The 113,010-nt window shown below is 59.3% G+C and carries 111 protein-coding genes, 1 tRNA gene and 3 pseudogenes (1 of these 115 running past the window's edge); 41 read left to right on the top strand and 74 right to left on the bottom strand.

Translation table 11 applies throughout. From position 1 onward, the window contains the following. Window positions 1-63 precede the first annotated feature (63 nt). Entirely contained in the window at window positions 64-1,743 is a 1,680-nt protein-coding gene (leuA, locus tag GQ39_RS30280) for a 2-isopropylmalate synthase (RefSeq protein ID WP_047538113.1), read from the top strand. A 202-nt stretch (window positions 1,744-1,945) separates the two neighbouring features. Here the strand turns inward: leuA and GQ39_RS30275 are convergent, their stop codons facing one another. The 21 genes from GQ39_RS30275 to trmJ all read right to left on the bottom strand — a co-directional run bounded on the left by GQ39_RS30275 (window position 1,946) and on the right by trmJ (window position 20,795). Further along, window positions 1,946-2,737 carry an amidohydrolase gene (locus GQ39_RS30275; RefSeq protein WP_047538111.1) on the bottom strand — a complete coding sequence of 264 codons (792 nt, stop codon included), beginning with the start codon at window positions 2,735-2,737 and terminating at the stop codon, window positions 1,946-1,948. Then, entirely contained in the window at window positions 2,725-3,873 is a 1,149-nt protein-coding gene (locus tag GQ39_RS30270; protein ID WP_047539334.1) for a pyridoxal phosphate-dependent aminotransferase, read from the bottom strand. Before GQ39_RS30270 ends, GQ39_RS30275 begins: the two co-directional genes overlap by 13 nt. A 145-nt stretch (window positions 3,874-4,018) precedes the next feature. After that, a complete protein-coding gene (gene der, locus GQ39_RS30265; protein ID WP_047538108.1) occupies window positions 4,019-5,488 on the bottom strand; it encodes a ribosome biogenesis GTPase Der in 1,470 nt (489 codons plus the stop codon). Window positions 5,489-5,703: 215 nt separating this feature from the next. Then, a complete protein-coding gene (bamB, locus tag GQ39_RS30260) occupies window positions 5,704-6,855 on the bottom strand; it encodes an outer membrane protein assembly factor BamB (protein WP_047538105.1) in 1,152 nt (383 codons plus the stop codon). Beyond that, on the bottom strand, window positions 6,848-7,489 hold the full coding sequence (locus GQ39_RS30255; RefSeq protein WP_047538102.1) for a tetratricopeptide repeat protein: 642 nt from the start codon (window positions 7,487-7,489) through the stop codon (window positions 6,848-6,850). The genes bamB and GQ39_RS30255 overlap by 8 nt, the downstream gene beginning before the upstream one ends. Before the next feature lie 41 nt (window positions 7,490-7,530). After that, window positions 7,531-8,820 carry a histidine--tRNA ligase gene (gene hisS, locus GQ39_RS30250; RefSeq protein WP_047538101.1) on the bottom strand — a complete coding sequence of 430 codons (1,290 nt, stop codon included), beginning with the start codon at window positions 8,818-8,820 and terminating at the stop codon, window positions 7,531-7,533. Between the two features lie 38 nt (window positions 8,821-8,858). Continuing rightward, window positions 8,859-9,968, bottom strand: coding sequence for a flavodoxin-dependent (E)-4-hydroxy-3-methylbut-2-enyl-diphosphate synthase (ispG, locus tag GQ39_RS30245; RefSeq protein WP_020795607.1), 1,110 nt, complete (start codon window positions 9,966-9,968; stop codon window positions 8,859-8,861). A 3-nt stretch (window positions 9,969-9,971) separates the two neighbouring features. Next, window positions 9,972-11,006, bottom strand: coding sequence for a RodZ domain-containing protein (locus tag GQ39_RS30240; protein ID WP_047538097.1), 1,035 nt, complete (start codon window positions 11,004-11,006; stop codon window positions 9,972-9,974). Further along, the gene (gene pilW / locus GQ39_RS30235) at window positions 11,006-11,764 is read right to left on the bottom strand and encodes a type IV pilus biogenesis/stability protein PilW (protein WP_047538095.1); all 759 of its coding nucleotides are present in this window, start codon (window positions 11,762-11,764) and stop codon (window positions 11,006-11,008) included. The genes GQ39_RS30240 and pilW overlap by 1 nt, the downstream gene beginning before the upstream one ends. A 12-nt stretch (window positions 11,765-11,776) precedes the next feature. Then, window positions 11,777-12,925, bottom strand: coding sequence for a 23S rRNA (adenine(2503)-C(2))-methyltransferase RlmN (rlmN, locus tag GQ39_RS30230; RefSeq protein WP_047538092.1), 1,149 nt, complete (start codon window positions 12,923-12,925; stop codon window positions 11,777-11,779). Window positions 12,926-12,953: 28 nt separating this feature from the next. Beyond that, window positions 12,954-13,379, bottom strand: a complete 426-nt coding sequence (gene ndk / locus GQ39_RS30225; RefSeq protein WP_047538089.1) for a nucleoside-diphosphate kinase — start codon at window positions 13,377-13,379, stop codon at window positions 12,954-12,956. 92 nt (window positions 13,380-13,471) lie between these two features. Next, window positions 13,472-13,672 (bottom strand): Fe-S cluster assembly protein IscX, encoded by a 201-nt coding sequence (gene iscX, locus GQ39_RS30220; RefSeq protein ID WP_047538086.1) that lies wholly within the window; start codon window positions 13,670-13,672, stop codon window positions 13,472-13,474. Window positions 13,673-13,686: 14 nt separating this feature from the next. After that, window positions 13,687-14,028, bottom strand: a complete 342-nt coding sequence (gene fdx / locus GQ39_RS30215; RefSeq protein ID WP_047538082.1) for an ISC system 2Fe-2S type ferredoxin — start codon at window positions 14,026-14,028, stop codon at window positions 13,687-13,689. 2 nt (window positions 14,029-14,030) lie between these two features. Continuing rightward, a complete protein-coding gene (gene hscA, locus GQ39_RS30210) occupies window positions 14,031-15,893 on the bottom strand; it encodes a Fe-S protein assembly chaperone HscA (RefSeq protein WP_047538080.1) in 1,863 nt (620 codons plus the stop codon). Between the two features lie 51 nt (window positions 15,894-15,944). Further along, window positions 15,945-16,466: a co-chaperone HscB gene (gene hscB / locus GQ39_RS30205; RefSeq protein WP_047538077.1), complete on the bottom strand. Its 522-nt coding sequence runs from the start codon at window positions 16,464-16,466 to the stop codon at window positions 15,945-15,947. An 8-nt stretch (window positions 16,467-16,474) separates the two neighbouring features. Then, on the bottom strand, window positions 16,475-16,798 hold the full coding sequence (gene iscA, locus GQ39_RS30200; RefSeq protein ID WP_003227904.1) for an iron-sulfur cluster assembly protein IscA: 324 nt from the start codon (window positions 16,796-16,798) through the stop codon (window positions 16,475-16,477). A gap of 34 nt (window positions 16,799-16,832) precedes the next feature. After that, on the bottom strand, window positions 16,833-17,219 hold the full coding sequence (iscU, locus tag GQ39_RS30195) for a Fe-S cluster assembly scaffold IscU (RefSeq protein WP_028620148.1): 387 nt from the start codon (window positions 17,217-17,219) through the stop codon (window positions 16,833-16,835). 85 nt (window positions 17,220-17,304) lie between these two features. Next, a complete protein-coding gene (locus GQ39_RS30190) occupies window positions 17,305-18,519 on the bottom strand; it encodes an IscS subfamily cysteine desulfurase (protein WP_047538066.1) in 1,215 nt (404 codons plus the stop codon). Between the two features lie 50 nt (window positions 18,520-18,569). Next, the gene (gene iscR / locus GQ39_RS30185) at window positions 18,570-19,061 is read right to left on the bottom strand and encodes a Fe-S cluster assembly transcriptional regulator IscR (protein WP_003227911.1); all 492 of its coding nucleotides are present in this window, start codon (window positions 19,059-19,061) and stop codon (window positions 18,570-18,572) included. A gap of 184 nt (window positions 19,062-19,245) precedes the next feature. After that, a complete protein-coding gene (gene cysE, locus GQ39_RS30180) occupies window positions 19,246-20,022 on the bottom strand; it encodes a serine O-acetyltransferase (protein ID WP_047539332.1) in 777 nt (258 codons plus the stop codon). A 2-nt stretch (window positions 20,023-20,024) separates the two neighbouring features. Beyond that, window positions 20,025-20,795: a tRNA (cytosine(32)/uridine(32)-2'-O)-methyltransferase TrmJ gene (gene trmJ / locus GQ39_RS30175; protein WP_047538063.1), complete on the bottom strand. Its 771-nt coding sequence runs from the start codon at window positions 20,793-20,795 to the stop codon at window positions 20,025-20,027. A 146-nt stretch (window positions 20,796-20,941) separates the two neighbouring features. Here trmJ and suhB point away from each other — a divergent pair, with 146 nt between their 5' ends. Beyond that, complete coding sequence (gene suhB / locus GQ39_RS30170) at window positions 20,942-21,760, top strand: type III secretion system regulator SuhB (RefSeq protein ID WP_047538060.1); 819 nt, start codon at window positions 20,942-20,944, stop codon at window positions 21,758-21,760. Between the two features lie 264 nt (window positions 21,761-22,024). Here the strand turns inward: suhB and GQ39_RS30165 are convergent, their stop codons facing one another. From GQ39_RS30165 to queA, 6 genes are all read right to left on the bottom strand, one after another. Continuing rightward, a complete protein-coding gene (locus GQ39_RS30165) occupies window positions 22,025-22,576 on the bottom strand; it encodes a glycine zipper 2TM domain-containing protein (protein ID WP_047538056.1) in 552 nt (183 codons plus the stop codon). 120 nt (window positions 22,577-22,696) lie between these two features. Further along, complete coding sequence (secF, locus tag GQ39_RS30160; RefSeq protein ID WP_047538052.1) at window positions 22,697-23,611, bottom strand: protein translocase subunit SecF; 915 nt, start codon at window positions 23,609-23,611, stop codon at window positions 22,697-22,699. Window positions 23,612-23,620: 9 nt separating this feature from the next. Continuing rightward, on the bottom strand, window positions 23,621-25,489 hold the full coding sequence (gene secD, locus GQ39_RS30155; protein ID WP_047538049.1) for a protein translocase subunit SecD: 1,869 nt from the start codon (window positions 25,487-25,489) through the stop codon (window positions 23,621-23,623). A gap of 63 nt (window positions 25,490-25,552) precedes the next feature. After that, window positions 25,553-25,891: a preprotein translocase subunit YajC gene (yajC, locus tag GQ39_RS30150; protein WP_007916913.1), complete on the bottom strand. Its 339-nt coding sequence runs from the start codon at window positions 25,889-25,891 to the stop codon at window positions 25,553-25,555. Between the two features lie 43 nt (window positions 25,892-25,934). Continuing rightward, entirely contained in the window at window positions 25,935-27,050 is a 1,116-nt protein-coding gene (gene tgt / locus GQ39_RS30145; RefSeq protein ID WP_161793961.1) for a tRNA guanosine(34) transglycosylase Tgt, read from the bottom strand. Between the two features lie 14 nt (window positions 27,051-27,064). Then, window positions 27,065-28,129, bottom strand: a complete 1,065-nt coding sequence (queA, locus tag GQ39_RS30140) for a tRNA preQ1(34) S-adenosylmethionine ribosyltransferase-isomerase QueA (protein WP_047538040.1) — start codon at window positions 28,127-28,129, stop codon at window positions 27,065-27,067. Window positions 28,130-28,237: 108 nt separating this feature from the next. On the opposite strand from queA, the gene GQ39_RS30135 reads away from it, so the two are divergent. The 3 genes and pseudogenes from GQ39_RS30135 to GQ39_RS33460 form a co-directional block, all read left to right on the top strand. Beyond that, window positions 28,238-28,322 (top strand) — tRNA-Leu (locus GQ39_RS30135). A 159-nt stretch (window positions 28,323-28,481) separates the two neighbouring features. Continuing rightward, a complete protein-coding gene (locus GQ39_RS30130) occupies window positions 28,482-28,823 on the top strand; it encodes a hypothetical protein (RefSeq protein WP_047538037.1) in 342 nt (113 codons plus the stop codon). Between the two features lie 184 nt (window positions 28,824-29,007). Next, window positions 29,008-29,106 (top strand): annotated as a pseudogene (locus GQ39_RS33460) (LysE family translocator); the annotation flags it as partial. Between the two features lie 166 nt (window positions 29,107-29,272). On the opposite strand, the gene GQ39_RS30125 reads toward GQ39_RS33460, so the two are convergent. Next, window positions 29,273-29,737, bottom strand: coding sequence for a hypothetical protein (locus GQ39_RS30125; protein WP_047538035.1), 465 nt, complete (start codon window positions 29,735-29,737; stop codon window positions 29,273-29,275). Between the two features lie 559 nt (window positions 29,738-30,296). Here GQ39_RS30125 and GQ39_RS30120 point away from each other — a divergent pair. From GQ39_RS30120 to GQ39_RS30100, 5 genes are all read left to right on the top strand, one after another. After that, complete coding sequence (locus GQ39_RS30120) at window positions 30,297-30,608, top strand: DUF3077 domain-containing protein (protein ID WP_047538032.1); 312 nt, start codon at window positions 30,297-30,299, stop codon at window positions 30,606-30,608. Window positions 30,609-30,953: 345 nt separating this feature from the next. After that, the gene (locus tag GQ39_RS31070) at window positions 30,954-32,216 is read left to right on the top strand and encodes an S-type pyocin domain-containing protein (RefSeq protein WP_081997999.1); all 1,263 of its coding nucleotides are present in this window, start codon (window positions 30,954-30,956) and stop codon (window positions 32,214-32,216) included. Next, a complete protein-coding gene (locus GQ39_RS30110) occupies window positions 32,213-32,467 on the top strand; it encodes a bacteriocin immunity protein (protein ID WP_047538029.1) in 255 nt (84 codons plus the stop codon). The genes GQ39_RS31070 and GQ39_RS30110 overlap by 4 nt, the downstream gene beginning before the upstream one ends. Window positions 32,468-32,690: 223 nt before the next feature. Beyond that, window positions 32,691-33,191, top strand: coding sequence for a DUF3916 domain-containing protein (locus GQ39_RS30105; RefSeq protein ID WP_047538026.1), 501 nt, complete (start codon window positions 32,691-32,693; stop codon window positions 33,189-33,191). A 156-nt stretch (window positions 33,192-33,347) separates the two neighbouring features. Further along, the gene (locus GQ39_RS30100) at window positions 33,348-33,956 is read left to right on the top strand and encodes a LysE family translocator (RefSeq protein WP_047538023.1); all 609 of its coding nucleotides are present in this window, start codon (window positions 33,348-33,350) and stop codon (window positions 33,954-33,956) included. A 142-nt stretch (window positions 33,957-34,098) separates the two neighbouring features. Here GQ39_RS30100 and GQ39_RS30095 read toward each other — a convergent pair whose 3' ends face one another. Beyond that, complete coding sequence (locus GQ39_RS30095; RefSeq protein WP_047538021.1) at window positions 34,099-34,467, bottom strand: PH domain-containing protein; 369 nt, start codon at window positions 34,465-34,467, stop codon at window positions 34,099-34,101. A gap of 497 nt (window positions 34,468-34,964) precedes the next feature. On the opposite strand from GQ39_RS30095, the gene GQ39_RS30090 reads away from it, so the two are divergent. From GQ39_RS30090 to GQ39_RS30075, 4 genes are read left to right on the top strand one after another with little or no spacing between them, the layout of a single operon-like run. Continuing rightward, window positions 34,965-35,441, top strand: coding sequence for a formate dehydrogenase subunit gamma (locus tag GQ39_RS30090; RefSeq protein WP_047538018.1), 477 nt, complete (start codon window positions 34,965-34,967; stop codon window positions 35,439-35,441). Next, window positions 35,441-36,997: a formate dehydrogenase beta subunit gene (locus GQ39_RS30085; protein ID WP_047538016.1), complete on the top strand. Its 1,557-nt coding sequence runs from the start codon at window positions 35,441-35,443 to the stop codon at window positions 36,995-36,997. Before GQ39_RS30090 ends, GQ39_RS30085 begins: the two co-directional genes overlap by 1 nt. Further along, entirely contained in the window at window positions 36,994-39,876 is a 2,883-nt protein-coding gene (fdhF, locus tag GQ39_RS30080; RefSeq protein WP_047538013.1) for a formate dehydrogenase subunit alpha, read from the top strand. The genes GQ39_RS30085 and fdhF overlap by 4 nt, the downstream gene beginning before the upstream one ends. Next, a complete protein-coding gene (locus GQ39_RS30075; RefSeq protein ID WP_047538010.1) occupies window positions 39,873-40,094 on the top strand; it encodes a formate dehydrogenase subunit delta in 222 nt (73 codons plus the stop codon). The genes fdhF and GQ39_RS30075 overlap by 4 nt, the downstream gene beginning before the upstream one ends. Window positions 40,095-40,427: 333 nt before the next feature. Here the strand turns inward: GQ39_RS30075 and GQ39_RS30070 are convergent, their stop codons facing one another. Further along, window positions 40,428-40,892, bottom strand: a complete 465-nt coding sequence (locus tag GQ39_RS30070; protein WP_047538007.1) for a hypothetical protein — start codon at window positions 40,890-40,892, stop codon at window positions 40,428-40,430. A 163-nt stretch (window positions 40,893-41,055) separates the two neighbouring features. Here GQ39_RS30070 and GQ39_RS30065 point away from each other — a divergent pair, with 163 nt between their 5' ends. Beyond that, the gene (locus tag GQ39_RS30065) at window positions 41,056-42,978 is read left to right on the top strand and encodes an alkaline phosphatase D family protein (protein WP_047538004.1); all 1,923 of its coding nucleotides are present in this window, start codon (window positions 41,056-41,058) and stop codon (window positions 42,976-42,978) included. A gap of 310 nt (window positions 42,979-43,288) precedes the next feature. Next, entirely contained in the window at window positions 43,289-43,789 is a 501-nt protein-coding gene (locus GQ39_RS30060) for an adenylate kinase (RefSeq protein ID WP_047538000.1), read from the top strand. 36 nt (window positions 43,790-43,825) lie between these two features. Here GQ39_RS30060 and GQ39_RS30055 read toward each other — a convergent pair whose 3' ends face one another. Continuing rightward, entirely contained in the window at window positions 43,826-45,001 is a 1,176-nt protein-coding gene (locus GQ39_RS30055; protein WP_047537997.1) for an aspartate aminotransferase family protein, read from the bottom strand. Between the two features lie 101 nt (window positions 45,002-45,102). Here GQ39_RS30055 and GQ39_RS30050 point away from each other — a divergent pair. After that, window positions 45,103-46,005, top strand: a pseudogene (locus tag GQ39_RS30050) (LysR family transcriptional regulator); the annotation flags it as partial. A 10-nt stretch (window positions 46,006-46,015) separates the two neighbouring features. On the opposite strand, the gene msrA reads toward GQ39_RS30050, so the two are convergent. Together msrA and msrB are read right to left on the bottom strand one after the other, a co-directional pair. After that, window positions 46,016-46,723, bottom strand: a complete 708-nt coding sequence (msrA, locus tag GQ39_RS30045; RefSeq protein ID WP_047537993.1) for a peptide-methionine (S)-S-oxide reductase MsrA — start codon at window positions 46,721-46,723, stop codon at window positions 46,016-46,018. A 104-nt stretch (window positions 46,724-46,827) separates the two neighbouring features. Then, window positions 46,828-47,358 (bottom strand): peptide-methionine (R)-S-oxide reductase MsrB, encoded by a 531-nt coding sequence (gene msrB, locus GQ39_RS30040; RefSeq protein ID WP_047537989.1) that lies wholly within the window; start codon window positions 47,356-47,358, stop codon window positions 46,828-46,830. Between the two features lie 270 nt (window positions 47,359-47,628). Here msrB and GQ39_RS30035 point away from each other — a divergent pair, with 270 nt between their 5' ends. From GQ39_RS30035 to GQ39_RS30020, 4 genes are all read left to right on the top strand, one after another. Then, entirely contained in the window at window positions 47,629-48,345 is a 717-nt protein-coding gene (locus GQ39_RS30035; RefSeq protein ID WP_047537987.1) for a response regulator transcription factor, read from the top strand. Continuing rightward, the gene (locus tag GQ39_RS30030) at window positions 48,342-49,862 is read left to right on the top strand and encodes a sensor histidine kinase (protein WP_047537984.1); all 1,521 of its coding nucleotides are present in this window, start codon (window positions 48,342-48,344) and stop codon (window positions 49,860-49,862) included. Before GQ39_RS30035 ends, GQ39_RS30030 begins: the two co-directional genes overlap by 4 nt. Before the next feature lie 178 nt (window positions 49,863-50,040). Next, window positions 50,041-50,745, top strand: a complete 705-nt coding sequence (locus GQ39_RS30025) for a hypothetical protein (protein ID WP_047537981.1) — start codon at window positions 50,041-50,043, stop codon at window positions 50,743-50,745. 271 nt (window positions 50,746-51,016) lie between these two features. Continuing rightward, the gene (locus GQ39_RS30020; RefSeq protein WP_047537978.1) at window positions 51,017-52,447 is read left to right on the top strand and encodes an aminotransferase-like domain-containing protein; all 1,431 of its coding nucleotides are present in this window, start codon (window positions 51,017-51,019) and stop codon (window positions 52,445-52,447) included. Window positions 52,448-53,267: 820 nt separating this feature from the next. Here GQ39_RS30020 and GQ39_RS30015 read toward each other — a convergent pair. The 10 genes from GQ39_RS30015 to GQ39_RS29970 form a co-directional block, all read right to left on the bottom strand. Then, complete coding sequence (locus GQ39_RS30015; RefSeq protein WP_047537976.1) at window positions 53,268-54,068, bottom strand: N-acyl homoserine lactonase family protein; 801 nt, start codon at window positions 54,066-54,068, stop codon at window positions 53,268-53,270. A gap of 13 nt (window positions 54,069-54,081) precedes the next feature. Next, window positions 54,082-55,041 carry a diiron oxygenase gene (locus GQ39_RS30010; protein WP_047537973.1) on the bottom strand — a complete coding sequence of 320 codons (960 nt, stop codon included), beginning with the start codon at window positions 55,039-55,041 and terminating at the stop codon, window positions 54,082-54,084. 66 nt (window positions 55,042-55,107) lie between these two features. Continuing rightward, window positions 55,108-55,866 carry a TauD/TfdA family dioxygenase gene (locus tag GQ39_RS30005; RefSeq protein ID WP_047537970.1) on the bottom strand — a complete coding sequence of 253 codons (759 nt, stop codon included), beginning with the start codon at window positions 55,864-55,866 and terminating at the stop codon, window positions 55,108-55,110. A gap of 21 nt (window positions 55,867-55,887) precedes the next feature. Then, entirely contained in the window at window positions 55,888-56,760 is an 873-nt protein-coding gene (locus tag GQ39_RS30000) for a branched-chain amino acid aminotransferase (RefSeq protein WP_047537967.1), read from the bottom strand. A 31-nt stretch (window positions 56,761-56,791) separates the two neighbouring features. Beyond that, the gene (locus tag GQ39_RS29995) at window positions 56,792-58,144 is read right to left on the bottom strand and encodes a KamA family radical SAM protein (RefSeq protein ID WP_047537965.1); all 1,353 of its coding nucleotides are present in this window, start codon (window positions 58,142-58,144) and stop codon (window positions 56,792-56,794) included. A gap of 25 nt (window positions 58,145-58,169) precedes the next feature. After that, a complete protein-coding gene (yfcF, locus tag GQ39_RS29990) occupies window positions 58,170-58,814 on the bottom strand; it encodes a glutathione transferase (protein ID WP_047537962.1) in 645 nt (214 codons plus the stop codon). A gap of 210 nt (window positions 58,815-59,024) precedes the next feature. Then, on the bottom strand, window positions 59,025-59,510 hold the full coding sequence (locus GQ39_RS29985) for a cupin domain-containing protein (RefSeq protein WP_047537959.1): 486 nt from the start codon (window positions 59,508-59,510) through the stop codon (window positions 59,025-59,027). An 83-nt stretch (window positions 59,511-59,593) separates the two neighbouring features. Next, a complete protein-coding gene (locus tag GQ39_RS29980) occupies window positions 59,594-60,088 on the bottom strand; it encodes a RidA family protein (protein ID WP_047537957.1) in 495 nt (164 codons plus the stop codon). Between the two features lie 61 nt (window positions 60,089-60,149). After that, window positions 60,150-61,430, bottom strand: a complete 1,281-nt coding sequence (locus tag GQ39_RS29975; RefSeq protein WP_047537954.1) for an ATP-grasp domain-containing protein — start codon at window positions 61,428-61,430, stop codon at window positions 60,150-60,152. A gap of 42 nt (window positions 61,431-61,472) precedes the next feature. Continuing rightward, window positions 61,473-62,573 (bottom strand): hypothetical protein, encoded by a 1,101-nt coding sequence (locus tag GQ39_RS29970; protein ID WP_047537951.1) that lies wholly within the window; start codon window positions 62,571-62,573, stop codon window positions 61,473-61,475. Window positions 62,574-62,723: 150 nt separating this feature from the next. Between GQ39_RS29970 and GQ39_RS29965 the strand changes: the two genes are divergently transcribed. Together GQ39_RS29965 and GQ39_RS29960 are read left to right on the top strand one after the other, a co-directional pair. Further along, on the top strand, window positions 62,724-64,142 hold the full coding sequence (locus GQ39_RS29965) for an aminotransferase-like domain-containing protein (protein WP_047537948.1): 1,419 nt from the start codon (window positions 62,724-62,726) through the stop codon (window positions 64,140-64,142). A 329-nt stretch (window positions 64,143-64,471) separates the two neighbouring features. Next, window positions 64,472-64,750 carry a DUF3077 domain-containing protein gene (locus tag GQ39_RS29960; RefSeq protein ID WP_047537945.1) on the top strand — a complete coding sequence of 93 codons (279 nt, stop codon included), beginning with the start codon at window positions 64,472-64,474 and terminating at the stop codon, window positions 64,748-64,750. An 80-nt stretch (window positions 64,751-64,830) separates the two neighbouring features. Here GQ39_RS29960 and GQ39_RS29955 read toward each other — a convergent pair whose 3' ends face one another. Then, window positions 64,831-66,306, bottom strand: coding sequence for a Fic family protein (locus GQ39_RS29955; protein ID WP_052193693.1), 1,476 nt, complete (start codon window positions 66,304-66,306; stop codon window positions 64,831-64,833). Between the two features lie 115 nt (window positions 66,307-66,421). Continuing rightward, complete coding sequence (locus GQ39_RS29950; RefSeq protein ID WP_047537942.1) at window positions 66,422-66,613, bottom strand: hypothetical protein; 192 nt, start codon at window positions 66,611-66,613, stop codon at window positions 66,422-66,424. A 194-nt stretch (window positions 66,614-66,807) separates the two neighbouring features. Between GQ39_RS29950 and GQ39_RS29945 the strand changes: the two genes are divergently transcribed. Next, window positions 66,808-67,491, top strand: coding sequence for a hypothetical protein (locus tag GQ39_RS29945; protein WP_052193691.1), 684 nt, complete (start codon window positions 66,808-66,810; stop codon window positions 67,489-67,491). Between the two features lie 85 nt (window positions 67,492-67,576). On the opposite strand, the gene cyoE is transcribed toward GQ39_RS29945, so the two are convergent. The 7 genes from cyoE to hmpA all read right to left on the bottom strand — a co-directional run bounded on the left by cyoE (window position 67,577) and on the right by hmpA (window position 75,195). Further along, window positions 67,577-68,464 (bottom strand): heme o synthase, encoded by an 888-nt coding sequence (gene cyoE, locus GQ39_RS29940; protein ID WP_047537940.1) that lies wholly within the window; start codon window positions 68,462-68,464, stop codon window positions 67,577-67,579. A gap of 11 nt (window positions 68,465-68,475) precedes the next feature. Beyond that, window positions 68,476-68,817 carry a cytochrome o ubiquinol oxidase subunit IV gene (cyoD, locus tag GQ39_RS29935; RefSeq protein WP_047537937.1) on the bottom strand — a complete coding sequence of 114 codons (342 nt, stop codon included), beginning with the start codon at window positions 68,815-68,817 and terminating at the stop codon, window positions 68,476-68,478. Next, on the bottom strand, window positions 68,818-69,441 hold the full coding sequence (locus tag GQ39_RS29930; protein WP_047537935.1) for a cytochrome o ubiquinol oxidase subunit III: 624 nt from the start codon (window positions 69,439-69,441) through the stop codon (window positions 68,818-68,820). A gap of 3 nt (window positions 69,442-69,444) precedes the next feature. After that, the gene (gene cyoB / locus GQ39_RS29925; RefSeq protein ID WP_047537932.1) at window positions 69,445-71,475 is read right to left on the bottom strand and encodes a cytochrome o ubiquinol oxidase subunit I; all 2,031 of its coding nucleotides are present in this window, start codon (window positions 71,473-71,475) and stop codon (window positions 69,445-69,447) included. A 3-nt stretch (window positions 71,476-71,478) separates the two neighbouring features. Continuing rightward, window positions 71,479-72,414, bottom strand: coding sequence for a ubiquinol oxidase subunit II (gene cyoA / locus GQ39_RS29920; protein WP_047537929.1), 936 nt, complete (start codon window positions 72,412-72,414; stop codon window positions 71,479-71,481). A gap of 819 nt (window positions 72,415-73,233) precedes the next feature. After that, entirely contained in the window at window positions 73,234-73,743 is a 510-nt protein-coding gene (locus tag GQ39_RS29910) for a disulfide bond formation protein B (protein WP_047537924.1), read from the bottom strand. 270 nt (window positions 73,744-74,013) lie between these two features. After that, on the bottom strand, window positions 74,014-75,195 hold the full coding sequence (gene hmpA, locus GQ39_RS29905; RefSeq protein ID WP_047537922.1) for an NO-inducible flavohemoprotein: 1,182 nt from the start codon (window positions 75,193-75,195) through the stop codon (window positions 74,014-74,016). Window positions 75,196-75,351: 156 nt separating this feature from the next. Here hmpA and norR point away from each other — a divergent pair, with 156 nt between their 5' ends. The 5 genes from norR to GQ39_RS29880 all read left to right on the top strand — a co-directional run bounded on the left by norR (window position 75,352) and on the right by GQ39_RS29880 (window position 79,778). After that, window positions 75,352-76,902 (top strand): nitric oxide reductase transcriptional regulator NorR, encoded by a 1,551-nt coding sequence (gene norR / locus GQ39_RS29900; protein WP_047537919.1) that lies wholly within the window; start codon window positions 75,352-75,354, stop codon window positions 76,900-76,902. A 274-nt stretch (window positions 76,903-77,176) separates the two neighbouring features. Beyond that, window positions 77,177-78,079, top strand: coding sequence for a chemotaxis protein CheV (locus GQ39_RS29895; RefSeq protein WP_047537916.1), 903 nt, complete (start codon window positions 77,177-77,179; stop codon window positions 78,077-78,079). A gap of 27 nt (window positions 78,080-78,106) precedes the next feature. Next, window positions 78,107-78,565: a GNAT family N-acetyltransferase gene (locus GQ39_RS29890; RefSeq protein ID WP_047537913.1), complete on the top strand. Its 459-nt coding sequence runs from the start codon at window positions 78,107-78,109 to the stop codon at window positions 78,563-78,565. Between the two features lie 58 nt (window positions 78,566-78,623). After that, window positions 78,624-78,950: a hypothetical protein gene (locus GQ39_RS29885; protein WP_047537910.1), complete on the top strand. Its 327-nt coding sequence runs from the start codon at window positions 78,624-78,626 to the stop codon at window positions 78,948-78,950. 78 nt (window positions 78,951-79,028) lie between these two features. Further along, window positions 79,029-79,778 carry a YkgJ family cysteine cluster protein gene (locus GQ39_RS29880; RefSeq protein ID WP_047537906.1) on the top strand — a complete coding sequence of 250 codons (750 nt, stop codon included), beginning with the start codon at window positions 79,029-79,031 and terminating at the stop codon, window positions 79,776-79,778. 113 nt (window positions 79,779-79,891) lie between these two features. Here the strand turns inward: GQ39_RS29880 and GQ39_RS29875 are convergent, their stop codons facing one another. Continuing rightward, a complete protein-coding gene (locus GQ39_RS29875; RefSeq protein ID WP_047537903.1) occupies window positions 79,892-80,149 on the bottom strand; it encodes a hypothetical protein in 258 nt (85 codons plus the stop codon). Between the two features lie 200 nt (window positions 80,150-80,349). Here GQ39_RS29875 and GQ39_RS29870 point away from each other — a divergent pair, with 200 nt between their 5' ends. Together GQ39_RS29870 and GQ39_RS29865 are read left to right on the top strand one after the other, a co-directional pair. Continuing rightward, window positions 80,350-81,324 carry a 2-hydroxyacid dehydrogenase gene (locus GQ39_RS29870; protein ID WP_047537900.1) on the top strand — a complete coding sequence of 325 codons (975 nt, stop codon included), beginning with the start codon at window positions 80,350-80,352 and terminating at the stop codon, window positions 81,322-81,324. 167 nt (window positions 81,325-81,491) lie between these two features. Then, entirely contained in the window at window positions 81,492-82,001 is a 510-nt protein-coding gene (locus GQ39_RS29865) for a DUF2165 domain-containing protein (protein ID WP_047537897.1), read from the top strand. 25 nt (window positions 82,002-82,026) lie between these two features. On the opposite strand, the gene GQ39_RS29860 is transcribed toward GQ39_RS29865, so the two are convergent. Next, on the bottom strand, window positions 82,027-82,929 hold the full coding sequence (locus GQ39_RS29860; protein WP_047537894.1) for a DMT family transporter: 903 nt from the start codon (window positions 82,927-82,929) through the stop codon (window positions 82,027-82,029). Between the two features lie 138 nt (window positions 82,930-83,067). Between GQ39_RS29860 and GQ39_RS29855 the strand changes: the two genes are divergently transcribed. Next, complete coding sequence (locus GQ39_RS29855) at window positions 83,068-83,943, top strand: AraC family transcriptional regulator (RefSeq protein WP_047537891.1); 876 nt, start codon at window positions 83,068-83,070, stop codon at window positions 83,941-83,943. A 117-nt stretch (window positions 83,944-84,060) separates the two neighbouring features. Here the strand turns inward: GQ39_RS29855 and GQ39_RS29850 are convergent, their stop codons facing one another. The 4 genes from GQ39_RS29850 to GQ39_RS29835 form a co-directional block, all read right to left on the bottom strand. Then, the gene (locus GQ39_RS29850) at window positions 84,061-86,487 is read right to left on the bottom strand and encodes a TonB-dependent siderophore receptor (RefSeq protein WP_047537888.1); all 2,427 of its coding nucleotides are present in this window, start codon (window positions 86,485-86,487) and stop codon (window positions 84,061-84,063) included. 146 nt (window positions 86,488-86,633) lie between these two features. Further along, a complete protein-coding gene (locus GQ39_RS29845; protein ID WP_047537885.1) occupies window positions 86,634-87,623 on the bottom strand; it encodes a FecR family protein in 990 nt (329 codons plus the stop codon). Further along, window positions 87,620-88,192: an RNA polymerase sigma factor gene (locus tag GQ39_RS29840; protein WP_047537882.1), complete on the bottom strand. Its 573-nt coding sequence runs from the start codon at window positions 88,190-88,192 to the stop codon at window positions 87,620-87,622. Before GQ39_RS29840 ends, GQ39_RS29845 begins: the two co-directional genes overlap by 4 nt. A 289-nt stretch (window positions 88,193-88,481) precedes the next feature. After that, the gene (locus tag GQ39_RS29835) at window positions 88,482-88,892 is read right to left on the bottom strand and encodes an HPF/RaiA family ribosome-associated protein (protein WP_047537880.1); all 411 of its coding nucleotides are present in this window, start codon (window positions 88,890-88,892) and stop codon (window positions 88,482-88,484) included. A 769-nt stretch (window positions 88,893-89,661) separates the two neighbouring features. Here GQ39_RS29835 and GQ39_RS29830 point away from each other — a divergent pair. Beyond that, on the top strand, window positions 89,662-89,979 hold the full coding sequence (locus tag GQ39_RS29830; RefSeq protein ID WP_047537876.1) for a DUF3509 domain-containing protein: 318 nt from the start codon (window positions 89,662-89,664) through the stop codon (window positions 89,977-89,979). Here GQ39_RS29830 and GQ39_RS29825 read toward each other — a convergent pair. Beyond that, window positions 89,976-90,476, bottom strand: coding sequence for a phosphate-starvation-inducible protein PsiE (locus tag GQ39_RS29825; protein WP_047537873.1), 501 nt, complete (start codon window positions 90,474-90,476; stop codon window positions 89,976-89,978). The two genes, GQ39_RS29830 and GQ39_RS29825, sit on opposite strands and share 4 nt — an antisense overlap. A gap of 281 nt (window positions 90,477-90,757) precedes the next feature. Here GQ39_RS29825 and GQ39_RS29820 point away from each other — a divergent pair. Continuing rightward, window positions 90,758-90,997 (top strand): annotated as a pseudogene (locus GQ39_RS29820) (YebG family protein); the annotation flags it as partial. A 185-nt stretch (window positions 90,998-91,182) separates the two neighbouring features. Here the strand turns inward: GQ39_RS29820 and GQ39_RS29815 are convergent. Further along, window positions 91,183-92,202 carry a Glu/Leu/Phe/Val dehydrogenase family protein gene (locus GQ39_RS29815; protein ID WP_047537867.1) on the bottom strand — a complete coding sequence of 340 codons (1,020 nt, stop codon included), beginning with the start codon at window positions 92,200-92,202 and terminating at the stop codon, window positions 91,183-91,185. A 183-nt stretch (window positions 92,203-92,385) separates the two neighbouring features. Between GQ39_RS29815 and GQ39_RS29810 the strand changes: the two genes are divergently transcribed. Continuing rightward, entirely contained in the window at window positions 92,386-93,189 is an 804-nt protein-coding gene (locus GQ39_RS29810) for a SirB1 family protein (protein ID WP_047537864.1), read from the top strand. 57 nt (window positions 93,190-93,246) lie between these two features. Here GQ39_RS29810 and maiA read toward each other — a convergent pair whose 3' ends face one another. Genes maiA through hmgA form a run of 3 tightly spaced genes read right to left on the bottom strand, consistent with a single transcriptional unit; the run spans window position 93,247 to window position 96,507 of the window. After that, window positions 93,247-93,882 (bottom strand): maleylacetoacetate isomerase, encoded by a 636-nt coding sequence (maiA, locus tag GQ39_RS29805; protein ID WP_047537861.1) that lies wholly within the window; start codon window positions 93,880-93,882, stop codon window positions 93,247-93,249. A gap of 12 nt (window positions 93,883-93,894) precedes the next feature. Continuing rightward, window positions 93,895-95,199, bottom strand: a complete 1,305-nt coding sequence (fahA, locus tag GQ39_RS29800; protein ID WP_047537858.1) for a fumarylacetoacetase — start codon at window positions 95,197-95,199, stop codon at window positions 93,895-93,897. A gap of 3 nt (window positions 95,200-95,202) precedes the next feature. After that, window positions 95,203-96,507: a homogentisate 1,2-dioxygenase gene (hmgA, locus tag GQ39_RS29795; RefSeq protein WP_047537855.1), complete on the bottom strand. Its 1,305-nt coding sequence runs from the start codon at window positions 96,505-96,507 to the stop codon at window positions 95,203-95,205. A gap of 165 nt (window positions 96,508-96,672) precedes the next feature. Here hmgA and GQ39_RS29790 point away from each other — a divergent pair, with 165 nt between their 5' ends. Beyond that, window positions 96,673-97,494, top strand: a complete 822-nt coding sequence (locus GQ39_RS29790) for an IclR family transcriptional regulator (RefSeq protein ID WP_047537852.1) — start codon at window positions 96,673-96,675, stop codon at window positions 97,492-97,494. Here the strand turns inward: GQ39_RS29790 and GQ39_RS29785 are convergent. The 6 genes from GQ39_RS29785 to GQ39_RS29765 all read right to left on the bottom strand — a co-directional run bounded on the left by GQ39_RS29785 (window position 97,459) and on the right by GQ39_RS29765 (window position 104,639). Beyond that, complete coding sequence (locus tag GQ39_RS29785; protein WP_047537849.1) at window positions 97,459-98,148, bottom strand: hypothetical protein; 690 nt, start codon at window positions 98,146-98,148, stop codon at window positions 97,459-97,461. The two genes, GQ39_RS29790 and GQ39_RS29785, sit on opposite strands and share 36 nt — an antisense overlap. A 142-nt stretch (window positions 98,149-98,290) precedes the next feature. After that, on the bottom strand, window positions 98,291-98,617 hold the full coding sequence (locus GQ39_RS29780) for a hypothetical protein (protein ID WP_047537846.1): 327 nt from the start codon (window positions 98,615-98,617) through the stop codon (window positions 98,291-98,293). Window positions 98,618-98,760: 143 nt separating this feature from the next. Then, window positions 98,761-100,392, bottom strand: a complete 1,632-nt coding sequence (locus GQ39_RS33950; RefSeq protein ID WP_201774187.1) for a LuxR C-terminal-related transcriptional regulator — start codon at window positions 100,390-100,392, stop codon at window positions 98,761-98,763. Window positions 100,393-100,659: 267 nt separating this feature from the next. Then, window positions 100,660-101,313: a hypothetical protein gene (locus GQ39_RS33945; RefSeq protein ID WP_201774177.1), complete on the bottom strand. Its 654-nt coding sequence runs from the start codon at window positions 101,311-101,313 to the stop codon at window positions 100,660-100,662. 141 nt (window positions 101,314-101,454) lie between these two features. Further along, the gene (locus GQ39_RS29770; protein WP_047537843.1) at window positions 101,455-102,822 is read right to left on the bottom strand and encodes a DUF1329 domain-containing protein; all 1,368 of its coding nucleotides are present in this window, start codon (window positions 102,820-102,822) and stop codon (window positions 101,455-101,457) included. 23 nt (window positions 102,823-102,845) lie between these two features. Continuing rightward, complete coding sequence (locus GQ39_RS29765) at window positions 102,846-104,639, bottom strand: DUF1302 domain-containing protein (RefSeq protein WP_047537840.1); 1,794 nt, start codon at window positions 104,637-104,639, stop codon at window positions 102,846-102,848. Window positions 104,640-105,352: 713 nt separating this feature from the next. Here GQ39_RS29765 and GQ39_RS29760 point away from each other — a divergent pair. Beyond that, window positions 105,353-106,123: an N-acetylmuramoyl-L-alanine amidase gene (locus GQ39_RS29760; protein WP_047537837.1), complete on the top strand. Its 771-nt coding sequence runs from the start codon at window positions 105,353-105,355 to the stop codon at window positions 106,121-106,123. Between the two features lie 49 nt (window positions 106,124-106,172). Here GQ39_RS29760 and GQ39_RS29755 read toward each other — a convergent pair whose 3' ends face one another. The 4 genes from GQ39_RS29755 to GQ39_RS29740 form a co-directional block, all read right to left on the bottom strand. Next, on the bottom strand, window positions 106,173-107,084 hold the full coding sequence (locus GQ39_RS29755; RefSeq protein ID WP_047537834.1) for an SDR family oxidoreductase: 912 nt from the start codon (window positions 107,082-107,084) through the stop codon (window positions 106,173-106,175). Between the two features lie 210 nt (window positions 107,085-107,294). Then, on the bottom strand, window positions 107,295-108,197 hold the full coding sequence (locus GQ39_RS29750) for an alpha/beta fold hydrolase (protein WP_047537831.1): 903 nt from the start codon (window positions 108,195-108,197) through the stop codon (window positions 107,295-107,297). Then, window positions 108,197-108,979, bottom strand: a complete 783-nt coding sequence (locus tag GQ39_RS29745; RefSeq protein ID WP_047537829.1) for a class II aldolase/adducin family protein — start codon at window positions 108,977-108,979, stop codon at window positions 108,197-108,199. The genes GQ39_RS29750 and GQ39_RS29745 overlap by 1 nt, the downstream gene beginning before the upstream one ends. Window positions 108,980-109,211: 232 nt before the next feature. Beyond that, window positions 109,212-109,667, bottom strand: coding sequence for a flavodoxin (locus GQ39_RS29740; RefSeq protein ID WP_047537826.1), 456 nt, complete (start codon window positions 109,665-109,667; stop codon window positions 109,212-109,214). 101 nt (window positions 109,668-109,768) lie between these two features. Here GQ39_RS29740 and GQ39_RS29735 point away from each other — a divergent pair, with 101 nt between their 5' ends. Next, window positions 109,769-110,227, top strand: a complete 459-nt coding sequence (locus GQ39_RS29735) for a PAS domain-containing protein (RefSeq protein ID WP_047537823.1) — start codon at window positions 109,769-109,771, stop codon at window positions 110,225-110,227. 72 nt (window positions 110,228-110,299) lie between these two features. Then, window positions 110,300-110,905 carry a hypothetical protein gene (locus GQ39_RS29730; protein ID WP_047537820.1) on the top strand — a complete coding sequence of 202 codons (606 nt, stop codon included), beginning with the start codon at window positions 110,300-110,302 and terminating at the stop codon, window positions 110,903-110,905. Window positions 110,906-110,907: 2 nt separating this feature from the next. Here GQ39_RS29730 and GQ39_RS29725 read toward each other — a convergent pair whose 3' ends face one another. Continuing rightward, window positions 110,908-111,867 (bottom strand): MerR family transcriptional regulator, encoded by a 960-nt coding sequence (locus GQ39_RS29725; protein WP_047539321.1) that lies wholly within the window; start codon window positions 111,865-111,867, stop codon window positions 110,908-110,910. A 212-nt stretch (window positions 111,868-112,079) separates the two neighbouring features. Between GQ39_RS29725 and GQ39_RS29720 the strand changes: the two genes are divergently transcribed. After that, complete coding sequence (locus GQ39_RS29720) at window positions 112,080-112,649, top strand: antibiotic biosynthesis monooxygenase (protein WP_047537817.1); 570 nt, start codon at window positions 112,080-112,082, stop codon at window positions 112,647-112,649. A 173-nt stretch (window positions 112,650-112,822) separates the two neighbouring features. Further along, window positions 112,823-113,010: the 5' portion of a dihydromonapterin reductase gene (gene folM / locus GQ39_RS29715; protein WP_047537814.1), read on the top strand. The gene runs 523 nt beyond the window's last position; only the first 188 of its 711 coding nucleotides appear in the window; the start codon lies at window positions 112,823-112,825; its stop codon lies beyond the right edge, outside the window.

The raw sequence follows: 113,010 nt of genomic DNA, 5'->3' as shown, positions 1-113,010 counted from the left end.
CCCAAAATATTTGATCCACCGGCTGGCCGCCTTTTTTCGGCCCACACAATAAGGATTACTCCAATGAGCATGCTCAAAGACCCGTCTTCGAAATACCGCGCGTTCCCGACCATCGACATCCCGGACCGTACCTGGCCGTCGAAAACCATCACTGCCGCGCCGATCTGGTGCAGTTCCGACCTGCGTGACGGCAACCAGTCGCTGATCGAGCCGATGGACGCCGTCAAGAAGCTGCGCTTCTGGAAAACCCTGGTGCAGGTGGGCGTGAAAGAAATCGAAGCATCGTTCCCGGCCGCTTCGCAAACCGACTTCGACTTCGTGCGCACCCTGATCGAAGGCAACCACATCCCGGACGACACCACCATCCAGGTGCTGACCCAGGGCCGTGAAGACCTGATCGAGCGAACCTTCGAATCCCTGCGCGGGGCGAAGAAAGCCATCGTTCACCTGTACAACGCGACCTCCCCTTCCTTCCGCCGGATTGTCTTCAATCAGGACAAGGACGGAGTCAAGGCCATCGCCGTGAACGCCGCCAAGCTGTTCGTCAAATACGCGGCCATGCAGCCGGACACCGAGTGGACCTTCGAATACTCGCCAGAAACCTTCAGCGCCACCGAACTGGAGTTCGCCAAGGAAGTCTGCGACGCGGTGATCGAAGTCTGGAACCCGACGCCCGAGCACAAGATGATCCTCAATCTGCCGGCCACCGTGGAATGCGCGACCCCGAATATCTATGCCGACCAGATCGAATGGTTCGGCCGTCACATCAACCGTCGTGACAGCGTGATCATCAGCCTGCACACCCACAACGACCGTGGCACCGGCGTGGCCGCCACCGAACTGGGCCTGATGGCCGGCGCCGACCGCGTCGAAGGCTGCCTGTTCGGCAACGGCGAGCGCACCGGTAACGTTGACCTGGTGACCGTCGCCCTGAACATGTACACCCAGGGTCTGGACCCTCAACTGGACTTCTCCGACATCGATGGCGTGCGCAAAGTCGTCGAAGAATGCAACCAGATCCAGGTGCACCCACGTCACCCGTACGTCGGCGACCTGGTCCACACGGCGTTCTCCGGCTCCCACCAGGATGCCATCCGCAAGGGCTTCGCCCAGCAGAAACCGGACGCCCTGTGGGAAGTACCGTACTTGCCGATCGACCCGGCCGACATCGGCCGCAGCTACGAAGCGGTTATCCGCGTCAACAGCCAGTCGGGCAAGGGCGGTATCGCCTACCTGCTGGAACAGGAATACGGCATCAGCCTGCCGCGTCGCATGCAGATCGAGTTCAGCCAGGTCGTGCAGCGTGAGACCGATCGCCTGGGCCTGGAAATGACGGCCCAGCAAATCCACGCCCTGCTGCACAGCGAGTACTTGCAAGCCAATACCCCGTACGCGCTGGTTAGCCATCGCCTGCAGGAAGAAAACGGCCACAGCGCCGTCGAAGTGGAAGTCGCGAGCCAAGGCCAGGGCGAAACCAACCTGCATTGGCGCGGCAAGGGCAATGGCGCCCTGGAAGCCCTGGTGGCCGGTTTGCCAGTACCCGTGGAAATCATGGACTACAACGAACACGCCATCGGCGCGGGCACCAATGCCAAGGCAGCCGCCTACATTGAACTGCGGGTGAATGGCGAGCGTGCGGTGCATGGCGTCGGCATCGACGAAAACATCACCACCGCCAGCTTCAAGGCCCTGTTCAGCGCGCTGAACCGCTCCCTGAGCCAGCCGGAAGCGAAAGCGGCGTAAGCCTACGCTGTCATGTAAAAGGCCCCGGGGTGCGAACCTCGGGGCCTTTTTTTGCCTGCTGGTTTTGTGCTGTCTGAACCGGCCCCTTCGCGGGCAAGCCCGCTCCCACAGTTGACCGTTGTGAACTCAAATTTTGATTACACCCACATACCCTGTGGGAGCGGGCTTGCCCGCGAAGAGGCCAGGTCAGGCGACGACGAACTCAGGTGAACTCGAAAGTATCCGCATCCAGATTCGCCGGAAACCGCGTGCGATACGCCGCCAGTTCCGCCGCATCCAGTACCACCTTGAACACCCCGTCAGCCTCACCGGCACTGAGCAGTGTCTCACCCTGGAAATCCAGCACCTGGCTGTCACCGGTATACGCGAAGCCTTTGCCGTCCGTACCGACACGGTTCACCGCCGCCACGTAGCACAGGTTTTCGATGGCCCGCGCCGGAAGCAAGCGGTTCCAGTGCTGGCGTCGTGCACCCGGCCAGTTGGCGGTGTATAGCAACAGGTCAGTGTCCTGGGCATCGCGGCTCCACACCGGGAAGCGCAGGTCGTAGCAAATCAACGGCCGCACGCGCCAGCCCTTGAGTTCGAACTGCACCTGACGCTCGCCGGGGGTGTAGTGGTGATGCTCGCCCGCCATGCGGAACAGGTGGCGCTTGTCATAGTGCAACACCTCACCGTCCGGCCGCGCCCACAACAGACGATTGCGATGGCTGCCATCGGCCGCATGAATGATGACGCTGCCCGTGATCACCGCGTCGAACTTAGCCGCCTGAGCCCGCAGCCATTTGCTGGTGGGGCCGTTTTCCGCTTCAGCGAGGGTCTCGGATTCCATCGAGAATCCGGTGGTGAACATCTCTGGCAGGATAATCAGGTCAGCGCCTTGGGCCTGTTCCAGTAACGATTCGAAATGCTCCAGGTTGGCCTTGCGGTCATGCCAGGCCAGGGAAGTCTGGATCAGTGCGATGTTCAGATTCGCAAGCACACTCAGATCACGCATAGTTTTTCCGCTGCTTCACGCAGGGTCTCCTCACGTTTGGCAAAGCACAGTCGCACCAGGCGCTGGCCTTCGGGTGGCGTCTGGTAGAACACCGAGATCGGAATACTTGCCACGCCATGCTCGCGAGTCATCCACAGGGCCATTTCGACGTCATTGAGGTCCGGGCGGATCTGCGAGTAATCGACCAGCTGGAAATAAGTGCCGGTCACCCGGGTGAAACTGAAACGCGACGGTTCGAGCAAATCGCAGAACAAATCACGCTTGGCCTGATAGAAACCCGGCAGTTCTTCGATGTGCTCCGGATGCTCGGCCATGTAATCGGCCAAGGCGTATTGCAGTGGCGTAACACCGCAGAAACTGACGTACTGATGCACCTTGCGCAGCTCTGCAGTCAGGACCGGCGGCGCGACGACATAACCGGTTTTCCAGCCGGTGACGTGATAAGTCTTGCCGAAGGAACTGACCACGAATGCACGCTGATACAGCTCTTCATGGGCCAGCACGCTGACGTGTGGCACGCCGTCGTACACAAGGTGTTCGTAGACCTCGTCGCTGACGAGGTAGATGTCGCGATCACGGATCAACGCCGCCAACTGATCCAGCTCGGCGCGGCTGATCAAGGCACCGCTGGGGTTGTGCGGGGTATTGAGAATGATCATTCGCGTACGCGGGCTCAGCGCAGCGGCGAGCTTGTCGAAGTCGATGCTGAAATCGTTCAGCCCCAACTGTACGTGAACACAACGGCCACCCGCCAACTCAACCGAAGGCTCGTAACTGTCATACGCCGGATCGAACACGATGACTTCGTCACCGCTGTGGATAACCGCCTGGATGGCGCAGAAAATGGCCTGGGTCGCGCCGGGAGTGACGGTCACTTCGCTATCGACATCCACCTGAACGCCATAGCTGCGAGCAATTTTGGCAGCAATCTGCTGACGCAGCACCGGCAGGCCCGTCATTGGCGAATACTGGTTGTGGCCATTGGCAATATGCCGACCAACCGCGTCGCACAGGGCTCGTGGAGCATCGAAATCGGGAAAACCCTGGGACAGGTTGAGCGCCCCGGTCTGCGCCGCGAGCTGAGACATCTGAGTGAAAATAGTGATGCCGACATTCGGCAGCTTACTGGTGATCATCGGTGGGCCCCTGCAGGTGAGCTGCAAGTTTCAAGCGACAAGCCGCAAGCGGTCAAGCCTCAAACCATCAGGCACAAAAAAGGGCCCTTAACAGGCCCCTTTTTGGTTTTGACTTGAAGCTTGCAGCGTGTAACTCAGGGCTGCCTTAGCGCTTGTCGCGGCGCTTCTTGTCGGCTTTCTTGTGGTGCGACATCAAACGACGCTTCTTGTTGACCTGACGGTCGGTGAGCGAGTTCTTGTTACCTTCGTACGGGTTCTCGCCGCCCTTGAACTCGATGCGGATCGGCGTACCGACCAGCTTGAGCACACGACGGTAAGTGTTTTCCAGGTAACGGACGTAGGACTTCGGCACCTTTTCGATCTGGTTACCGTGAATCACGATGATCGGCGGGTTCGCGCCACCCAGGTGGGCATAACGCAGCTTGATCCGACGGTTGTTTACCATCGGTGGCGCATGCTCACCGACCGCGTCTTCCAGAATCTGGGTCAGGCGGTTGGTTGGCCAGCGGGTGACCGCAGACTTGAACGAGTTCTGTACCGACGCGTAGAGGTTGCCCACGCCGGTGCCGTGCAGCGCCGAGATGAAGTGGATGTCGGCGTAGTCAACGAAGAACAGTCGACGTTGCAACTCGACCTTCACGAAGTCGCGTTCGCTCGGGGTCATGCCGTCCCACTTGTTGATCGCGATGACCAGTGCACGACCCGACTCAATGGCGAAGCCCAGCAGGTTGAGGTCGTGATCGACCACGCCCTCACGGGCGTCCATCACGAAGATCACCACGTTGGCGTCTTTGATCGCTTGCAGGGTTTTGACCACGGAGAACTTTTCGACTTCTTCGTGGATCTTGCCGCGCTTGCGCACACCGGCGGTGTCGATCAGCGTGTACTTCTCGTCGTTACGCTCGAACGGGATGTAGATACTGTCGCGAGTGGTGCCGGGCTGGTCATAGACAATGACCCGGTCTTCACCGAGCATGCGGTTGACCAAGGTCGACTTGCCCACGTTCGGGCGACCGATGATCGCGATCTTGATCCCGTCTTTTTCGCTCGGACCAGGAATGCGCTTGGCTTCTTCGCCCTCGGCGACTTCCTCTTCCTCGCCTTCTTCCGGCTCTTCTTCGTCTTTCGGGAATTCGCTCAGGGCGATTTCCAGCATCTGGGTGATGCCTCGGCCGTGAGCTCCCGCGATTGGAATCGCGTGGCCCATGCCCAACGGAGCGAATTCGGCGCGGGCCATTTCAGGGTCGATGTTGTCGACCTTGTTGGCAACCACGTAGGAACGCTTGTTACGTTTGCGCAAATGCTCGGCGATCATCTGGTCGGCGGCGGTAAAACCGGCCTTGGCATCTACCAGAAACAACACAACATCCGCTTCTTCGATGGCCAGCAGCGACTGCTCGGCCATTTTTTCGTCCATACCATGCTCGTCACCGGAGATACCGCCGGTGTCGACCAGAATGTAGGAACGCCCTTGCCACTTGGCCTCACCGTATTGGCGATCACGGGTCAGACCGGACAAGTCGCCGACAATGGCGTCGCGAGTCCTGGTCAGGCGGTTGAACAAGGTGGACTTGCCGACGTTCGGTCGGCCCACCAGGGCGATTACGGGAACCATGCGGCTCTCCACTTCGTTATTTCAGAAAATACAAAAGCCGCTGCGAGGCAGCGGCTGGTGCTCGGGGCAATCACTGTAGGAGCGGACTGTTCGCGAAAAACGCAAAAAAACCGCGTTTTTCAGACAGCAAACGTAATCGTTGACGTCCATCGCGAGCAGGCTCGCTCCTACAAGTGAAGCAGCCTGGGGGGTTAACCCCAAGCATAGTCAAACCTTTACTTAATGGTCAGGGCTTCCAGTTTGCCGCTGTTGCCATACACATAAATCGTGTCACCCACCACCAGCGGACGGGCACGCAGGCCGTCGCTGTCGATGCGCTCGCGGCCGACAAAACGACCGTCCACCTGACTCAGCAGGTGCAGGTAACCTTCCAGGTCACCGACTGCAACGTAGCTGGAGAACACTTCCGGAGCCGACAGTTGACGGCGGGCCAGCGAATCGTTGCTCCACAAAGCTGTGGTGGAACGCTCGTCGACGCCTTCAACGGTGCCCGAAGACAGGCTCACGTAGACGCTGCCGAAACCCTGGGCGACACCGGCGTAGCTGGAAGCATCACGCTGCCATAGCTGGCGACCGCTTTGCAGGTCCAGTGCCGCAACGCGACCCTGGTAGCTCGCGACATAAACCGTCTCGCCAGACAACAGCAAGCCGCCGTCGATGTCGACCACGCGCTCCAGCTCCGAACGGCCTTGCGGGATCGCTACACGCTGCTCCCAAACCGGCACGCCGTTGGAAATGTCGAGAGCGACCACTTTACCGGTCGACAGACCAGCCACCGCGAGGCGGTTGGTCACGATCGGAGCACTGGTGCCACGCAGGGTCAGTACCGCCGGGGTGCTGTCATACAACCAGCGCTGGCTGCCGGTTGTGGCATCCAGACCGATCAGACGGTCGTCCTGAGTCTGGACCACAACCACATCACCGTTGTTGGCCGGCGGTGCGAGCACTTCGCTGGACACGCGAGCGCGCCATTTCTCTTCGCCGTTGATGGCGTCCAGGGCAACGATTTCACCCTTGAGCGTACCGATCGTCAGCAGACCGTAACCCACGCCAACAGCGCCGGAAACAGGCAGTTCGAGATCTTTCTTCCATTTGACGTCGCCGGTGTGGCGATCCATCGCAATCACTACACCAGTGACATCGGCGGCATAAATGGTATCGCCATCGATCGCCGGAACCAGCATGTTGTAGGTTTCGCCCTGACCGTCACCGATCGAACGGCTCCACTGCTTTTTCAGAACCACTTCTTCTTTAAAGTCGGTCAATTCGGCCGGTGGCAATTCTTTCTTGCTGTTGCTGCTGCAACCCGCGGCCAACAAGGCCAGAGCCAGCAATGCTGCATGTTTCCAACGGATCACGTCACGCATCCCCTTTGGCCAGGTCGTCCAGCTTGATTTGTAGGCCACCGACCGCCGCTTCATCCGACAGTGCCGCCTTGGCTTTTTGATATGCCGCGTACGCTTCATCGGTACGACCCAACTGCACCAGCAAGTCGCCCTTGAGTTCTTCACGAGTGGCCAGGAACGCTTTGTCGGCATCGCCTTCAAGCAGTTTCAGGGCTTCATCGGTCTTGTTCTGCGCGGCCAGCACCTGAGCCAGGCGCTGACGGGCGATTTCGCCCAGTGCCGGATTGGCCGGTTTGGCAACGATGGCTTTCAGTTCGGTGGCTGCGTCATCCAGCTTGCCGCTGTCGACGGCGACTTTCGCCACGAACAGGCTGCCGTACTGCGCGTAAGCGCTACCGCCGAATTCACTGTTGAGCTTGCCAGCCAGGTCCGAGACACGGGCCGCATCAGGCTTGCCGTCAGGCGTCAGCGTGGTTTCCAGCAATTGCTGATAGAGCATTGAGGCGCCTTGCGACTGATTGCTCTGATACTTGTGAAAGGCTTGCCAGCCGAACACGATGACCAGCGCCAACAGGCCACCAGTAACCAGGGGCTTGCCGTTGCGTGACCACCAGTCCTTCAAATCCGCCAGCTGTTCGTCTTCGGTACTCGACACCCCAATACTCCTTAATCGCTAAATCGGCTGTTTAGACAGCTTCAACCCTGCACGATGCAGGTGGCCAGGTGTGCAGCAAGCGCATCCCAGGCAATGCTTTGTTGTTCGCCCTGGCCACGCAGGGGTTTGAAACCTACCACTTGCTGGGCCATCTCGTCGTCACCGAGGATCAGTGCATACAGCGCACCGCTCTTGTCGGCTTTCTTGAACTGGCTTTTAAAGCTGCCGGCACCGGCATTCACTTGCAGGCGCAGGTTGGGCAACTGATCACGCACCCGCTCGCTCAACGCCAGGCCAGCCAGCTCGGCGGCTTCACCGAAGGCGCAGAGGTAGACGTCGACCTGGCGGGAGATCTCTTCCGGAATCTGCTCCAGGGTTTCCAGCAACAAGACCAGACGCTCGATGCCCATTGCAAAACCAACGCCCGCAGTCGGCTTGCCGCCCATCTGCTCGACCAGGCCGTCGTAACGACCACCCGCACACACGGTGCCCTGGGCGCCGAGTTTGTCGGTGACCCATTCGAAAACGGTCTTGCTGTAGTAATCCAGCCCGCGAACCAGCTTCGGGTTGATCACGTAAGGAATGCCGGCGGCGTCCAGGCGAGCCTTCAGGCCCTCGAAGTGCACGCGGGACTCTTCGTCCAGGTAGTCGGCCATTTTCGGCGCATCGACCAGAATCGCTTGTGTCTCGGCGTTCTTGGTATCGAGCACGCGCAGCGGGTTGGTCTTGAGGCGACGCTGGCTGTCTTCGTCCAGCTTGTCCAGGTGAGCGGACAGGAACTCGACCAGTGCTTCGCGATAACGCCCACGGGACTCGCTGGTGCCCAGGCTGTTGAGCTCGAGCTTGACCGCGTCACGGATACCCAGCTTGCCCCACAGGCGCCAGGTGAGCACGATCAGTTCGGCATCGATGTCCGGACCATCGAGGTTGAACACCTCGACGCCAATCTGGTGGAACTGACGATAACGGCCTTTCTGCGGACGCTCGTGGCGGAACATCGGACCGATGTACCACAGCTTCTGCACCTGGCCACCACCGGTGATGCCGTGCTCGAGCACTGCACGCACACAGGCTGCCGTGCCTTCCGGACGCAGCGTCAGGGAGTCGCCGTTACGGTCGTCGAAGGTGTACATCTCTTTTTCGACAATGTCGGTCACTTCACCGATGGAGCGTTTGAACAGCTCGGTGAACTCGACGATCGGCATGCGGATCTGCTTGTAGCCGTAGTTATCCAGCAGACGCGAAACGGTGCCCTCGAAGTGACGCCACAGAGGGGTCTGTTCGGGCAGGATGTCGTTCATGCCACGAATGGCTTGCAGAGACTTGCTCACATTAAATCCTTAAATTCCGTTCGGCTCTTTGGTCGGACTCAGCCACGCGCGATGACGGCAGCGTCAGCTTCGACCTTTTCGGCCGCTTTCTCGCGGATCAAGCGTTCGAGCTCATCCACGAGATTGTCATTCGTCAGTTTCTGCGACGGCTTGCCGTCGATGTAAATCAGGTTTGGCGTGCCGCCGGTCAAGCCGATATGGGCTTCCTTGGCTTCACCGGGCCCGTTGACCACGCAACCGATGACCGCAACATCCAACGGCACCAGCAGGTCTTCAAGACGCCCTTCCAGCTCGTTCATGGTTTTAACCACATCGAAGTTCTGCCGCGAGCAGCTCGGGCAGGCGATGAAGTTGATGCCACGGGAACGCAAGTGCAGGGATTTGAGAATGTCGTAGCCGACTTTCACTTCCTCGACCGGATCAGCCGCCAACGAGATGCGAATAGTATCGCCAATCCCTTCGGCGAGCAGCATACCGAGGCCCACGGCAGATTTCACTGTGCCGGAACGCAAACCACCCGCTTCGGTGATCCCCAGGTGCAACGGCTGGACGATTTCCTTGGCCAACAGGCGGTAGGCTTCGACGGCCATGAACACATCGGACGCTTTCACGCTGACCTTGAAGTCCTGGAAATTCAGGCGTTCGAGGTGTTCAACGTGGCGCAAGGCAGACTCAACCAGTGCTGCGGGCGTCGGCTCGCCGTATTTTTTCTGCAGGTCTTTTTCCAGGGAACCGGCGTTTACGCCGATACGAATCGGAATTCCGCGATCACGGGCGGCATCGACCACGGCACGCACGCGATCTTCGCGGCCGATGTTGCCCGGGTTGATCCGCAGGCAGTCAACGCCCAGCTCGGCGACACGCAGCGCGATACGGTAGTCGAAATGGATATCGGCAACCAACGGCACCTTGACCAGTTGCTTGATTTTGCCGAAGGCCTCGGCAGCGTCCATGTCCGGCACCGAAACCCGCACGATGTCGACACCGGCTGCTTCCAGACGATTGATCTGTGCAACGGTGGCCGCGACGTCATTGGTGTCGCTGTTGGTCATGCTCTGCACAGCAATTGGCGCATCACCGCCAACCGGTACGTTACCGACCCAGATCTTGCGCGATTCGCGACGTTTGATTGGAGATTCGCCGTGCATGACTTATTGACCCAACTTCAGGCGAGCAGTCTCGCCACTGGTGAATGGAGCAACATCAACTGGCTGGCCGTTGTAGCTCACCTGAGCGCCACGGGCGTAGCCCAGGCGTACGGAAAACGGCGGTTTGCCGCTGACGGAAACGCTATCGCCTTTACGCTTGAGGCCGCTCAACAACACCTTGCCGGTGCCATCGCTCACTTGCGTCCAGCAATCGGCCGTGAATTGCAGTTGAACCTGGCCCTGGCCGGCGACCGGGGCAACCGCTGGAGCTGCAGGCGCCGGGGTGCTTGGGACGCTCGGCGCGGTCACGGTAGGAGCTGGTACGGCGGGCACTGCCGGCGCCGGGGTCGCAGGAGTGACAACCGGAGCCGTGGCGTGCGCAGGTGCAGGTGCAGCTGGCGCAGGTGTGGCCGGCGCTACCGCAGGTGCGGTCGTTTGAGCCTCGGCCGGTGCTGGCGCCGACGTATCGGCCTGCGGCAACGCAAGAGCGGTTGCGCCTTCAGCCTGGCCTTGCGCGACGGCCTGGTCTTCCGGCTCGTCCAGTGGATGAATCTGGGTGGTGCCGTCAGCGCCTTCGACTTCCACGTGCTCCGGGCTCAGGCTGACCAGATCCTTGGTGTGCATCGAGGTCTGATCCTGCCACCAGACAAAACCACCGCCGATCACTGCGATCAGCAACAGCAGACTGACAATTCGCAAGATGGTGTGGGAAACCCGGACCGGCTCTTCGATGCGACCCAGGCTGTGAACGTTACTGCCCTGGGAGTCGGTGCCGGTGGACTGGTCGAACTGCTGGACCAGAACGGCCTGATCCATGCCCAGCAACTTGGCATAGGCGCGAATATAGCCGCGAGCGAAGGTATGCCCGGGCAGCTTGTCGAAAGCGCCGGCTTCCAGATTACTCAGGGAATTGACGGTGAGGTTGAGCTTGAGGGCCACTTCGGCCAGCGACCAGCCATTGCTTTCGCGGGCCTGGCGCAGGGTCTCACCGGGATTCACGCGATTCGCTGCTACAACTTCGGGATGCGCCGCTTTCATCATTGCTCCGACAGGTATTGCTGATATTCCGGTGTACCGGGATAGAGTCGTTTAAGTTGCAGGCCCGCACTGGCGGCCTTGTCGCGATCTTCAAACACTTTTGCCAGTCGAACGCCGAGCAATAGACTACGTGCATTTTGCTCGGTGAGCAGGCTAAAACGGTCGTAATAGTCACGCGCGGGCACATAATGCCTGTCTTCGTAAGACAACTCAGCCATTTCCAGCAATGCGCGAGGCTGCTGGTGGTTCAAGCGCAGGGCTCTCTCCAGTTGCTGCCGGGCCAAATCACGCTGACCGAGCATCGAAGCCGTCATGCCAAGGTTCTCGAACACACGCGAACGCTCAGGATACAGCGTATCGGCCGCCGCCTGCTCAAAGCGCTCATAGGCGTCCTTGTAGCGTTTCTGCTCGAAAAGAAAACTGCCGTAGTTATTGAGGATTCGCGCATCGGCGGGGCGGGATGACAGCGCCTTGCGAAAATGCTGGTCGGCCAGTTCCGGTTCCATTTCAGCCTGGAATACCAGGCCCAGCGCCGCGTTGGCGTCCGGGTCCGCGTCATCCAGCTCCAGCGCTTTCTTCAGCGGTATTTTCGCTCGCTCGGTCATGCCTTGCTGCAAATAGCCGATCCCGAGCTGCACATAGGCTTCACGCGCTTCATCACGGCCCTTGCTGGTCTTCATGGGATTGTAATCGCCCGAAAGAACACAGCCAGCGCACAGGCTGGCCAACAGCAAAAGCAGCGCAAAGCGCAGGGACATAGAGATCCTCTCTTAGTTGTTGTTCGCGGCGTTCTGCGCCATATCGTTGTCGGCGCTCAACTCGCGCACGGCGATATAACGTTCGCTGCGACGGGTGCGATCCAGCACCTGCCCTACCAATTGACCACAGGCCGCGTCGATGTCTTCACCACGGGTGGTGCGGACAGTGACGTTGAAGCCGGCGTGATGTAGCTGATCCTGGAACCGGCGAATGGCGTTGTTGCTCGGCCGCTCGTACCCGGAATGCGGGAACGGGTTGAACGGAATCAGGTTAATCTTGCACGGAATGTTCTTCAGCAACTCGATCATCTCGACCGCATGCTCAACCTTGTCGTTAACGTCCTTGAGCAAGGTGTACTCGATGGTCAGCACGCGCTTTTCGCCCAAGGACGACATGTAGCGCTGGCACGACTCGAGCAGCATCTTAAGCGGATACTTCTTGTTGATCGGCACCAATTGGTTACGCAATGCGTCATTCGGTGCGTGCAGGGACAACGCCAGGGAGACGTCGATGTGCTTGGACAGCTCATCGATCATCGGCACCACGCCCGAGGTGGACAGGGTCACTCGGCGCTTGGAAATGCCATAGCCCAGGTCATCCATCATCAGATGCATGGCGGCAATGACGTTGTCGAAGTTCAGCAGCGGCTCACCCATACCCATCATCACCACGTTGGTGATGGCACGGTCGACGGTCGCCGGGACGCTGCCAAAGGATTTGTTGGCAATCCACACCTGGCCGATCACTTCGGCGGCGGTGAGGTTGCTGTTGAAGCCTTGCTTGCCGGTGGAGCAGAAACTGCAATCCAGGGCACAGCCTGCCTGGGACGAAACGCACAAAGTGCCGCGCTTGCCCTGGGGAATGTACACGGTCTCGACGCAGCTGCCGGACGCCACGCGCACGACCCACTTACGGGTACCGTCGCTGGAGATGTCCTCGCTGACCACTTCCGGACCGCGAACCTCGGCAACAGCCTTGAGCTTCTCGCGCAGGGCCTTGCTGACATTCGTCATAGCGTCGAAATCATCGACGCCAAAGTGGTGAATCCATTTCATTACCTGACCGGCACGGAAACGCTTCTCCCCGATTGAGTCGAAGAATTTTTCCATTTCCTGTTGAGTCAGACCCAGCAGGTTGGTTTTAACAGTCGATGTAGTCATGGATTCACCTTCACTCTTAAGCCAATGCTTAGCGAGTGGTTACTTCAGTAGCTGCGAAAAAGTATGCGATTTCGCGAGCAGCAGCGGCTTCGGAGTCCGAACCGTGTACTGCGTTGGCGTCGATGGATTCAGCGAAGTCAGCACGGATGGTGCCGGCAGCAGCTTCTTTAGGGTTGGTAGCGCCCATCAGCTCACGGTTGCGAGCGATAGCGTTTTCACCTTCCAGAACCTGAACAACAACCGGACCGGAGGTCATGAAAGCAACCAGGTCACCGAAGAAACCGCGCTCGCTGTGCTCAGCGTAGAAGCCTTCAGCTTCGGCTTTCGACAGTTGCTTCATTTTCGAAGCTACAACGCGCAGGCCAGCTTCTTCGAAACGGGAAACGATCTTGCCGATCACGTTTTTAGCAACGGCGTCAGGCTTGATGATGGAGAAAGTACGTTGAACAGCCATGGTGTAACTCCAGAAACGGTAATTTGCGAAAAATTAAACCCGCGAATTATACGCGGGTTCTTGGGTATTGCCTAACTGCGTACGGCGCAGACTCAATCTGCTTCTTCGATCCAGGCGGCCTGAATGGCTTCAAGCACCTTCTCGCCACCGCGGGTCGGATCATCACTGAACTCCGGCAATGCCAGCACCCATTTGTGCAGATCGACGAAGTTCACGTAACGCGGGTCCACTTCCGGCCTGGATTCGGCCAGCTGGATCGCGATTTCCAGCACATCAACCCATTTCAGACTCATTTCATTTCCTTGAATCAGTGCGGCGCTTCGGCCGCATGGTTGAGCGAGTATTTCGGAATTTCGATGGTCAGGTCTTCAGTCCCGACTCGCGCCTGACAGGCCAGGCGCGATTGAGCTTCCAGCCCCCAAGCCTTGTCAAGGTAGTCTTCTTCCAACTCATCAGCCTCTTCCAGCGAGTCGAAGCCTTCACGGATCAGGCAATGACAAGTGGTACAGGCGCAGACGCCACCACAGGCACTTTCCATCTCGATATGGTGCTCATGAGCCAGTTCGAGGATGGACGTGCCAGTCTCAGCCTCCACAACCATACCGTCCGGGCAAAACTTTTCGTGTGGCAGAAAAATGACCTGCGGCATCGTTATTCCTCAATCTCATTCAGGTTGCGCCCCGCCAGCGCGGCTTTCACCGTCGAGTCCAGGCGGCGGGCAGCAAAGGCATCGGTCACTTGCGACAGACGCTTGGTCTGCTGCTCGATGGCGTAACCATCGGTCCCTTTCATCAGTTCGGTCAGTTCCTGCACCTGCGCATCGATAACCAGGCGCTCTTCAGCATCGAGCAAGCGGTCGCCGTCGGCCTCCAAGGCAGCCTGCACCGCCTCGATCAGGCGCTGGGCATCGACCTGCTGCTCACGCAGTACGCGGGCGACTTTGTCGTCATTGGCGTGCTGGAACGAGTCCTTGAGCATCTTGGCGATTTCGCCATCGGTCAGACCGTAGGACGGTTTGACCTGAATGCTGGCCTCGACGCCCGAACCCAGTTCGCGCGCAGAAACACTCAGCAGACCATCGGCATCAACCTGGAACGTCACGCGAATTTTCGCCGCACCGGCCACCATCGCCGGAATACCGCGCAGTTCGAAACGCGCCAGGGAACGGCAGTCACTGATCAGCTCGCGCTCACCCTGCAGCACATGGATCGCCATGGCCGACTGGCCATCCTTGTAAGTCGTGAAGTCCTGGGCGCGGGCGACAGGGATGGTGGTATTCCGAGGAATCACCTTCTCCATCAAGCCGCCCATGGTCTCCAGCCCCAGGGACAACGGAATCACGTCCAGCAGCAGCAATTCGCCACCATCGCGTTTGTTGCCGGCCAACGTATCCGCCTGGATCGCAGCCCCGATGGCCACCACTTGATCCGGATCGATTTCAGTCAATGGCTGACGACCGAAGGCCTCGGCGACCGCTTCACGAACACGAGGCACACGAGTCGAACCACCGACCATGACCACCGCGTGCACTTCTTCCAGCTCGACGCCGGAATCGCGAACGGCGCGACGGCAGGCCTTCAGGCTGCGGGCGACCATTGGTTCGATCAGCGCATTGAACGCTTCCCGGGTCAGCTCGGCCTTCCAGTCGCCATAGGCAACCTCAACGGACGAAGCATGAGTCAGCGCCTCTTTTGCGGCGCAAGCCGTTTGCAGCAAGTTACGTTGCGCGCCCGGATCAAGGTCGGCAGACAAGCCGGCATTCTCGATGATCCAGCCAGCGATCGCATGATCGAAGTCATCGCCGCCCAGAGCGCTATCGCCCCCAGTCGCCAGAACTTCGAATACACCGCCGGTCAGGCGCAGAATCGAAATATCGAAGGTGCCGCCGCCCAGGTCATAAATAGCGACCAAGCCTTCAGCATGCTGATCCAGACCGTAAGCGACCGCCGCAGCCGTCGGCTCATTGAGCAAGCGCAGCACGTTCAGACCGGCCAGTTTGGCCGCATCCTTGGTGGCTTGGCGCTGAGCGTCATCGAAATAGGCCGGAACGGTGATCACCGCGCCCACCAGCTCGCCACCCAGGGTCGCCTCGGCACGCTGGCGCAGGACCTTGAGGATATCGGCGGAGACTTCAACCGGACTTTTAGGGCCCTGGATTGTGTCGATGAACGGCATGTGCGATTCGCCACCGACGAAGCGGTACGGCAGCTGGTCGCCCAATTGCTTGACGTCGGACAGACCACGACCCATCAAGCGCTTGACCGACAGCACAGTGTTCAAAGGATCGGTAGCGGCAGCCAGTTTGGCGGATTCGCCAACTTCGACGCGATCGGCGTGATAGCGCACGGCGGAAGGCAGGATAACCCGCCCCTCTGCGTCAGCCAAAGGCTCGGAAAGACCACTGCGCAACGCAGCGACCAGCGAATTGGTAGTGCCCAAGTCGATCCCCACAGCCAGACGACGCTGGTGCGGTTGAGGACTTTGGCCGGGTTCGGCGATCTGCAGTAGGGCCATCGTAATCAGGACTTATCTGTATATCAGGCGTGCGACCGGAGCGGCACTGGGTTAATCGTCGAGGCGCTCTTCTAACTGGCGCACTTCGTAGGTGAGCTTGTCGAGGAACTGCATGCGCCGCATCAGGCGCTCAGCCCTTTCACGTTGCGCGGCATCGTTCCAGCAAGCTGCGAAGCTTTGGTTCAGCTCATCCTGGGCGGCTTTCAGGCGGCGCTTGAAGGCGGCAACGCCATTCAGGTCTGCACTGTCCTGCAAGTCTTCGAGCTCTTCACGCAGCGCCATTTGCTGCAGAAGAAACTCCGGATCATGTACCGTGACCTCCAGCGGCAGCTCGCCACCATTCAAGGCGAGCAAGTATCGCGCGCGCTTGGGTGGACTCTTGAGCGTCTGGTAGGCCTCGTTGAGGCTCGCGGATTGCTCTAGCGCCAGCCGCTGCTCGCGCTCGGTAGCGTCAGCAAAGCGGTCCGGATGAACGCCGCGCGCCAACTCACGGTAGCGCGTAGCCAGCTGGTCGAGATCCAGATTGAAACTCGGTTGCAGCTCAAATAATGCGAAATGACAAGGAGTACCCACGAGCCGCCTCAGATGTTGAAGCTTTCGCCGCAGCCACATTCACCGCGCACGTTGGGATTGTTGAACTTGAAGCCTTCGTTCAACCCTTCCTTGACGAAATCGAGCTCGGTGCCGTCCAGGTAGGCCAGGCTTTTCGGGTCGATGATCACTTTCTCGCCGTGACTTTCGAACACCTGATCCTCCGCCACCACCTCGTCGACAAACTCCAGCACGTAGGCAAGGCCGGAACAGCCTGTAGTGCGAACACCCAGACGAATCCCCTCACCTTTGCCGCGCCCGTCGAGGGAGCGTCGCACGTGTCGAGCAGCCGCTTCTGTCATGCTGATAGCCATCGGTGACTCCTTACTCGTCGCCAAATCTTGAAAGTCAGATCAAGCCTTTCTTCTGCTTGTAGTCGCGAACGGCCGCCTTGATGGCGTCTTCAGCGAGCACGGAGCAGTGAATTTTCACTGGCGGCAGGGCCAGTTCTTCAGCCAGCTGAGTGTTCTTGATGGTTTCCGCTTCGTCCAGGGTCTTGCCCTTCATCCACTCGGTGGCGAGGGAGCTGGAAGCGATTGCTGAACCGCAACCGTAGGTCTTGAACTTGGCATCTTCGATGATGCCGGCTTCGTTGACCTTGATCTGCAGGCGCATCACGTCGCCGCACGCCGGCGCGCCGACCATGCCGGTGCCGACATCAGGATCTTCCGCGTCCATCTTGCCGACGTTGCGCGGGTTTTCGTAGTGGTCGATGACCTTTTCGCTGTAAGCCATGATTCTTAATCCTCACTCATCAGGGAGTCGCTCTTGAAGCCCTGCAACCCGAAGGTTCGCAGGGCCAGTTTGCGGCGACTTGTAATCAGTGTGCCGCCCACTCGATTTTCGAAATGTCGACACCGTCTTTGTACATATCCCACAGCGGCGACAGTGCGCGCAGCTTGGTAACGGCCTCGCAGACTTTCTGCGCGGCGTAGTCGATTTCTTCTTCGGTGGTGAAACGGCCGAAGGTGAAACGGATCGAGCTGTGCGCCAGTTCGTCGTTGCGGCCCAGGGCGCGCAGTACGTACGAAGGCTCAAGCGATGCCGAGGTGCAAGCCGAACCGGACGAAACCGCCAGATCCTTGAGCGCCATGATCAGCGACTCGCCTTCAACATAGTTGAAGCTCAGGTTCAGGTTGTGCGGAACGCGGGCGGTCAGGCTGCCGTTGACGTACAGCTCTTCCAGGTGCTCGACCTGCTTGAAGAAACGGTCGCTCAAGGCCTTGATGCGCACGTTCTCGGCGGCCATGTCTTCCTTGGCCACACGGAATGCTTCACCCATGCCGACGATCTGGTGGGTCGCCAGGGTACCCGAACGCATGCCGCGCTCGTGACCGCCGCCGTGCATGGCCGCTTCGATGCGAACACGCGGCTTGCGGCTCACATACAGGGCGCCGATGCCTTTAGGGCCGTAGGTTTTGTGGGCGGAGAACGACATCAGGTCGACTTTCAGCTTCTGCAGGTCGATATCGACCTTGCCGGTGGACTGAGCAGCGTCGACGTGGAACAGGATGCCCTTGGAACGGGTCAGCTCGCCGATGGCGGCGATGTCGTTGATAGTGCCGATTTCGTTGTTCACGTGCATGACCGAAACCAGGATGGTGTCGTCGCGCAGCTCGGCTTCGATCATCTCTGGCGTGATCAGGCCGTCGGTGCGAGGCTCGATGTAGGTGACTTCGAAGCCTTCACGCTCCAGTTGGCGCATGGTGTCGAGGACAGCCTTGTGCTCAATCTTGGTGGTGATCAGGTGCTTGCCTTTGGTGGCGTAGAAATGCGCCGCGCCCTTGATTGCCAGGTTGTCGGATTCGGTGGCACCGGAAGTCCAGACGATTTCGCGCGGGTCGGCGTTGACCAGGTCGGCCACCTGACGACGAGCGTTTTCGACGGCCTCTTCAGCTTTCCAGCCAAACACGTGGGAACGGGACGCCGGGTTACCGAAGTTCCCGTCGACCAGCAGGCATTCACTCATTTTTTGCGCGACACGCGGATCAACCGGGGTAGTCGCAGAGTAATCAAGGTAAATCGGCAATTTCATGGACTATCTCCTAAATCAGGCTGGCTGGCGCGCCGTTGGCTCTCTGGCTGTCATTCGACGGCGGACGCTTCAATCTTGTCCAGGCGTGGCGCCTTGCTGTTGCAACGGCGTTGATCCTGGCGCTGGGCTACTTCTTGTACCTCACGGCGAGTCACAAGGTCAGCCAAGCTGATACCGCTCAGAAATTCGTGAATCTGCAAGCTCAGGTCGCACCACAGGTGGTGAGTCAGGCAGGTATCGCCCGAATGGCAATCACCCTGCCCCTGGCATTTGGTGGCGTCGACCGATTCGTTTACCGCATCGATCACCTGGGCGACCTGAATGCCCTGCATGTCGCGCGACAGCTGGTAGCCGCCGCCAGGACCACGGACGCTGGACACCAGATTGCTACGGCGCAATTTGGCAAAAAGCTGTTCGAGGTAGGACAGGGAGATGCCTTGGCGCTCGGAGATATCGGCCAGGGACACGGGCCCGTGCTGCGCGTGCAACGCCAGGTCAAGCATGGCGGTCACGGCGTATCGGCCTTTTGTAGTCAGTCGCATGGACAATTACCACGGAGTTCGGAATGGGGCGAGTATGCAATTCCTGAGTATTTAAGTCAACTATAAGACCTAGTACTTTAGTCAGGTTTACCCGCAAAAGAGCGCGCGCATCATAGCAGGGTCTGCGACCCAATGGCACACCGCTTAGCGCTGTGCCACTGCCTATTTGCGACCCGCCGCGGAATCAGCTGGCCTGACTCTGGTTCTTGTCCTTCACGCAGGCGAAATCTTCTTCGCGCAGCTCGGGCAAGTCCTTGGCACAGTAATTACTGCCCAGATCCTTCAGCGCCCCGCACATCCCCTCCAGACGTCCATCCACCGCCTGCAGGTGATCGAGCAACTGGTTGATGGCACGCGCCACCGGGTCCGGCATGTCCTCGCTGACACCGTAGGCATCGAAACCGATCTTCTCGGCCATCGCCTTGCGCCTGGCGTCCTGCTCTTCGTCGGACTTGACGATGATCCGCCCCGGAATCCCGACCACGGTCGCACCCGCCGGAACAGCCTTGGTGACCACGGCGTTGGAACCGACCTTGGCCCCCGCACCCACGGTGAACGGGCCCAGCACCTTGGCACCGGCGCCCACCACCACCCCATCCTCGAGAGTCGGGTGCCGCTTGCCCTTGTTCCAGCTGGTGCCGCCGAGGGTCACACCTTGATAGATCGTGACGTCATCGCCGATTTCAGCCGTTTCACCGATGACGATGCCCATGCCATGGTCGATAAAGAAGCGACGACCCACCTTGGCGCCCGGATGAATCTCGATCCCGGTCAACCAGCGCCCGAAGTTCGACACCAGCCGCGCCAGCCATTTCAGGTCCGCGCGCCACAACACCGACGACAGGCGATGGATCCAGATAGCGTGCATGCCCGGGTAGCAGGTCAGGACTTCAAAAGCGTTACGCGCTGCCGGATCACGATGGAAAACACTCTGGATATCTTCACGCAAACGCTCGAACATCATTAATCCTTCCGTTTCAGAAGCTCGCCACGGGCCGCTTTTTGGGTTTCCGTGAGGATGCCACGCAAAATATTCATTTCCGCCCGGCTGACCGAGCTGCGTCCGTATAACCGGCGCAGGCGCGCCATCAAGTGCCGTGGCTTTTCCGGATCGAGGAACTCAATGGCCACCAGGGTTTGCTCCAGGTGCTCATAGAATCGCTCCAGCTCATCCATGGTCGCCAGCTCAGCGCTTTTGACCGATGCCACCTCTTCCTTCTCGACTTTGGTCGGCTGACCTTGAGCGGCCAGCCAGGCCATGCGCACTTCATAACTCAACACCTGCACCGCCGCCCCAAGGTTCAGCGAGCTGAACTCAGGGTCTGAGGGGATGTGCACGTGATAATGACATCGCTGCAGCTCTTCATTGGTCAGGCCGGAATCTTCACGACCGAACACCAGGGCGATCTCGGCGCCTTGCGCAGCCTCCTCAACCACTTTCGAACCGCATTCGCGAGGATCGAGCAGCGGCCATGGAATACGACGATCACGAGCACTGGTGCCCAGCACCAGATTGCAGCCGACCAAGGCATCTTCCAAAGTGGCGACGACTTGCGCTTTTTCAAGGATGTCACCGGCACCGGAGGCACGGGCGTCGGCCTCGTGATGCGGGAACAGCCGTGGCTCAACCAGCACCAGCCGCGACAGGCCCATGTTCTTCATGGCACGCGCAGCCCCGCCGATATTGCCCGGATGGCTGGTATTGACCAGCACGACACGAATGTTTTGCAGCAAGGGAGGCGCTCTCGAACACTGAATTAAGGAGCGGAATCTTACAGCTCATCCTACCGTTAAGCCACGAAAGCGAACGTTGACCTTCACCTGTAGAAACTTTCTGATAGAATGCCCGGCTTTCTTTAACAACCTTAGGTGACACATCCATGCAGCCCATGCTGAATATCGCGCTGCGCGCCGCCCGCAGCGCCAGTGAATTGATCTTCCGCTCCATCGAGCGCCTGGATACCATCAAGGTCGACGAAAAAGACGCCAAGGATTACGTATCCGAGGTGGATCGCGCCGCCGAACAGAAAATCATCGATGCACTGCGCAAGGCCTACCCGAATCACTCGATCAGGGGTGAAGAAACCGGCCTGCACGCCGGCACCGGCATCGAAGGCGAAGAGTACCTGTGGATCATCGATCCGCTGGACGGCACCACCAACTTCCTGCGCGGCATTCCTCACTTCGCTGTCAGCATCGCCTGCAAATACCGTGGTCGCCTGGAACACGCCGTTGTTCTGGACCCGGTTCGCCAGGAAGAATTCACCGCCAGCCGTGGTCGCGGCGCTCAACTGAACGGTCGTCGCCTGCGCGTCAGTGGCCGCACCAGCCTGGAAGGCGCCCTGCTGGGTACCGGCTTCCCGTTCCGTGACGATCAAATGGACAACCTCGACAACTACCTGGGCATGTTCCGCGCCCTGGTGGGCCAGACCGCCGGCATCCGCCGCGCTGGTTCGGCGAGCCTGGACCTGGCCTACGTGGCGGCCGGCCGTTTCGACGCGTTCTGGGAGTCGGGCCTGTCCGAGTGGGACATGGCGGCAGGCGCCCTGCTGATTCAGGAAGCAGGCGGCCTGGTGAGCGACTTCACCGGCGGTCACGACTTCCTTGAAAAAGGCCACATCGTTGCCGGCAACACCAAATGCTTCAAGGCAGTCCTGACGGCCATCCAGCCGCACCTGCCGGCCTCGCTGAAGCGCTAAGCTTCCCGCGACAAAAAAGCACCCTTCGGGGTGCTTTTTTTATGCCTGGAATTTGCCCTCAAAAACACCATGCCCCCCCCTGTAGGGGCGAGCCTGCTCGCGAAGAACTCAATGACGCCGCGTTAATCCTGAATACCCGCGTAATCGTTGACGATCATCGCGAGCAGGCTCGCTCCTACAGGAAGGGGATTGCGGTGGTGCGTGAATCGCGGGCACAAAAAAAGCACCCCGAAGGGTGCTTCTTTTCGAGTCTCACGCCTGAGCTTATTGGCCCTGCTGATTCTGCGACAAGATCAACTTGCCTTCTTTATCCACAGGAATCTGGTTACCCGGATCGCGATCCATCCGCACCTTGCCTTCCTTGCCATCCAGCGAATACCGCACGTCGTAGCCCACGACCTTGTCACTGATGTCATTCACCGTATTACAACGGGTTTGGGTTGTGGTGTAGGTGTCGCGCTCCTGCATGCCTTCCTGAACCTTGTTACCGGCGTAACCACCACCGACCGCACCTGCGACCGTGGCGATCTTCTTGCCGGTGCCGCCGCCAATCTGGTTACCCAGCAGACCACCTGCCAAGGCACCGACCACCGTACCGGCGATCTGATGTTGATCTTTCACCGGCGCTTGCCGGGTGACCGTGACGTCCTTGCACACTTCACGTGGAGTCTTGATTTGTGTCTTGACCGGCTCAACGGCTAAAACCTGAGCAAACTCAGGGCCGCTTTTTTTAACCAGGCTGTAGGTGGCCACAGCACCCCCGGCAGTCACACCGACAGCACCCAGTACCGCACCAACCAGCATCGACTTGTTCACATGAACCTCCTGACCATCACCTGCGGAACGTGTCCGCGCTTCTCCCAGCCTTGGAGCATAAAAAAAGGCGCGAGTTCAACTCGCGCCTTTCAGGGCTTGCAACCGGGAAAACGATGGCCGTTATGGACGGTCGTCGACTTCCTTCTCGGTGGCCGCCGGAGGAATCAGGTCCTCGGAGTTCAGGTTCAGCCAGATCAGCACCACGTTCGCGATGTAGATCGACGAGTAGGTACCCGCCAGAACACCGATGAACAGGGCGATGGAGAAGCCGAACAAGTTATCGCCACCGAAGAACAGCAGTGCCGCAATCGCCAACAAGGTGGAGATCGACGTCGCCATGGTCCGCAGCAGGGTTTGCGTGGTCGAGATGTTGATGTTCTCGATCAGGCTGGCCTTGCGCAGTACCCGGAAGTTCTCGCGAACCCGGTCGAATACCACGATGGTGTCGTTGAGCGAGTAACCGATGATCGCCAGTACCGCCGCCAGCACCGTCAGGTCGAAGGTGATCTGGAAGAACGACAGGATACCGATGGTCACGATCACGTCGTGGATCAAGGACACGATCGCACCGACCGCAAACTTCCACTGAAAGCGGAACGCCAGGTAGATCAGGATGCCGCCCAGCGCCATCAGCATGCCGAGGCCGCCCTGGTCGCGCAGCTCTTCACCCACCTGCGGGCCGACGAACTCGACGCGCTTGACCGTTGCCGGGTTATCGCCGCCAACCTTCTGCAGCGCTTCAGCGACCTGATGACCCAGTTGCGGGTCTTCACCTGGCATACGCACCAGCAAATCAGTCGTCGCACCGAAGCTCTGCACGATGGCCTCGTGGTACCCGGAGGTCACCAGTTGCTCACGCACCTTGGTGACGTCGGCCGGACGCTCGTAGGTCAGCTCGATGAGCGTACCGCCGGTGAAGTCCAGGCCCCAGTTCATGCCCTTGTGGAATACGCTGAAAATGGCCAGCGCACTGAGGAACAATGTGACGCCGAACGCAAAGTTGCGAACGCCCATGAAGTTGATTGTACGTAACATGGCAGCCCCTTAAATCCACAACTTCTTGAAGTCACGACCGCCGAAGATCAGGTTGACCATCGCGCGGGTCACCATGATGGCCGTGAACATCGAGGTAAAGATCCCGAGGGACATGGTCACTGCGAAGCCCTTGACCGGGCCTGTGCCCATGGCGAAGAGAATCCCGCCGACCAACAGTGTTGTCAGGTTGGCGTCGAGAATGGCGGTGAATGCCCGGCCGAAGCCTTCGTTGATTGCCCGTTGTACGGTCATGCCCGCGGCGATCTCTTCACGGATCCGCGAGAAGATCAGCACGTTGGCGTCGACCGCCATACCCATGGTCAAGACAATACCGGCGATACCCGGCAGGGTCAGCGTTGCACCCAGCAGCGACATCAGGGCCAGCAGCAGCACCATGTTCACCGCCAGTGCGACGGTGGCGATGATGCCGAAGAAGCGGTAGATGGCGATGATGAACAGCGAGACGAACAGCATGCCCCACAGCGATGCATCGATACCCTTGGTGATGTTGTCCGCACCCAGGCTCGGGCCAATTGTGCGCTCTTCAGCGAAGTACATCGGAGCGGCCAGACCACCGGCACGCAGCAGCAGCGCCAGTTCGGACGACTCGCCCTGGCCGTTCAGGCCGGTGATGCGGAACTGGGCACCCAACGGCGACTGAATGGTCGCCAGGCTGATGATCTTCTTCTCTTCTTTAAACGTTTGTACCGGTACGTCTTTCTCGACGCCGTCGACCACTTGCTTGACGTAGGTGGTCACCGGACGCTGCTCGATGAAGATCACCGCCATGCTGCGACCCACGTTGCTGCGGGTCGCACGACTCATCAGCTCGCCACCATGACCATCCAGACGGATGTTCACTTCTGGCGTGCCATGCTCGCCGAAGCCAGCCTTGGCGTCGGTCACCTGGTCACCGGTGATGATCAGGCCACGCTCGATCTGTGCCGGCGGACGCTTGCCTTCACGGAACTCGAAGGTTTCGGAAGTGGCTTTCGAAGCGCCAGGCTCTGCGGCCAGACGGAATTCAAGGTTGGCCGTCTTGCCCAGGATACGCTTGGCTTCGGCGGTGTCCTGTACGCCCGGCAGCTCAACCACGATGCGGTTGGCGCCCTGACGCTGGACGATTGGTTCAGCAACACCCAGCTCGTTGACGCGGTTACGGACCGTGGTCAAGTTCTGCTTGATGGAGTATTCGCGGATTTCCGCCAGCTTGGCCGGGGTCATCGCCAGACGCAGCACCGGTTGGCCATTGAGGTCAGCCGAAACAATGTCGAAATCGTTGAAGTTCTTGCGCACCAGCGCACGGGCCTGTTCGCGGCTCGCTTCATCAGAGAAGCCCAGCTGAATGGCACCGCCCAGTTGCGGCAGGCTGCGATAGCGCAGTTTCTCTTTGCGCAACAGGCTCTTGACGTCGCCTTCGTAGACTTTCAGGCGTGCATCGAGGGCTTTGTCCATGTCCACTTCCAGCAGGAAGTGCACACCACCGGACAAGTCCAGACCCAGCTTCATCGGGTGCGCGCCGAGGTTGCGCAGCCATTGCGGGGTGGTTTGCGCCAGGTTCAGTGCAACGACGTAGTCATCACCCAATGCCTTGCGCACGACGTCCTTGGCAGGCAACTGGTCTTCCGCCTTGACCAGGCGAATCAGACCGCCCTTGCCATTGGCGGCCAGTGTCGCGGCCTTGACGTTGATCCCGGACTCTTTGAGCGCTGTGCTCACACGGTCCAGATCAGCCTGATTGACCTGCAGGGCAGTGCTCGCGCCGCTGATTTGAATCGCCGGGTCATCAGGATACAGATTGGGAGCGGAATAAATCAGACCGACCGCCAGCACCGCCAGGATCAGAATGTATTTCCACAGAGGGTATTTGTTCAGCATCACGCCGCCCGCTTATGACGCGGGGCGCCTTGCGCGCCCCGTCGATTGAGTAGAAGTTGGAACTTAGATCGCTTTCAGCGTGCCTTTTGGCAGCGTGGCGGCGATGGCGCCTTTCTGGAATTTCATTTCGACGGTGTCGGAAACTTCCAGAACGACGAAATCGTCGGCCACTTTAGTGATCTTGCCGGCGATGCCGCCGGTGGTCACAACTTCGTCGCCTTTTTGCAGGCTGCTCAGCAGGTTCTTCTGCTCTTTGGCGCGCTTGGCCTGTGGACGCCAGATCATCAGGTAGAAGATGACCAGGAAGCCGACCAGGAAAATCCACTCAAAGCCGCCACCCATTGGGCCGGCAGCGGCCGGTGCAGCAGCGTCAGCCATGGCATTAGAGATAAAAAAGCTCATTTAGCACTCCAGTTGCAAATGTTGAATCTTGGGGTCAGAAAACTCAGTCCAAAGGCGGAACAGGTAACCCGCGTTTGGCGTAGAAGGCATCGACAAAGGCGGCCAATGTACCCTGTTGAATAGCCTCGCGCAAACCAGCCATAAGCACTTGATAATGACGCAAGTTATGGATGGTATTGAGCATGCTCCCCAGCATTTCGCCGCACTTGTCCAGGTGATGCAGATAAGCGCGGGAGAAGTTCTGGCAGGTATAGCAATCGCAGGTCGGATCGAGCGGCGAATCATCATGGCGATGGAACGCGTTTCGGATCTTCAGCACGCCAGTATCAATGAACAGATGCCCGTTGCGGGCATTACGGGTTGGCATCACGCAATCGAACATGTCCACACCGCGGCGCACACCCTCAACCAAGTCTTCCGGTTTGCCAACGCCCATAAGGTAACGAGGTTTGTCAGCCGGCATCATGCCCGGTAGATAATCCAGCACCTTGATCATTTCATGCTTCGGCTCACCCACCGACAGACCGCCAATGGCCAGGCCGTCGAAGCCGATCTTGTCCAGGCCTTCCAGGGAGCGCATGCGCAGGTCCTGGTGCATGCCGCCCTGAACGATGCCGAACAGCGCCGCCGTGTTGTCGCCGTGGGCTTCTTTCGAACGCTTGGCCCAACGCAGGGACAACTCCATGGAAATGCGGGCAACGTCTTCGTCGGCCGGGTACGGCGTGCATTCGTCGAAAATCATCACGATGTCCGAGCCCAGGTCACGCTGGACCTGCATCGACTCTTCCGGGCCCATGAACACCTTGGCGCCGTCGACCGGAGAAGCGAAGGTCACGCCCTCCTCCTTGATCTTGCGCATGGCGCCCAGGCTGAACACCTGGAAACCGCCGGAGTCGGTCAGAATCGGACCTTTCCACTGCATGAAATCGTGCAGGTCGCCGTGCTTCTTGATCACTTCCGTGCCCGGGCGCAGCCACAGGTGGAAGGTGTTGCCCAGAATGATTTCAGCGCCGATCGCCTCGATATCCCGTGGCAGCATGCCCTTGACCGTGCCGTACGTGCCCACCGGCATGAAGGCCGGGGTCTCGACGGTACCGCGCGGGAAGGTCAGACGACCGCGACGAGCCTTGCCATCGGTGGCCAGCAACTCGAAAGACATACGACAGGTGCGACTCATACAGTTTCCTCTGGGCCCGATTCTTTAGGGGCAGTCGGCGCAGGATTACGCGTGATGAACATCGCATCACCGTAGCTGAAAAAGCGGTACCCGTTATCGACGGCTGCCTTGTAGGCCGCCATGGTCTCGGGATAACCGGCGAACGCCGAAACCAGCATCAACAGCGTGGATTCGGGCAAATGGAAGTTGGTGACCAGGGCATCGACCACATGAAACGGCCGGCCCGGGTAGATAAAGATATCGGTGTCGCCGCTGAACGGCTTGAGCACGCCATCACGCGCGGCGCTTTCCAGGGACCGCACACTGGTGGTCCCCACCGCCACCACGCGCCCACCGCGAGCCCGGCAAGCGGCGACCGCATCCACCACGTCCTGGCCGACTTCCAGCCATTCGCTGTGCATGTGGTGGTCTTCGATCTTGTCGACACGCACCGGCTGGAAGGTGCCGGCGCCAACGTGCAAGGTCACGAACGCAGTCTCGACGCCCTTGGCGGCAATCGCCTCCATCAGCGGCTGATCGAAATGCAGCCCCGCCGTCGGCGCCGCCACCGCGCCCAGGCGCTGGGCGTACACCGTCTGATAACGCTCGCGGTCCGAGCCTTCATCCGGGCGGTCTATATAAGGAGGCAGCGGCATGTGCCCGACGCGGTCGAGCAGCGGCAACACCTCTTCGGCAAACCCCAGCTCGAACAATGCATCGTGCCGCGCCAGCATCTCGGCCTCGCCACCGCCGTCGATCAGGATCTTCGACCCCGGCTTGGGCGACTTGCTGGAGCGCACATGGGCCAGCACGCGATGACTGTCCAGCACTCGCTCCACCAGGATTTCCAGCTTGCCGCCAGAAGCCTTCTGGCCAAACAGCCGCGCCGGAATCACCCGGGTATTGTTGAACACCATCAAGTCGCCGGGGCGCAAATGCTCCAGCAAATCAGTGAATTGACGGTGTGCCAGGGCGCCGCTGACCCCATCCAGGGTCAACAGGCGACTATTGCGACGCTCGGCCAAAGGATGGCGGGCAATCAGCGAATCAGGGAGCTCGAAGGTAAAGTCAGCAACGCGCATGATGGGGTGTCGTCTAGCAGGGCCGGGAAGTCTAGCGGAAATATCAAAAATTCTCCATGTACCTGATTGACCGACGGTTATCACCTCTCTATACTTCGCCGCCATTGAGCCCTGATGGCGGAATTGGTAGACGCGGCGGATTCAAAATCCGTTTTCGAAAGGAGTGGGAGTTCGAGTCTCCCTCGGGGCACCAAAATTAAGAAAGGTCTTGCTTAGCAAGGCCTTTTTTTTCGCCTATAGAAAAGTAACCGCCACGCCGCCAAAACCTGTGGGAGCTGGCTTGCCAGCGAAGCTTTTGATCTGCCCTCCCACACCACCCGCACCGCCGGAACATTTCACAAGGATTCCCCCCATGGAATTACACCTGGAAACCGTCGCCCTCTTCTCCCTCAAACTGGCATACGAATCGGAAGATTCAAGCCCGATTTTGCGGGATGACCTGGTGATGGGGGATTACCAGCGGGATGTGTTTGAGTTGCTGGTGCGGCGGGGGGATGTTGAGGCGATCCAGGTGAAGGTGGATGAGTGTGTGGGGTTGGCGCTGGAGGCGGTTGGGGGTGTGGATAAGCCGTTGGGGCGGGAGTTGCGGAGGTTGGCGGAGGAAGTGGCCGGGGTTCAGATGATGGAGCAGATTGGTGCACCGATTGTGGCGCTTAAGGATTATCTGAAAGACATTCAACGAATGACGGTGTGACCTAAAAAAGCGGGAGCGCCCGTAGCAGGGCTGAAATTGGTTGCCGTGTTCATCCGATAATCTGTCCCCTTTTCCCCCTGCCTCTATGTCATTTGCACCAGGTTGTTGTTCACAGGTTTGTTGCGCGAGTACATCGTTTGGACTATGCAGTATCTTCGGAATGCCCTATTCAATGGAGTGATTCATGGCTAATTACGGGCTATTTATACTTCTGGCAACCTTGACCGTGCTTAGCCCCGGCCCAGGGGTGGTGTTGACGATTTTAAACTCCCTGCGGCATGGCTAGACTGGCTCGCTGCCCGGTATCTTTGGAGCTCCACTCCCCCTTACTAATCTCTCCTACTCTTCGCCCTCCAACATGCAATCAAATCATTCCCCTGAATCACGTCCTGAGCTTTATATATGAATGACGGAGGAAAGACAGGGCGCCCCGACAACCATATAAAATATTAGCTCACACATCCCGCGAGTCGCGCTAAAACGAGCATGACACTCCACATATATGGCAAGGCATACACTACCGTGCACACAATCAAAAACTTATGAAGATTTCGCTGCAAATTTGGACGTCGATTCTTGTCGTCATCACTGTTGACTTTATCCACACTATTGATTGCTGCAATTAGTTCTGGAGGGCCCAAAGCCAGCAATTTCCTGGCTCGCGCTTGATGATGCTTAATCCAGAACCTAGACTTATCTACAAAAAGCATGGCCATGTAATTAATTAACACTAACAAGACCACCAGAACTAGCATCTGAAATGTATTTGAAACTACTTTATCCGCGGCAACCCATGCCAAAGCCCCAGTAGTAACTGCTATTACAAGACTGCTAAAAGCCAACCGTTGATTCTCGTGCTGCGCGATGCGCTCATACTGCAACAAATAAATATCTTTCCATTCATCATTCACCATTTTTCACCAACTCCTTTTATCGACTTCAATAAGAAACACATACCTTCACCCCTCCTCCCGGAATAGGGCTTACAACTCATTAAAAATCGTCTCGCAAATCATTGCTGTCCTTTCCCCATTCAACATCTAAAGAAGATATGCGAAAAACAAGGAAATAGACCACATTTCACTTCTGAGCAAGGGCCGAAGGTTGCAGCAAAGAGATCTGCACGATACCCTCCCTACCGTCGCTGCCAATTCAGCGACCGGGTGTGAGAGCCCGAAATAATCAAGGCGCAAAGCGCCCCAAAACCTGTCGTGGCGTTTTTTTTCGTCTGCGATATGGCTTTATGGCGGCTGTGCGTGGGAGACCTTCGGGTCTACCGGTTGCCTTGATTGCCGGTTTCTCACCCCGCGCACAGCTGTCACCCAAGCCCGTGAGAAGGCCGTGGCAGCTCCTCAAATCAAGGACGTTGACCATGACCAATACAAATCCGTTTGAAATTTGGCTTTCCCCCCTACTCAACCCCCAGTCACATAACCCCCTCCCCCACCACCTCTCCCTCATCGGAGGTGGCCAATGACCCACCAAACCGAACTCAAAACCATCGGCCTGACACCCGCCATCTACTGCGCGGATCAAGCGCTGTTCCACGTCACTCGCGGCGTTCCTCTTGGCGATGCGTTGTCCATGGCCTCCGATTTTCTGTTCCTGGCCAAAACCCTCACCGAAGATGCTGCCTACGCCACAGACACCGACCGTCACGCCTGGGCGGCGCATTATCTGACTTCGATGAGCAAGGCGTTGGTGGATGATGCGGTGAAGGTGCTGACGCGGGATCGGGCTTGTGCGGCGGTATCCAAGCGGGCGGGGGCCAAGGCTGACGCTTAGTGGTTGAGACCTGCGGGGGTGGGCGGTTTGTGAGGGTGGTGGCTGATTCAGCATTTCAGTTGGCTGGGCTGGCGCTATTGCGAGCAGGCTCGCTCCCACAGGGGTTCGTTTGATGGCTGGTACTCAGGCTTGGCCTTGAGGCTTTTCGGGTTTTTTTGTATTCGGCTCAGGGAATGGCTTTCGATTAATGGCGCAATGGATCAATGCCTCTGCACGCAGGGTTTAATGCCTGTGGATAGGTGTGCTTCAGCGAGTCTGAAACTTCATGTTACCGAGCCAAATTGACCGGAAAGCGTGCGGATCGACAATCTCCCGTCTCGACACGATGTCGCACGGAGATTTGTCATGGACAAGGACACGCCAGAGAAAACCCCTTTCGATGACATTTGGCGTCGAAAACGCCCGAACGGTGGCGCCTCGTGGGCCGCCTGGAATCCGCCTCCCGAGCCAGAGCGGGTCTATATCGCCAAGGATGAATGGCCGCTCCCCAAGGAGCGGACCGATCTGGTTTTTGCCAAATCCTGCGTCTCTGAAAATTGGTGCAGCACTCAAGTCGGCACCTCCACTGTCCCCGCCTCAGACTTCGGAAAAGTCATGCTGGCTGGGGCCATGCTTGTCCCCTCGGCTGCTGAGGCGGCCAGCCTCGCTCTAGGCTTTGACGCTGTGCTGGGGCGGATTGCCGGTGGCGGCATCCTGCAACAGGGCTTCACCTGGGCCATACGCGGGGTTACAGGTCCTGCTGGAGTGTTCGTACTGGGCATGCTCCCGAGCAAGATGGCCGACGGCACGCTCTACACCGACAGGCAACTGCGCAGCATGACCCGCGCTCCCACCCGCGTGCGGTTTCAGTTCCGCCGTGATGCCGAGGGCGTGTTGCAGGTTTACGGCATCCATACCGGCCCAACAGGGGACGACTCGGTACGTACGGTGCAGGCCAAGTGGAATGCCACCAGGACCGCAATAGAAGCCGAGCTGAACGGCGCCACCATCCTGTGGACGCCTAGAGAACGATCAGGCATTCCGGCGATGGTCCACCCTGACGCCAGCAACAGCCAAGGCACCCTGCTCGTACACCCGATCTCGCAAGGAACAGACTCTCAGATCGAGGGCTATCCGTCAGGGGACGACATAGAAACCGATGACTGCATTCTGGTCTTTCCAGCAGACTCTGGACTGAGTTCGTTGTATTTGGTGTTTTCGCGGCCCGCCCGACTCAATTCCGGCACCGTTACAGGACAAGGCGAGGACGTTACGGGTATCTGGCTTGCTGGGGCGGGCACAGCGCTAGGCTCGCCAATTCCGACGCAGATTGCCGATAAGCTCCGAGGCCGTGAGTTCTCAAACTTTGATAAGTTCAGGGAGGCGTTTTGGGTGGCAGTAGCGAATACCCCCGAGCTCTCGGAGCAGTTCATACCGGGGAACGTCGAACGGATGCGCAATGGCTTATCGCCAAAGGTTCGCAAACTGGATAGAGCAGGAGAGCGGACATCTTTTGAATTGCACCATGTTATCCATGTCGCCAGTGGGGGCGCTCTCTATGATGTGGACAACTTGCGTGTGAACACGCCTAAAAACCACATTGAAAACCACCGGGTAAAGCAGCCATGAAAAGAACCATTTCTGACTTCACAGAAGTCGAGTTCATTACGTTCATAAATACTGTGCTCGCAGCCAACACAAGCCCAGATGAAATTCTTGATCCGTTGCTATTTGAATTCGAGCGCCTTAGTGAACACCCTGCCGGATCTGATCTCATTTATTGGCCGGAAGATATGAGCAAAACCCCGACAGCCGAAAGTATCACCGAAACTGTAAAAAAGTGGCGCGAAGCTAACGGGTTGCCTGGTTTCAAGCAGTAGCTTCTGGGATGCCACGTGCTCTGGTGCGGTTGAAATGTACGATCCCCAGCGGAAACATCCTGTGGGGGTTAAATCCAGAGACGCGGAAAAGAGGGCGGATATTTTTTCGTTAGGCCGATGCTTGGCAGGTTTTTTGGTTGGAATACAAAACTGACCTGCACACTTTTCCATAGCACCAACAGACAACAACGAAAGACTCTTTCGGCATCACAAGGACGTATCAATGCGGCAAATCGCCCTCAGCAACAAGCCACTCAGAGGCGTTCACCGCCGCCTTCGCGCGCTGGAACACTGGGCCTGCAGTTTTCGCGACCAGTTTCACCCGCGATCCGTGCACATGGAGCGCTACACACATTGGAAGATTCCTGTGCACGAGGCCCTCGTCCAAGGCCCTCAAGCCAGGATCGAAGTTCAGGCCTTCTGCATTCAGCAACTGCTCGAAGCTGCTAGCCATCTCTCCAACGCCGCTGACCGCTCAAAGGGTTATTACCGGGTCGCGTGCCTGCTGGTGTGGCCATGGGTTCATCTGAGTGAGATCACCCTCTTCTATGACCGGGACTACTATCTGGGTTTTCTCGGTGAAACCAACTCGCTCAAGCCAGAGCGGATCAGTCATGCTCTTGCGTTGCGCACGCCAGCGCATTTCATCGAGCACGGGCATGACGTAACTCAATCTGAAGATGAGGTCGCAATACAGTGGTGGTGTATCGGCGAACCGGCCTGACGGCTTAGGCGAGCAGGAATCGTATGAAAAAAGGGACAGGTTCATTCTCGGAATCGATCCAACAATAAATCTGTCCTCTTTTTGCAGATTTGTTGCGCGAGGACATCCTTTGGGCTAAGCAGTGTCTTCGGAATGCCCTATTTAATGGAGTGATTCATGGCTAATTACGGACTGTTTATCATTCTGGCAACCTTGACCGTGCTTAGCCCCGGCCCTGGGGTGGTGTTGACGATTTCCAACTCCCTGCGTCATGGCTGGACAGGCTCGCTGCCCGGTATCTTTGGTATCGCGTTGGGTGCTTTTGTCGTCGCGGGTATTTCCGCCAGTAGCGTTGGGGTGATCCTGGCCACCTCGGCCACTGCGTTCACCCTTCTCAAGTACGTGGGTGCAGCGTACTTGTTGTATCTGGGGATCAAGATGTGGCGTGCCACGAGTTTTATCCCCGAACTCAAAGTCACCTCCTCGCGTCCGTGGCGTCGTTTTTCCGAGGCGTTGTCGATTCAGTTGCTGAATCCCAAGGCCGGTTTCTTCTTTCTCGCAGTATTCCCTCAGTTCATCCAATCGGAGGGTAACTACTACAGCCAGTTCTTCTTGCTGGTGTCGTCCTATAGCTTGCTCGTCCTACTGGTTCATACCGGATATGCCCTCATGGCCAACAGTGCAAGAAGCTGGCTCACCACGAACAGTGGCGCCCGGATTGTCGGCAAACTGTCGGGCACAACCTTTTTTTGCTTTGGCGTGCTGATGGCCTCGGCCAGCAAATAAACTGACTTGGATGATTTCGAAAAAGGGGCACAGATTAATTTTCAAGGTGATTCCCTTTTTGATTCTTTTTGATTAGCCCCGAGTTTTCGGGGCTTTTTATTGGGCGGGATTTGGCTGGGCGGGGATTCGGCAGACCGTCAGGTCAAAGCAGATGCTGAGAAATCAGTTTCGAAATTTCCACCATCGAAGTCCTGCCGGTGAATTCGAACTTCACTTTTCCCAGCGACGAGAAGTAGATCTCCAGTTCGGAGTCCAGGTCGAACGTGCCTGAGGTTTCCACCGAGTACGCCACGATGTTTTTGTACGGTAACGAGGTGAAGTCTTTTTTGCTGCCGGTGATGCCTTGGACGTTGACCGAGATGATGCGTTTGTTGGTAAACACCACGCCGTCACGCATGGATTTGTAGGCATCGATAACGTGTTCGCCGTCGATCAACAGGGCGGAAACGCGTTCGGCGTATTCGTCGTTTTGCTTGAGTTTGAAGAATCCCTTGTTGTTGAAGTCAATCATCTGTCTTTCCCTGTTTATCCAATGAACGGCTTGTGCATGACTTCATACCGTATCTCGATCGATAGTGCAGGGCCAACCCCCACTCCACCGCTTTCCCCGCAATGGCTCGACCCATCTGCTCCGCAGAATCGCCCACGGTTCTGATGCTTCTTCTCACCTGCAATGCTTGCTATACATCCCCCTCGACAAGCCCTCCGGGCATCAGGCCAGTGAGTGAACGCCCCCGGCGGCACTCATCTAGACTGAATGGAGAGTCGTAGGCAGAACCGAACACGTCGCTTTGGTGCAGTTCGATCAATAGCGGCGTGGCAAGCTGCCGTTTATGCCCAGTAGAGGTGCGGCAAAGACCGCGTCGGGCACAACAAGATGCCCATTGAGGGTGCCCTGGCCAACGGCCTGACGATGCCACGATACCGTGACGTGGTGTGAATGCCGCAGCCGACACTTTCGGACGACCGACAACCCTATGGTTTGTCCGTGACCGTGAGGATTGCTGAATGCCTGATGAGAGTATGCACTTGCCTTTGGTCAACAGCCTGCTGGAGCGCCACAAGGGCGCTGCGGGTGCACTGTTGCCCATTCTTCACGATATTCAGGAGCGCATCGGCTACATCCCCGATGCCGCCGTCCCCGAGATTGCCCATGCGCTGAACCAGAGTCAGGCCGAGGTGCGCGGGGTGATCAGTTTTTACCATGACTTCCGCACCGCGCCACCCGCTCGGCACATTCTGCGGCTGTGCCGGGCTGAGTCGTGCAAGAGTCGCGGCGCCGAGCAACTGGCCGCGCAGCTGCGCGAACGCCTGCAACTGGACGACCACGGCAGCAGCGCCGATGGCAGCATCAGTTTGCGGCCGGTGTATTGCCTGGGGGCCTGCGCCTGTTCGCCGGCGCTGGAGCTGGATGGCCGGGTGCATGCGCGGCTCAGTGCCGAGCGTCTGGATGCCCTGCTTGACGCTTGCCGGGAGGACGCTTGATGCCGACTCTCTATCTGCCCTGTGATTCGCTGGCCCGTGCCGTGGGCGCCGATGAGGTGGCGACGGCCCTTACCACTCAGGCCCACGAACGCCCTCTGTCGCTGGAGCTGCAACGCACCAGTTCACGCGGCCTGTACTGGCTGGAACCGCTGCTGGAAGTGGACACCCCGCAAGGCCGTTTCGGCTTCGGCCCACTGACGGCGGCCGATGTGCCGTCGGTGCTTGATGCCCTGGGCGATCCATCCGCTCATCCACTGGCCCTGGGCCTGGTGGAAGACCTGCCCTATCTGAAGACTCAACAGCGCCTGCTGTTTGCCCGCGCCGGCATCACCCGGCCGCTGTCGCTGGACGATTACCGGGCCCACGGCGGTTTCGAAGGTTTGAACAGATCCGTCACCCTTGGCGGCGAGGAGACCGCGACCGAGGTGTTCGATTCAGGCCTGCGTGGCCGTGGCGGCGCGGCCTTCCCCGCCGGAATCAAATGGCGCACGGTGCGCCTCACCGAAGCGGCGCAAAAGTACATCGTGTGCAACGCCGACGAAGGCGACTCCGGCACCTTTGCCGATCGCATGTTGATGGAAGGCGACCCCTTCCTGCTGATCGAAGGCATGGCCATTGCCGGCCTGTGCGTCGGCGCCACCTACGGCTACATCTATGTGCGCTCGGAATATCCGGATGCCGTGGCCACCCTGCGCGAAGCGCTGGAAATTGCGCGTTCGAACGGTTACCTCGGCGCCAACGTCGGCGGCAGCGGCTTGGCCTTCGACATGGAAGTGCGGGTCGGTGCCGGTGCGTACATTTGCGGTGAAGAAACCGCGTTGCTGGACTCCCTCGAAGGCAAGCGCGGGATCGTGCGTGCCAAGCCGCCGATCCCTGCGTTGAAGGGCCTGTTTGGCCAGCCGACCCTGGTGCACAACGTGCTGACCCTGGCCTCGGTGCCGCTGATTCTGGCCAAGGGCGCGCAGTTCTATCGCGATTACGGCATGGGCCGCTCCCTGGGCACCATGCCGTTTCAACTGGCGGGCAATGTGCGTCACGGCGGGTTGGTGGAACGGGGCTTTGGCCTGACCCTGCGGGAACTGGTGGACGACTACGGCGGCGGGACCGCCAGTGGTCGGCCGCTGAAAGCCGCGCAAGTGGGCGGCCCCCTCGGCGCCTGGGTGCCGCCGTCGCAATTCGACACTCCGCTGGATTACGAGGCCTTCGCCGCCATGGGCGCGATGCTCGGGCACGGTGGCGTAGTGGTGGCCGACGACAGCCTGGACATGGCCCAGATGGCGCGTTTTGCCATGGAGTTCTGCGCCGAGGAATCCTGTGGCAAATGCACGCCGTGCCGCATCGGCTCGACCCGCGGCGTCGAGGTGATCGACCGCTTGCTGGCCGCACCGGACGCGAGCGGTCGCGATGAGCAGGTGATCATCCTCAAGGACCTGTGCGACACGATGCAATACGGTTCGCTGTGTGCGTTGGGCGGCATGGTTTCCTTCCCGGTTGCCAGCGCCCTCAAGCACTTCCCCGCCGACTTCGGCTTGCAGCCCTCGGAGGCCGAGCAATGATCACTCTCTTCGACCCGAAAACCGATATCGATCTGGGCACCCCTGCCCGTGACAGCGACGTGCACGTCACCCTGAATATCGACGGCCGCAGCATCAGCGTGCCCGAAGGGACTTCGGTGATGCGCGCCGCCGCGTTGCTGGGCACCACCATTCCTAAACTGTGTGCCACCGATAGCCTGGAAGCCTTCGGCTCCTGCCGCATGTGCCTGGTGGAGATCGACGGCATGCGCGGCTACCCGGCGTCCTGCACCACGCCGGTCAGCGAAGGCATGACCGTGCACACCCAGACGCCGAAGCTCGCGACCCTGCGCCGCAACGTCATGGAGCTGTATATCTCCGATCACCCTTTGGACTGCCTGACCTGCTCGGCCAACGGCAATTGCGAGCTGCAAACCGTGGCCGGTCAAGTCGGCCTGCGCGAAGTGCGCTACGGCTATGAAGGCGACAACCATCTGGCCGATGTGAAGGACACGTCCAACCCCTATTTCGACTACGACCCGAGCAAGTGCATCGTCTGCAACCGCTGCGTGCGTGCCTGCGAAGAAACCCAGGGTACCTTTGCCCTGACCATTACCGGGCGCGGTTTCGAATCCCGTGTGGCCGCGGCCGGTGGGGATGACTTCCTCGACTCCGAATGCGTGTCCTGCGGCGCCTGTGTGCAGGCCTGCCCTACCGCGACCCTGATGGAAAAAAGCGTGGTTGAACTGGGCCAGCCCGAGCGCAGCGTGATCACGACGTGTGCCTATTGTGGTGTGGGCTGCTCGTTCCGCGCCGAGATGAAAGGCGAGCAACTGGTGCGCATGGTGCCGGACAAGAACGGTCAGGCCAACCACGGCCACTCCTGCGTCAAGGGGCGCTTTGCCTGGGGCTACGCCACGCACCCGGATCGCATCACCAAACCGATGATCCGCCAGCACATCAACGATCCATGGCAGGAAGTCAGCTGGGACGAAGCGGTGACCTACGCCGCCAGCGAATTCCGCCGGCTGCAGCAGAAATACGGCCGCGACTCCATCGGTGGCATCACCTCCAGCCGTTGCACCAACGAAGAAACCTACCTGGTACAAAAACTGGTACGCGCCGCGTTTGGCAACAACAACGTCGACACCTGTGCGCGGGTCTGCCATTCGCCGACCGGCTATGGCCTGAAACAAACCCTGGGCGAGTCCGCCGGCACCCAGAGTTTCGACTCCGTGATGCAGGCCGACGTGATCCTGGTGATGGGCGCCAACCCCAGCGACGCCCACCCGGTGTTCGCCTCCCAACTCAAGCGTCGCCTGCGCGAAGGTGCGCGGCTGATTGTCATCGACCCGCGGCGCATTGATCTGGTGGATTCGGTGCACGCCCGCGCTGAATATCACCTGGCCCTGCGCCCCGGCACCAACGTCGCCATGCTCAACGCCCTGGCCCATGTGATCGTCACCGAAGGCCTGCTCAACCAGGCCTTTATCGACGCCCGATGCGAAGGCAGCGATTTCGCCAACTGGCGTGAGTTCGTCAGCCGGCCAGAAAACTCACCGGAAGTGCTGGGCGCGATTTGCGGTGTACCCGCTGCCGACATCCGTGCCGCCGCGCGCCTGTATGCCACCGGCGGCAACGCAGCGATCTACTACGGCCTGGGCGTCACCGAACACAGCCAGGGCAGCACCGCGGTCATGGGCATCGCCAACCTGGCCATGGCCACCGGCAACATCGGCCGCGAAGGCGTAGGCGTGAACCCGCTGCGCGGTCAGAACAACGTGCAGGGCTCCTGCGACATGGGCTCCTTCCCCCACGAACTGCCCGGCTACCGGCACGTCTCCAACGAGGTGGTGCGCACGCAGTTCGAACAGGCGTGGAACGTCACTCTGCAATCCGAACCGGGCCTGCGCATTCCCAACATGTTCGAAGCAGCCCTGGGCGGCAGCTTCAAGGGCTTGTATTGCCAGGGTGAAGACATCGCCCAGAGCGATCCGAATACCCAGCACGTCACCGCCGCGTTGTCGGCCATGGAGTGCGTGGTGGTGCAGGACATTTTCCTCAACGAAACCGCCAGGTTCGCCCACGTGTTCTTGCCGGGCAGTTCGTTCCTGGAAAAGGACGGCACCTTCACCAACGCCGAGCGGCGTATATCCCGGGTGCGCAAGGTCATGGAACCGCTGGGCGGCAAGGCCGACTGGGAAGGCACCGTGGCCCTGGCCAATGCCTTGGGTTACCCGATGCATTACAAACACCCGTCCGAAATCATGGATGAAATCGCCCGCCTGACACCGACCTTCACCAACGTCAGCTACGCCGAACTGGAGCGCCACGGCAGCCTGCAATGGCCATGCAACGCGGCGGCTCCGGACGGCACGCCGACCATGCACATCGAGGAATTCGTGCGCGGCAAAGGGCGTTTCATGCTCACCGGGTACGTGCCCACCGAAGAGAAGGTCAACAGTCGCTATCCGCTGCTGCTGACCACCGGGCGCATCCTCAGCCAGTACAACGTCGGCGCTCAAACCCGGCGTACCGAAAACGTTGCCTGGCACGAAGAAGACCGCCTGGAAATCCACCCGACCGACGCCGAGAGCCGGGGCATCAACGAAGGTGATTGGGTCGGCATCGGCAGCCGTGCCGGGCAGACGGTATTGCGTGCGCGGATTACCGAACGGGTTGCGCCGGGCGTGGTGTACACCACCTTCCACTTCCCGGAATCGGGGGCCAACGTGATCACCACCGACAACTCCGACTGGGCCACCAACTGTCCGGAGTACAAGGTCACGGCGGTAGAGGTCAGCCGCGTCTATCACCCTTCCGAGTGGCAAAAGCGCTATCAGGCCTTCAGCGACGAACAGGACCGTTTGCTCAAGGATCGGCGCCAGGCCCGTGGCGATAAAGCGGAGGTACGCCGATGAGCAACGACAACCTGATCAAGATGGCCAACCAGATCGCCCAGTACTTCGCCAGCCAACCGGACCAGGAACAGGCCGTGCTCAGTGTGCGCAATCACCTGCAAATGTTCTGGGCGCCGAGCATGCGCAAGGAACTGCTGGCCTGGCAGACCGAGCATCACGGGGAGAATTTACACCCGCTGGTGCAGGCGGCGGTGACCGGGGCGGGCTGGGAGGCTTAGCCCAATACTGAAAAACCACCTGTAGGAGCGAGCCTGCTCGCGATGGACCCAAGACCGCCGCGTTTAGCCTGAAAGCACGCGTCATCGTTGACGACCATCGCGAGCAAGCTCGCTCCCACAGGGGAATTGGCGGCGTCACCCTATTCCGCGTTCGACCAGGCCCCCAGAATTATCACCAGCACCCGCGATACCGCCCGTTTGGGCACCCCATCAGCGTGGCACAAACGCTGGATTTCGATGGCCGGACCAACGCCGCGCCGCCCATCACCGACGGCCACCACGCCGGGCTAATGCGACAGAGGAAATACCGTAGCGACAGGCCTGTATCCGCGATTATTCGACCTCAATGGGCCCTTTTGTCCCGGCATCGCTGTCGGTCCAGTAGTCTTCCCCCGTCAGGCGCCGATCACCCTGGATCGTGAACGTCATCTTGCCCTGGCGGAACTGCAGCGTGCCGTCGGTGCGCTTGGCGTTGACCCGCTTGCCATTGACCCAGACGTTCTCCTTCGAGTCGATACGTATGGTGGCGACGGTCGCTCCGGCGTCGCTCTTGGCGACCCACTGCCCGGCATACGGCGTCTGGGTGTTCGCGCTGTCGTTGGCGACCGGCGCTTGCGGATTGCTGAACCCGGCCTTGGCGTTTTCGGCCTTGCTCTTGTGGATATCGCAGCCCTCCAGTTCACTCATCTGGGTGCAACCGGATTGTTCGAGTTGTTTGCGGTACTTGTCGTTGATGGCATAGGCCGGGGACTGGGCAACGATCAACATGGCCAGCGCCGGCAGGATGATCCTCTTCATGTGTTCCTCTTCTCTGAGCGAAAGCGTGTCGACAGTCAGGTTATTCACTCTAGCCTGTATTGGTCATCGGTCAGCTGACACTGATCACTTCAACGTGAACAGGCAGCAGCAACGACCTGCGCTATCATCGCCCGCTTCGGTGCCCCAAGAGTCTTGAACCCGGATGTCCGTCACTCTGCCATTGCCTGCTGATCATCATTCACTGCCACCGGTTCTGGCCGGGCCGCTGTTACGCCGTCTGGAGCCCACGCGGCTGGTGATGTGGCTGGTCGGCTCACGGTCGCTGGCACTGACGTTGCGCGTGCAGGGCATCGCCGATAGGCGTCTGGATGCCGGGCAATGCACAGTCATTCAGGTGGGCACGCAGGCCTTCGTGCATTTGATCGACGTGACGCTGGAGGCCGACCTGCCCTGGGACACGCTGATCGAGTACGACCTGCTGATCGATGACGCCCAAACAGGTATCGCCGACTGGGCGCCCCATCTGTTGTACGGCGATGCCCGTCGTCCGAATTTCGTTCTGCGCTCACGCATCGATCAGTTGCTGCACGGCTCCTGTCGCAAACCTCATCACCCGTCAGCCGACGGCTTGCTGTGTGTCGATGCCTTGCTGGCGCAAACCCATGAAGCCAGCGAGCGCCCGGCACTGCTGATGATGAGCGGCGATCAGGTGTACGCTGACGATGTCGCCGGGCCGATGTTGCGGGCCATTCATGCCTTGATCGAGCGACTGGGGTTGTTCGGCGAGCACCTGGAAGGCGCCGTGGTCAGTGACAGCGCCAAACTCTACGAGCATCCCGCCAGCTACTACCACCGTGCGGATTTGTTACCGGCGCTTGAGAGCAACGAGACCTTGCGCGAGCGATTTTTCGGCGGGGCGCGCAAGCCGATTTTCACCAGTAGCAACGCCGACAACCATCTGGTGACCTTCGCCGAAGTCATGGCCATGTATGTGTTGGTCTGGTCGCCCACGCCCTGGACCTTGATTGCCCCGCAGCCGCCGACACTGACGCCGGACAGGGCTCAACGTTATGCGCTGGAACAAACCCGCATCGATGGCTTCAAGACCGGACTCGGCAAGGTCGCCCGGGCGCTGGCGCATTTGCCGACGCTGATGATTTTCGACGACCACGACATTACCGATGACTGGAATCTTTCCGCGCAATGGGAGGAAACGGCCTACGGCCATCCGTTTTCCAAACGCATCATCGGCAACGCACTGCTGGCCTACATGCTGTGCCAGGGCTGGGGCAACAACCCGGATGCCTTCAGCGGCGTCCTTGAAAAAGCGCGCCTGTTGAGCGCCACCGGGCAGGACCGTTACCTCGACAGCCCTGTGCAAGATGACTTGATCGACCAATTGCTGACATTTCAGAACTGGCACTACGTGCTGCCCACCCAGCCGGCCATGGTGGTGATCGACACCCGCACCCGGCGCTGGCGAAGCGAGATGAACCTCAAGCAACCCTCGGGCCTGCTCGACTGGGAAGCCCTCAGCGAACTGCAACAGGAACTGCTGGATCACCCGTGCGCGATCATCGTTTCGCCGGCACCGATCTTCGGTGTAAAACTGATCGAGACCGTGCAGCGGGTGTTCAGTTGGTGCGGTTATCCACTGCTGGTGGACGCGGAAAACTGGATGGCCCATCGCGGTGCGGCGCAGGTGATCCTGAACATTTTCCGACACTCGCGCACGCCGGCTAATTACGTGGTGCTGTCGGGGGATGTGCATTATTCCTTCGTCTACGAAGTGCTGATCCGACACCGCAAGGCCGGGCCGCATATCTGGCAGATCACCAGCAGCGGCATCAAGAACGAATTCCCCCGCGCCCTGCTCGAGTGGTTCGATCGCCTCAATCGCTGGCTGTACTCGCCGCGCTCACCGCTCAACTGGCTGACCAAACGTCGGCGCCTGCGCATCGTGCCGTACGTCCCCGAGCATGCCGAGGCCGGTGAACGGCTATGGAATTCGGCGGGGATCGGCCAGGTGTTTTTCAATGATCAGGGTCAGCCGCAAGATATCTATCAGCACAACGCCAATGGAGCGCCGAAGACGCGCATGGTGCCGCCCGAAGCTGAAGACTGAAGGAATGACCACCGCTCGTGATCATGACCGCAAACCTGTAGGAGCCAGCCTGCTGGCGATGACCCGAGTGCGCCGCGTTTAACCAGGCCACACGCGTTATCGTTAACGACCATCGCGACGGTGCGACGATTCGACAGGCTCGCTCCTACACATGACCGCAAACCTGTGGGAGCCAGCCTGCTGGCGATGACCCGAGTGCGCCGCGTTTAACCAGGCCACACGCGTTATCGTTAACGACCATCGCGACGGTGCGACGATTCGACAGGCTCGCTCCTACAATTAATCGTGTCACGAATAGAGGCGATGCGAATTGGACCTCACTCGAACCCTGATCATCGGCAACTCAGGTTCCGGCAAGAGCTGGCTGGCTGACCGATTGGCGCAGCCGTTGAACGTGCCATGGACCGATCTTGATCGCATTCACTGGCTCTGTGACGAACACAGCATCGCCCGCCCCCGGAACGAGGCCTTGGCCATGGCACGGGTGGCGGCCAGTGAAGAGCGCTGGGTCATCGAAGGGGTTTATGGCTGGATCGCCCGCGAACTTCTGCCCCGCGCCACCGCGTTGATCTGGCTGAGTGTTGAAGATGAGGATTGCGTGGCCAACATTCGCCAGCGCGAGGCCGGGCGCGATGAAGATGACCTGTTGCTGATCGCCTTGCTGGACTGGGCCGGTTGCTATCGCAAGCGTAAGGGATCCAGTGGGTTTGCGGCGCATCAGCGGCTGTTCGAGGATTTCACCGGCTCGCGCATTCAGCTGACGAATCGGGCGCAAATCACCGACTTCGCAACACAGACTCCGCCCGTGTAGGAGCAGCCACAAGCGGCTCCTGCACGAGAACCCGGTTCAGGCAGCTCCTATCGACAACGCTATCCCCCTAACAATCATATCCACCTCCCGCTCATCAATCGTCAGCGGTGGCAGCAGGCGGATGATCTGGCCCCGGGTCACGTTGATCAACAGGCTGTGATCCCGTGCGGCGATCAGGGACAGGTCGCGGATCGGTTGCTTGAGTTCGATACCGATCATCAAACCCTGGCCGCGAATCGCCAACACGTTCGGGTGGTCCGCCAGTTCCGCGCGCAATCTTTCGAGCAGGCGTTCACCCTGCGTCCGCGCGTTTTCCCGCAGTTGCTGTTCCTCGATGATGTCCAGCACAGTGCACGCGACCCGACAGGCCAACGGGTTGCCACCGAAGGTGCTGCCATGGCTGCCGGGCGTGAAGAGTTCGGCGGCTTTGCCACGGGCCAGGCAAGCGCCAATCGGGATGCCATTGCCCAGGCCTTTGGCCAGGGTCATGACGTCCGGCACGATGCCTTCGTGCTGGAACGCAAACCACTGGCCGGTGCGGCCGATGCCGGTCTGGATTTCATCGAGCATCATCAACCACCCGCGCCGATTGCACAGCTCACGCACGGCTTTGAGATAGCCCGGCGGCGCCAGTTGCACGCCACTCTCACCCTGGATCGGCTCCATCAGCATCGCCACGATGCGCGGGCCATGGGCTTGTTGCACCTGATCCAGTGCCTTGAGATCGCCGAATGGCACCTTGACGAAATCCCCCGGCAACTTGTTGAAGCCCAGGCGCACGGCCGGGCCGTCGCTGGCAGACAGGGTGCCCAGGGTCCGGCCATGAAACGCGTTCTCCATGACCACCACCAACGGTTGCTCAATGCCTTTGTGCCAGCCATACAGCCGCGCGATTTTCAGCGCCGTTTCGTTGGCCTCGGCACCGGAGTTGTTGAAAAACGCCCGCTCCATGCCGGCCAGACGCGTCAGTTTCTGCGCCAGTTGCTGCTGCCAATCGATGCTGTACAGGTTCGAGGTGTGCAACAGCAAACCGGCCTGTTCGCTGATGGCCGAGACGATTTTCGGGTGTGAGTGGCCGACGTTGGTCACCGCCACGCCGGCGATCGCATCCAGGTATTCACGACCGGCCTGATCCCACAGGCGTGTGCCAAGGCCCTTGGTGAAACTCAAGGCCAGCGGTTGGTAAGTGCTCATCAGGCAGGCGGCGGTCATGGCAAAAGCTCCCTCTACGGTCGGTGTTTTTGCAGTATGGTTAGCCACCAGCGCTGGATAAACTCAGCAAAACTTCATTCATTTTAAAGCCAGGCTTGATAATGGATTTGTTCCAGGCAATGAGCGTTTACGTACGTGTGGTCGAAGCCGGCAGCATGACCGCCGCCGCGCAGCAATGTGAGATGTCCACGACCATGGTGGGCAATCATCTCAAGGCCCTGGAGCAGCGCTTGGGTGTGCGCCTGCTCAACCGTACGACCCGGCGCCAGCGCCTGACCGAATTTGGCACGGCGTACTATCAACGCTGCCTCGAAGTGCTGGGGCTGGTGGCGGATTCCGAGCGCCTGGCGGAGCAAACCCACGATGAGCCCAGCGGCACCCTGCGCATCACCGCACCGTTGACCTTCGGCACCGAGCGCCTGGCGCCGGCCTTGAGTGAATTCAGCTTGCACAACCCGCGGGTGAAGCTGGACGTGGTGCTCACCAATCGACGCCCGGACTTGCTGGACAACGGCTTTGACGCGGCCTTCCGCCTGGGCGCACTCGAACCGTCCAACCTGATCGCCCGCCCGCTGATCGACTACACCCTGACCATGTGCGCCTCCAGGGAATACTTGGCGCGTCGGGGCACCCCGGAAAAACCCGAAGACCTGCAACAGCACGACTGCCTGGCGTTCGCCTACCCGGCCGGTGATGACTGGCAATCAGTGGCCCGGCAATGGCGCCTGCACGGTCCTGAAGGCGAAGTCGAGGTGGCGGTCAGCGGTCCGATGCTGATCAACAGCTCGGCGGGTTTGCATCAAGCGGCGCGTACCGGCATGGGCATCGTGATGGTGCCCGATGCGCTGGTGGAGCAAGACCTGCGGGAAGGCAAACTGGTCGCCCTGATGCCGAGCTATCAACTGCCGAGCCGGCCGATGCACCTGGTCTATGCCCAGGATCGACATCGTCTGCCGAAACTGCGTCGTTTCGTCGACTTCGCCGTGAAGATGTGGGGCAAGCACTCGCCACCCCTCACATCCTCGCCTTCACCAGCACCGGTTTTTCCTGATAGCGATCCGGGTACAGCTGCTTGAGCTGCGCCACTTTCGGCAGGTCGTTGATCACGATGTAAGGGTACGTCGGATGCTCGGTCAGAAAGTCCTGATGCTCTTCCTCCGCCGGGTAGAAACCGTTGTAGCTCTCCAGTTTGGTCACAATCGGTTTGTTGAATGCATGAGCGGCGTCGAGCTGGCTGATGTAGGCCTGGGCCACCCGTTGCTGTTCGCTGCTTTGGGTGAAAATGGCCGAGCGATACTGGGTGCCGGTGTCCGGCCCCTGACGGTTGAGCTCGGTCGGGTTGTGTGCCACCGAGAAGTAGATTTGCAGCAAGGTGCCATAGCTGACCTGACTCGGGTCGAAGGTCACTTCAACCGACTCCGCATGCCCGGTATTGCCATTGCTGACGCGCTCGTACCGGGCCGTGTCAGCGGCACCGCCCGCGTACCCCGAGACGGCATTTTTCACGCCTTTGACATGCTGGAACACCCCTTGAACGCCCCAGAAGCAACCACCGGCAAACACGGCGGTTTCGCTGTGGGCCTGCGTGCTTTCATCCAGGGTCGGAGGGGGCAGGACGACAGCCTCTTCAGCACCACCGAAAGAGAACGCCGAGCACTGACTGATGAGGCCGGCAGCGGCCAGTCCCAATAAGGTACGGCGCCACGTGAACAGGTTTTTCATGACGTTGACTCCTGAAGAATTGAGGACCATCAGCCGAAGGTAAAGGCGTAGGCCGATGCGCCCGGATCCAGAAACTCGATGCGGCAAAAAACAAGGGATAGGAATCAGGCCGTCTTGGGCTCGAACGTCATCGCCAGGCCATTCATGCAGTAGCGCAGCCCGGTGGGTTTTGGGCCGTCATCGAAGACATGGCCCAGATGCCCACCGCAACGTCGGCAGTGAACCTCTTCGCGCAGCACGCCGAAGGAGCGGTCCTGTCGGGTGGCGACGGCCTTGTCCAGCGGCATCCAGAAACTCGGCCAACCGGTATGGCTGTCGAACTTGGTCGTCGAGGAGAACAACGGCAGGTCGCAACCGGCACAGGCAAACGTACCGTCGCGGTGCTCATTGTTGAGCGGGCTGCTGTAGGCCCGTTCAGTGCCCTCTTCACGGAGGATTTCGTACTGTTCGTCACTCAGGATCGCGTGCCATTCACTGTCGCTGTGGGTCACTTCGAACACCTCTGCCGCGTCCGCCTCGCTGATCAGCGCGGTACTGGAGGAAAATTTGGGCAACAGGCCGATAGCCAGGGCTGCAACCCCCAGTCCGCCGCTCACTGCGAGAAACTGCCGCCGCGAAAATCGTCTTGAATCCATCGCCGCCTCCAAAAATCCTGGGCCGTTTTCATTGAACACAGCCTAGGCTTGGGGTGATCGCCAAATCCTCACGGGGAGTTAAACAATTCGTGATAACTCCGGCCGCGGAAAAGCCGCACAATGCCCGGGTATTTCTATGTAGGAGCGAGCCTGCTCGCGATGGTGTGTCAGGTACGCAGGTGTCGACTGACACTCCATCGCGAGCAGGCTCGCTCCTACCACGAGCAGCATTTCGCACAATGCGTTCATTGCGCCGAAGGATTGAGCTGGATGGAACAGACCAAACGTGTCCTCGTGGTCGAGGACGATTTGCATATCGCCGACCTGATCTGCCTGCACCTGCGCGATGAGCAGTTCGAAGTGGTGCACTGCGCCGATGGCAACGAAGGCATGCGCCTGCTGCAGCAAGGCAGTTGGGACGCGCTGATCCTCGACCTGATGCTGCCCGGCGTCGACGGCCTGGAAATCTGCCGGCGCGCCCGTGCCATGGCGCGCTACACGCCGATCATCATCACCAGCGCCCGTTCCAGCGAAGTGCACCGGATTCTCGGCCTGGAACTGGGGGCCGACGATTACCTGGCCAAGCCGTTTTCCATGCTCGAACTGGTGGCCCGGGTCAAAGCGCTGCTGCGCCGGGTCGACGCCATGGCGCGCAACCTGAAAATGGATGCTGGCAGCCTGATCCTCGACGGTCTGGCCATCGATCCGATCACCCGCGAAGTGTCCCTCGACGGTCGGAGCCTGGACCTCACGCCGCGAGAATTCGACTTGCTCTACTTCTTCGCCCGCCAACCCGGCAAGGTGTTTTCGCGCATGGACCTGCTCAATGCCGTGTGGGGCTATAGCCACGAAGGCTACGAGCACACGGTCAACACCCACATCAACCGCCTGCGCGCCAAGATCGAGACCGACCCGGCGCAACCGGTGCGCATCCTGACGGTGTGGGGGCGCGGCTACAAATTCGCGACTGGGGAGGAGCAGCCATGAGGTTGACCCTGACACAACGCCTGTCGCTGGTGTTCGCCGTGTTGCTGCTGGTGTGCTGCGGCACGTCGGCGTGGATGCAGGTGCGCTCCAACCAGATGCACGAGCAGGAAGTGGTGCAAGGCTTGTCGCGGGACCTGGCGCAACACATCGCCAGCGACACGGTGCTGATGGACACCAAGGGCCTGATGCCCGGTGCCGTGCGCGATCTGTTCAGCCAGTTGATGCTCGTCAACCCGAGTGTCGAGGTGTACCTGCTCGACACCGAGGGCAAGATTGTCGGCAGCGCCGCGCCGGAGGGTCGGATACGCCGCGAGCGGGTCGACCTGGCGCCGATCCAGCGCCTGCTCAGGGGCGACGCCTTGCCGATTCCCGGCGACGATCCACGCAGCGTCGACGGGCGCAAGGTGTTCAGCGCCGCGCCGCTCAAGGTCGATGGCAAACCGGCCGGGTATCTCTATGTGGTGTTACTCGGCGAAGACCATGATCGCCTCGCCGAACGCGGTGCGACCAGCGCGGCGCTGAATACGGCGCTGCTGTCCATCGGCTTGGTGGCGTTGCTGTGCCTGATTGCCGGTCTCACGGCGTTCGCCCTGATCACCCGGCCATTGCGCCGCCTGACCGAAACCGTCAGCCAGTTCGACATCGACGGCGTTCCGGTCACGCCGCCCACAGCGACTCCGCTGGAGAAAGCCGCCAGCCATGACGAAATCGCCATACTCGACGCCACGTTCCGGCAGATGCAGGCACGCCTCGGTGAGCAATGGCGCACCTTGACCCGCCAGGATCAGGAACGCCGCGAACTGGTGGCGAACATCTCCCACGACCTGCGCACCCCGCTCGCGTCGCTGCATGGTTACCTGGAAACCCTGTCGCTCAAGGATGCCACCCTGTCCCCCGCCGACCGTCGTCGTTACCTGGGCATCGCGCTGGACCAGAGCCGCAAGGTCGGTGGCCTGGCGCAATCGCTGCTGGAACTGGTACGACTCGAACATGGCTTCGTGCAACCGGTGCTGGAGCGCTTCTCCCTGACCGACCTGGCCCAGGACATCTTCCAGAAATTCGAGCTGACGGCCGAGGCGCGGCAGGTCGAATTGAAGGCCACGTTTGCCCCAAACGTTTCGGCGGCCTGGGCTGATTTGGGGTTGATCGAACGCGTGCTGACCAATCTGTTCGACAATGCCTTGCGCCATACCCCGCCAGGTGGCGAGATCGAACTCGGCTTGCGGCCACAGGGATCGTTTATTGAAGTCACCGTCAGCGACACCGGCCCCGGCATCGCCCCCGAGCTGCGCGAAGGCCTGTTCCTGCGGCCGTTCAATATTGGCGGGGCACGGCGTGATGGCGGGTTGGGCCTGCGGATCGTGCACCGCATCCTGCAATTGCACGGCCGCGACATTCAGTTGATCGATGTGCCAGGGCGTGGCGCGACGTTCCGCTTCTCTCTCGCAGTGGATGAAGCCACCGCGTCGGCGTTGGCAGAGCGTTCAATGAACCTGAACACACCGGGGCACGCCTGACGGGCCGAGGCGTCCCATCGCGGGCAAGCCAGCACCTGCAGCGAGGTGCACGCCTTGATTTGCTCCGTTGGCCTGTTGGTCCGTGACAACCCCGCCCCGGTCCAATAGATTAGGCGGCCTGAAAAGGCCCCCGTGCTTTCTCGCCTCTATTCAAGTTAAAAGAAGTAGTGAAATTTCAATGTCCGATTCCAACACCGCTGAATCCGTAGTCACCTTGTCGTCCAAAGCGGAATACGAAAACTCCATCAATCTTTCACAACACGTGCCTCAGGCGAAAACCATCAGTGAGATGGTCCTCGACGCGTTTCAATCGAGCCGTGAAAGCGATCAGATCCGCGAACTGCGCGCGGCGATTCGCCAGGCCCACGACAACTTCGACGACGACAAGGCTTACGAGTTGATGGGCGAACTCAAGCAGCTCAAGGACGCCGAAGCGGCCGACATCGCCGCCCTGGAAGACCTGAGCAGCAAGTTCCCGATCAGCCGCATCCTCTCCAGCTTCAAGGACGACCCGGCCTTTCAGGAGATCGTTTACGGGCTGGCATTGAAGGTGCTGAACCAGACGCACCAGGCCATCAGCAACCCGAGCAGCGGCAAGAGCAAGGCGGCGCGAGCCAAGAAGGATGCCGAAGTGTTCACCATCAGCAAGGACGGCATGAGCGTGACCCTGCCGCTGCGCACTCCGCGTTCGCGCTTGAACGTTGACCGTGACGCCCTGGAATTCCTGGGCTTTACCTTCGTCGGCGAAGGCGATGAAGCCGAGTTGGAAAGTGATACGTTCCTGGACAACAGCGGCGCCCCCCAAGCCGTCAACCGCAAGAACATCATCACCGCCCTGCAGCAGCAAACCGCGTTCGACGGCTACAGCATCGCCGCGCAGTAACCCGATACACCCTCGGCTTGCCCTGTAGCGAGGGGGCCCCCTCGCCACCGGCAAGCCACCTCGCCACAAGACCCCATAGACTCATTTAAGAGCCCCGCCCCAGCGCGGGGCTTTTTATTGCCCGTGATTCCTCGCAATCCGCGATTACTCTTCCAGTATCGACGCCAGAACCACCTTCCCTTAAACCCTTGAGCACCACGGGTCCGCCTGCGGGGGAGCGTCACCTCACTTTCCAGCCCAAGACCTCAGTGGTGCGATTGCTGAGGTCATCATGAACACGACGCCCTTGTATCGTCAGCTAGCCAACCACTACCTGGACGCCATCCGCAGCGGCACCCTGAAAACCGGTGAACGATTTCCCTCGATTCGGCTGATGATGGAAAAGCACGCCGTCAGCCTGTCGACCGCGGTGCAGGTGTGCCGCGAGCTGGAGGACTACGGAGTGCTGGAAGCGCGGCCACGCTCCGGCAACTACATCCGCCAGCCCGACACACCGGTCAAACCCGCCCCCGCCGCCCCGCCGCCACTCCTGGACACCGGGGTCTACGTCGGCATTCACGAACAGGTGTCCTCGGTGCTCAAGGCCAGCCAGCGGGCGACGATCAAGGTCAATTTCGCCAGTGCCTATTGCGCACCGGAGCTGTACCCGCTCAAGACCCTGCAAGACAACATGATCAAGGCGCTGCGCCACGATCAGCATTTGCTCGATGCCGCCGGCTCGACCTGCGGCAACAGCGCATTGCGCAACATACTGGCCCGTCGGGCGCTGACCACCAAGACCCATCTGACAGCCGATCGCATCGTGATCACCAACGGTGCCACCGAAGCGATCAACCTGGCATTGCGCGCGGTGACCCGGCCCGGCGACGCCGTGGCCGTGGAATCGCCGACGTTTTACGGCCTGCTGCAAATTCTCGAAAGCCTGAACCTGCGCGTACTGGAAGTCCCGGCCACGCCCCACAGCGGGATCAATCTTCTGGCCCTCGAACAACTGCTGCAAGGTCCGGAACGGATCAAGGCGCTGATCGTCATTCCCAACCTGCACAACCCGCTGGGCAGCATCATGCCGGATGCCAACAAGGCGCGGCTGGTTCAGTTGTGCACCGAACACAACACCGTGCTGATCGAGGACGACACCTACGGCGATCTGGTAGACACCGAGCAGCCGTTATCCACGCTCAAACACTGGGACCGCACCGGCAACCTGATCTATTGCGCTTCGCTGAACAAAACCCTGGCGCCGGGCCTGCGCCTGGGCTGGATCAGCGCGGGGAAATGGCACGACCGCGTAGAGATGCTCAAACACACCCAGTCCCGTGGGTGCGAGGCGTTGTCGCAACTGGCGGTCAGTGCGTTCATGGGGACACCGTCCTACGAGCGTTACCTGCGTCGCTTGCGCAAAACCCTGACGCAACAGCGCCTGCAAATGAGCGCAGCGATCACTCGCTACTTTCCCGAAGGCACCGGTGTGACCCACCCGCAGGGCGGTACCTTGCTGTGGGTGGAACTGCCGCGCGAGCACTCGGCCATGGCGTTTTTCCATGAGGCGCTGAAGGTCGGCATCCAGATTTCCCCTGGGGATATCTTTTCCAATGCCAAGCGTTTCAATCACTTTGTGCGCATTGGCTGCGGAACGCCGTATTCACCAAAAATCGACGAGGCACTGCAAACTTTGGGGCGAATCCTCAAGGACCATGGCTAGCCCACAGGGGATCTTGAACACAGGATTCATGCACGACCACCATCAACTGTGGGAGCTGGCCTGCCAGCGATGGCGGACTATCAGACCCATCCATGGTGAATGTACCGCCGCCATCGCGAGCAGGCTCGCTCCCACAGGGGTGTTTCAGTGAGCGAAGGATTCGTGCACGACCACCATCAACTGTGGGAGCTGGCCTGCCAACGATGGCGTCATGACAGACACATTGCTGTTGCCTGTGCCGCCGCCATCGCGAGCAGGCTCGCTCCCACAGGGGCATTTCAGTGAGCGAAGGATTCGTGCACGACCACCATCAACTGTGGGAGCTGGCCTGCAAGCGATGGCGGACTATCAGACGCATTGATGTTGCCTGTGCCGCCGCCATCGCGAGCAGGCTCGCTCCCACAGGGGCATTTCAGTGAGCGAAGGATTCATGCACGACCACCATCAACTGTGGGAGCTGGCCTGCCAGCGATGGCGGACTATCAGACACATCCATGGTGAATGTGCCGCCGCCATCGCGAGCAGGCTCGCTCCCACAGGGGCATTTCAGTGAGCGAAGGATTCGTGCACGACCACCATCAACGGTGGGAGCTGGCCTGCCAGCGATGGCGGACTATCAGACACATTGATGTTGCATGTACCGCCGTCATCGCGAGCAGGCTCGCTCCCACAGGGGAATTTCAGTGAGCGAAGGATTCGTGCACGACCACCATCAACGGTGGGAGCTGGCTTGCCAGCGATGGCGGACTATCAGACACATCCATGGTGAATGTGCCGCCGCCATCGCGAGCAGGCTCGCTCCCACAGGTTTGGGTGTTCTTCAGGTCGGGGATTGGTGCAGGCTGATGATGTGCGGGTCGTCGTTCCAGTGCGGGAAGCGTTCGGCGATCAGGGGGTCGTGACCGGGAATCACGTGGTCTTCGCTGTCGGCCAGGCGATCGATTTCGCTGAAGGCTTCAAGGGTCTGCGCCAGGTCGTCAAGGATCGGGAACGGGCTGCGCTCACGGATGTTGACCCACAAATGCGCAGCATCCGAGGCCAGCACGATCCACCCGCGTTCGGTATTGACCCGCACCACCTGACTGCCGGGTGTATGCCCACCCACCGGGTGCAGCGTCACACCGGGCATCACCTCGACCGTACCGCCGTGCAAGCGCATCCGCCCTTCGAACAACGGCGGCAGCGCCGACATCACATCGTCGACCTCGTAGGTTTTATTCACCGTGCGATGGGCCATTTTCGGCCCGGTGCAGAAGCGCAGTTCCGCTTCCTGCAGATGCACCGTGGCCTTGGGAAACAGCCCGAGATTGCCGGCATGGTCCCAGTGCAGATGCGTCAGGATCAGGTGCTCGACCTGCGCCGGATCGATGTCCAGTTGCCGCAGGGACTCCTCCGGCAGGCGATACATCTGACGATGGCGCCGATCCGCCGTGGCCGGTTGAAAACAGGTGTCGACCACGATCACCTGCTGCTCGTTGCGGATGACCCAGAAGTAATAATCCAGCGGCATCGGCGCATGGGGATCACCGCAGCAGGCGTCGTAAAGGAAATTCTCCCGTGCGGTGCGCTGGGCATTGGCGCCGACACGGATGGCGAACACTTCGTACACAGGAACTGACATGGGCGCCTCCGGTTCAGGCCGCTGCGGTGGTATTGAGGGTCGGACGAAAATCGAAATCGATCTGCTCGCTGATGCCCAGATCCTGCGCCAGACGATGCAGGCCGCTGTAGTCGCGCATGATGGTGGCGTTCTTGTTGCTCTCGCGGGTGTCGGCAATGATCAGCGCGGCGTCTTCGACCCCAAGCTGCGTCAGAATCGCCTCCCACATCGAGTAGTCCTGGGCGATAAAGGCACTCAGCGCCTGCGACAAGGTGCGTGCGAAAAATGCCTGCTGAGGCGCCTGCATGTTGGCGTACATCACCTTGGCCACTTCGGCCAGCACCTTGCTGTGGGCGTACTCATCGCGGTTGTGCTGTTCGGCCACTCGACGGTTTTGCGGCTGGATGGTCTGGTCGTCCGCCAGCAGATCCAGATAGGCGTTGACGCTGATCTCGGCCACCACCGCAAAGGTGATCGCCGCCAGATCCTTCTGCCATTGCTCGGTCAGTGTTTCACGCAGGGCCAGCAGGCGCAGGTAGGTGACGGACGGCGGCAAGTCCAGATCCTGATCCAGTGCCCGGTCGACCTTGGTGCGCTCGATGGCCCGCAGGTGCATCAGCGTGTGGTAATGCTCGTCGATCAGGGTCTGCTGCATCGCCTCGCGAAAATGCCAGTCGTCCTTGCCCAGGTACTGGTTGGCAATGACGCTCAGCGCCGGATTCACGACGTGCTCTTCGGCGGTGACGGTGCGCAAGTTGTAGCCGATCCAGCCCCAGGTCACCACGCTGCTCTTGAGCGTTTCGCTCAAGGCCTGGAATTTGGGGTGATGGAAAAACGGCACCATGCGCTCGGGGTAATCCGGGCGCGCCGGGTCGAACACTTCATCGACCGACCACTTGTCCGGCGAGCAGACGGTGGCGCGCCGGGTCCAGGCCTGATTGAGCCGCACGATCAGTTGATGATCGACCTTGGCGATCTCGATTGCTGTTTGCATGACGCGATACCTGTAAGACGCGTACCCACCAGGGGTACGCCAAAAGAATGAAGGGCGACGGAAAAATCAGGCCAGCCAATAGCGGGTCAGGTGGCGCGCCGGGTCAGTGTAACGACTGCGGGCGTGGATCATTCGCCAGTTGTCCCAAATCAGCATGCAGCCATCGGGAATCAGCACCGGGATGTTGTGCTCGACGAAATACGCCTCGCCGAGCGTGGCAAACCGGGCCAGCGGCGAGCGGCTGTTGGCGACCTGGGATTGCTGCAAGGCTTCCTTGGAAGGATTCACGTCGCCGTAGTGAAACTGGTTGTAACTGAAGCGGAAAATATCGCCGTCCTCTGTCGGCGTCAGGATGTATTCCTTGACCCGAGATTGCGCGGGTTCGCCGGGTTTGGCAGTCGCGACGAACTCCACCGGCGTGTCGTCCAGCCACTCGCGCAGTTCCGGCTCGGTGCGCTCCAGGGACTTCAGGAATTCGTAACCGTCCACCAAGCCGGTATGCCCGCCACCGCAAGTCGCCTGATGGTGACAATGCAGGGCCAGGTAACGCGGTGGCGGCCCGTATACCGGCGCTTCGGTATGGGGGCCGATGCCGTTCATGCTCTGGGAGTACGGCAAGTCTTCGTAGCCCGGTTTGCGGGTAATGGCAAAGGCCGTTTGCCCGTTGAACTGCGGAATGATCGGACCGAACTCATGCAATGTGCCTGTCACGTCATGGGCGAATTCGCCGGGGGTCAGGACAGTCCAGCCACAGGTCGACAATTCTTCATGGCGATGATCGAGTGAGACGTAAGGTTTGGACGCAACAATCCCTTGATTTGGCATGGTGAAATTCCTGGCGGTTGATCAGGCGTTTACGGTTGAGGTGTAGGCAGCAATGAATTGGCGACAAGCATCACCCGGTCGATAGTGCTGCTCATCGATGCTCTGTACGGGGGTGATTTCGGCGGCGGTTCCTGTAAGAAAACACTCATCGAAGTCGCCCAGTTGCGTCGGCAGAATCGTCGCTTCGACCACCTGATAATCCAGGGCCGTGGCCAGCTCGATCACGGTCTGCCGGGTAATGCCGTTGAGGAAGCAGTCGGGCACCGGCGTGTACAGCGTCCGGCCTTTGACGAAGAACACGTTGGCGCTGGTGGCTTCGGCGACGTGGCCGCGCCAGTCGAGCATCAAGGCGTCGTGGTAACCGCTGTTTTCCGCGTCGTGCTTGCTCAGTGTGGCGATCTGGTAATGCCCGGACGCCTTGGCCTCGAAAGGACTGCTGCTCGGCGGTGGACGTCGCCAGGTGGCGGTCTTCAACCGGATACCGGCCATGCGCGCCGCCGGATCGAAATAGCTCGGCCATTGCCAGCAAGCGATGGCCACATGCACGCGATTGAAGCGCGCCGAGGTGGAAATCATCTCGCTGCCGCGCCAGGCCACCGGTCGCAGGTAACCGTCGCTGACGTTGTTGCGTTGCAGCAGTTCGTGGCTGGCCGCTTCCAGTTCGGCCAGTTCAAACGGGATCGCAAAATCCATCCATTGCGCCGACCGATACAGACGCTCGCTGTGTTCGCGCAGCTTGAAGATCTTGCCGTTGTAGACGCGCTCCCCTTCATACACCGTGCTCGCGTAATGCAAGCCGTGGCTGAGCACATGCAGGCGCGCCTGGGACCACTCGACGAACTCGCCGTCGAGCCAGATCCATCCTTCGCGTTGATCAAACGGGATACCGCTCATGTCCTTGTCTCCCCAGTGTTCAAGATTCGTCCTACGCCGTTTGCAGCAGGACCGGTATCAATTCGGGCGCTGACTCAAGCAACCGCTCAGGCTCGCTCTGAAAGAAAAACCTTCGCTCGCCAAAGGCCGGTTGCAAGTCATCGAACCAGGTCACCTGCGGGTCGAAGCGCGCGTAAAAGGTGCGCAACACCCATTGCGGATCGCGGGCCTGGAGGAACTGCAGGACAAAGACTTTTTCCCCGGCGACAGTCTCGATGCCGTTGATCAACACCTTGCCGTAGAAGGTGCTCATGGACGGCCCGCGCACCGTGCGCGCAAGGCCCGACACCGTGCGGTACGCGGCCTGGAAGATTTCGAACGCACGGGCCAGCGGCATCGCGAAGTAATGGCTGGGGCCGGTGTCGCGCTCGACGAACATGTAATAAGGCACCGCCCCGAGCCGCACGCCTTCGGTCCACAGCGCCGCCCAATCGGCAGGGTTTTCGTTGATGTGGCGGATCACCGGCGCCTGCATGCGCAGGGTCGCGCCCGTGGAGCGGATGCGTTCGACAGCCTGACGGGCAATGTCCTGGCGAATCTCCACCGGGTGGTTGTAGTGCCCCATGATCGACAGGTTTTTCCCTGCCGCGACGATCCGCTTGAACAGCGCCAGCAGCTGCGGCGCGTCCTTGTCAGTGACGAATCGTTGCGGCCAATAGGCCACCGACTTGGTGCCGATGCGGATGTTCTTCAGGTGGGGCAATTCCAGCAGCGGCTCGATGTACCCGGCCAGGGATCGGCTGTTCATGATCAGCGGGTCGCCGCCGGTAATCAGCACATCGGTGACCTCGGTGTGCACCCGCAGGTAACTCACCAGTTCCTGGGATTCGCGCGCATTGAACTTGAGTTCTTCTTCGCCGATGAACTGCGCCCAACGGAAACAGAAGGTGCAGTACGCATGACAGGTCTGACCGGCACCGGGGAAAAACAGCACGGTCTCGCGGTACTTGTGCTGAATGCCCGGCAGGACTTTTCCGTCGAGGGTGACGCCGTTGTGCGTCAGCTGCCCCGCCGGGTGCGGGTTCATGCGCAGCCAGATCGCCTCGATCCGCCGCTTGATGGCGGCGCTGTCGTCCTGCTCGATCAACTGCTTGAGCGATTGGTACTCGTCTGGCAGCAGCATGTCCTTGTGGGGAAAGGTCATGCGAAAAATCGGATCGTCCGGAATGTTGTTCCAGTCGATCAGTGTTCCCAATACGTATTCGTTGGTACGAAACGGCATGACCCTGGCCACCACGGTCATGGCCTCCTGCAACGCCGGCGTCAACCGCTGCCAGTAAGGCGTGTCGCGGATGGTGCGTGCGTTATAGGGTTTGTATTTTTCGTGCTCCGACAGTCCTTGCATGGCAGCGCTCCTGTACTGGCGGTGGTTACTGGATGGCGGGCGCTTTGCGCTCTAAGTCCATCCATGCCCGGACGCTGTCGCGATCCCACTGGCGCTGCACATAGGCCGCCAGGCGCGCCGGAACTGGATCACCATTGGCAACCAGTCGGTTGAGCATGATCGCCAGGTCGGTGTCGGCAATGCTCCAGTCGCCGAACAGGTGCTCGGCGCCCTCCTCCAGCAAGCGGTCCGCCACGAAGAACAACCGGTCGACGGCGGCCCGGGCCTCGTCGGACAACGGCGTGTCCTTCTTGCCGAAATACACCAAGTCAAACGGACGCTCCCTGCGCACCACCAGCAGATCGCTGCGCAACCAGGCCTGCAATTGACGGGCACGGGCGCGTTGCTTGATGTCTTGCGGGTAAATTCTTTTTGAGTCTGGAACGAGCTCTTCCAGATACTCGGCAATGGCTGAAGACTCCGAAAGCGCAAAACCTTCGTGAACTAACACCGGGATTTTGCAAGTCAGCGAAAGATCGCGGTAATTTTCCAGATAGTTTTCACGCGCCTTCAAATCCAGCGTAACCAGCTCAAAGGAAAGTTGCTTTTCCTTTAAAGCCACAAAAGCCGACATGGCAAAAGCACTGACATAGTCCGCACCCAGATACAGCTTTAATTTCGTACTTTCCATAGAACGCTCCCTTGCATCAAACACATTAATCCGTTGCATTTGAAGCGATCGTAGTAAGTTGATTAAGCGCTGAACAGATACAGAAATTATCTGTTTCTATCGATACAGAAATCAGGGCATTTCAATTGTCCGAGGGCATTTTTGAGGTACGTAAAAATCAAAAAAGGGAGTCCGCGTACGCGGACTCCCTGGTGTGCAGCCGAGAAGAAATTACAGCGGGCGGGGTATCAGGCCAACGTTGTCGGCATGATTGGACAGCAATGCCATTTGCGGCATGTTGCTGAGGTTGAGCATGGCCAGCGCCTCGGTGGTGCTGGTGTTGACGAAGCCGTGGCGGGTCCAGGCCGGCACCAGCAAGACATCCCCGGGGCCGATGTTTACCTCGTCTGCATCCCCCAGTGACAACGTGCCGCTGCCCGACTGGATAATGAACAGATGCCACCAGGCATGGGCATGGCCATCGAGTGTGGAACCCGGCACCAGCCATTGCATGGACACCGCCATGCCGGGCGTCAATTGGCAACCTTCCAGCGTATTATCGTGAGCCAGCGCAACTATATCGACGTCGCTGGCCTCAAGGGTCTGGCGCATATCGCCAAGTTCGGAACATCTCCACACACGAGGTTTGATCGGTTGCCGATCCAGACTCTGGCGAAAGTCCTTATATGAAAAAAACGCACCCTGAACGTTATTCATTAGCTGCTTCCAACTTATTCTGCCGAAGTGTATTACCCGACCTTAGGCCAACCCTTCAACAGTGTAAAGCCGGTCAATTTCATTTATAATGCCGACGGTCGCAACGCCACGATCATATCCACTTCAATGGCCGCATTTTTTGGCAATTGATAAACACCGACTGTGGTGCGTGTATGTTTCCCGGCGTCACCCAGTACGTGACTGAACACATCCGACGCACCGTTGGCGACTTCACTGAGGTCGACAAAATCCGCCGTGGACTTCACATACACCGTTACCCGAATCAATGACTTGATCTTGTCCAGCGAACCGATGGCATCCACGATCAGCGCCAACCCCCGCATTGCACTGATGCTGGCGGCCGCCTGCGCGTCCGCCATGTCGAGTTCCAGTCCGACCCGCCCCGGGTAGTGGATTATGCCGTTCATGCGCGGCACCAGACCGCTGATATACAGTTCATCGTGATGACGTATCAGCGGCGCGTAATGCCCGCCTGCGGTGTTCTCGCCGTAGATGTCATAGTCAAATTCCTGTGCCAGAGCGATGAAGCGCTCATCACAGGTCATGTGTGCATTCATTTACTTTTCCCTCTTGATCAATACTGCAAAAAACATCGATCGCCGCTGCTTGTTCCACGACTCAACCCACAGCCCTTGCCGGTGCGGCCAGGCTGGTGATCCCGACACTTGATTCAATGGCCTCGGCCAGCCGCGACAGGTCCTGGCTGAGGTCCTCGTATCGCTCGTTGAACAACACGATGTGGCCGATGAACGAAAAGTTGTCTTTCACCAGTGCACTGACCGAATCACCGATGTGCTTGGTCAGCACCGCTTCCACCAGCTCGATGTTCAGCGAACGGGCCAGCGACGGGATGTCCGGTACATCCCGCAGGATGCCGCCGGTGTTCGCTCGCAACAGGCGGATGCCGCAGTAGCCGCGCGGCACCGGATCGTGGTTGGCGACCTGGCCTTCCACGGCCCAGCGGACCCACCGCTCCCACGGGTCGAAGTCGATGAACGCCTTACGTGCCAGGTCCCAGATGTGCATGCCACCGGGACGCATGTTGGTTTCCACCGCCGAGGTGCGGTGATTGGCCCTGTGGAAAACTTCGTTGTGCCAGGCCCCGTTGTCCTGCGATACCAACCCTGCCATGTGTCGGCCGGCGGCCATCAGCCGCGCCTGTGCGTCCGCTGCCAACGGGGCGGGCACCACTTGCTGGATCTCGGCGCGGTAGGCGCCATCGGTGGTGGTTTTCTCGGTGATCCAGGTGCTTCCGGCGACATAGTCCCAGCTGTATTCCCGGGCGTTCTGGATCAACTCTTCGAGTACGATGCCCCCCTCGCGATAGGGCTTGAGCGCCTGCCAGGCCTCGTCGCACTCGGACGGGTGCCGAATGACCCGGCAGCCGCGGCTGGCACCTTCGCAGGCAGGCTTGATGAACGCCTTGCCGCCCATTTCGATCACGCGCTGACGCAGTTCCGGAAGGCTCTCGATCCGAGTGGAAAGGATCGGCCGGTAATCCTCGGGCGCCTCTGTGGCCGTCGCTTCGAGCTGGCGGAAAATCTGTTTGTCGAGCCCCGCCCGCGCCTCGGCCGGGGTGATACCGGGCAGGCCGAAATGGCTGGCCAGCGCCGCACCGAGCAGCACACCGCGATCCGAAAACGGCAGCACCCCGATCAGTTTCCAGCGATCGGCATTGAGGCAACCGACCACCAGTTCGAGAGAGGCCGGAACGTCTTTCTCGGCCAGCGATGTACTGCAAACATGATCAGCGACCTGATCGTCCTGGGGCTGGATCTGCTCGACCAGCAGGATGAGCCTCGCGTTGTACAGCGACTTGCACAAATCGCGCAGCTTCCGGACATCGTGAACCCGGCTGCCGTTGTACCCCACCACTACTACACACGAAGTCGTATTCATAAATCCCCCGGCTTGCCAAATGAAAACCGAAACGGCGATGGCTCAGTCATGCAGCGACGCGATCGATTTACGGTTGAGCCAATACCAGACCAGAATCCCGCCAGCGCCGATGGCCGCCAGCACCAGCGCGTTATAGGGCGGCGGCATGACCCGCATGATCAACACGGTCAACCCGGCGCCGACGCCCAGGGACACTTCCTTGACGAACATGTTGTTCTGCTTGACCGAGAAGTAATCGAGGTGACTGAACGCGCACTCGGCGATGGACAGCAGCGCCACCCAGACCAGCGCGCCGACCAGGGTTTCGACGTGGAACGCCGCCGGTGAAGACAGCACCGCAAAACCGCCGACGATGATGGCGATCACTGTCAGCACCTTGAAGCGCCCGGTGCGCTCGATCAGTTTCATGACCGGCACTTGCGCGAAGACCACCACGGCGCTGTTGAGGATCAGCATCAGGCCGTACCAGGCCGGCAGTTCGCCGGTCTTGAGCAGGATCGCTTGCGGCAGGATCGAGAACACGCCAAACAGCTTGATGCCCATGATGACGCCGGCGATGACCCACGGCAGTTTGTTGGCCCAACCGCTGCCGTCCTTGCTGGCCGGGCGCGCCACTGCAGCTTCGGTGGTGAAAGTCGCGCCCATGGCGATGGGCAGGCACAACAGGACGAAACTGGCGGCGCCGAGGAAAAACATGCCCGGGGTCAACAGCGGCGACAGCAGGATCAGACCTGCCAGCAGGCTGCCCATGTTCATGGCAACGCGGTTGTAGGCCGCGCCTTCCTTGGTCTGTGCCGCTTCGCTCTTGATCAGGTAACCGGCAATCGCGATGCCGTAGGCAAACAGCGCCGCGGCAAACATGACAACGCCCTGGTTGTGGGTGACGGCCAACAGCACCAGGCCGGCGGCAGCGCACAGCAGCGTGACACTCAGGGAACGGCGACCGAGGACCAGCAACGTCAACGGCAGCAGCAACAACAAGGCCCGATACCCCAGGGCCAGAATGCTGTTGGTGGCGGTATCGAGCCAGACGTTGGCCTTGCCCAACACCGCGAACAACGCCACGGCCGTGATGATTCGAATGGTGAACAACCGCAGGTTGATCACCGGTTTCGCCACGACGGCGGTTGTTTCTAAACTCATGCGGCACCTCATGAACCTGGCGACGAAACGACTGGCAGCAGGTCGATAATCCGAAAACTTTCCAAAGTGATAGTAAAAAGAGATGCCTGTCTTGATCAGAGCAAGTTCGTATAGAATCAAACGAACTTTACTGCCGGAGAGACCAGTAAAATGCAGGCTCAGCGAGCAGTGATCGCCGCTATCGAGTTCCAGCCAGGTGTGCCGCTGGTCCAGCAGATCGTCGATCAACTCACGGTGGCGATCAGCCAGGGCGGCCTGCCCCACGGCTCCAGGCTGCCGCCGATTCGCGAACTCTCCGACTTGATGCACGTGGGCAAGTCCACGGTGGTCGACGCCCTGGACCGCTTGCGGGCCAAGGGCCTGGTGGTTTCCCGCCAGGGTTCGGGGCATTACGTACACCGCTCCAGCACTACGCTGCCAGCCAACGCCGGGCCGGACCTGCTCCCGCAAGACACCCTCAGCGTCGTCCGCCGCGCCGTGCTGCTGGACAATGGTGCGCTGCGCCCAGGGGCCGGTTTTCTGCCGTCCTCATGGTTGCCTGCCGAAGAATTGCTCAAAGCCGTGCGCGGAACGCTTCGCGCGACCACCTTGCGCATGGGCGAATACGGCAACGCCAGCGGTTACCTGCCTCTGCGCCAGGCCTTGCGGGTCAAGATGTCGACCTTGGGCATCGAAGCGCCGGTGCAGCAGATCATCACCACCGCCAACACCGTACAAGCCATCGACATGCTGATGCGCCTGCTGGTCAAACCCGGCGACACGGTGCTGCTCGACGACCCGTGTTACTTCACGATGCACACCAATCTGGCCTGGCATGGCGCCAAGGTCATCACCATCCGCCGCGGGTGCGACGGCATGGACCTGGACGCGTTCGAGCAATTGCTGATCACCCATCGTCCCGTGCTCTACATGACCAACAATGCCCTGCACAACCCGACCGGGCACTCGTTCACCTCGGCGCAGGTTTACCGCTTGGTGGAACTGAGCCATCGCTACAACTTCCACATCCTCGAAGACGATTTGTACTGCGACATGCAGCAACGCCGAACGCCGCGCCTGGCCGCGAGCGGGCTGGACAATGTCTCTTACGTCTCCGGGTTTTCCAAAACCCTGACCGCCAATAGCCGCGTCAGCTTCGCCGTACTGTCACCGCAACTGGCGGCGCGGATGGTGACGCTGAAAATGGCCTGCGGTGGCATGACCTCGGAAATGGCCGAGCAGATTATCTGCACCATGCTCAGCGACGGCAGCTACGCCAAACACATGCGCCGCACGGTGGACCGGCTCTATGAGTCGAACAGCCGGGTGGCGGCGTGGCTGGGCGAAGCCGGGTGTTCGGTGTCATCGCTACCAGGGGAAGGGTTGTACATCTGGACCCGATTGCCAGAAGGATTCAAAGCCGAGTGCCTGGCCAGAAAGGGTCTGGAAATCGACCTGGTATTGGCACCGGGAACCTTGCTCAGCAAATCGCAGGATGCCAATCAGTTTCTGCGATTCAACGTGGCGCACAGTGATCACGTGCAGGTGCGGGAGCGGTTTTTCCGGTTGCTGGACAGGCCGCAAAAATAACTGACTGTCTTCGATCCTGTGGGAGCGGGCTTGCCCGCGAAGAGGCCGTCACATCCAGTATCAATGTCGCCAGACACACCGCCATCGCGGGCAAGCCCGCTCCCACAGGGGTTTCGCTGTGCAATGAGATCCCCGGCCAGCAGATCGCCACGATTGCCGACCTCATCCTGAGTGACTAGCTTTGCCCGTCGCTGCCAATTCAGCGACCGGGCCTGAGAACTCGAATTCGATATGGGCACATTCGGTGTTTTCCTTATGCATGCCAGCTATCCGTTCCAAATTTATGCTTTTGCACCCAACACCTCCCAACCAGCAGGAGGTGAAGCCCAATGACCATTCCACAAGACCTCAAAACCATCGGCCTCACACCCTTCTCCTACCACGCCAACGCACCCTTGTTCCGCATCAACGCCGGTGTCCCGGTCATTTCTGCCCTGACCCACGCCTCCGACCTGCTCCACCTCGCCAAACTCCTCGCCTCAGACGCCACCATGGTCCGCGACTCCGACCGACACGCCTGGGCCTCGCACTTCTTGCAGGACATGAGCAAGGCCATCATCGATGACGTGGTGAAGGTGCTCGATGCACCGTGTAACAACCGCGCATAAATGAAAAAGCCCCGCGATTCTTTTGAATGCGGGGCTTTATGGATAACCGTATTGCGCCTGAATAATGCTTACTCGCGTTGTTACTCGCCAGCAGCTTCGACTCGTTGCTTTTCCTCATCCTGCTCTATGAGCAAGGCTTGCGTGACCTGTTCGATGTAATCAAACACTTCCTCCTGGACCGAATGCTTGAACTGCTTACGGCGATGCTTCGAAACAGTGCCATTTTGCGCGAGGCACATCATCACCAAATTGGACAAGTCACTGCCCCTGACGTCGTAGCGCTCATCGACTGTCCTAACAATCTTGTCGTAGTTTTCAAGAAAGATGGTCTCTTCACGCAGCTCGACTTCAAGCGCTCGCTTGGCCATTTCCAAAGTGAATTGGACACCTGGCGTAGCATCCCAGAAACGATAGATCGCTGGATGCCCTGTGAAGCTGAATGACAAGTTGCCCTGATCAATCCAACGAACGTCCCAAAACTCACGGGCTGGGCGAGAGAATTCCTGTAAGGCTTCTAGATACATACGCTCCTCGCGTTTCATTGCAACCGAGACAGGAAGCAGAAACCCGTTTTCCAAAGCCCCTGCGCGGCAAAGAGTCTGGTGGATGAGAAAACGAGAAAGTCGACCATTACCATCCATGAATGGGTGAAGGAAGACGAAGCCGAATGAAATGACTCCTGCGGCAACTAGTGGGTCAATGTGATTTGTCGCTTCATTTCCCAACGCCATAAGCTGGTCCATTAGCTCTCGGCACAGCTCAGGTGCAGGCGGGACAAATGTCACACCGGCAGCACCTTGCAGACCATTCGCCAAGTGGTTCTGCTCGTGGCGAAACGCAGCAGCCATATCATAAGGATTGGAAATCGTCGCGTTCTGGAGGGTCACCAAGTAATCCTCACTTAATGGAATGCGCTCATGCGCCTGTCTGAGCAATTGAATAAAACGTCGGGATTTCTCCTCGCTCGGCGAATCCTTCTCGATGGCGAACGAGTCTCGGGTTTCGTTCAGGTAGGCCCAGTTGATCGCTCGATCCATCATCCCAGATGGCAGGTTCTGAATGAATTGCTGCGCGCGCGCAAGAATATCGTGATCCAGAAGAGCTGTGATTTGAGGCGTCCGCTCAACTGTCGCGCAGTAAGCCAAAGTGCCAATACCGTTGAACGCCACACGCCAACGAGAGTTGCGTTCCCCTGGCATCGTCACATACCGCTTGGGGTCGAATAAGGGGATGAAGCTACCCTTTACTGGAGAGTGCTGGGTCAAGCCTTCACCAGTGAACGCTTCGTAGAGTAAACAAGCCTTGCGAATGTAGATCCCGTTCGGAGCTTTTTGTAGTTCCGTCTCAAGTGCTTGTGCAGAAATCTGGGGTAAAGCTTGGGCTAGAATGGTGAGGTTGATACCTTCATGCTTCAAGGCAAAGAGCACATGCCCCAGCAGATCGTCTGAAGCCGGGGCAATTCCAGGTGGAACTGCCAATGTGTCACCGATTCGCTCAATCCTTGTAACAGGTTGCACCCTGGCGGGCTGGTGCAAAGGAAAGGCTGAAAGCTGCAACTTATCCTGTAAGCAAGCGTATCCAGCTGATACTCATCGCGCAGATCCTCCTTTTGCTCAAGCCGGACATTTTTTCTTTAGTCGGCCAACAAAATCTTAATTTTTTAAGATTATCTCAATTTTTTCTTAAGTCGTAGTTTAAATACTCATCAGCTGAAAGCGCATCAACCTTGAGTTCTTGCGTCCCCATGTCAGCGGTCCGCGCGTCCTTCACGGCATTGCGGCCCTTTATAAACATGGCTTCGCGTAGAGCTCTCATTTCTTCGACGCCCTGTATCAACTCTTCAAACAGGTTACGTTTTCTCACTTATCCCCACTCTCATGTAATCGACGACACATACATCGCCGATGTCGTCTCCCCTACTGATCTATTAATTGATCAAGAGGTACCGTACCCGAGCAATGCAGGTGCTGGCGTTAGGAGGTTTCCCAAATGCCATACTCCGTTTTCCGAAATAACCACACCCTTCGCTGCCGGGTACAGAAAGTGAGGACACGTAGATGGAGTTGTTCAGCTACAAGATGACCCATGACACAGGGTTTGCACCGAACCCGTTCGGCCATACGCTCACGCTGGCTACCTGTAAACCGTACATGAGGAAATCCAAGGAAAAGGGCCAGTGGATAGCAGGTTTCACTTCAGTTGAATTGAACAATGACCCTGTAGGTGAAGAGCGACTCGTCTACTTGATGCGTGTTGGCGAGAAATTACATATGCGCGGTTACTTCGCTGATTCACGCTTTCAAAACAAAATCCCGAACGTCAATTCAGTGAATCCTATAGAAAGAGTCGGTGACAACATCTACCGTCCCTTGGTACCAGGAGCGACTGCCCCCTCTCATTTCGAACAACTGATAAATCCACATCACTGGGCAAGTGATAGGCCTTGTCAGCAACACTTGGCAGACGACATTTTGGGTCAGTACGTCTTGATCGCTGATTTGTTTTACTATTTTGGATCATGCCCTTTGAGCATTCCCGCCGAGTATCGGCCTCGAGTGCCACAAGGTCCGGCGAAGGAAGGCTACCTCACTCCCGCAGCTCTGGCAGCGCGCTTCATCCGGTTTATCCAGGAAAATCACAAACAAGGCATTCACTGCGATCCGACTGATTGGCTAGGGGAGCAATTTCTGAAAGAGCCTTCCTGTGCAAAAAAGCCAGGCCTACCGTCGACCAAATGTTAAATCACCTCAGAATCGCTTAGTTGAACCCAACAAAAAGCCCCGCTCTTCTCTCGAAGGCGGGGCTTTTCAATCCAGCATCTAAACCTTACGGCGCGTACGTCAGCAACAGCTCGGTCGGCACTTTGAAGTCCAGGGACATCATCACGCTCAACGCGGTAATGGTGAAGATCGAGAACACGAACAGCTTGCGTGCCCAGACCGTGTCATCCACTGCCTTGTAGCCGGTCCAGGCCATGTACAGCCAGTACATGCCCATGGCCGCGGCGACGGCGAGGTAGCTCATGCCGGCGTAACCGCTGAAGGTCAACATCAAGGTCGCCACGAGGAAGGCCAGGATGTAGATCAGGATGTGCTTCTTGGCCACTTCGATTCCGCGCTTCACAGGCAGCACCGGGATGGAGGCGGCCAGGTAATCGTTGAAGCGGAAGATCGCGATGGCGTAGGAATGCGGCATCTGCCACAGGCTGAACATCACCAGCAGGGTCAGCGCGGCCATGTCGAAGGTGTTGCTCACCGCGACGTAACCGATCACCGGCGGCATGGCGCCCGACAGGCTGCCCACGAGCGTGCCGTGAACCGACTTGCGCTTGAGGTACAGGCTGTAGAAGCCGACGTAGATGACGAAACCGATCACCGCAAACAGCGCGGCCAACGGGTTGGCCACCTTGTACAACAGCGCAACGCCGGCGACGCCCAGGACGGTCGCGTAGACCAGCGCCAGTTTCAGGGAGATCAAGCCCTGGACCAGCACCCGGTTCTTGGTGCGTTCCATCTTCAGGTCGATGTCGCGGTCGATGCAGTTGTTGAACACGCAACCGGAGGCGACCACCAGGGACGTGCCGATCATGGCGGCCAGGAAAATGGCCAGATCGACATGCCCTTTGGAGGCCAGGAAAAATCCGCCTGCCACAGAAAGCACGTTACCGAAAATGATCCCCGGTTTGGTGATTTGGATAAAGTGCTTAAAGGACATCCGGACTTACCTCACTTCGCCATCATGAACGTGTGGATGCTGAACATGATCCACAGCGACAGGCCAACCAGCAGGACGATCACAATCGCGGCGAAAACAAACGCAATCACGTTGTTACGCTGCGCGGCCGAACGGTCCAGGTGCAGGAAGTACACCAGGTGCACCAGCACCTGGATGATCGCGAACGCCAGTACGATCCACAGGGTGATCGACTTCGGCAGCGACGGGTACATCACCAGGCCGAATGGAATCGCGGTCAGGATCACCGACAGGACGAAGCCAATGACGTAGGACTTGACGCTGCCGTGACCGGCGTCGTCGTGACCATTGTGAGAATGAGCTGCGTTAGCCATTTACATAGTCCCCATCAGATAAACAACTGTGAATACGCAGATCCACACCACGTCCAGGAAGTGCCAGAACAGGCTCAGGCAGCTCAGGCGAGTCTTGTTGGTCGCCGTCAGGCCGTGCTTGTTGACCTGGTACATCATGATCGCCATCCAGATCAGACCGCTGGTCACGTGCAGACCGTGGGTGCCGACCAGGGTGAAGAACCCGGACAGGAAACCGGAACGGCTAGGGCCGTAGCCCTCGGAGATCAACATGTGGAACTCGTTGATCTCCATGCCGATGAAGCCGGCACCGAACAGGAAGGTCATGGCCAGCCAGCCCAGGACCTGCTTCTTGTTGCCACGGAAGAACGCCAGCATGGCGAAGCCGTAGGTGATCGAACTGAACAGCAGCAGAGCGGTTTCGCCCAGTACGTAAGGCAGTTCGAAGATGTCGTGGCCCGACGGGCCACCGGCTACGTTATTTACCAGAACCGCGTACACCGCGAAGATCGACGCAAACAGAATGCAGTCGGTCATCAGGTAGAGCCAGAAACCGTATACGGTCATCTCGCCCGAGTCGTGGTGGTGGTCATCGTGCCCATGGTCACCATGGGCGTGTCCAACATTGGTCACTAAATTCGACATGGTTTAAGCCTGTTCCAACGAGGTTTCGACACGGGTGGCCGTGGCCGGGATTTTCCCTGCCGCTACCAGACGCTTGTGCTGCTCGGCTTCGATGCGCTCGATCACGTCGACCGGCACCATATAGCCTTGATCATCACGGGCCGCGTGGATCGCGAAGTAGATCACGGTGCCAGCGAAGCTGGCGATGGCCAGCCACCAGATGTGCCAGATCATGGCGAAGCCGAACACGGTCAACAGAGCGCCCATGACCACACCGGTGGCGGTGTTGTTTGGCATGTGGATCGGTTCGTACTTGGCCGGAGCCTTGTACGCGGTACCGTTTTCCTTGGCTTCGGTGAACGGGTCGATGCAGTCAGCCTTAGGCAGCACAGCGAAGTTGTAGAACGGAGGTGGCGACGAGGTCGACCATTCCAGAGTGTGGCCATTCCAAGGGTCACCGTGCTCGCACTTGTTCTCTGGCTTGTTGCGGTCACGCACACTGACGTACAGCTGGATCAGTTGGCAGGCGATACCGAACGCGATCATCACCGCACCGAACATGGCGACGTACAGGTACGGCACCCACTCAGGGTTGGTGGTGGCGTTCAGACGACGGGTCATGCCCATGAAGCCCAGCGCGTAGAGCGGCATGAACGCGACGAAGAAGCCGCTGATCCAGAACCAGAACGCTGCCTTGCCCCAACCTTCGTGCAGCTTGAAGCCGAACGCTTTCGGGAAGTAGAAGCCGAAACCAGCGATGTAACCGAATACCGCACCGCCGATGATCACGTTGTGGAAGTGCGCGATCACGAACAGGCTGTTGTGCAGAACGAAGTCAGCACCCGGGATGGCCAGCAGTACACCGGTCATGCCGCCGATGGCGAAGGTCACCATGAAGCCCAGGGTCCACAGCACCTGGCTGGTGAAGCGCAGACGGCCTTGGTAGATGGTGAACAGCCAGTTGAACAGTTTCACACCCGTCGGGATGGAAATCAGCATCGTCGCCAGACCGAAGAAGGCGTTGACGCTGGCCCCGGAGCCCATGGTGAAGAAGTGGTGCAGCCAAACCATGAAGCCCAGTACCGAGATCGCGCCCGAGGCGTAGATCATCGAGTGATGGCCGAACAGTTTCTTGCCGGTGAAGGCGGAGATGACTTCCGAGAAAATGCCGAATGCCGGCAGGATCAGGATGTACACCTCAGGGTGACCCCAGGCCCAGAACAGGTTGACGTACATCATCGGATTGCCACCAAGTTCATTGGTGAAAATGTGGAAATCCATGTAACGGTCAAGCGTCAGCAGTGCCAGGGTAGCGGTCAGGATCGGGAACGAAGCCACGATCAGGACGTTGGCCCAGGTGCAGGTCCAGGTGAAGATCGGCATGTCCATCAGTTTCATGCCAGGGGTACGCATTTTCAGCACGGTGGCCAGGAAGTTGACCCCCGTCAGCGTCGTACCCAGGCCCGATAGCTGTAGCGCCCAGATGTAGTAATCCATCCCCACGCCAGGGCTGTATTGCAGGCCCGACAGCGGCGGATAGGCAACCCAACCGGTCTTGGCGAATTCGCCGACGCCCAGGGACAGGTTGATCAGCACAACGCCGGACACCAGCAGCCAGAAGCTCAGGGAGTTCAGGAACGGGAAGGCAACGTCACGCGCGCCGATCTGCAGCGGCACTGCAAGGTTCATCAGGCCGGTGAAGAATGGCATCGCCATGAAGATGATCATGATCACACCGTGAGCGGTGAAGATCTGGTCATAGTGTTCAGGTGGCAGGTAGCCAGGCGAACCCTCGGTGGCCATGGCCAACTGGGTACGCATCATGATGGCGTCGGCAAAGCCACGCAGCAGCATGACCATGGCGACGATGATGTACATCACGCCGATTTTCTTGTGGTCGACCGACGTCAGCCACTCGGTCCACAGGTAGGTCCACTTCTTGAAGTAGGTGATTGCAGCGAACAGTGCCAGACCACCCAGCGCGATCATGGCGATGGTCACCATCACGATCGGCTCGTGGAACGGGACCGCTTCCCAACTTAATTTACCAAACATCGTTTACTCCTCTGCCCCGGCAGCTGAATGCGAGTTCATGTCCGTAGCGGCGACTTCTTTCTCTTTCTTCTCGTGGTTCAGTTTCGGACCTGGTTTCATGCCTTCGTACTTGTCGACGATGGTCTGGAACAGGTTCGGCGTGACCGAGGAGTAGAGCTCGACTGGGTTGTTCTGGCTTGGCTTGGAAAGGGCAGCGTATTCAGCTTGTTCGAGCTGTTTAGGTGCCTTCTTGACTTCGCTGACCCAGGCGTCGAAATCTTCCTGTGTCGTGGCGATTGCCTTGAATTTCATACCGGTGAAACCGGCACCGCTGTAGTTGGCCGAGATGCCTTCCATTTCAGCGTTGCGGTCGGCGATCAGGTGCAGCTTGGTCTGCATGCCCGCCATCGCGTAGATCTGGCCGCCCAGGCCCGGGATGAAGAACGAGTTCATCACAGCGTCGGAGGTGATCCGGAAGTTAACTGGCGTGTGCGCCGGGAACACGATCTTGTTGACCGTGGCAATGCCTTGTTCCGGGTAGATGAACAGCCACTTCCAGTCCAGCGCGACCACTTCGATGGTCACCGGCTTCACGTCGGATTGAATCGGACGGTATGGATCCAGCTCGTGGGTCGTTTTGTAGGTGATGTAACCCAGGGCAAGGATGATCAGAATCGGAACAGTCCACACCGTGATCTCGATCTTGGTGGAGTGGTTCCATTTCGGCGTGTAAGTGGCGTTAGTGTTGGACGCGCGATATTTCCAGGCGAACAGGAACGTCATCACGATGACCGGGACCACGACCAACAGCATCAGCAGCGTTGCGGTGATGATCAGGTTTCGCTGCTCCAGGCCAACCTGGCCCGTTGGATTGAGCAAGGTCATGTTGCAGCCTCCCAGCAACAACGTGCCGAGCAGCGGCACTAGGCCTAGTAATCTGGGGTACCTGTTTTTACTCATCTCACGACCTCTAAAGCTGCTTGCGCAATGCAGTTGGGTTTTGATCGCCAACACTTCACCCTGCCAAGGGTTGGCATTTTTCTTGGATTGAATAAGGGCTGGCCCGTCGTGCGTCAGACGCGTTTCGACAAATCCTGGGCTAGCGTTGAGTTCTTATTCGAATTCGTGGTCAAAGGCCTTGTTACAGACCAATTCCATTTGGTGCGGATAATTGGAGGCACCGACACCAGGGGGTCGCATGAAGCCACCCGGCCTCTCGACACCCGGTTTCTGCTCATGCTCCTGAGTCAGGGCGAGCGGAGTCGGGAATTCAGTGCGGGCGATTGTAGATATGTAGCGTTTTATAAACCATGTCTCATCCCGAAATAATTTTTATCCAAACCGGCAACAATACTGACCGGTTTTCGTAAAAGTGGCGCATTTTATCGAAATTAATTCTCAACAAAAACACCAAAAATTGTAGGCCTACCACCCGCGATTCAGACAGTATCCGGGCAGCTCCAGGCGCCACCGACCTGCCCCAAACCCCGATATGACAAGGGCTCTGGCAAATTGCCAGAGCCTGTTAAAACTGCCTGCTCCAGCCGGATCCGGGCAAAATGGCCACCCCAAAAAGCAGGCCAATTTCCTTGCGTAACGGCGTACCAATCCGCCGTCCCGGGCGCCGCTGCGACACCCCTGATGTGACAACATGTCGCACACGTGTCACACCCTTCATTGCCACGCATCACGCTCTTTTCACCGAGCCGCTGAAACGCATTCCTCAAGACAAAAAAAGCCCCGGTCCTCTCATCGAGGACCGGGGCTTTTTCAGGTTCCTCAGCGCAGGGCTTTGCGGTTTCGCACCGTGAGCAGCGGCACCAGCACGACGACCAGCACGAAGGCCACCAGCGCCCATTGCGCCAGGGACAACCCGAGGATCGGCGGGTATGGCGTAGAGCAGAAGCCATCCACCTGGAAACCCAGCGGGAAGATCTTCGCCAGCGGCAAACCGTCCACGATCGGTTGCAGCACATCGATGCCGCAACTCACCGCCGGATAAAACTGCGTGTAGACGTGATGCCCGGCCACCCCGACGCCTGCCAGCGCGCAGATCACCACCAGGGTTTCAAATAGCGTGATGCTGCGCCGTGTGCTCATCGCGGCGCCAATGAAGGCGAACAGCGCGATCAGCAGCAAGGCATAACGTTGCAGGATGCACAGCGGGCAAGGGGCCTCGCCCAGTACGATTTGCATGTACAGCGCGCCGCCGATCAACGCCAGGCAGATAATGCCCAGCAACACCAGAAAGCGCCGCTCACGGCCCAACCGCATTGTTTCCTCGCTCATCGCGTTTCCCTTCAAGGTATCGATTGCCCGCCAGTCTACACGCCTGGTGCGTGTCGGGGGATGTCGGGGAAATAGACGATAAGCGGGTTAAGAAGGGATTAACTTTCGGTCTTTTTTCCATTCGGGACCGAGGTGCAGCCATCGCGGGCAAGCCGCGCTCCCACAGGGTTCCTGTCGATCCCAAGAAGCGCGAACGACATCAAACGTGTGGGAGCGCGGCTTGCCCGCGATGAACGCGACGCGGTGAGGCTGGCTCACCGCGCCTGGGACTTACTCCAGCGCCGCAGCCGGCCCGAAGAACTCATAACGGCTTTGTTTCTCCGGCACGCCCAAGGCCTTGAGGTGCCGTTTGATGGCCACCATGAAGCCTTTAGGGCCCAGGAAGTAAGCGTCCACATCGCGCTCTGCCGGCAGCCATTCGCCCAGTTGCTCCTGGCTCAACAACCCGACCTTGTGTGCCGCCGCGCTGACGCCGTCATCTTCGTCGTAGCAATAGAAGCGCTTGAGTTGCGGGTGACGCTCCGCCAGACCGTCGATCCAGTCGCGGAAGGCGTGAACGCTGCCATTGCGGGCGCAGTGGATGAAGTGCACTGGCCGTTCGGTTTCCAGCGCCGCTTCGAGCATCGCCAGGGTCGGGGTGATGCCGACGCCGCCGCTGATCAGCACCAGGGGTTTTTCGCTGGCGGTCAGGGTGAACTCGCCCGATGGCGGGAACAACTGGATGCTCGACCCGACGTGCAATTGATCGTGCAGATGGTTGGAGGCACGACCGCCGGTTTCCCGCTTGACGCTGATGCGGTACTGGCCTTTGTTCGCCAGGGCCGACAGTGAATAGTTACGACGAATCTCTTCGCCATCGAGGATCAGTTTCATGCCGATGTACTGGCCTGGCTCTGCTGCCAGAATCGGGCCTTTATCTGCAGGTTCGAAGTAGAATGAGGTGATTTCCGCGCTTTCTTCAACTTTGGCCGCCACGATGAATTCCCGCGCCCCGCGCCAGCCGCCCGGTGCCTGCTCCTTCTGATCGTAGATGCTGGTTTCGGCACCGATCAGGATGTCCGCGAGTTGACCGTAAGCCGCGCCCCAAGCCGCGATCACTTCCGGAGTCGCGATTTCTTCGCCCAGGACTTCGGCGATTGCGCGCAACAGGCAGGTACCGACAATCGGGTAGTGCTCCGGCAGAATTTGCAGGGCCACGTGCTTGTTGATGATCTTGGCCACCAGGTCGCCCAACTGGTCGAGTTGGTCGATATGGCGCGCATACATCAGTACGCCATTAGCCAGGGCGCGCGGCTGGTCACCGCTGGCCTGGTGAGCCTGGTTGAACAGCGGGCGCACTTGCGGATACTCGGAGAGCATCATGCGGTAGAAGTGGGTGATCAAGGCTTCGCCGCCGCTTTCCAGCAACGGTACGGTGGATTTGACGATGGCACGGTCTTGGGCGCTAAGCATAAAGTGACTCCAGGGCAACGAGGTTTTCTCAACGTTTGCCCTGTACTTATCAGTTTCCATGCCAATATTTATATTGTTAACAATCAATAAGTTATAGACAAGATAGTCATATCGACACAGCTTGCCTTATAGTCACACTGACTACATGGAGTCACTATGACTGCAAAATCCCTGCTAACCGCCCTGCTGCCACTGGTCTCGGACCTGTCCCGCGAACTGCCCGAAGGCGAGCGCTATCGGCGCTTGCTGGAAGCCATGCGCGCCCTGCTCCCTTGCGATGCGGCCGCCCTGCTGCGCCTCGACGGCGAATGGCTGGTGCCGCTGGCCGTCGATGGCTTGAGTACCGACACCCTCGGCCGCCGCTTCAAGGTCAGTGAACACCCGCGCTTCGAAGCCTTGCTCAGCAGTTCCGGGCCGACCCGCTTCGCCGCCGACAGCGACCTGCCCGACCCATATGACGGTTTGGTCGAGGGTCTGGATGATCATCTGGAAGTCCATGACTGCATGGGCTGTCCGCTGTTTATCGATGAGCGTCCATGGGGGCTGCTGACCCTCGACGCCCTCGATCCGGAACAGTTTCAACCGATCGAACTCGATTCGCTGGAAGCCTTCGCCAGCCTCGCCGCCGCTACGGTCAATGCCGCCGAACGCATTGAGCGCCTGAACAATCGCGTCGAGGACGAACACCAGCGCGCCGAGGTGTACCGTCAGGCCAGCGGTCAGCAGAGCCGTGAAATGATCGGCCAGAGCAAGGCGCACAAGCGCCTGGTGGAAGAAATCAACCTGGTGGGCGGCAGCGACCTGACCGTGCTGATCACCGGAGAAACCGGGGTCGGCAAGGAACTGGTGGCCCAGGCCATTCACGCCGCTTCGACCCGGGCCGACAAACCGATCATCAGCCTCAATTGCGCCGCACTGCCGGACACACTGGTGGAGAGCGAACTGTTTGGCCACGTGCGCGGCGCCTTTACCGGGGCGATGAATGATCGGCGCGGCAAGTTTGAACTGGCCAATGGCGGCACGTTGTTTCTCGATGAAGTCGGCGAGCTGTCCCTGACCGTACAGGCCAAATTGCTGCGAGTGCTGCAAAGCGGTCAATTGCAGCGACTGGGTTCGGATACCGAGCATCAGGTCGACGTGCGGCTGATCGCGGCGACCAACCGCGACCTGGCCGAAGAAGTGCGCAGCGGCCGTTACCGCGCCGACTTCTATCACCGCCTCAGCGTTTACCCACTATTAGTACCGGCACTGCGTGATCGCGGGCGGGATGTGCTGCTGCTCAGCGGCTACTTCCTGGAGCAAAACCGCTCGCGCATGGGACTCAACAGCCTGCGCCTGAGCACCGATGCCCAGGCTGCCCTGCTGGCTTACGACTGGCCGGGCAACGTGCGGGAGCTGGAACACTTGATCGGCCGCAGCGCCCTGAAAGCCTTGGGTAACTGCAAGGAACGGCCAAAGATTCTCAGCTTGAGCGCGGCGGACCTGGACCTGCCCAATGCCAATGCGCAAGCACCCTCCGAGCAACCGGCCCCCGCCGCCATGGCTTTGCTCACGGGGGATTTGCGCGAAGCCACTGAAAACTATCAGCGCCAGTTGATCGGCGCGTGCCTGGAGCGGCATCACAACAACTGGGCGAGTGCGGCGCGTGAGCTGGGCCTGGATCGGGCGAATCTTGGGCGGATGGCCAAGAGGCTCGGCATGAAGTGACGCCGAACTTGTGCCCGAATCACACACCTGTGGCGAGAGAGCTTGCCCCGTTCGGCCGCAAAGCGGTCGTAAATCCTGACGATTCGGATTGGCGGGTAAAAAGCAGGGGCCGCTTCGCGACTCAACGGGGGCAAGCCCCTCGCCACAGGAGTCGTGCTAAAACCAATGGATGGGTATTGGCCCTAAAGCCTGCCCCCAACAAGTCGATAACCCGGCATCGAAGTTATTGGCGATCCTCGCGATAGCCCATCACCTTTTTCCCAAGAAGGTACATATGTCTTCCATCAAAGCCCGTGCAGATTCACTGTCGCTTCTGCTGTTTACCTTGCGCAGCGGCAAGTTGATGGCAATCAACCTGCTCAAAGTCAGTGAAATCATCCCCTGCCCGCCGCTGACCAAGCTGCCGGAGTCGCACCCCCACGTCAAAGGCATTGCCACGCTGCGTGGTGCGTCGCTGTCAGTGATCGACCTGAGCCGCGCCATCGGCGAACGTCCGCTGGAAGACCCGAATGGCGGCTGCCTGATCGTCACCGACGTCAGCCGCTCCAAGCAGGGCCTGCACGTCCAGGCGGTGAGCAAGATCGTTCACTGCCTGACCACCGATATCCGTCCGCCGCCCTTCGGGTCTGGCGGGGTGCGCTCGTACATCACCGGCGTGACCTCGGTCGATGGCACCCTGGTGCAGGTACTGGACATCGAAAAAGTCATCCACGGCATCGCCCCGGCGCAGATCGAAACGGCACCGACCGAACTGAGCATGGAAGACGCCGAGCTGTTGGGCAACGCACGGATTCTGGTGGTCGATGACAGTCAGGTGGCCTTGCAGCAATCGGTGCACACGCTGCGTAATCTTGGCCTGCAATGCCATACGGCGCGCAGCGCCAAGGAAGCCATCGACTGCCTGCTGGATTTACAAGGCACCGCCCAGCAGATCAATCTGATTGTCTCGGACATCGAAATGTCTGAAATGGACGGCTACGCCTTCACCCGAACCCTGCGCGAAACGCCGGATTTTGCGCACCTCTATGTGCTGCTGCATACCTCGCTGGACAGCGCGATGAACAGTGAAAAGGCTCGTCAGGCCGGTGCCAACGCGGTGCTGACCAAGTTCTCCTCGCCCGAACTGACCCAGTGCCTGATCACGGCAGCCAAGGCTGTGGCTGAACAGGGTCATTGAGTCTTGGCCGAGGACTTTTGCTTGTTGATGCGGCGCAACCTCGCCGAGGCTGTGCCGGCCATCCCTTGGCCAGGCGATCTTCAATTGACCCGCTACCGCCCTGAACTTGCCGACACCGCCCATCAGTTAATGACACTGGGTTACCGCGAGGGCGGTGGGGGCGTACCGGCGCTGGAGTGCTGGCAACGGCAATTTGAAACCGACCCCGAATACGATCCCGACCTGTGTTTCATTGCCCTGGATGCCGAAGGTGTGGTTGCCGTGTGCCAGTGCTGGACCAGCGCCTACATCAAAGACCTGGTGGTGCATCCACGGGCTCAACGGCGAGGTCTGGGCCGCGCTTTGCTGCTGCACGCGTTCAAGGTATTCCAGCAACGCCGCGAAGGTTTTGTGGATTTGAAGGTGCTGGAAGTCAACCTGCGCGCGCAGCGGTTGTATGAAAGCGTCGGGATGTATGTGGTTCGCCGGGAACCGGTTCCAGCCTGACGAACACCCTCCTTCAGGCATAATCCGGTCCTTCGCCCTCCAAAAGGATTTCCGGACCATGCAAGCCGCCACCCTGACCTTACTCTGCCTCACCGCCCTCGCCACCCAGGCCCAGGCTTCAAGTCCCGACGCGTGGGCCGCTTACGACAAAACCGTCCTGGCCAGTTGCACCAAGGCCAGTGGCCTGAAGAATGCCAACCCCGTGGGCAATGCCGCCCAGTTCGACGACCGCGTCGGCTACACCGCGCTCCTGCTTCAAGGTCAGTACCCGCAAAAACACATGAAAGGCGCGCAAGGCACCGAGCTGTGTCTCTACAACAAAAAAAGCAAAACCGCGTATGTCACCGAATGGGACTCGATTTACCCCGCCGTCAAGGCACAGTGAATGGCGCATAACTTGCTTCGGCAGCAGACTTCACGGTGACATCCTGTCGCCTCTTCCCTCGACGCGACTGAGCGCTCAATGAATACGACGTTTTCCTGCGTAGGCTGTGGCAAATGCTGCAACGATCACCATGTGCCCCTGACCCTGCCCGAAGCCCGGATGTGGGCGGCCGATGGCGGGCAGGTGATCGTGCTGGTGGAGGCGTTCCTGGGCAACGGTCTGGGCCTGCCGGCGCAGCAACGCGACCACGCTGAGCGCCGCTCGGCAGTGGTTCACAGCGGCGAATCCGCGGCGTACGTCGCCATCACCTTTGCTGCCTACAACGTCGGCCCCTGCCGGAATCTTGACGAGGACAACCTCTGCCGCATCTACGAGCGCCGGCCATTGGTGTGCCGCATTTATCCGATGGAAATCAATCCGCACATCGCACTCAACCCGGCCATCAAGGAGTGCCCGTCCGAGTCATGGGAAAAAGGGCCGGACCTGATCGTTGGCGGTGAGTTGGTGGACCGCGAGCTCCGGGTACTGATTGAGCGTTCCCGCCAGGCGGATCGCGATGATATTCAGATGAAGGACGCGATTTGCGCGTTATTAGGCATTCGCACGACGGCACTGAAGGGGGATGGATTTACCGCTTATCTGCCGGACATGAACGAGTTTGCCTCGATCCTCGACGACTTGGCCGGGCAGACGTTGCCGCAGTGGGACAGCGAATGGCTGTTCCATGTGTCCGGTGAAGATATCGCCAGGCAGGTCACGGATGCCGGTGGGCAAGTGGCAACGCAGGCGCCGGCGAACTACTCGTTTATTTCGTTGCGGGTGGCTTGAGTCTAAAAAATGTGTCGCCTGTGAGGGCGTCATTGCAAGCAAGCTCGCTCCCACAGGGGAATGCATTCCAATTGTGGGAGCAAAGGCAGGCCTGACACCGCAAAGCCTGGAACCTAGCGCTTGCCCATCGAACGCCGGGTCCCTGGCGGCGCCATGCCCGGCGTCTTGGTGTGGCCATTCTTGGCGCCGTTCTTGTACCACGGCTGGCTGGCGTTCTTGGCGCCGGCCAATTCTCCTGGCTTGAACGGGAACTTGAACGCCGGGATGGCGGCTTTGGTTTCGCTGTCGGCGCTGGAGTCGACGCTGTCTGGCAGCTCTGCCTGCTCGTCGCTCAAGGTGTCGGCGACCGGCGGTTGTTTCGGGGAAGTCATGAAAGCTCCGGGTGATGCGTAAAGTGTCGGGCCCGGTCAGCGAGCCACGAAAGGCGGCAGTATAGCGGAACGGCAGCCACAAGCTTCAAGCGGTGAGCCTCAAGTTAAAAAGCGATGGGTACGGCTTTTAGGCTTGCAGCTTGCCACTTGATACTTGTAGCTTGCTAAGCATTCTCCGCCGCCCTGACGAGCCCCGCCCCATGAAAAAGACCGTCCTCGCCTTCAGCCGCGTCACGCCTGAAATGGTCGAACGCCTGCAACAAGACTTCGACGTCATCGTGCCGAATCCGAAAAATGGCGACATCAACGCCCAGTTCAATGAAGCCCTGCCCCATGCCCATGGCCTGATCGGCGTCGGCCGCAAACTCGGTCGCGCCCAACTGGAGAACGCCGCGAAACTGGAGGTGGTGTCCAGCGTGTCGGTGGGCTACGACAACTATGATGTCGCGTACCTCAGTGAGCGCGGGATCATGCTCACCAACACCCCGGACGTGCTCACAGAAAGCACCGCTGATCTGGCGTTCGCCCTGCTGATGAGCAGTGCCCGGCGTGTGGCTGAACTCGACGCCTGGACCAAGGCCGGCCAATGGCAGGCGAGCGTCGGTACGGCGTTGTTCGGTTGCGATGTGCATGGCAAGACCCTGGGTATCGTCGGCATGGGCAACATCGGCGCGGCCATCGCTCGCCGTGGGCGCTTCGGTTTCAACATGCCGATCCTCTACAGCGGTAACAGCCGCAAGACCGCGCTGGAACAAGAGCTCGGCGCACAGATGCGCAGCCTGGATGAACTGTTGGCCGAAGCCGATTTCGTCTGCCTGGTGGTACCACTCAGCGAGAAAACCAAACACCTGATCAGCCATCGCGAACTGGCGCTGATGAAGCCGAGCGCGATTCTGGTGAACATCGCTCGCGGCCCGGTGGTCGACGAACCGGCACTGATCGAAGCCTTGCAGAACAACCGGATTCGCGGCGCCGGGCTGGACGTGTACGAAAAGGAGCCGCTGGCCGAGTCGCCACTGTTTCAGCTGAAAAACGCCGTGACGCTTCCGCACATTGGCTCGGCGACCCACGAAACCCGCGAAGCCATGGCCAATCGTGCCCTGGTCAACCTGCGCAGCGCCTTGTTGGGTGAGCGACCGCAAGATCTGGTCAACCCGCAAGTCTGGAAAGGCTGATTAAAAACGGGCAGGCGTTACAGTCGCCTGCCCGTTCACACTAATGCCCGGAGATTCAACTTACCGATACATATCCTGCAATTCAGTTCACGGCCAATTAAATAATCCGCCGTATAAACTCCAGACTAAAAAAACACCCGATATTTTAGTTATGGAGCACATACACCTTGAGCCAAATCACGACCAACCAGGTTATAAAATTCAGTAAAGCCACACTGATGTTATTCGTCAGTTTCTTCGGTTTGCTGGTGATGTACAGCAACATTACCGATTACGCCACCAACTATGAGTACCTGTCGCATATCCTGAGCATGGACACCACCCATGCGAGTTTCAGGTACAGCGAACGAGCGATTGCCTCGCCCATTCTCCAGCATCGGATTTACTGGCTGATCATTACCCTTGAAGTCATGTACACGACCTTCTGCATCATGGGCACGTACTATCTGTACAAGAACATCAACTCCAGCAGCAAGAAATTCCACGAAGCGAAGAAGTTCGCCATTATCGGCTTATTGATTGCACTCTTTCTTTATTACCTCTGTTTCCAAGTCATTGGTGCCGAGTGGTTCAATATGGACCAATCGCAACACTGGAACTACAAAGACTGGGCCCAGCACATTGTCGACTTCATGTTGCCATCGCTGCTGTACGTGGCGATCAGGATCGAGCGTTGAAAACACACTCGACCCTGACAAGGCTTCAAGCCAGCTTGCCATTGCCTTGAACCATCGGCGCCTTGGGCTTGCGGAACACCAGTACGTTGCCCAGCATCACCAGCACCAGCCCCATCAGGGCCGGCAAGGTCCATTGATACCCCTCGGCGAACGCAGACACGTTCAGCGCCACCACCGGGAACAACACGGTGCAATACGCGGCGCGCTCCGGCCCCATACGCCCGACCAGTGTCAGGTAAGCCGTGAAACCAATCACCGAACCCGGAATGACCAGGTACAACAGCGAACCGATGTAGCGGGCGCTCCACTCCACATCGAATGGAATGCCCTTGACCAGGCACCACACCGACAGCATCGCCGCGCCATAGGCCATGCCCCAGGCGTTGGTGGTCAGCGGCTTGAGCCCGGCCTTCTGTTGCAGGCTCGACAGCATGTTGCCCGCCGAGAAACACAGGGTGCCGCACAGCGCCAGACCCAGGCCGAGCAGGGTTTGCGGGCTGGCGGTATGGCCGACCAGTTCCGGCCAGAACAGCAGGCCCAGGCCGCACAAGCCCAGCGCGCCGCCCATCAACACGTTGCGGGCGATTTTCTGGCCGAAGAACACCCGTGCATTGAGGGCATTCCACAGTGTCGCGGTGGAAAACACCACGGCGACCAGACCGCTCGGAATCCACTGGCTGGCCGTCAGGAAGCACATGAAGTTGACGCAGAACAGGCACAGCCCTTGCGCCAGGCAAATCAAATGCCCACGACGGTTCATCACCTGTAACCGCCGACTGAGCAGCAACATTACAAACAGCACCAGTGCGGCGAGGCCGAAGCGATAAACGATCGACACGGGAATCGCCACGACACCCAACTGCCATTTCAAGGCAATCCAGGTGGTGCCCCAAATCAGCACGGTCAATAAATACAACGAAAGGTTCATGACAAAGGCTCCTCGATAGGTGCCCAGTGTCCTGCGTCGCGCCATGGCGCACTTGCATAAACTTGCGCTTTTGTCGCGCCACTGGCTGGCAGGCGCACGCCTACGGAGTAGGATGCAAGGCGTTGGAGAAAACTGATCATGCCCGCACTGGAAACCCTGCAAGTCTTTCAAGCCCTTAACCGCTCGCCCAATGCTCGCCTCGAGCACAGCGCCGAGCTCGGTGACGGCATGGCGGCAGCCTTGTGGAGCAACCATCACGACGCCCAGGATTACGAAGCGCCGAGCCACCACACTTTGTCCTGCTACATCGCGGGCGGCACCGGCACTTTTCGCCGCGATCAGCCCGGCACCAAGGGTGGACCGGACAAGCTGTGCATCCTGCCGGCCGATCATCAGTCAGGCTGGGTGATCAACGGCGACATTCGTCTGGCCCACCTCTATTTCAGCCCGGAACAATTCGCCCTCGGCTGCGTCACGCTGCTGGACCGCGAGCCCCGTGAAGTGCAGTTGCGCGAAGGCACGTTCCTCGACGACCCGCTGCAAGCGCGGCGCTTTCGACAGATGATCGGCCTCAATTGGGATGAACCCGGCGAACGCCTGCTCACCAGCAGCCTGGCCCACGAAATGCTCAGCCATGCCTTGCTCAGTCAGGTCGGCCTGCGCGACGGATTACGACTCAAGGGCGGGTTGGCGGCGCATCAGCGGCGACAGTTGGTGGATTACATCGACAGCCAGCTGGGCGAAGCCATCAGCCTGGGACAACTGGCAGCGCTGTGCGCGCTGTCGGAATACCACTTTGCGCGGATGTTCCGCGAAAGCTTCGGCCTGCCGCCGCATCAGTACGTGCTGGCACGGCGACTGAGCCGGGCGCGGGAGTTGTTGCGCTCGACATCGCAGCCGCTGGGGGACATCGCGCTGGCCTGCGGATTTGCCAGTGCCAGTCACTTCACCAACCGGTTTCGCCAGGTCTCGGGGGGGACGCCGGGCGAATATCGGCAGGCGTTTTTGCGCTAGGTTCGGGATATCAAGCGGCTGTCAGACCGCCATCGCGAGCAGGCTCGCTCCCACAGGGGAATGCATTCCAATTGTGGGAGCGCGCCGGCTCGCGATAAACGATGACGCGGTCTTGCGTTAGAACTCCAACGTACTCGACAACGTCACCTGCCGCGAATCACCCATCGACACAAAGAACCGGCTCGCCGCCGAGGTGTAGTAGGTGCGGTCAAACAGGTTCTTCACGTTGAGCTGGAACTTGACCTTTTGCCCATCAAGCTGCGTGTCGTAGGTGGCGAATGCGTCGGCAACGGTGTAGCCCGGCAGATCGAAATCGTTCACCGCGTTGCCCTCCCGCTCGCCGACATAACGCGCTCCCGCACCGACCCGTAGCTGATCGCCACCGATAACGCGGCCGAAGTCGTACACCGCCGACAGCGAACCGCTGTTCCTGGCCACGTTTTGCAGTTGATTGCCCTTGTAGTCCGGGTCCTCGGTCACTTCGGCATCGGTGTAGGCGTAACTGCCAATCATGCTCCAGCGGTCACTCAGTTGACCGCTTAGATCCAGTTCAAGGCCGCGGGAACGCACTTCGCCGGCCGCACTGTAGATCGTGACCGGTCCTTCGGAGTTGGCCACCAACACGTTGCGTTTCTTGATATCGAACAGGGCGATGTTGCCCGTGACCCGCCCCGGCATATCAAGCTTGGCACCGATCTCCCAGGACTTGGCTTCTTCCGGTGCAATGCTGCCATCGAGCACGGTACTGCTGCCGCTCAGGGGGGCGATGGTCGAGTTGGGTTTGAAAGATTCGGTGTAGCTGCCGTAGAACGACAGCTCATCGGTGTAGCGATAGACGAGGCCGGCGCGCGGCACCCATTTCTGGCCGTTGTTGTCGGTGTTGGCCTTGAACGGCACGCCTTTGCCGGCGTACTGGTCGTACGCCTGAAAACGCCCGCCCGCTACAAAAATCCACTGGTCGGTGAGGTGAATCGAGTCCTGCACAAACACCGAATCGCTGCGCAGCAAATCGGTCTGGGCGCTGTCCGCCGGGCTGACTGTGGTGCCTTGGACTTCACGGCCGTAGACCGGGTTGAGGTAGCTGAACGTGCTCAGGCTTTTCTGGCGGATCAGGTCGGCGCGGTAGATCTTGCGGTACTCGTCATCGATCCCGAACACCAAGTCATGCTGCATGCCCGCGACATTGACCTTGCCTTCAAGGCTGGCCGTGGCGAACCGGTCGGTGCTGATCGCATTCTGCGTGCCGTCCATGCTGCGAGTCAGGGTGCCTTTGCCGGTGTCGATGGCGGTGACACGGACTTGGCTGGCGTCGTAGGTTTCGCGGTTCCAGCTGTAGCCGAAGTGGGCGTTCCAGTTGTCGTTGAGTTCGTGATCGGCCTCGAAGTGATAGAGATCCGAACGCCCTTCCATGTCGTTGAACGGCTCGTCGAGGCGCTCATTGCGAGAGATGTCCAAGGGGTGGTTAGTGCGCGGATCGATCACGGTGCCACGGTCGAACGGGGTGAGGAATTCGCGATGCTCATAGGCGAAGAGCAGCTTGGTGCGCTCGCCGAACCAGGCCAGCGACGGCGCCACCAGAGTCTCGCGATGTACACCGTAGTTGCGCCAGTAATCTTCGTCTTCGTGGTCCAGCACCATGCGATAGGCCAGCCCGGAGGTGCCCAGGGCGCCGGTGCTGTCGAAGCTGCAGCCACTGCCGTTTTTTCCTTCACCGTAAGTCGAGCCGCGCAGGGTCAGGGCGTTGTACTGCTCAAGTTCTGGCTTTTTGCTGACCATGTTCACCACACCGCCCGGGTCCTGAATCCCGTAGAGCAACGAAGCCGGCCCCTTGAGCACTTCAACCCGGTCCACCGTGGCGTTCATGCCACGGCCCTGCACCAGGGGCATGCCGTCGCGCATGATCGAGCCGTTGCGGTTGTCGCCGAAGCCGCGGGTCATGACTGAATCCTGGGTGCTGCCCAGCGTATTGCCCTGGGTAATACCGCTGACGTTGGCCAGCGCGTCATCCAGATTACGCGGTGCCTGATCGCGAATGACCTGGGCCGCCACCACGTTGATGGTCTGCGGGATCTCCTGAATCGGCGCCGAACTGCGCATGATCGAACTGGTGGGCGGCGGCTGGTAGCTGGTGGATTGATCCATCACCGAAGTGATGGTGGTCGCCCCTAGGTTCAAGGCGCCTTCGGTGGGCTGCGGTTCCAGTGCGATGGTGTGATCGTCGGTGCGACGGAAGGTGAAGCCTGAACCGCTGAGTAAACGCTGCAGCGCCTGTTCGGCACTCATCTGGCCGTTGATGGCCGGCGCGTTGAGGCCGTAGGGCGCTTCATCGGTGTAGATCACACTGATGCCAGTGACGCGGCTGAAGTCGCTCAGGGCCTGGGGCAGCGGTTTGGCGGCCATCGAAAAACTGAAGGGCGCGCGTTGCGGGGCACGGGTGTCTGCAGCCATTGCCACACTCAGCGGCAACAACGCCAACGCCGAAAAGCTCAACGCCGCAACACCCAACCATTGTTTGACCGAACCCGATTTTGCCCTGGACTTCATGACTCGTGACCTGTGTAGAACCGCAATGGATGCGAATGAATCGCAGTTTCAGTCACTACACGAATGGCGTTCGGATTTACCTCAGCACAAAGTTGAAAATAATTTAATCGAGGGTGATTGGCAGACCAGCGATGGCGCCATAAGGGTCAACGCAAAATAATCAAATGCCCCAGAAGCTGGTGTTGCTCAAATCCCAGTACTGTCTGCAACGAACTCAGCACCGACTGCGGGTCCTTGCTCGGGAAGCTGCCACTGACTCGACGTTTCGCCAGTTCATCGTTGAGCAACACGATCCGTCCCGGGTAATAGCGCTCCAGGTCCTGAACCACATCGGCCAGTGTCGCTTTGTAGTAATTGAGCCACCCCTGGCGCCACGCCAACTGCGCTTCGCTGTCCACCGCGTGGAGTTTTTCCGCCAGGCCTTTGCCATATGCCACTTGCTGACCGGCCGTCAGGACCTGCTGCCCGGCGTTCCTGTCCGCCGTCACGCCGACCCGCCCGGACAACACCGTGACCTTCGCCCCATGGGGTTGCAGGCGCACCTCGAACTGCGTGCCCAACACTTGGGCGCGGCCCTTTTCGGCCTCCACCACAAACGGCTCGCCGGTGTGGGTCACGTTGAAAAAACCGGCCCCTCGTCGCACCTGCACATGCCGCTCGCCACGACTGAAATCCACGGCGATGGCGCTGTCGGTATCGAGGGTGACTTGCGACTGATCGGCCAGGGTGACGGTGCGGATTTCCCCCGGTGCCGACACATAATCGGCCCCCAGGTCATCGACCCAGCGCGAGAGCTGCCAACCCGTACCGAGGCTGATCATCAACAGCAGGCATGCCGCCATGGCCAACGCCTCGGACCAACGCACAACGCTGCGGCGGCGCGAGCGGTTCATGGCGTCGAGATAACCTTGCAGGGCCGATGCATCCTCATCCGCCATCGTCCGCGCCGGCACTTCGCTCAGTTCCCAGACAACCTGAGCACGGGCATATGCCTCGGCATGGGCCGGGTCGGCCTGCAACCACTGGCTGAACGTCGCCTGATCACCGCTGCTGGGCTGGTCGTGCAGCAGACTCAGCCAGGCCAGTGCCGCCTGTTCCTGTGCTGGCGTCGGGATGACGGGTTCAATGGTATTCACTTCGCTTTCCCTGGCGTGCGAGGTTCGGGTTCCCGCAGGCTGGCCTTGCAGGCCTCGAGCGCGCGCATCATGTGTTTTTCCACGGCACTTTGGGACAGTCCCATCGCCTTCGCGATCTCGGCATATTTGCGGCCATGGATACGATTGAGCAGAAAGATCTGCCGCGTGCGTTCGGGCAATGCGCGCAATGCCGCCTCGACATGACGCAGATCGTTGCCCGCCTCCAGTGCCGCTTGCGGTTCGCTGCCCACGCCATCCACCGGTTCGACCATCAGACCTTCGCTGGCCCGCACCCGCGTGCCTTCACTGCGCAAATGATCGATGGCGATGTTTCCCGCGCAACGCAACAGGTAGGTGCCGAGCTCTTCGACCTGCACCAGCGGCCGTCGCCAGAAACGCAGGAACAGGTCCTGAACCAGGTCCGCCGCCGTCGCCCGGCAGCCGACGCGACGACTGACCAGCGCTTCCATTTGCGAACGTTGCGAGAGGAATACCTGAAGAAAATGCGCACGGTCGCCGTGCAGGCCATCGCGTTGGATTTCGCGGGGTTCGGGTGGACGAGTGATCATCGATTCAGTACTGCGCCAATGCGGTAATCAGCCTGGCCAGCAGCACCGCACGGAGCATCAACGGTAAAACGAGGGGACGTGCCGAGGGTGCCTTTCATGTCGCGACCTGTAAACCGATGAAGCCGCGTGAACATCACGGGCCAACAAGGTCGCCAATACTAATGATAAATATTCTCATGCGCAAAAAAAATAATAGGTGAAACAGCTTTCCAAGGCCCACGACGCTGAAAACAAAACGGGCCTGCAATGCAGGCCCGTTCGAGTGGGTGGTTTAAAAGTGAATCAGGTTTCAGCCGTTTTGCGCAGCCTGCTCGTTTTCAAGAAACTCTTCTTCCAGCAGCACGTCGGCGTTAGCCTCGCGCTCGAACGGCACCACAGTGGCTCGTGGCTTGCCGCGCAATTTGCCGAACAGGTGTTCCAGTGCGTGCTCGAGTTTCTCGGCAGCTCCATCGATCGCCAGTTCCAGGCTGGCGGCTTTATGGGTAACGGAAATCGGTTGGTGGCCTTTTGGCCGCGCTTCCAGTTGGCAGCGTAGATCGTGGGGACCAGGCTTGTCGCCGTTCTCGTCCCGCAGGTGAACCTCCACTCGGGTCAGGTCCTCCTCATAACGTTCGAGCGTGCTCTCAATGGTAGTACGTACCCACTCCTCCAGTCGGATGCTGCTTTGAATATGGTTATCGCTGTTGACTTGGATTTGCATAGTTCATCCCTTATTTCAGCTAGCTCGCGAGAGGCCGGTCAGCTAAGCCCTTGGGCGTCATCACCGTGACCTCTTGATTTACACAATCGGTCTGTACGCTGAACAATTCAACCCCTAAAAAAAGATAAATTTTTAATCGCAAAAAAAGCCGGACAACCGGCAAAAGCGCTGTTAAGGTCGGGAGTTGAGTCGCCCTGCTCCTCTGTCACAAATCCTCACATTTGCTGGTCCGCAGCGGATACTGGCCGCAAAAAATCCCCGCGTCCTCCTCCAGCGCCCACGCCGGCAATCGCCCCACATCCGTGCCTTCGAGGCCGGTAGCACTCAGATAGAACTCCAATACCCCAGACTCGTAACGGTCGTGCCGGGCGGTTTGACGGTGAACCGGGTGGAGGGCTGATCGCTTTGGAGGCACGCCCAGGTTTATTGCCCTCAAATGGGCAGGCGGGCACACATGAGCAGCACATATCCCTGTAGGCCCCGGCTTGCAGGTGAAGGCGATTCATCCGGCGACACCCGTGCCAATCGTTACTGTGCTGTCGCCAGCAAGCCAGCGCCTGAAGGGGTTACCTGGCGCGTATTCGCTGTAGAGCCCCTCGGCTTTTCCACAGCCATGATTGTCCGACAATCTTTCCGGCATGCCCCTTGCTACATCCTTGTTGCAAGCATTGATGGCGATTTGGCCATGAAGGCCGATGGTCCGGTGTTGCGAACTAATCCCGATATCGACCGGTCAACAACTGCACGTTCAATCAGGCGGTGACGCATCATGGACAACCCTTTCCAGCTCATTACCGATGCTTTTGCAGCGGATTATCAGATCAACCTGAGCATTCAGGGTCTCGATGGCTGCATCATGCTGACCCTGTCCAATAGCGGCCATATCGTGGCCAAACGCATGATCAGTGCTGACCAGCGCAACGACCCCGAGCGCCTCAAACGCCTGGTACAAAGCATTCAGTTCGGCATTGCCATCGAACAGGGCCACAGCGCCGTGGCCATTCTCGAAGCCATGACCGATGGCGACACGCGCAACCTGCCGCCGCCACCTGCCAAAGGCCGGCCTCGACCCGCCATGGGGTTTTAAAGCTCGCCCTTCTCCACTTCCGGATGTTCACTGGAACCCGCGCCTGTCTTGCGGTGCGGGTTTTCAATTTTCACCGATGGGAACTGCGACGAAGCGTAACGCACCACCAGAATCGAAAACGCCAGCAGCAGAATCCCGCCACACAGGTAAATGATCCCGATGTCCGGCGGGTTGTGGTGCGAGACATTGGAAATCAGCAACCGTGTCAGCGCCGTGATCGCCACGTAGATCAGGAAACGCACCGGCATGTGGTTGGTCTTGAAGTAAATCCCGACCATCGCCCCCAGCTCCAGATAGATGAACAGCAGCAAGATGTCATCGATCTTGATGTGCCCCTGTTCGATCATTCCCAGAAATTCCATCACCGCTGCCCACGCGGTTACCGCACCAATGGCGAACAGCGCCAGATAGTGAAAGGTTTCGACGAACAGGTTGCCCAGGGACTCGGCCAGTTCATGCACGTTCTGCCGCAGGTTTTCTGCCCAGTTGATTTTCACGATGATGCTTCCTTAGGTCGGCTCGACCGGATAATGCGGGTTGGACATGACGATTGTTCTGCATGCAGAAACAAGGCCACGCCATGATGGCGGGGCGCTCTGGAACGCGCTCCGTGACGTTTGGTCGCACCCACCTGTCATCGACGAGCCTGACAAACCCTGTTTTCGGTCTAGATTAAAAAGCCACTACCCAAACCCTGGGGTTTCGCTTATCCTTTTCGCTGTATATAGATACAGTAGTCGAATCAGACAACCAAATGTGAAGGCATGTGAGGTGGTGAATGGCCGTCGAAGTGGTATACCGCAGCAGCCGAGATCTGGAGCGCTTGTTCATGGATAAAGCCGAAGCTGACCGTCATGACAAAATGCTCGAACTGGCCGAGTTGTTGGCAGAAGTGTTGCAAAAAGCCGTTCCGTCCCTGACCGAGCAGCAAGTGGAAGAAGCCGGGATCTACATGGCGAAGAACCGCGATGTGTTCGCCAAGGCGTTCAAGAGCCAGCCGGATGCGTTGTCCGAATTGCTCAGCGCACCTGTCGAAGTCGCGGAACCGGTTGAAGTGGCGACGCCCGTCGAGGAGCCAGTGGCCGAGCCTATCGCCCCGGCGAAACCAGCCAAGGCCGCCAAAGCAGCAAAGTAAGCAACGCCCGAATTGAACAGGCCCTGAGTCCGATGGAGTCAGGGCCTTTTTCATGCCGGGAAATCCACTCAGCGATACAAGACTTTCTCCGCCAATTCATCCGCCACCCGGGCCGGCGAACGCTTTTCCGCCTGGGCGTGGGCGAAGACTTCCGTCAGCCGAGAGCTGATTTTTGACAGGTGGGCCGTGATGGTCGACAACTCTTCGCCACGGTGCTTGAGCGAAACGTAGATCAGTCCCCCGGCATTGATCACATAATCCGGTGCATACAGAATGCCCCGCCGCTCCAACTGATCGGCGACATCCAGATGAGTCAGCTGATTATTCGCCGAACCGGCCACTGCCGAGCAGCGCAGCTGCGTCACGCTGTGACTGCTGAGCACGCCACCCAGGCCGCAGGGAGCAAGTATGTCGCAAGGGGTGCTGAGCAATGCATCGTTGGCGATCGGGTGTGCACCGAGTTGCTCCATGGCCAGTTGCACCTTGCCGTGGTCGATGTCGCTGACCAGAAGCTCGGCACCCGCGGCGTGCAGTTGTTCTGCCAGCGCAAACCCGACATTGCCCAGGCCTTGAATCGCCACGCGTAAACCTTCGAGATTGTCGCTGCCCAGTCGCGCCATCGCGGTGCTGCGAATGCCGGTAAAAACACCCATCGCCGCATGGGGCGCAGGGTCGCCCGCCGAGGTGGTACTGGTGACATGTTGGGTCTGCTGGGCGATGCAATCCATGTCCGCCACCGACGTGCCGCTGTCGATGGCAGTGATGTAGCGGCCGTCGAGCTGCTCGATGCAGCGCCCGAAGGCCTCGAACAGCGCCGCACGGTTGGCCACATGGACCGGCCGAATGATCACCGCCACGCCACCGCCCTGGGCCAGGCCGGCCAACGCGGCCTTGTAGCTCATGCCTTGGGCCAGGCGCACCGCATCCTCGATCGCAGATTCGTCGTTGGGGTAGGCAAGGTAACGACAACCACCCAGGGCGGGCCCCAGTCGGCTGTTATGAATGGCAATGACCGCCTTCAACCCGGTGACCGGGTCGACGCTCAGATGCAGCGATTCAAGGCGAGTGCTTTGCATGAGAGCGAACATCGTAAGGCTCCCGAATCACTTCTTGTAGTCGCCAGTATAGGCTTGCGCCCAAAAATTGCAGAAGCGCACCGGAATAAGCGCAGCCTTGATGCAAGCATTCGGAAATAACCTGAATCAGCCTCTGCATGACACTGGACGAATGCTGGCGACGGGGCTAAAACGAGGCATTGCCCGGAGATTCTGATGACACCGCGCCAATCGTTTTTTGCCTGTCTGCAACGTTCACCGCCCGCGCTGTTCGAGGCAGCGCTATGGATTGCGGCCGAACATGACAACGAGGTCAATCCCGAGGCGTTGCTAAAGGAATTCCATGAGCTGCAACAGCGCGCGAGTTCCGGCTTGCCGATGCTGCCGGTCAACGAACTGGCGCAACCCTTGTTACGCCGCATGAATGACCTGGGTTTCGCCCAGGACGACTTCAGCCCACTGCGCCCACAGGTGGCCTTGCTCAACAAGGTGCTGGAGTTGCGTCGCGGGCAACCGCTTTCCCTGGGGCTGATTGCCCTGGAGCTGGCCAGGGGCCTGGAAATCCCCTTGGTCGGGGTTAACTTTCCAGGGCATTTCCTGCTGCGCGTACCGGGGGCCGATCACTTGCTCGATCCGTGCGGCGGCCGCCGGCTATACCCCAACGATTGTCGGGAATTACTGCAACGCCAATACGGCCCGAACATGAAACTCAGCGCCGAACACTTGGTTACCGCCGATCCCGTGCAGATGCTGCAGCGCCTGTCGCGCAACCTGCGTCAACTGCACCTTTCCCACGACGATTACATCGGCGCCTTGATCGACGCCGAACGCGTGCTGGAACTGGGCAATGGCAATGCCGCCGACTATCTGGCCCGGGCCAGTCTCTACCAACGGCTGGACTGCCCGAACGCCGAGCGCTTCGACCTGGAGCATGCGCTGTTGCTCAGCGACGACCCGATCCAGCGGATTCGCCTCACTGAACGGCTGGGGCATTTGCCGCCCAATTCCGTCGTGCATTGATCGCAATCCCCTGTGGGAGCGGGCTTGCCTGCTCCCACAGGGGATTTGTGTCGGGATTCAAGGCGTATCTGGCTGATTCGCCGGATGCGCCTTGATGAACGCCGGATGAGTCGCCGCCAGCGCCGCCACACGACGGATGCGCGGATAAGCTTCAAGTGCAATATTGAAGCGCTCGGCCGCATACAGCTGCGGGATCAGGTAGACGTCGGCCAGACCTGGCTCAGGCCCGAAGCAGTAATCTTCGTCGCCGATCAATTGCTCCACAGTCGCCAGCCCCTGGCTGATCCAGTGCCCGATCCACTCCATCACCTGCGGCTCGTCGTGTCCCAACTGGCGCAGCCTGTTGAGCACGCTGACGTTGTGCAATGGATGCACATCGCAGCCGATCACCGCCGCCACGCCACGTTCACGGGCGCGGGCCGCGAGGTCTTTCGACAGCAGCGGCGCCTGTGGATAACGCTCTTCCAGGTACTCGATGATCGCCGGTGACTGGATCAGCAACTCGCCTTCATCGGTGCGCAAGGCCGGCACGCGGCCCTGCGGGTTGATGGCCAGATACGGCGGCTGGCGGTGCTCGCCACCCGGCGGCGCGATCAGGTTGACCGGCAGTGCCTGGTAATCCAGGCCTTTGAGCGCCAATGCGATGCGCACCCGATAGGACGAGGTCGAACGGTAATAGGTGTAGAGCTGCATGACCCCTTCCCCTTAGCGTGCCGGCAACACTTTGCCACGGCATTCGCCGAAACCGATGGACGCAAAACCTTCACGGCTGCAACGGCCACGCAGGATGATTTCATCACCGTCCTCAAGGAATTTGCGCACTTCGCCCGACGCCAATTCGATCGGTTTTTTACCGCCCTCGGTGATTTCCAGCAGGCTGCCGAACTGACCATTTTCCGGCCCGGACAGGGTGCCCGATCCGAACAGGTCGCCGGCCTGCAACTGGCAGCCGTTGACGCTGTGGTGCGCGACCATTTGCGCCACGGTCCAGTACATGTGTTTTGTGTTGCTGAGGGTCAGGCGATGGGCAGGCAGGTTCTGCTCGCGCATGGCTTCGGTCAGCAGCAGCACTTCCAGTTCGATGTCGAAACCGCCAGCCGCCTGATCACGCTTGTCGAACAGGTATGGCAGCGGCTGTGGATCACCTTCAGGACGGGCCGGTTGAGCACGACGGAACGGCTCCAGCGCTTCGGCCGTGACGACCCACGGCGAGATGCTGGTGATGAAGCTCTTCGACAGGAACGGCCCCAGCGGCTGGTATTCCCAGGCCTGGATATCCCGTGCCGACCAGTCGTTGAGCAGGCAGAAACCAGCAATGTGATCGGCGGCGTCACCAATGGCGATGGCGTCGCCCATCTCGTTGCCCTGGCCGATCCAGATGCCCAGTTCCAGTTCGTAGTCCAGGCGCGCGCACGGACCGAAAGTCGGTTCGCTCTGACCGGCCGGCAAGGTCTGGCCTTTCGGGCGACGGACGTCAGTGCCGGAGGGGCGAATGGTCGAGGCGCGGCCGTGGTAGCCGATCGGTACGTACTTGTAGTTCGGCAGCAACGGGTTGTCCGGGCGGAACAGTTTGCCGACGTTCTGCGCGTGTTCGATACCGACGTAGAAGTCGGTGTAGTCGTTGATTTTCGCCGGCAGGTGCATCACGCAATCCGCCGCCAGCGGCAGGAGTTTTGCGCCTTGGGCTTCGATCTTGCCGCGCAGGCTGCTGCCTTCTTCGAGCAACTCGATCAAACGCTGACGCAAGGCCACGCGGGCTTCACGACCGAGTTCGAAGAACGCATTCAACTGACCGCCAAGGGTGGCTTCGACGGCGGCTTTTGCTGCGCCATCGAACAGGCTGGCAGCGAGTGCGGCCTCCAGGTCGACAATATGCTCACCGATGGCCACGCCACTGCGCGGCGCCGAACCTTTCACGCTGAACACGCCCAGCGGCAGGTTTTGCAGCGGGAAATCCGTATGACCGTTGGCGGAAGCAACCCAACTGCGAGGGAAGGAAGTCTGCGTCATGGGTTATCTCCGTGTCGGGTCGAAAGTGGCGGGCAGTGTGGCCCAGCAGGCATCGTAGTTGGTTTGCAGTTGCGGGCAATCGAGGGCGAACCGGCTCGGGCGCAGCACCTGGCTGGTCTCGAACATAAAGGCCATGGTGTTGTCGATTTTCACCGGCTTGAGGTCAGCATTGATGGCTTTGGTGCAGGTTTCGCCGTCGGGGCCGTGGGCGCTCATGCAGCTGTGCAAGGATGCACCGCCAGGCACGAAGCCTTCAGCCTTGGCATCGTATTCGCCTTTGATCAGGCCCATGAATTCGTTCATCAGATTGCGGTGGAACCACGGTGGACGGAAGGTGTTTTCGGCCACCATCCAGCGTGGCGGGAAGATCACGAAGTCGAGATTGGCCAGGCCGTGGACGCTGGTCGGCGAGGTCAACACGGTGAAAATCGACGGGTCCGGATGATCGAAGCTGACGGTGCCGATGGTGTTGAACCGCCGCAGGTCATATTTGTACGGCACGTTATTGCCGTGCCAGGCGACCACGTTCAGCGGCGAATGATCGAGCTCGCAGCCCCACAGCTGACCGAGGAATTTCTGCACCAGCGTGGTTGGCTGCTTGAGGTTTTCGTAATGGGCCACTGGGGTCAGGAAGTCCCGCGGGTTGGCCAGGCCATTGCTGCCGATCGGCCCCAGATCCGGCAGGCGAAGCGGCGCACCATGGTTCTCGGCGACGTAGCCGCGGGCTTGCGGGTCAAGCAATTCGATGCGGAATTTCAAGCCGCGCGGCAGCACGGCGATTTCCAGCGGCTCCAGTTCCAGCACGCCCAGTTCAGTGGCGATGCGCAGACGGCCCTGCTCCGGCACCAGCAGCCATTCGCCGTCGGCGTTGAAGAACACACGCTCCATGGAGCGGTTGGCGCGGTAGCTGTAGATGCTGATCCCGGCCGGGTTTTCGGCGCCGGAGTTGGCGGCCATGCTCACCAGCCCGTCAATGAAGTCGGTCGGTTCAGCGGGAATATCCAGTGGGTTCCAGCGCAGTCGATTGGGGGTCACTTCACCCAGTGGACCACCGGCCAGTTGCAGCTCGAGTTTGACGAATGCCGGGTGATTGGCCGATGGCTGGATGCGGTACATCCATGTACGCCGAGCCTCGCTGCGGACCATGGTGAACGCGGTGCCGGAGAACAGCTCGGTATAGAGGCCGTACGGGGCTTTTTGCGGAGCGTTCTGGCCAACCGGCAGCGCACCGGGCAGTGCCTCACTGCTGAATTCGTTGCCGAAGCCTGACTGGTAAACCAGCGCTGGCGCCGTTGAATCGAGGTTCATGGAGCCTCCTGAACAGGGAGTGGGCAGTGGCCTGTCACTCCGTTGCAGAGGTCTGGGCACGCCGGGGTTATTTTTATCGTAATTCAATTACGCATAACGTAATTTGATTGGTATTGACCGTCAAGCTATAAAGACGCCCATTCGTCCCGGGATCACACCGCCTCCATGGAAAAGCCAGACAGCAACGGTAAACAGAAAGTCCGCTCGGCCGAGGTGGGTACCGACATCCTCAAGGCCCTGGCCGAGTTATCACCCTCGACTTCACTCTCGCGCCTGGCCGAACACGTGCACATGCCGGCGAGCAAGGTTCATCGCTATTTGCAGGCACTGATCGCCAGCGGTTTTGCCGAACAAAACAGTGCCACCAACCATTACGGCCTGGGCCGCGAAGCCTTGCGCGTCGGGTTGGCCGCACTCAACAGTATGGACGTGCTGAAAGTCGCCACCCTGCCCTTGGCCGAGTTGCGCGACGACTTGAACGAGACCTGCTTCCTGGCGGTGTGGGGCAACCAGGGTGCAACCGTGGTGCACATCGAACCGGCGGTACGTGCGGTGACGGTTGTGACGCAATTGGGCTCGGTGCTGCCGTTGCTCAGTTCATCGACGGGCCTGGTGTTTGGCGCCTACCTGCCCAAGCGCGAAACCGTGGACTTGCGCGAACAGGAATTGCAGGGGCAATCAGCCCACGCGCTGGCGGATGACCAAACCTATGCCGCCATGTGCGAGCAGATCCGCGCACGCGGCCTGCATCATGTGCATGGTTTGCTGATGCCTGGTGTGGATGCGTTGTCGGCGCCAGTGTTCAACGCGATGGGGAAAGTAGTGGCCGTGCTGACGGTGGTGGGCCCGACGTCGCTGTTTCATGCCGACGAAAACGGCCCTGCGGCGCGGCGATTACTCGCAGCGTCGCGGGCCGTCAGTTGGCGCATGGGATACGAGAGCCCCGTCCAATCAGATCAGGAAATCCGGAACGATTTCGATCACTAAATCGCGGATATCCGTCGCCGTGAGCTGTGGATGAAGATGACGCTCTTCGGCACTGTAGGCGACCGAATAAACGCCCATCCCCTCGCCGGAATAGAACGGAATTTCATCGTCCTGCAAATGAGCGTATAGATCTTCAACCAGGCTTCTAGATTGAATGACTTTTTGCACCCCGAGTTCAACGATAAAACTGGTCACGTACACGCTATCAATATCCACTTCGGGTATTTGATATTTCAATGCCGCGTGTACCGTCTCAACGTCCAATGGCTTGATCGACCGTTTTGAAAGATTGATCGAGGGAGCACTGGTCAGCGCATTGACTATATCGATGACGATGCGCTCAAAGCCCGGCATATCCAGAGCCTTGACCCTGTCTTTGGCTTCAAAGGAAAACCGCCGACTGAAAATTTCATTTAGGACCTGTACATAATTAGGCAACTGTTCACTTTCGACCCAACCCAGTGTTTCTTCGAATAGTGTTTTGGAAGAGATGACATTTTTGCTGATCAGATCATCCAATGTATTCAAATAGGTCTTGAACGAGTTAACCCCGAGCTTTTGCAGCCGCTCATCCAACAACACCTCTACCGCGAAACCTGCGCGAATTTTCTTCAACGCCATCATCTTGTGGGGAGAAAAGAAACTGTCACTCATAAATACTTCCGGTGTCGTTATCAGGCACATGCATCCTGCACGGCCAGCTGTTTCACATCAGCACGCGTCGAAACCCGACGGTACTGAGGAAAACAAAATCAATAAATGATGTTCATACCAACTGACGCTGGCATAACCTCTTTCATCCGTTTACGGAGTCACCCAGAAAAACCCGGGCGATGTCCACGCCCATTCTGTTGACCTCATCAAAGTCCAGGCCCTTGAAACGATAGGCCGGGTCGAATGTGTAAGGCTCGGTAAACAGCCCCAGCGTCTCCCCTTCAAAGTGGGGAATCTCGCGGTCCTGCAGCTGTAGAAAGAACGCCCACACCAGTGTTTGGGAATAAGTTACCTGCGGATCTTCAAACTTATGAATGCCGTTCACATACACTTTATCGACATCGATACCACGCCCACTGAGCCTGGCATGCAACATGGCACGCACTCGCTCAATATTCAGGTCTTCCATGATTTATCTTCCTTGCTTGCCAACTAATTAATATCAGGTTTGTTGTTGCCGGAAGCATACTAATCAAATCTGCACATCACGCACGCAGTAGAATGTTTCGCCATCTTGCAAGTTATACTTAGATAACTTCACCCACAGCCACTTCACCCTGACGATATAAGCCCCAACTTCTTCGCGATGGCCACCGCTTGGGTACGACGTTCGACGCCCAACTTGCTATGAATTCTTCGCGCGTGGGTTTTTACTGTATGCAGCGAGATAAACAACTGCTCGGCGATCTGCTGATTCGAATTGCCCTGAGCAATCAGGCTGAGCACTTCCAGTTCGCGCGCGCTCAATGGATTGTCGTCCAGGGTCGAAGGCGTCATATGTTCGTCTTCGCCCAATCGACTGAGCAATGTCGGCTGGCGCAGGCGCAGTTCGCACAAGGCTTGTTGCAAATGGCAGCGTTTCACCAGCTCCAGCCCGGCCTGCAAGGCCGACTTGGCCAGTGCCGTCTCGCCCATCAGATCGGCCACTTCGCAGATCGCCAATTGCAGCTCCGCTTCAAGCGCCAGCCTCCCGTGACGTTGCGCTTGATCGAGCAACGCCTTGAGCCGCTCCAGCGGCTGCTTCGCCTGATGCAGATACGTCTCGGCCAGCACCAACAGGTATTCGATCCGCGCGATCAGTTCCACTGTGGCCGGAGGCGCGTGACGGGCCTGAGGCCCACGGTAGTGCCGCAATACGCGGGTCAACGCTTCACAAGCCAATGGCGCGCGACCTTGCTGCAACCAGAAGTGACTGCTGATTTGTAGCAACACACTGCGATAAACCGTGTCGGGAATCTGCCGCTGCTGCATCAGGCGTTCGGCATCGCGCAGCCGGTCAAAGGCCTGTGCGTAATCGCGCTGATTGGCTGCCACCTGTGCCAGCCCGAGAAAACCATACAGCGCGCGTTTGTCCTGACTGTGCAGGCAGTCTTGCAGACCGGACTGGAAGAGCTCGGAAGCCAGGCCGTCCTGCCCCTGGCAGAGCGCCAGTCGTCCGCGTCGCAAGGCAATTCGTCCCAGCAGCGGTGTCGGACGATCAGCCTGCCGATCCAACAATTCATGGATATCCGCCAGCAGGCTTTCGGCACGTTGGGGAGCGCCGCGTTGCTCCAGCCACTGGGCGTGATCGAGTTCGAGCAAGCCTTCAAAGAGCAGCGAACCTTGCGACCGCGCCAGACACAGCGCCTCACGGTTGAAGGCCTGCGCTGCATCGAGGTCGGCGCAGAGCAGTGCTTGCTGGGTCAGCCCGGACAGGCATAACAATCGCGCGGCCCAGGCATCAGCGCCCAGCTCGGCCAGCGCTTCGATAAAGTGCGTGCGCGCCGCTTCCATCCGCCCCTGCAAATGCAGCAACCAGCCTTGCTGCGCCTGCCAGCGCGCCAGCAGTTGCCGTTGCAGGGCAGCCGTGGGCTGGGGGGTGAACCGGACCAGTTGCTCAATACACGCGGCCGCCTGATCGAAACGTCCGGCAAACAACAACGCTGCGGTGATCAAGCCCACCAATTGCGGCGTTCCGAAGGTCAACTCTTCGCCCTGGCGCTCATGCAGATCGAGCAGCAAACGCACATTCTCTCGGCGGAACAAGTGCTCAAAGCTGAAGTGCTGCAACAGACTGACCGCGACCTCGAACTCTTCGGCCAGCAACGCCTGCTCGAACGCGCCCTGCCAGTCCTGCTCGGCGGTGAACCACTGACAGGCACGCCGATGCCAGGAACGCCCCGCCGAACCCTGCTCGTCACGCATGGCCCGGGCGAGTGGCACGAACACTCGCAGCCAGTCGGGCGAATCCTCCCAGGGTTCGATAAAACACCCCATGTCTTGCAGGGCGTGCAGCCACTGCGCGCCCTCACCGGCGCCAAACAGATGCTCGCACAGACCGGCATTGAATCGCGGCAGGTGCGCCAGTACTTGCCAGACTTCCAGCAGTTCCGGCGGCAGGGTGTTGAACAGTTCATGTTGCAAGTAGTCGAGCAGCGTCGCCGATCGCCCCTGCTTGTCCTGCCCGGCCATCTACTGACAACCATCGAGCAAGGCAATGCGCGTGCCGGCGCACCAGCCACCGCTGCGCTGGATGATCTTCCTGGCCGTAATCGCTGCCTGCTCTGGCGCGACATGCACGAGCAACTGTTCGATGTCCGACTCGTTGAACGCCAGCGCGCGCGCCTCGCACTCGTACAACTCATCATCGAGCAACAACCGTGGCCAGTTGCATGACGGACGCCGACGCGAGCCCAACCACCAGTTCAACAACGGATTTCTGACTGCCAGCAAACGGTCCAGCAAGCGGTCGAGTTCAGGATTGGGCACGCGACAGTAATCATCGAGAAACACCCAGGTCGGCGTCTGCAACCGGGACAGCGACTCCAGCAAAACGGGCTCATCCGCCGCTGCGAATCCCAGTGCCTGACTCAGGCGCTGCTGAAAATCGACGACACTCAAACACGTCCCCGACAACGGCAACCAATACACCCGACAGTGCTCCGGTGCACGCAGCAGGCACTCGGTAAGCAGTGCACTCTTGCCGCTGCCGGCCGGTGCGCAGAGCAGTTTGACCCGCGCCGACGAGGCCAGCAGCGGTTCGGTCAACCGCTCGCGAGAGAGGTGGTGAGAAGACAAACGAGGCAGGGGTCCAGGACGGTCCAGACTCAGGGTCATGGCAGTCATAGTAGAAGCGCCTTTTTATAATTGTGGCGCCACCCTAGACCTCTCCCGAACGCTTGTTGAAGAAGTATTCAGCAGACTGATTTACACCCATAAAAAAGGTGACCGCGAGGTCACCTTTTTGTGTAAGAGCCTGTAGGAAGACTACTTCACACCTGTACTCCGCAAGGCTGCAGGCGTGTAGTCCCCAGCTTTTGCCGCGATGTTGAATTCGAAGCTGCGCTTCTCTTCATTCTTCATCCCCAGTGCGATGTAACGGCCGGCAATGAGGTCATACAGCGCCTCGACGGTGTAGGCCGGAACCTGATGATCGTAGTAGAACTGGGCATGCCCTTCCGCCACGCGCCAGAGCTGGCCGCGACCGTCGTAGTGATCAGCCAGGGCGACTTGCCAGGTGTCTTCGTCAATGTACATGTGACGCTTGGCATAGACATGCCGCTCGTTAGGCTTGACCGTGGCGACGACCTCCCACACCCGGTGCAACTCATAACGGGTCAGGTCCTGATTGATGTGCCCGGCCTTGATCACATCGGTGTACTTGAGGTCAGGCGAATCGAGCTTGTAGCTGTTGTACGGGATGTACATTTCTTTCTTGCCGATCAGCTTCCAGTCATAGCGATCCGGCGCTCCGGAAAACATGTCGAAGTTGTCGGTGGTGCGTAACCCGTCCGATGAGGTGCCGACGCCGTCATACGCCACTTGCGGTGCACGCCGCACGCGACGCTGGCCGGCGTTGTAGATCCAGGCCTTGCGCGGTTCCTGGACCTGATCGAGGGTCTCGTGAACCAGCAACACATTGCCCGCCAGCCGCGCCGGTGCGGTCACCTCCTGTTTGAAATAGTTGAGCACGTTCTCCTCGCTGCCCGGTTTGTAATCCCCCAGCAGGGACGGTACGGCCACCTCGTCCTTGAAGCGGATGACGGTGAAATCACCATTCGATTGCGGCGTTGCCTGGGTAATGGTGCGGCGCAGATTACCGCCGTGATAACGGGTGATGTGGTTCCAGATCACCTCGACACCGTTCTTGGGAATCGGGAACGCGTAGTAGCGATTGCCAGTGAAATTGGCCAGACCGTTACCGTCGTTGATCGGGGTTACATTCAGCGCGCTGCGCTTGGCCGACTCATAGATTTCCGGTGGCAGGGCCGCCGTGCGGTGAGTCGGATACACCGGGATTCTGTAGGTCTCGGGATAGCGTTTGAACATCGCTATCTGCCCATCGGAAAGCTTGTCCTTGTACTTGTCGACCGTCGCCGCCGTGATGACGAACAAAGGCTTTTCATTGGCGAATGGATCGGCCAGGAAACCCTTGCTGTCGACCGCCCCGGCGTTTTTCGGAATTCCGCCGGTCCACGCCGGAATCGAGCCGTCGGCATTGCCGGCCTTCTCCGCGCCCAACGGCGTAAGGCTGGTACCCAGTTTGTTGGCCTCTTCCGGCGTGACCGCCGCCATCACGTTGGCGGCCAGCAGACCGAGGGCCAGGGCACCGCATTGCAGAATCATCTTGCGCATGGAAATCATCCTTCTCAGCCAGATCAGAAGTTCACGCCAAAGCTCAACGCCACGAAGTCGCGGTCCTCGAGGGTGTTGTAGTCCCCCCCGAAGAAATCGGTGTAATTGAGGCTTGCGGTGTAGGTATTGCGGTAGTCCGCGTCGACGCCGAGGCTGATGGCCTTGGCACCTTCGTTGAACAGCCCGTTGGGGCCATACCCGCTGACGTCGTGGGACCACGACAGGTTGGGTTTGATGTTGATGCCGGCGATGAGGTTGTTGTAATCGAGGATGGCCCGGGCTCGATAACCCCAGGAGGTCGAGGTCACGAAGCCATCGGTGTCGCCGCCGAAACCATACTGCCCGTACACCGAGTCGCGTCCATAGCGCAGCTTGCTGCGGGCCTCCAGGCCACCGACGTGAACCACCGCCGCCTCGCCTACCAGGGTCAGGCGATCAGCGCCCATCACCTGATCGACGAAGTGCGTCAGGGTGCTCTGGACCTGGGTTATTTCCTTGCGCCGATAGCCCTTGTTGTCGGCGCCTGGACGGGACGCAATGGGCGATGCCGCGCCACCGGCAATCGGGTTGAGCATGGCCAGGGTCAGGTCGTTGGTGTTGACCTGCACCGGCGCGTTGGGCCGATAACTGATCTCGCCGGTCCATGCGGTACCGGTGGACAAGGTGGTAGAGAAACTCGCGCCGTACAGGCGAATGTCTTCCGGGTAATCGAGGTAATACTGACCGCGCCCGAGCATCACACTTTGCGCGAGACCCGAGCCACTGCCGGGCGCGATCCGGTTGGCCGTGGCCACGATCCCCGGAATGCTCGCCAGCGTGCTGGCACCCGCGGTGACGGTGCCCACCGTCGGCGTGCGGCTGTGGTAGTTCATGAAGTACAGACCGTACTCGGTGTCGTCGCCGAGCCAGCGCAACGCCGTCCCCCATTGTCCGGAATCGCGGGCATCACGGTCACCGCCACGGGGCACGATCACGCCCTCCTTGCTGACTTCAAACCCTTGGCCAAACGCTGCGGCAATCGGCTGCAACGGGGCGATGGCCGGGCTGGCGACGGTGTAGTTCTTGTTGCAACCGTCCGCCGCCACGTCGACGCCGAAGAAGGTCCCGCAGTTGTCGAGAACGGTCTGGTCCCATTCCAGTTGGTAGAAGCCTTCCACGGTCAACTTGTCCGTCAGGCCCTGGGAAGCAAACAACATGTTCACCGGAATCAAGCCTTCCTTGATCTCGGCACCCGGGCGCCGGAACGCGGAAACATCCACCGGGTTGATGCTGTTGATCGAGTTACCGATGAATGTACTTTCGCCCCAACTGACCACCTGCTTGCCCGCACGCACCGTGCCCGGCAGATCGGCGATGGAGTAGTTGTGATAGACGAAGGCATCGAGGATCTGCCCGCCGGAAGACTTGGCGCCCTCCTTGCGGCCATGATCGCTGATGGGCTTGAACTCGCGGTCTTCGTCCTTCAGTTCGAAGTCGTACCAATACTTGCCACGGACAAACACACCGGTGTCGCCGTACTTCAGCTCAAGGTCATGGATGCCTTTGAAGATCTTCGAGAACGTCTCGCCTTTTTTGAAATTCAGCCGCCCGTCATCGCCGGTCGAGGACTGGCCCGAACCGCCATTGACCAAGCCCACCAGCGAGTCGTCAGCATCACGCATGCCCCAGCTCGCGCCCACCGACAGCGACGAGTCGAACGTCCCCTCGATCTCGCCGACGTTGAATGAAATGGCCTGTGCCTGGGCGCAGCAACCCAAGGCCACCGCAGCGGCCAGCGCCTGCGGCGTGAAGATGGCGCGCATTGTTGTTTTTGTCATGCGTCTTCCCCGGTGAGTGACAGAAGGCCTCACCCTACTGCCGCCCACCGGGGACGATAAGCGCACCAAGGAGGTATTCGTGGTGTACCTCTAAAGGATGAATGACCGCCGGGAACGGGGGTTTACACGGGGGTATGGATGGGCTGGATGGGAGGCCATCAGCTGTGCACATGTTGTGGCGAAATGGACCTCAAAGAGGTCATCAGGACTGTTACGAATGTCGCAATACAGCATGTCTCGAATCGCTATTTTTCCTTTACTGGCCAACACTTATTCTAGCCTGGCTTTCACGGGAACCCGCCCGGAAGCACGAAGCAGCGGCACGTGATTTACCGTGCCGACTGGCGACAGATTTCAGATGAGATTGAGGATCTCGACTCATCGCCCCGTGCACACCGACGTTGATTTGTAGCTCCTGGATCCAACGTCTTCTTTGGCCGCTGCGTTTGCAGCGGCCTTTTTTATGGGCGCGATTTTGTGGAGCCGACTGGATCCACTCTCATTATTTTTAATCTCTAGCAACTTTTAAACTAAACACCCCATGGCACTCAAACTCCCATCAGCCAAAAAAACCGCTTTCAACCCACATCATTCTCAGAATAAACCTACAAAACTTTGTACCTACCCGGAGCACTCCAACAATTAAGCTAAATCGCAGGTCAGACACTTCCCATCATCAGCTGACCTCTTCTTAATTCACTACGAGTGCTTTTATGAAATCCATCAGTTACAACAAGTATCGCTCCAGCAAAAGTTTCAACAGCCGAATACGCTTCCTTATCTTCCACTACACAGCCGACAACTTCTCCAGCTCGGTAAAAATTCTGACGGGGCCGAGCGCCAGCGCGCACTACCTGATTCCGGACATTACCGATTCAAGTTATTTGAGCGAAGGTTATACCGCACAGGAGGTCTTCAATCTGGTGGATGAGTCCCATCGGGCCTGGCATGCGGGGATCAGCCAGTGGGGGAGTCGCAGCAATCTGAACGACACCTCCATCGGCATCGAAATCATCAATCTTGCGACGGATAACAACGGCGATTTCAACTTCCCGCCGTATCATCCGGAACAGATCGCGGCCATTGAAGAACTGGCGCAGAACATTCTCAAACGCTACCCGGATATCACACCAACCCAGGTATTGGGGCACTCGGATATCGCGGTTGGACGAAAAAGCGACCCGGGACCTGCGTTTCCCTGGCATGCGCTTTATCTAAAAGGCATCGGCGCCTGGTTCGATGAGGTCACCCGGGACGACTTTCTACAGCAATACAATGCCAGCGCCATTCCGGCCCGCAGCGAGCTGTTAACGCTATTCAAAACCTACGGATATGACATTTCAGGCGCTTCGACCGAGGCAGGTTTCAAACAACTGGTCAGGGCCTTTCAGATGCATTTTCGTCCGGAGCGTTACGACGGGGTCATGGATGCGCAAACAGCCGCAAACTTGGCGGCGCTGGTGTCCAAGTACTTTCCTCGATAGCCCACGAATACAGTCGGCAAGGTCATTCAATATGACCTTGCCTGCCGCATTACAACGAATACTTCTGCAAATTCCCCATCATTTCCTTCAGCGCTTCAATGTTGTCCTTCGGATGCGCTGCGCCCTCGAAATCACAAATCTGCTGCCAGTGCGCCGCCACATCTTCCGGCGAAAAACCCACCCGTGGGTCGAACCCGGCGCCCAGGCTGCGCTCCCAGCGCACCTTGCCCATCCAGCCGCCGCCGACTTCGAACAGGCCAGAAGTTTCCTGGCAGTTTTCGCTGGCCAGGTACACCACCAGCGGGCTGACCAGTTCCGGTTTGAGTTGCTCGAACACTTGCGGCGGGATCAGGCCTTCGGTCATGCGCGTGCCGCCGGTGGGGGCGATGGCGTTGACCAGAATGTTGTTCTTGCGGCCTTCGATCGCCAGGGTGCGGGTCAGGCCGTAGAGGCCGAGCTTGGCCATGCCGTAGTTGGATTGACCGAAGTTGCCGTAGATGCCCGAGGTGGACGCAGTGAAGATCACCCGACCGTAGTTTTGCTCGCGCATGTGCGGCCAGGCGGCGCGGGTGACTTTGTAGGCGCCTTCGACGTGGACGCGGTAAACCAGGTCCCAGTCGGCGTCTTCCATTTTGTGGAAGGTCTTATCGCGCAGGATGCCGGCGTTGTTGACCACCACATCGACACGACCGAAGACGTCGAGTGCATGCTGAACGAGCTTGTCGCCATCGGTGACCGAGTCGTGGTTGGCCACGGCGGTGCCACCGGCATCACGGATTTGCGCGACCACGCGGTCTGCCGCAGATGCGTTGGCACCTTCGCCCTGGGCCGAACCGCCAAGGTCGTTGACCAATACTTTGGCGCCCTGTCGGGCGAACAACAGTGCATGCGCCCGCCCCAGGCCGCCACCTGCACCGGTGATGATCACGACTTTATCTTCGAAGCGCACAGACTCATTCATGGTGGGGACTCCAACAGGCCAGGGACATTGCCTTGGAGTTTCAGGCACGGCGCTGCGGGTCACAATGAACAGGGGGGAGGCTGAATGGTGCGCGATAAGGCTGGGGGATGATTGATGATGCAGAAGGCGAGCACAGCACCTGTGGCGAGGGGGTTTACCGCCTCGCCACAAAGGCACCCTCGCCACAAGGTGTTCAGCGTTCAGCAGAACTCAGGAACACGCCACCTTGAGCGGCGGCAGCATCTGCTGATCGCGAAACGCCAGGTAGTGCTTGAGTACCTGGCACGGTGCCTCGATCTGTGGGTAGTGACCGATGCCGCTCAACAGCACCGCATCCGGGTTGGGGATCAGCTCCCGATAACGCGCGACCATGTGCGCGCCGGAGATCGGATCGACCTCGCCATCGATCACGCGCAAAGGCACCTCACCGCGCTGCATGGCGGCGACCCAACGATCGCGTTGTACTCGCCGTTCGGGGATGTAGCCGATCAACTTGTGCATGACCCGTGGCCCGTTATTGCTTTCGATCAGGCTCCAGAAATCATCCATTTCGCTCTCGGTGGGAAGCGTTTGAGGGCCAAAGATCTGATGAAAACTCTTCACCAACCCATCGCGACTGAACGCGCGGCCAATCATCCAACCCAAGGGGCTAAGCAGTAGTTTTTGCATCAATACGGGACGATGGGTTTCCGGAAACAGCCCGCCGTTGAGGAACACGCAACTGGCAATTTGAATCTGCGAATCGTAATGCCGGGCCAGCAGCTCCTGGGCCACGCTGTCGCCGTAATCATGCGCCAGCAGGTGCACAGGCTGCTCGACACCCAGTTGAGCCAGCAGCGCCTGTTGCAGATCAGCCTGCTCCAGCAAGCTGTACTCGTGATTCACCGGTTTGGCCGAGTCACCGAAACCCAACATGTCGCAGGCAATCACCCGATAGCGCTGAGCCAGCGGCTGCCACAGGTAATGCCAATCCCAACTGGCACTCGGGAAGCCATGGATGAGCAGCAGCGGCTCACCCTGCCCCGCCGTCCAGTAACGAATGGTCTGGCCACGGAAGTCGAATGTCTGGCTGCGCTTGCGCCAGATACACAGAGGAATCTCAGCGAGTGCCATTAGAGTTTATAACCCGTGTCTTGTTTATCGAGTTTGCGCAGTAGCGCTGGCCAGGCCAACGCACCGCCCATGCCTTCAGCACTTTTGGTGACACCGGCGATCATCGCCTTGGCACCCGCCAGAATCTGCGGTTCGATGGCGATCAGTTCCGCGCCACCGCCCTGCGCCATGACCTGGATGTCACAGGCGCGCTGGAAGGTAAACATCATCAGGAACGTGTCGGCGATGGTGCCGCCGCAGGTCAGCAAACCGTGGTTGTGCAGCATCAGGAAATTGTTTTCCCCGAGATCGGCTTGCAGTCGCGCCTTCTCTTCGTGATTCAGCGCAACGCCTTCGTAGGCGTGATACGCCAGGCTGGAAAGGACAAACAACGACTGTTGGCTGATCGGCAAAATGCCTTGTTTCTGCGCCGAGACCGCAACACCCGAGGCGGTGTGGGTGTGCAGCACGCAGACGACATCATGGCGAACCTCGTGAACCGCGCTGTGGATGGTGTAACCGGCCGGATTGATCTCGTACGGGCTGTCCATCAGCTTGTTGCCGGCCTGATCGACCTTGACCAGGCTCGAGGCAGTCATTTCGTGAAACATCATCCCGAAAGGGTTGATCAGGAAGTCTTCAGTGCCAGGCACCTTGGCCGAGATGTGGGTGAAAATCAGATCGTCCCAGCCATGCAGGGCAACCAGGCGGTAGCAGGCCGCCAGGTCGACCCGAGTTTGCCACTCGGCGGCGCTGACCTGGTCTTTGACGCTGTTGGAGGATTGAACGGGGGCTACGCTCACGGCAAGGAACCTCTATTTTTATTATGGAGTGTTTCCAATGACTACCGAGTCTAGACATCCCCAGAGTCCGCGTAGTTGCATTCGCAGCCAGCTTGATGGCCGAGCGAGTCAGTCGCTCAATGAAGCGGGCCCCACGTCAAAGTACCGCCGCCAGAGATGGCGAGGCGGGCACTGCCTGCAGCCCCGGCAGCACCCTGAGAATTGACGTTTACAGACGTTGAGCGGTGCTCGGTCAGCCCCGCAGAGCGCCAGCCAGCTCTGCCAGCCAGGGCTCGGCATCCGTTTCGGGAGTGACGCTTTCACTGGCGTCCAGGCGCAGCATCGGCAGCACTTCGCGAATACCCAGCTCACCGAACAATTCACGCATCAATTCGCCGCCGCCGCAGAACGTATCGCCGTAGCTCGCATCGCCCAAGCCAATCACCGCGCCCGGCAAACCACGCCAGGCCGCGGGCAATTGGTCGCGGATCGCGAAGTACAGCGGTTGCAGGTTATCCGGCAATTCACCCATGCCGGTGGTCGAGGTCACCGCCAGGAAGGCTTGCGGGCCAAAGGCCTGAACATCGGCCAGACTTGCACGCGGGTTGTGCCAGGTTTCGAAACCGGCGGCTTGCAAAAGGCTGGCGGCGTGACGGGCAACCTCTTCGGCCGTGCCGTACACCGAGCCGGAAATGATGGCGACTTTCATCAATCTGATCCTGAAGCTGAGTCAAAGACCGGGATCTTAACAGCACAGTCTTTATTGTTCTTTTAGAATCCCCCCGACAACCAACAAGGAAGGGGTCCACCATGATCAACTCGAAACTGCTGCAATTGGCGATCAACGCCTCCAACGACGGCGTCGTGATTGCCGAAAAAGAAGGCGAGCAAGACAAGATTCTGATTTACGTCAACCCGGCATTCGAGCGCCTCACCGGTTACTCCAGCGAAGAAATCCTTTACCAGGATTGCCGCTTCCTGCAATCCGGAGACCGGGATCAGCCAGCTTTGTCGAAGATTCGTGATGCATTGAAGAGCGAAGGATCCTGTCGGGAAATCCTGCGCAACTACCGCAAGGACGGCACACCGTTCTGGAATGAGCTGTCCATTTCGACGGTGCAAAATCCGAGTGACGGGCTGGTTTATTTTATCGGTATACAGAAAGACGTGACGCTGCAAGTCAAGGCACAGCAGCGGATTGCGCAGCTTGAAGCGCAATTGGCCGAAGTCCAGGCTGAGCTTGCGGCGCTAAAAGCGACGAACGGTTAAAACAAATCCGCGAATCAATTGTCATTAACTACAATCACCGAACACTTTGTAACTATTTCTTTCGAGCCTGCCATGCATCGCGACGCGCTCCTCACTCAGGATGAGCTGGATTTCATCCAGACCATGCAACACAACCCGCAGCTCAATGTGCGTGATGCGACGTCGAGCCTGCTCGTAAACGGCGGTTCGCAAATCCGTGACTTACTCACGCGCCTGGCAGCGCATGAACAAGTCACCATCCAGGCCAACTTCGACAATCAACAAATGACTTTCCCCCTGCACTTGGTGGAAGACGAGTTTCATGCGCTGCATCTGCGCCTGGGTGTTCCCAGTATTTATGAAGACGGTCCATTGGTGCGGCCATGGCGACTGGTGCTCGAAGAGCCGGTAGCGCTGGAAAATGCCCAGGGCCAACCCGGCACTATGTGGGTGCATGAAGTCTCGTTCAAAGGGGTTTTGCTCGAGGTTCGCAACAAGACCAAGGCACCGAAGCATTTCGCTTTGTGGTTCAGCCCTTCAGGCTATGAGCGAATCGCGCTGCGCGGCACCTTCGAGAAGGAAACCGAGCAAGGCTTCTACGCCTATCAATTGAGCCAGAGCGACACGGATGAAACCGAACGCCTGCGCCAGTTCATCCTGCAGCAACATCGTTTGACCCACCCTAGCCTGCATCTCTGAATTCAAGTATCCAGATTGCCCGCCAGGAACTGATTCAGACGCTGGCGCATCACCACGCCCTCGCTTCCCAGACAACCAATCGACGATCCGGCAAGGCTTTCCTGCGCCAGCTCGGACGCATCACCGGCCAGCAGCAACGGACAATCAAGGCTCATCGCCAGGCGATTCAGGCGCCGTGGAAGTTCGGGGGCCGGTACGTGATTGGAAAAAAGCACCAATGCCTGGGGTTTGATCCTTTCGCACACCAGGGTCAACTCATCAAATGGCTGCCCGATGGCTAACACGCGCACGCCGGCTTGTTCGCTGCTCAGGAACAAGGCTGCAATCAATAATTCAAGTTCCCGGCATTGGCCCGACAGGGCGCTGACGATGACTCGCCCTGGTTGCTTGTCACGGATCAACAGCAACCGTTGCGTGACCCGTGATCGCAGGAAACTATCCAGAAACAACCACTCGCTGACCCGGCCGAATGAATCCTGGCGTTGCAGCAACTGCTTCCAGAGCGGGAGCAGGATGTCCTGAAACACCACCGGCTGGCTGTAGCTGGAAAAGATCTGTCCGTATATCTGCTCCAGCAGCACATCGTCAAAAGCACTGACGGCGGCCTGAAGCTGCTGATGCCATTGCGCATAGTCAGCTTGCACGAGGTCGTTGGGGATCAGGTGCGACAACGCCTGAAGCGGCGCTGCCTTGGCCAGTATCTTGCCGATCTTGCTGACCGCGACACCGCGTTCGATCCAGCCGAGGATGCTGCGGACACGCTCGATATCGGCCATCGAGTACAGGCGATGCCCACTTTCGGTGCGCGTTGGCACGATCAGACCATAGCGTCGCTCCCACGCACGCAGCGTGACCGGATTGACGCCGGTCAGGCGAGATACTTCGCGAATAGGGAAGAGCTCTTCCTGCTCAAGAGATACAGCCTGCGGTACGCCTGAAGCACCATCAGTAAGTACGGGCATCTGCGCCTCAACGTCCATGCGTGGTTCGAGCGGCATTTTAACTCGCCTGCCCCATGATCATTCAAGCCATGCGCGATCGAAAAACACCAAATATGAAAACAGGTAGAATGCGGAATAATCCTTGCTTGTCACGACACGCAGTCCACCACCCCGGCACTGCGTTCAGCGAAGTTCCTACCCGGATCGATGCAAAAGCCTTACGGAGATACACAATGTCTACCTCACCCGTCACGCTGATGGTTGCACGTCGCGTTGCCGATGGGCGTTATCAGGATCTGATCGCCTGGTTACGCGAAGGCGAACAACTGGCCACCGACTTCCCCGGTTATCTCGGCTCCGGCGTGCTCGCTCCGCCGCCCGACGATAATGAATTCCAGATTATTTTCCGCTTCGCCGATGAGCAGACTCTGCACGCCTGGGAACACTCCGCCTCGCGTACGGCGTGGCTGGCGCGCGGTAGCGACTTGTTCGCCCATCCGATGGAACATCGGGTCAGTGGCATCGAAGGCTGGTTTGGCGCCGCAGGCCAGCGCCCACCACGCTGGAAACAGGCGGTGGCGATCTGGCTGGCTTTCTTTCCGGTGTCGCTGCTGTTCAACTTTGTTCTTGGACCGTTGCTGAGTGAAATGAGCCTGCTGCCTCGAATATTTGTCAGCACGCTGTGCCTGACCCCCTTGATGGTCTACTTCTTCATTCCACTGTCGACCCGGTTGTTGGCGGGTTGGCTCAATAGCAAGCCTGTGCGCCGGTTGTCCGCCGAGCCAAGCCCTCAAAGCCGCTGATCTCCCGGTGCAGGAGCGAGCCAGCTCGCGATGAACCTGAGAACGCTGCGGGGTATCAGGCTCCCAGCGTTATCGTTCACGACCATCGCGAGCTGGCTCGCTCCTACCGGGGGCGTAGGTGAACGCTGCAATGCGCTGGTATAGTTTTGCTCTTACCGCGACGCGAGCCGTTCATGACCTCTTCCGCAGCCCCCATCCTCATCACCGGCGCCGGCCAGCGGGTCGGCCTGCATTGCGCGCAGCGATTGCTCGAAGACGGCCATCGCGTGATTTTCAGCTACCGCAGCGAACGCCCCGGCGTACAAGCCCTGCGCGATCTGGGGGCGACGGCGCTGTTTGCCGATTTCGCCACCGAAGGCGG

This window comes from Pseudomonas sp. 11/12A (assembly GCF_000800055.1).
Classification (GTDB): domain Bacteria; phylum Pseudomonadota; class Gammaproteobacteria; order Pseudomonadales; family Pseudomonadaceae; genus Aquipseudomonas; species Aquipseudomonas mohnii.
Note: the sequence above shows the minus strand (reverse complement) of the source record. Positions and strands in the feature narration are given on the sequence as shown.

Excerpts from the sequence above, each read along its gene's own strand:
- leuA (WP_047538113.1), top strand. The coding sequence starts at position 64 with ATGAGCATGCTCAAAGACCCGTCTTCGAAATACCGCGCGTTCCCGACC.
- GQ39_RS30275 (WP_047538111.1), bottom strand. The coding sequence starts at position 2,737 with ATGCGTGATCTGAGTGTGCTTGCGAATCTGAACATCGCACTGATCCAG.
- GQ39_RS30270 (WP_047539334.1), bottom strand. The coding sequence starts at position 3,873 with ATGATCACCAGTAAGCTGCCGAATGTCGGCATCACTATTTTCACTCAG.
- der (WP_047538108.1), bottom strand. The coding sequence starts at position 5,488 with ATGGTTCCCGTAATCGCCCTGGTGGGCCGACCGAACGTCGGCAAGTCC.
- bamB (WP_047538105.1), bottom strand. The coding sequence starts at position 6,855 with ATGCGTGACGTGATCCGTTGGAAACATGCAGCATTGCTGGCTCTGGCC.
- ispG (WP_020795607.1), bottom strand. The coding sequence starts at position 9,968 with ATGCACGGCGAATCTCCAATCAAACGTCGCGAATCGCGCAAGATCTGG.
- GQ39_RS30240 (WP_047538097.1), bottom strand. The coding sequence starts at position 11,006 with ATGAAAGCGGCGCATCCCGAAGTTGTAGCAGCGAATCGCGTGAATCCC.
- pilW (WP_047538095.1), bottom strand. The coding sequence starts at position 11,764 with ATGTCCCTGCGCTTTGCGCTGCTTTTGCTGTTGGCCAGCCTGTGCGCT.
- rlmN (WP_047538092.1), bottom strand. The coding sequence starts at position 12,925 with ATGACTACATCGACTGTTAAAACCAACCTGCTGGGTCTGACTCAACAG.
- ndk (WP_047538089.1), bottom strand. The coding sequence starts at position 13,379 with ATGGCTGTTCAACGTACTTTCTCCATCATCAAGCCTGACGCCGTTGCT.
- iscX (WP_047538086.1), bottom strand. The coding sequence starts at position 13,672 with ATGAGTCTGAAATGGGTTGATGTGCTGGAAATCGCGATCCAGCTGGCC.
- fdx (WP_047538082.1), bottom strand. The coding sequence starts at position 14,028 with ATGCCGCAGGTCATTTTTCTGCCACACGAAAAGTTTTGCCCGGACGGT.
- hscA (WP_047538080.1), bottom strand. The coding sequence starts at position 15,893 with ATGGCCCTACTGCAGATCGCCGAACCCGGCCAAAGTCCTCAACCGCAC.
- iscA (WP_003227904.1), bottom strand. The coding sequence starts at position 16,798 with ATGGCTATCAGCATGACAGAAGCGGCTGCTCGACACGTGCGACGCTCC.
- iscU (WP_028620148.1), bottom strand. The coding sequence starts at position 17,219 with ATGGCTTACAGCGAAAAGGTCATCGACCACTACGAAAACCCGCGCAAC.
- GQ39_RS30190 (WP_047538066.1), bottom strand. The coding sequence starts at position 18,519 with ATGAAATTGCCGATTTACCTTGATTACTCTGCGACTACCCCGGTTGAT.
- iscR (WP_003227911.1), bottom strand. The coding sequence starts at position 19,061 with ATGCGACTGACTACAAAAGGCCGATACGCCGTGACCGCCATGCTTGAC.
- cysE (WP_047539332.1), bottom strand. The coding sequence starts at position 20,022 with ATGTTCGAGCGTTTGCGTGAAGATATCCAGAGTGTTTTCCATCGTGAT.
- suhB (WP_047538060.1), top strand. The coding sequence starts at position 20,942 with ATGCAGCCCATGCTGAATATCGCGCTGCGCGCCGCCCGCAGCGCCAGT.
- secF (WP_047538052.1), bottom strand. The coding sequence starts at position 23,611 with ATGTTACGTACAATCAACTTCATGGGCGTTCGCAACTTTGCGTTCGGC.
- secD (WP_047538049.1), bottom strand. The coding sequence starts at position 25,489 with ATGCTGAACAAATACCCTCTGTGGAAATACATTCTGATCCTGGCGGTG.
- yajC (WP_007916913.1), bottom strand. The coding sequence starts at position 25,891 with ATGAGCTTTTTTATCTCTAATGCCATGGCTGACGCTGCTGCACCGGCC.
- tgt (WP_161793961.1), bottom strand. The coding sequence starts at position 27,050 with ATGTCTTTCGAGTTGCTGGCCACCGATGGCAAGGCTCGTCGCGGTCGT.
- queA (WP_047538040.1), bottom strand. The coding sequence starts at position 28,129 with ATGCGCGTTGCTGACTTTACCTTCGAGCTCCCTGATTCGCTGATTGCC.
- GQ39_RS30130 (WP_047538037.1), top strand. The coding sequence starts at position 28,482 with ATGGAATTACACCTGGAAACCGTCGCCCTCTTCTCCCTCAAACTGGCA.
- GQ39_RS30125 (WP_047538035.1), bottom strand. The coding sequence starts at position 29,737 with ATGGTGAATGATGAATGGAAAGATATTTATTTGTTGCAGTATGAGCGC.
- GQ39_RS30120 (WP_047538032.1), top strand. The coding sequence starts at position 30,297 with ATGACCCACCAAACCGAACTCAAAACCATCGGCCTGACACCCGCCATC.
- GQ39_RS31070 (WP_081997999.1), top strand. The coding sequence starts at position 30,954 with ATGGACAAGGACACGCCAGAGAAAACCCCTTTCGATGACATTTGGCGT.
- GQ39_RS30110 (WP_047538029.1), top strand. The coding sequence starts at position 32,213 with ATGAAAAGAACCATTTCTGACTTCACAGAAGTCGAGTTCATTACGTTC.
- GQ39_RS30105 (WP_047538026.1), top strand. The coding sequence starts at position 32,691 with ATGCGGCAAATCGCCCTCAGCAACAAGCCACTCAGAGGCGTTCACCGC.
- GQ39_RS30100 (WP_047538023.1), top strand. The coding sequence starts at position 33,348 with ATGGCTAATTACGGACTGTTTATCATTCTGGCAACCTTGACCGTGCTT.
- GQ39_RS30095 (WP_047538021.1), bottom strand. The coding sequence starts at position 34,467 with ATGATTGACTTCAACAACAAGGGATTCTTCAAACTCAAGCAAAACGAC.
- GQ39_RS30090 (WP_047538018.1), top strand. The coding sequence starts at position 34,965 with ATGCCTGATGAGAGTATGCACTTGCCTTTGGTCAACAGCCTGCTGGAG.
- GQ39_RS30085 (WP_047538016.1), top strand. The coding sequence starts at position 35,441 with ATGCCGACTCTCTATCTGCCCTGTGATTCGCTGGCCCGTGCCGTGGGC.
- fdhF (WP_047538013.1), top strand. The coding sequence starts at position 36,994 with ATGATCACTCTCTTCGACCCGAAAACCGATATCGATCTGGGCACCCCT.
- GQ39_RS30075 (WP_047538010.1), top strand. The coding sequence starts at position 39,873 with ATGAGCAACGACAACCTGATCAAGATGGCCAACCAGATCGCCCAGTAC.
- GQ39_RS30070 (WP_047538007.1), bottom strand. The coding sequence starts at position 40,892 with ATGAAGAGGATCATCCTGCCGGCGCTGGCCATGTTGATCGTTGCCCAG.
- GQ39_RS30065 (WP_047538004.1), top strand. The coding sequence starts at position 41,056 with ATGTCCGTCACTCTGCCATTGCCTGCTGATCATCATTCACTGCCACCG.
- GQ39_RS30055 (WP_047537997.1), bottom strand. The coding sequence starts at position 45,001 with ATGACCGCCGCCTGCCTGATGAGCACTTACCAACCGCTGGCCTTGAGT.
- msrA (WP_047537993.1), bottom strand. The coding sequence starts at position 46,723 with ATGAAAAACCTGTTCACGTGGCGCCGTACCTTATTGGGACTGGCCGCT.
- msrB (WP_047537989.1), bottom strand. The coding sequence starts at position 47,358 with ATGGATTCAAGACGATTTTCGCGGCGGCAGTTTCTCGCAGTGAGCGGC.
- GQ39_RS30035 (WP_047537987.1), top strand. The coding sequence starts at position 47,629 with ATGGAACAGACCAAACGTGTCCTCGTGGTCGAGGACGATTTGCATATC.
- GQ39_RS30030 (WP_047537984.1), top strand. The coding sequence starts at position 48,342 with ATGAGGTTGACCCTGACACAACGCCTGTCGCTGGTGTTCGCCGTGTTG.
- GQ39_RS30025 (WP_047537981.1), top strand. The coding sequence starts at position 50,041 with ATGTCCGATTCCAACACCGCTGAATCCGTAGTCACCTTGTCGTCCAAA.
- GQ39_RS30020 (WP_047537978.1), top strand. The coding sequence starts at position 51,017 with ATGAACACGACGCCCTTGTATCGTCAGCTAGCCAACCACTACCTGGAC.
- GQ39_RS30015 (WP_047537976.1), bottom strand. The coding sequence starts at position 54,068 with ATGTCAGTTCCTGTGTACGAAGTGTTCGCCATCCGTGTCGGCGCCAAT.
- GQ39_RS30010 (WP_047537973.1), bottom strand. The coding sequence starts at position 55,041 with ATGCAAACAGCAATCGAGATCGCCAAGGTCGATCATCAACTGATCGTG.
- GQ39_RS30005 (WP_047537970.1), bottom strand. The coding sequence starts at position 55,866 with ATGCCAAATCAAGGGATTGTTGCGTCCAAACCTTACGTCTCACTCGAT.
- GQ39_RS30000 (WP_047537967.1), bottom strand. The coding sequence starts at position 56,760 with ATGAGCGGTATCCCGTTTGATCAACGCGAAGGATGGATCTGGCTCGAC.
- GQ39_RS29995 (WP_047537965.1), bottom strand. The coding sequence starts at position 58,144 with ATGCAAGGACTGTCGGAGCACGAAAAATACAAACCCTATAACGCACGC.
- yfcF (WP_047537962.1), bottom strand. The coding sequence starts at position 58,814 with ATGGAAAGTACGAAATTAAAGCTGTATCTGGGTGCGGACTATGTCAGT.
- GQ39_RS29985 (WP_047537959.1), bottom strand. The coding sequence starts at position 59,510 with ATGAATAACGTTCAGGGTGCGTTTTTTTCATATAAGGACTTTCGCCAG.
- GQ39_RS29980 (WP_047537957.1), bottom strand. The coding sequence starts at position 60,088 with ATGAATGCACACATGACCTGTGATGAGCGCTTCATCGCTCTGGCACAG.
- GQ39_RS29975 (WP_047537954.1), bottom strand. The coding sequence starts at position 61,430 with ATGAATACGACTTCGTGTGTAGTAGTGGTGGGGTACAACGGCAGCCGG.
- GQ39_RS29970 (WP_047537951.1), bottom strand. The coding sequence starts at position 62,573 with ATGAGTTTAGAAACAACCGCCGTCGTGGCGAAACCGGTGATCAACCTG.
- GQ39_RS29965 (WP_047537948.1), top strand. The coding sequence starts at position 62,724 with ATGCAGGCTCAGCGAGCAGTGATCGCCGCTATCGAGTTCCAGCCAGGT.
- GQ39_RS29960 (WP_047537945.1), top strand. The coding sequence starts at position 64,472 with ATGACCATTCCACAAGACCTCAAAACCATCGGCCTCACACCCTTCTCC.
- GQ39_RS29945 (WP_052193691.1), top strand. The coding sequence starts at position 66,808 with ATGGAGTTGTTCAGCTACAAGATGACCCATGACACAGGGTTTGCACCG.
- cyoE (WP_047537940.1), bottom strand. The coding sequence starts at position 68,464 with ATGTCCTTTAAGCACTTTATCCAAATCACCAAACCGGGGATCATTTTC.
- cyoD (WP_047537937.1), bottom strand. The coding sequence starts at position 68,817 with ATGGCTAACGCAGCTCATTCTCACAATGGTCACGACGACGCCGGTCAC.
- GQ39_RS29930 (WP_047537935.1), bottom strand. The coding sequence starts at position 69,441 with ATGTCGAATTTAGTGACCAATGTTGGACACGCCCATGGTGACCATGGG.
- cyoB (WP_047537932.1), bottom strand. The coding sequence starts at position 71,475 with ATGTTTGGTAAATTAAGTTGGGAAGCGGTCCCGTTCCACGAGCCGATC.
- cyoA (WP_047537929.1), bottom strand. The coding sequence starts at position 72,414 with ATGAGTAAAAACAGGTACCCCAGATTACTAGGCCTAGTGCCGCTGCTC.
- GQ39_RS29910 (WP_047537924.1), bottom strand. The coding sequence starts at position 73,743 with ATGAGCGAGGAAACAATGCGGTTGGGCCGTGAGCGGCGCTTTCTGGTG.
- hmpA (WP_047537922.1), bottom strand. The coding sequence starts at position 75,195 with ATGCTTAGCGCCCAAGACCGTGCCATCGTCAAATCCACCGTACCGTTG.
- norR (WP_047537919.1), top strand. The coding sequence starts at position 75,352 with ATGACTGCAAAATCCCTGCTAACCGCCCTGCTGCCACTGGTCTCGGAC.
- GQ39_RS29895 (WP_047537916.1), top strand. The coding sequence starts at position 77,177 with ATGTCTTCCATCAAAGCCCGTGCAGATTCACTGTCGCTTCTGCTGTTT.
- GQ39_RS29890 (WP_047537913.1), top strand. The coding sequence starts at position 78,107 with ATGCGGCGCAACCTCGCCGAGGCTGTGCCGGCCATCCCTTGGCCAGGC.
- GQ39_RS29885 (WP_047537910.1), top strand. The coding sequence starts at position 78,624 with ATGCAAGCCGCCACCCTGACCTTACTCTGCCTCACCGCCCTCGCCACC.
- GQ39_RS29880 (WP_047537906.1), top strand. The coding sequence starts at position 79,029 with ATGAATACGACGTTTTCCTGCGTAGGCTGTGGCAAATGCTGCAACGAT.
- GQ39_RS29875 (WP_047537903.1), bottom strand. The coding sequence starts at position 80,149 with ATGACTTCCCCGAAACAACCGCCGGTCGCCGACACCTTGAGCGACGAG.
- GQ39_RS29870 (WP_047537900.1), top strand. The coding sequence starts at position 80,350 with ATGAAAAAGACCGTCCTCGCCTTCAGCCGCGTCACGCCTGAAATGGTC.
- GQ39_RS29860 (WP_047537894.1), bottom strand. The coding sequence starts at position 82,929 with ATGAACCTTTCGTTGTATTTATTGACCGTGCTGATTTGGGGCACCACC.
- GQ39_RS29855 (WP_047537891.1), top strand. The coding sequence starts at position 83,068 with ATGCCCGCACTGGAAACCCTGCAAGTCTTTCAAGCCCTTAACCGCTCG.
- GQ39_RS29850 (WP_047537888.1), bottom strand. The coding sequence starts at position 86,487 with ATGAAGTCCAGGGCAAAATCGGGTTCGGTCAAACAATGGTTGGGTGTT.
- GQ39_RS29840 (WP_047537882.1), bottom strand. The coding sequence starts at position 88,192 with ATGATCACTCGTCCACCCGAACCCCGCGAAATCCAACGCGATGGCCTG.
- GQ39_RS29835 (WP_047537880.1), bottom strand. The coding sequence starts at position 88,892 with ATGCAAATCCAAGTCAACAGCGATAACCATATTCAAAGCAGCATCCGA.
- GQ39_RS29830 (WP_047537876.1), top strand. The coding sequence starts at position 89,662 with ATGGACAACCCTTTCCAGCTCATTACCGATGCTTTTGCAGCGGATTAT.
- GQ39_RS29815 (WP_047537867.1), bottom strand. The coding sequence starts at position 92,202 with ATGTTCGCTCTCATGCAAAGCACTCGCCTTGAATCGCTGCATCTGAGC.
- GQ39_RS29810 (WP_047537864.1), top strand. The coding sequence starts at position 92,386 with ATGACACCGCGCCAATCGTTTTTTGCCTGTCTGCAACGTTCACCGCCC.
- maiA (WP_047537861.1), bottom strand. The coding sequence starts at position 93,882 with ATGCAGCTCTACACCTATTACCGTTCGACCTCGTCCTATCGGGTGCGC.
- fahA (WP_047537858.1), bottom strand. The coding sequence starts at position 95,199 with ATGACGCAGACTTCCTTCCCTCGCAGTTGGGTTGCTTCCGCCAACGGT.
- hmgA (WP_047537855.1), bottom strand. The coding sequence starts at position 96,507 with ATGAACCTCGATTCAACGGCGCCAGCGCTGGTTTACCAGTCAGGCTTC.
- GQ39_RS29790 (WP_047537852.1), top strand. The coding sequence starts at position 96,673 with ATGGAAAAGCCAGACAGCAACGGTAAACAGAAAGTCCGCTCGGCCGAG.
- GQ39_RS29785 (WP_047537849.1), bottom strand. The coding sequence starts at position 98,148 with ATGAGTGACAGTTTCTTTTCTCCCCACAAGATGATGGCGTTGAAGAAA.
- GQ39_RS29780 (WP_047537846.1), bottom strand. The coding sequence starts at position 98,617 with ATGGAAGACCTGAATATTGAGCGAGTGCGTGCCATGTTGCATGCCAGG.
- GQ39_RS33950 (WP_201774187.1), bottom strand. The coding sequence starts at position 100,392 with ATGCGTGACGAGCAGGGTTCGGCGGGGCGTTCCTGGCATCGGCGTGCC.
- GQ39_RS33945 (WP_201774177.1), bottom strand. The coding sequence starts at position 101,313 with ATGACTGCCATGACCCTGAGTCTGGACCGTCCTGGACCCCTGCCTCGT.
- GQ39_RS29770 (WP_047537843.1), bottom strand. The coding sequence starts at position 102,822 with ATGCGCAAGATGATTCTGCAATGCGGTGCCCTGGCCCTCGGTCTGCTG.
- GQ39_RS29765 (WP_047537840.1), bottom strand. The coding sequence starts at position 104,639 with ATGACAAAAACAACAATGCGCGCCATCTTCACGCCGCAGGCGCTGGCC.
- GQ39_RS29760 (WP_047537837.1), top strand. The coding sequence starts at position 105,353 with ATGAAATCCATCAGTTACAACAAGTATCGCTCCAGCAAAAGTTTCAAC.
- GQ39_RS29755 (WP_047537834.1), bottom strand. The coding sequence starts at position 107,084 with ATGAATGAGTCTGTGCGCTTCGAAGATAAAGTCGTGATCATCACCGGT.
- GQ39_RS29750 (WP_047537831.1), bottom strand. The coding sequence starts at position 108,197 with ATGGCACTCGCTGAGATTCCTCTGTGTATCTGGCGCAAGCGCAGCCAG.
- GQ39_RS29740 (WP_047537826.1), bottom strand. The coding sequence starts at position 109,667 with ATGAAAGTCGCCATCATTTCCGGCTCGGTGTACGGCACGGCCGAAGAG.
- GQ39_RS29735 (WP_047537823.1), top strand. The coding sequence starts at position 109,769 with ATGATCAACTCGAAACTGCTGCAATTGGCGATCAACGCCTCCAACGAC.
- GQ39_RS29730 (WP_047537820.1), top strand. The coding sequence starts at position 110,300 with ATGCATCGCGACGCGCTCCTCACTCAGGATGAGCTGGATTTCATCCAG.
- GQ39_RS29725 (WP_047539321.1), bottom strand. The coding sequence starts at position 111,867 with ATGCCCGTACTTACTGATGGTGCTTCAGGCGTACCGCAGGCTGTATCT.
- GQ39_RS29720 (WP_047537817.1), top strand. The coding sequence starts at position 112,080 with ATGTCTACCTCACCCGTCACGCTGATGGTTGCACGTCGCGTTGCCGAT.